Origin of the sequence: Epilithonimonas xixisoli (assembly GCF_004365655.1) — a bacterium.
Classification (GTDB): domain Bacteria; phylum Bacteroidota; class Bacteroidia; order Flavobacteriales; family Weeksellaceae; genus Epilithonimonas; species Epilithonimonas xixisoli.
In genome coordinates this window covers 632164-747506 of the sequence record NZ_SOEO01000002.1, presented here as the reverse complement: position 1 = coordinate 747506, position 115343 = coordinate 632164, and the positions used below count along the sequence as shown (strand labels likewise).

The 115343-nt window shown below is 35.0% G+C and carries 111 protein-coding genes, 1 tRNA gene and 1 pseudogene (2 of these 113 only partly in view); 49 read left to right on the top strand and 64 right to left on the bottom strand.

Going from position 1 to position 115343, the window contains the following annotated elements; all coding sequences use genetic code 11:
- The 5 genes from B0I22_RS10855 to porW all read left to right on the top strand — a co-directional run.
- Window positions 1–1542: the 3' portion of a TonB-dependent receptor gene (locus tag B0I22_RS10855; protein WP_133944724.1), read on the top strand. The gene continues 1170 nt to the left of window position 1, outside the view; 1542 of the gene's 2712 nt are visible here — the last part of the coding sequence; its start codon lies beyond the left edge, outside the window; its stop codon occupies window positions 1540–1542.
- Window positions 1543–1630: 88 nt separating this feature from the next.
- Window positions 1631–2536, top strand: coding sequence for a GLPGLI family protein (locus tag B0I22_RS10850; protein WP_133944723.1), 906 nt, complete (start codon window positions 1631–1633; stop codon window positions 2534–2536).
- 75 nt (window positions 2537–2611) lie between these two features.
- A complete protein-coding gene (locus B0I22_RS10845; protein ID WP_133944721.1) occupies window positions 2612–3133 on the top strand; it encodes a KdsC family phosphatase in 522 nt (173 codons plus the stop codon).
- Between the two features lie 9 nt (window positions 3134–3142).
- Window positions 3143–3715, top strand: coding sequence for a Maf family nucleotide pyrophosphatase (locus B0I22_RS10840; protein ID WP_133944719.1), 573 nt, complete (start codon window positions 3143–3145; stop codon window positions 3713–3715).
- Between the two features lie 83 nt (window positions 3716–3798).
- Window positions 3799–6324, top strand: a complete 2526-nt coding sequence (gene porW, locus B0I22_RS10835) for a type IX secretion system periplasmic lipoprotein PorW/SprE (protein ID WP_133944717.1) — start codon at window positions 3799–3801, stop codon at window positions 6322–6324.
- Between the two features lie 38 nt (window positions 6325–6362).
- On the opposite strand, the gene tnaA is transcribed toward porW, so the two are convergent.
- The 3 genes from tnaA to B0I22_RS10820 all read right to left on the bottom strand — a co-directional run bounded on the left by tnaA (window position 6363) and on the right by B0I22_RS10820 (window position 9198).
- Complete coding sequence (tnaA, locus tag B0I22_RS10830) at window positions 6363–7739, bottom strand: tryptophanase TnaA (RefSeq protein ID WP_133945179.1); 1377 nt, start codon at window positions 7737–7739, stop codon at window positions 6363–6365.
- Between the two features lie 141 nt (window positions 7740–7880).
- Window positions 7881–8495, bottom strand: coding sequence for a DUF502 domain-containing protein (locus tag B0I22_RS10825; RefSeq protein WP_133944715.1), 615 nt, complete (start codon window positions 8493–8495; stop codon window positions 7881–7883).
- 121 nt (window positions 8496–8616) lie between these two features.
- On the bottom strand, window positions 8617–9198 hold the full coding sequence (locus B0I22_RS10820; RefSeq protein WP_133944713.1) for a MiaE family protein: 582 nt from the start codon (window positions 9196–9198) through the stop codon (window positions 8617–8619).
- A gap of 162 nt (window positions 9199–9360) precedes the next feature.
- Between B0I22_RS10820 and B0I22_RS10815 the strand changes: the two genes are divergently transcribed.
- The gene (locus B0I22_RS10815; protein WP_133944711.1) at window positions 9361–9594 is read left to right on the top strand and encodes a hypothetical protein; all 234 of its coding nucleotides are present in this window, start codon (window positions 9361–9363) and stop codon (window positions 9592–9594) included.
- 33 nt (window positions 9595–9627) lie between these two features.
- Here B0I22_RS10815 and B0I22_RS10810 read toward each other — a convergent pair whose 3' ends face one another.
- Window positions 9628–10725: an acyltransferase family protein gene (locus B0I22_RS10810; protein ID WP_133944709.1), complete on the bottom strand. Its 1098-nt coding sequence runs from the start codon at window positions 10723–10725 to the stop codon at window positions 9628–9630.
- A 277-nt stretch (window positions 10726–11002) separates the two neighbouring features.
- On the opposite strand from B0I22_RS10810, the gene mutL reads away from it, so the two are divergent.
- Genes mutL through B0I22_RS10790 form a run of 4 tightly spaced genes read left to right on the top strand, consistent with a single transcriptional unit; the run spans window position 11003 to window position 14859 of the window.
- On the top strand, window positions 11003–12763 hold the full coding sequence (gene mutL / locus B0I22_RS10805) for a DNA mismatch repair endonuclease MutL (protein ID WP_133944707.1): 1761 nt from the start codon (window positions 11003–11005) through the stop codon (window positions 12761–12763).
- Window positions 12764–12766: 3 nt separating this feature from the next.
- Window positions 12767–13516, top strand: a complete 750-nt coding sequence (locus B0I22_RS10800; RefSeq protein WP_133944706.1) for a rhomboid family intramembrane serine protease — start codon at window positions 12767–12769, stop codon at window positions 13514–13516.
- On the top strand, window positions 13517–14497 hold the full coding sequence (locus B0I22_RS10795; protein ID WP_133944704.1) for an endonuclease/exonuclease/phosphatase family protein: 981 nt from the start codon (window positions 13517–13519) through the stop codon (window positions 14495–14497).
- 11 nt (window positions 14498–14508) lie between these two features.
- Window positions 14509–14859, top strand: coding sequence for a hypothetical protein (locus tag B0I22_RS10790; protein ID WP_133944702.1), 351 nt, complete (start codon window positions 14509–14511; stop codon window positions 14857–14859).
- Between the two features lie 53 nt (window positions 14860–14912).
- Here the strand turns inward: B0I22_RS10790 and B0I22_RS10785 are convergent, their stop codons facing one another.
- The gene (locus B0I22_RS10785) at window positions 14913–15509 is read right to left on the bottom strand and encodes a superoxide dismutase (protein WP_133944700.1); all 597 of its coding nucleotides are present in this window, start codon (window positions 15507–15509) and stop codon (window positions 14913–14915) included.
- A gap of 345 nt (window positions 15510–15854) precedes the next feature.
- On the opposite strand from B0I22_RS10785, the gene B0I22_RS10780 reads away from it, so the two are divergent.
- From B0I22_RS10780 to B0I22_RS10765, 4 genes are all read left to right on the top strand, one after another.
- Window positions 15855–17075 carry an aminotransferase class V-fold PLP-dependent enzyme gene (locus tag B0I22_RS10780; RefSeq protein ID WP_133944698.1) on the top strand — a complete coding sequence of 407 codons (1221 nt, stop codon included), beginning with the start codon at window positions 15855–15857 and terminating at the stop codon, window positions 17073–17075.
- A gap of 277 nt (window positions 17076–17352) precedes the next feature.
- Window positions 17353–19755, top strand: a complete 2403-nt coding sequence (lon, locus tag B0I22_RS10775; RefSeq protein WP_133944696.1) for an endopeptidase La — start codon at window positions 17353–17355, stop codon at window positions 19753–19755.
- 139 nt (window positions 19756–19894) lie between these two features.
- Window positions 19895–20104, top strand: a complete 210-nt coding sequence (locus B0I22_RS10770) for a hypothetical protein (RefSeq protein ID WP_133944694.1) — start codon at window positions 19895–19897, stop codon at window positions 20102–20104.
- Window positions 20105–20122: 18 nt separating this feature from the next.
- The gene (locus B0I22_RS10765; protein ID WP_133944692.1) at window positions 20123–20500 is read left to right on the top strand and encodes a DoxX family protein; all 378 of its coding nucleotides are present in this window, start codon (window positions 20123–20125) and stop codon (window positions 20498–20500) included.
- A 41-nt stretch (window positions 20501–20541) separates the two neighbouring features.
- On the opposite strand, the gene B0I22_RS10760 is transcribed toward B0I22_RS10765, so the two are convergent.
- The 6 genes from B0I22_RS10760 to rsfS form a co-directional block, all read right to left on the bottom strand.
- Window positions 20542–21336 carry an alpha/beta hydrolase gene (locus tag B0I22_RS10760; protein ID WP_133944690.1) on the bottom strand — a complete coding sequence of 265 codons (795 nt, stop codon included), beginning with the start codon at window positions 21334–21336 and terminating at the stop codon, window positions 20542–20544.
- A 166-nt stretch (window positions 21337–21502) separates the two neighbouring features.
- A complete protein-coding gene (locus B0I22_RS10755; RefSeq protein ID WP_133944688.1) occupies window positions 21503–22156 on the bottom strand; it encodes a phosphatidylserine decarboxylase family protein in 654 nt (217 codons plus the stop codon).
- Between the two features lie 9 nt (window positions 22157–22165).
- Window positions 22166–23041 (bottom strand): phosphatidate cytidylyltransferase, encoded by an 876-nt coding sequence (locus tag B0I22_RS10750; RefSeq protein ID WP_133944686.1) that lies wholly within the window; start codon window positions 23039–23041, stop codon window positions 22166–22168.
- A gap of 9 nt (window positions 23042–23050) precedes the next feature.
- Entirely contained in the window at window positions 23051–23629 is a 579-nt protein-coding gene (locus B0I22_RS10745; protein WP_133944685.1) for an LUD domain-containing protein, read from the bottom strand.
- A 126-nt stretch (window positions 23630–23755) separates the two neighbouring features.
- Complete coding sequence (ftsH, locus tag B0I22_RS10740) at window positions 23756–25717, bottom strand: ATP-dependent zinc metalloprotease FtsH (protein ID WP_133944683.1); 1962 nt, start codon at window positions 25715–25717, stop codon at window positions 23756–23758.
- 40 nt (window positions 25718–25757) lie between these two features.
- Entirely contained in the window at window positions 25758–26120 is a 363-nt protein-coding gene (gene rsfS, locus B0I22_RS10735; RefSeq protein WP_133944681.1) for a ribosome silencing factor, read from the bottom strand.
- Between the two features lie 88 nt (window positions 26121–26208).
- Between rsfS and B0I22_RS10730 the strand changes: the two genes are divergently transcribed.
- On the top strand, window positions 26209–26919 hold the full coding sequence (locus B0I22_RS10730) for a biotin--[acetyl-CoA-carboxylase] ligase (protein WP_133944679.1): 711 nt from the start codon (window positions 26209–26211) through the stop codon (window positions 26917–26919).
- 54 nt (window positions 26920–26973) lie between these two features.
- Here B0I22_RS10730 and B0I22_RS10725 read toward each other — a convergent pair whose 3' ends face one another.
- The 5 genes from B0I22_RS10725 to B0I22_RS10705 form a co-directional block, all read right to left on the bottom strand.
- Window positions 26974–28068, bottom strand: coding sequence for an LptF/LptG family permease (locus B0I22_RS10725; RefSeq protein ID WP_133944677.1), 1095 nt, complete (start codon window positions 28066–28068; stop codon window positions 26974–26976).
- 72 nt (window positions 28069–28140) lie between these two features.
- Entirely contained in the window at window positions 28141–29271 is a 1131-nt protein-coding gene (gene tgt / locus B0I22_RS10720; protein ID WP_133944675.1) for a tRNA guanosine(34) transglycosylase Tgt, read from the bottom strand.
- A 61-nt stretch (window positions 29272–29332) separates the two neighbouring features.
- On the bottom strand, window positions 29333–29722 hold the full coding sequence (locus B0I22_RS10715) for a DUF4296 domain-containing protein (RefSeq protein ID WP_133944673.1): 390 nt from the start codon (window positions 29720–29722) through the stop codon (window positions 29333–29335).
- A 1-nt stretch (window position 29723) separates the two neighbouring features.
- The gene (locus B0I22_RS10710; RefSeq protein ID WP_133944671.1) at window positions 29724–30440 is read right to left on the bottom strand and encodes a polyprenol monophosphomannose synthase; all 717 of its coding nucleotides are present in this window, start codon (window positions 30438–30440) and stop codon (window positions 29724–29726) included.
- A 107-nt stretch (window positions 30441–30547) separates the two neighbouring features.
- Window positions 30548–30976: a hypothetical protein gene (locus tag B0I22_RS10705; protein WP_133944669.1), complete on the bottom strand. Its 429-nt coding sequence runs from the start codon at window positions 30974–30976 to the stop codon at window positions 30548–30550.
- A 152-nt stretch (window positions 30977–31128) separates the two neighbouring features.
- Here B0I22_RS10705 and B0I22_RS10700 point away from each other — a divergent pair, with 152 nt between their 5' ends.
- The 4 genes from B0I22_RS10700 (at window position 31129) to B0I22_RS10685 (ending at window position 35034) form a co-directional block, all read left to right on the top strand.
- The gene (locus B0I22_RS10700; protein WP_246022196.1) at window positions 31129–31788 is read left to right on the top strand and encodes a DUF4271 domain-containing protein; all 660 of its coding nucleotides are present in this window, start codon (window positions 31129–31131) and stop codon (window positions 31786–31788) included.
- A 10-nt stretch (window positions 31789–31798) separates the two neighbouring features.
- A complete protein-coding gene (locus B0I22_RS10695) occupies window positions 31799–32539 on the top strand; it encodes a uroporphyrinogen-III synthase (protein WP_133944667.1) in 741 nt (246 codons plus the stop codon).
- A gap of 102 nt (window positions 32540–32641) precedes the next feature.
- Window positions 32642–34687: a S9 family peptidase gene (locus tag B0I22_RS10690; RefSeq protein WP_133944666.1), complete on the top strand. Its 2046-nt coding sequence runs from the start codon at window positions 32642–32644 to the stop codon at window positions 34685–34687.
- Window positions 34688–34689: 2 nt separating this feature from the next.
- Window positions 34690–35034, top strand: coding sequence for a hypothetical protein (locus tag B0I22_RS10685; RefSeq protein WP_166668221.1), 345 nt, complete (start codon window positions 34690–34692; stop codon window positions 35032–35034).
- Between the two features lie 61 nt (window positions 35035–35095).
- Here B0I22_RS10685 and B0I22_RS10680 read toward each other — a convergent pair whose 3' ends face one another.
- Window positions 35096–35584, bottom strand: a complete 489-nt coding sequence (locus B0I22_RS10680; RefSeq protein WP_133944662.1) for an SRPBCC family protein — start codon at window positions 35582–35584, stop codon at window positions 35096–35098.
- 191 nt (window positions 35585–35775) lie between these two features.
- On the opposite strand from B0I22_RS10680, the gene B0I22_RS10675 reads away from it, so the two are divergent.
- Together B0I22_RS10675 and B0I22_RS10670 are read left to right on the top strand one after the other, a co-directional pair.
- Window positions 35776–37317: a sensor histidine kinase gene (locus B0I22_RS10675; protein ID WP_133944660.1), complete on the top strand. Its 1542-nt coding sequence runs from the start codon at window positions 35776–35778 to the stop codon at window positions 37315–37317.
- Window positions 37318–37411: 94 nt separating this feature from the next.
- Window positions 37412–38101 (top strand): response regulator transcription factor, encoded by a 690-nt coding sequence (locus tag B0I22_RS10670; RefSeq protein WP_089769908.1) that lies wholly within the window; start codon window positions 37412–37414, stop codon window positions 38099–38101.
- 97 nt (window positions 38102–38198) lie between these two features.
- On the opposite strand, the gene B0I22_RS10665 is transcribed toward B0I22_RS10670, so the two are convergent.
- Entirely contained in the window at window positions 38199–38993 is a 795-nt protein-coding gene (locus B0I22_RS10665) for a murein L,D-transpeptidase catalytic domain family protein (protein WP_133944658.1), read from the bottom strand.
- A 365-nt stretch (window positions 38994–39358) separates the two neighbouring features.
- Between B0I22_RS10665 and B0I22_RS10660 the strand changes: the two genes are divergently transcribed.
- Window positions 39359–40117, top strand: coding sequence for an amidohydrolase (locus B0I22_RS10660; protein ID WP_133944656.1), 759 nt, complete (start codon window positions 39359–39361; stop codon window positions 40115–40117).
- Window positions 40118–40205: 88 nt separating this feature from the next.
- Here B0I22_RS10660 and B0I22_RS10655 read toward each other — a convergent pair whose 3' ends face one another.
- The 3 genes from B0I22_RS10655 to B0I22_RS10645 all read right to left on the bottom strand — a co-directional run bounded on the left by B0I22_RS10655 (window position 40206) and on the right by B0I22_RS10645 (window position 42666).
- Window positions 40206–40508, bottom strand: coding sequence for a thioredoxin family protein (locus B0I22_RS10655; RefSeq protein WP_133944654.1), 303 nt, complete (start codon window positions 40506–40508; stop codon window positions 40206–40208).
- 60 nt (window positions 40509–40568) lie between these two features.
- Window positions 40569–41978, bottom strand: coding sequence for an MBL fold metallo-hydrolase (locus tag B0I22_RS10650; RefSeq protein ID WP_133944652.1), 1410 nt, complete (start codon window positions 41976–41978; stop codon window positions 40569–40571).
- A gap of 178 nt (window positions 41979–42156) precedes the next feature.
- Window positions 42157–42666, bottom strand: coding sequence for a hypothetical protein (locus tag B0I22_RS10645; RefSeq protein ID WP_133944650.1), 510 nt, complete (start codon window positions 42664–42666; stop codon window positions 42157–42159).
- A gap of 159 nt (window positions 42667–42825) precedes the next feature.
- On the opposite strand from B0I22_RS10645, the gene mutS reads away from it, so the two are divergent.
- Window positions 42826–45381 carry a DNA mismatch repair protein MutS gene (gene mutS / locus B0I22_RS10640; protein WP_133945175.1) on the top strand — a complete coding sequence of 852 codons (2556 nt, stop codon included), beginning with the start codon at window positions 42826–42828 and terminating at the stop codon, window positions 45379–45381.
- Between the two features lie 2 nt (window positions 45382–45383).
- On the opposite strand, the gene B0I22_RS10635 is transcribed toward mutS, so the two are convergent.
- Together B0I22_RS10635 and B0I22_RS10630 are read right to left on the bottom strand one after the other, a co-directional pair.
- Complete coding sequence (locus B0I22_RS10635) at window positions 45384–45569, bottom strand: hypothetical protein (RefSeq protein WP_133944648.1); 186 nt, start codon at window positions 45567–45569, stop codon at window positions 45384–45386.
- A gap of 52 nt (window positions 45570–45621) precedes the next feature.
- Window positions 45622–45996 carry an energy transducer TonB gene (locus tag B0I22_RS10630; RefSeq protein WP_166668220.1) on the bottom strand — a complete coding sequence of 125 codons (375 nt, stop codon included), beginning with the start codon at window positions 45994–45996 and terminating at the stop codon, window positions 45622–45624.
- A gap of 70 nt (window positions 45997–46066) precedes the next feature.
- Here B0I22_RS10630 and B0I22_RS10625 point away from each other — a divergent pair, with 70 nt between their 5' ends.
- The 3 genes from B0I22_RS10625 to B0I22_RS10615 all read left to right on the top strand — a co-directional run bounded on the left by B0I22_RS10625 (window position 46067) and on the right by B0I22_RS10615 (window position 47679).
- The gene (locus tag B0I22_RS10625) at window positions 46067–46555 is read left to right on the top strand and encodes a TlpA family protein disulfide reductase (protein ID WP_133944644.1); all 489 of its coding nucleotides are present in this window, start codon (window positions 46067–46069) and stop codon (window positions 46553–46555) included.
- 64 nt (window positions 46556–46619) lie between these two features.
- Window positions 46620–47243 (top strand): thioredoxin family protein, encoded by a 624-nt coding sequence (locus tag B0I22_RS10620; protein ID WP_133944642.1) that lies wholly within the window; start codon window positions 46620–46622, stop codon window positions 47241–47243.
- Window positions 47244–47298: 55 nt separating this feature from the next.
- Window positions 47299–47679, top strand: coding sequence for a ribosomal maturation YjgA family protein (locus B0I22_RS10615; RefSeq protein ID WP_342772856.1), 381 nt, complete (start codon window positions 47299–47301; stop codon window positions 47677–47679).
- On the opposite strand, the gene B0I22_RS10610 is transcribed toward B0I22_RS10615, so the two are convergent.
- Together B0I22_RS10610 and B0I22_RS10605 are read right to left on the bottom strand one after the other, a co-directional pair.
- Window positions 47666–47992, bottom strand: coding sequence for a bacteriophage spanin2 family protein (locus B0I22_RS10610; protein WP_133944640.1), 327 nt, complete (start codon window positions 47990–47992; stop codon window positions 47666–47668). The genes B0I22_RS10615 and B0I22_RS10610 overlap by 14 nt on opposite strands.
- 49 nt (window positions 47993–48041) lie before the next feature.
- Window positions 48042–49253, bottom strand: a complete 1212-nt coding sequence (locus B0I22_RS10605; protein ID WP_133944638.1) for a BaiN/RdsA family NAD(P)/FAD-dependent oxidoreductase — start codon at window positions 49251–49253, stop codon at window positions 48042–48044.
- Between the two features lie 122 nt (window positions 49254–49375).
- Between B0I22_RS10605 and B0I22_RS10600 the strand changes: the two genes are divergently transcribed.
- The 4 genes from B0I22_RS10600 (at window position 49376) to B0I22_RS10585 (ending at window position 52184) form a co-directional block, all read left to right on the top strand.
- Complete coding sequence (locus tag B0I22_RS10600; RefSeq protein ID WP_133945171.1) at window positions 49376–49870, top strand: acyl-CoA thioesterase; 495 nt, start codon at window positions 49376–49378, stop codon at window positions 49868–49870.
- 79 nt (window positions 49871–49949) lie between these two features.
- Window positions 49950–51005: a thiamine-phosphate kinase gene (gene thiL, locus B0I22_RS10595; RefSeq protein ID WP_133944636.1), complete on the top strand. Its 1056-nt coding sequence runs from the start codon at window positions 49950–49952 to the stop codon at window positions 51003–51005.
- A gap of 51 nt (window positions 51006–51056) precedes the next feature.
- On the top strand, window positions 51057–51863 hold the full coding sequence (locus B0I22_RS10590; RefSeq protein WP_133944634.1) for a M48 family metallopeptidase: 807 nt from the start codon (window positions 51057–51059) through the stop codon (window positions 51861–51863).
- Between the two features lie 33 nt (window positions 51864–51896).
- Window positions 51897–52184, top strand: a complete 288-nt coding sequence (locus B0I22_RS10585; protein ID WP_133944632.1) for a hypothetical protein — start codon at window positions 51897–51899, stop codon at window positions 52182–52184.
- Between the two features lies 1 nt (window position 52185).
- Here the strand turns inward: B0I22_RS10585 and B0I22_RS10580 are convergent, their stop codons facing one another.
- The 10 genes from B0I22_RS10580 to B0I22_RS10535 form a co-directional block, all read right to left on the bottom strand.
- Window positions 52186–53031 carry an AraC family transcriptional regulator gene (locus B0I22_RS10580; RefSeq protein WP_133944630.1) on the bottom strand — a complete coding sequence of 282 codons (846 nt, stop codon included), beginning with the start codon at window positions 53029–53031 and terminating at the stop codon, window positions 52186–52188.
- 217 nt (window positions 53032–53248) lie between these two features.
- Window positions 53249–53869: an outer membrane beta-barrel protein gene (locus tag B0I22_RS10575; RefSeq protein WP_133944628.1), complete on the bottom strand. Its 621-nt coding sequence runs from the start codon at window positions 53867–53869 to the stop codon at window positions 53249–53251.
- Window positions 53853–54668 (bottom strand): ABC transporter ATP-binding protein, encoded by an 816-nt coding sequence (locus tag B0I22_RS10570; RefSeq protein ID WP_133944626.1) that lies wholly within the window; start codon window positions 54666–54668, stop codon window positions 53853–53855. Before B0I22_RS10570 ends, B0I22_RS10575 begins: the two co-directional genes overlap by 17 nt.
- Window positions 54668–55420: an MlaE family ABC transporter permease gene (locus B0I22_RS10565; protein ID WP_133944624.1), complete on the bottom strand. Its 753-nt coding sequence runs from the start codon at window positions 55418–55420 to the stop codon at window positions 54668–54670. Before B0I22_RS10565 ends, B0I22_RS10570 begins: the two co-directional genes overlap by 1 nt.
- A gap of 32 nt (window positions 55421–55452) precedes the next feature.
- Window positions 55453–56823 (bottom strand): exopolysaccharide biosynthesis polyprenyl glycosylphosphotransferase, encoded by a 1371-nt coding sequence (locus B0I22_RS10560; RefSeq protein WP_133944622.1) that lies wholly within the window; start codon window positions 56821–56823, stop codon window positions 55453–55455.
- Between the two features lie 9 nt (window positions 56824–56832).
- Window positions 56833–57465 carry a 7-carboxy-7-deazaguanine synthase QueE gene (locus tag B0I22_RS10555; RefSeq protein WP_133944620.1) on the bottom strand — a complete coding sequence of 211 codons (633 nt, stop codon included), beginning with the start codon at window positions 57463–57465 and terminating at the stop codon, window positions 56833–56835.
- On the bottom strand, window positions 57458–58342 hold the full coding sequence (locus tag B0I22_RS10550) for a bifunctional 5,10-methylenetetrahydrofolate dehydrogenase/5,10-methenyltetrahydrofolate cyclohydrolase (protein ID WP_133944618.1): 885 nt from the start codon (window positions 58340–58342) through the stop codon (window positions 57458–57460). The genes B0I22_RS10555 and B0I22_RS10550 overlap by 8 nt, the downstream gene beginning before the upstream one ends.
- A gap of 13 nt (window positions 58343–58355) precedes the next feature.
- On the bottom strand, window positions 58356–59084 hold the full coding sequence (locus tag B0I22_RS10545; protein WP_133944616.1) for an FkbM family methyltransferase: 729 nt from the start codon (window positions 59082–59084) through the stop codon (window positions 58356–58358).
- A 3-nt stretch (window positions 59085–59087) separates the two neighbouring features.
- A complete protein-coding gene (pgi, locus tag B0I22_RS10540) occupies window positions 59088–60731 on the bottom strand; it encodes a glucose-6-phosphate isomerase (RefSeq protein ID WP_133944615.1) in 1644 nt (547 codons plus the stop codon).
- Window positions 60732–60890: 159 nt separating this feature from the next.
- On the bottom strand, window positions 60891–61820 hold the full coding sequence (locus B0I22_RS10535) for a DUF6438 domain-containing protein (RefSeq protein WP_133944614.1): 930 nt from the start codon (window positions 61818–61820) through the stop codon (window positions 60891–60893).
- Between the two features lie 157 nt (window positions 61821–61977).
- Here B0I22_RS10535 and B0I22_RS10530 point away from each other — a divergent pair, with 157 nt between their 5' ends.
- From B0I22_RS10530 to B0I22_RS10520, 3 genes are all read left to right on the top strand, one after another.
- Entirely contained in the window at window positions 61978–63321 is a 1344-nt protein-coding gene (locus B0I22_RS10530) for a cytochrome ubiquinol oxidase subunit I (protein ID WP_133944613.1), read from the top strand.
- A gap of 10 nt (window positions 63322–63331) precedes the next feature.
- A complete protein-coding gene (locus B0I22_RS10525) occupies window positions 63332–64342 on the top strand; it encodes a cytochrome d ubiquinol oxidase subunit II (protein WP_133944612.1) in 1011 nt (336 codons plus the stop codon).
- A gap of 123 nt (window positions 64343–64465) precedes the next feature.
- Window positions 64466–64888: a DUF6646 family protein gene (locus B0I22_RS10520; protein WP_133944611.1), complete on the top strand. Its 423-nt coding sequence runs from the start codon at window positions 64466–64468 to the stop codon at window positions 64886–64888.
- A 67-nt stretch (window positions 64889–64955) separates the two neighbouring features.
- Here B0I22_RS10520 and B0I22_RS10515 read toward each other — a convergent pair whose 3' ends face one another.
- From B0I22_RS10515 to B0I22_RS10505, 3 genes are all read right to left on the bottom strand, one after another.
- Window positions 64956–66374, bottom strand: coding sequence for a serine hydrolase domain-containing protein (locus tag B0I22_RS10515; protein WP_133944610.1), 1419 nt, complete (start codon window positions 66372–66374; stop codon window positions 64956–64958).
- Between the two features lie 112 nt (window positions 66375–66486).
- The gene (locus B0I22_RS10510) at window positions 66487–67311 is read right to left on the bottom strand and encodes a GLPGLI family protein (RefSeq protein WP_133944609.1); all 825 of its coding nucleotides are present in this window, start codon (window positions 67309–67311) and stop codon (window positions 66487–66489) included.
- A 16-nt stretch (window positions 67312–67327) separates the two neighbouring features.
- Window positions 67328–68227, bottom strand: coding sequence for a pirin family protein (locus B0I22_RS10505; RefSeq protein WP_133944608.1), 900 nt, complete (start codon window positions 68225–68227; stop codon window positions 67328–67330).
- A gap of 272 nt (window positions 68228–68499) precedes the next feature.
- On the opposite strand from B0I22_RS10505, the gene rseP reads away from it, so the two are divergent.
- The 7 genes from rseP (at window position 68500) to B0I22_RS10470 (ending at window position 80440) form a co-directional block, all read left to right on the top strand.
- The gene (gene rseP / locus B0I22_RS10500; RefSeq protein WP_133944607.1) at window positions 68500–69999 is read left to right on the top strand and encodes an RIP metalloprotease RseP; all 1500 of its coding nucleotides are present in this window, start codon (window positions 68500–68502) and stop codon (window positions 69997–69999) included.
- An 85-nt stretch (window positions 70000–70084) separates the two neighbouring features.
- Window positions 70085–70158 (top strand) — tRNA-Asn (locus B0I22_RS10495).
- Window positions 70159–70349: 191 nt separating this feature from the next.
- Window positions 70350–71552, top strand: a complete 1203-nt coding sequence (locus tag B0I22_RS10490) for a site-specific integrase (protein ID WP_133944606.1) — start codon at window positions 70350–70352, stop codon at window positions 71550–71552.
- A gap of 54 nt (window positions 71553–71606) precedes the next feature.
- On the top strand, window positions 71607–74147 hold the full coding sequence (locus B0I22_RS10485; RefSeq protein WP_133944605.1) for a DEAD/DEAH box helicase: 2541 nt from the start codon (window positions 71607–71609) through the stop codon (window positions 74145–74147).
- Between the two features lie 372 nt (window positions 74148–74519).
- Window positions 74520–75455 (top strand): AAA family ATPase, encoded by a 936-nt coding sequence (locus B0I22_RS10480; protein ID WP_133944604.1) that lies wholly within the window; start codon window positions 74520–74522, stop codon window positions 75453–75455.
- A complete protein-coding gene (locus B0I22_RS10475; protein ID WP_133944603.1) occupies window positions 75433–76578 on the top strand; it encodes a DUF3871 family protein in 1146 nt (381 codons plus the stop codon). Before B0I22_RS10480 ends, B0I22_RS10475 begins: the two co-directional genes overlap by 23 nt.
- Window positions 76579–76648: 70 nt before the next feature.
- A complete protein-coding gene (locus B0I22_RS10470) occupies window positions 76649–80440 on the top strand; it encodes a YobI family P-loop NTPase (protein ID WP_133944602.1) in 3792 nt (1263 codons plus the stop codon).
- A gap of 8 nt (window positions 80441–80448) precedes the next feature.
- On the opposite strand, the gene B0I22_RS10465 is transcribed toward B0I22_RS10470, so the two are convergent.
- Complete coding sequence (locus B0I22_RS10465; protein WP_133944601.1) at window positions 80449–81279, bottom strand: SH3 domain-containing protein; 831 nt, start codon at window positions 81277–81279, stop codon at window positions 80449–80451.
- 96 nt (window positions 81280–81375) lie between these two features.
- On the bottom strand, window positions 81376–83319 hold the full coding sequence (locus B0I22_RS10460) for an ATP-binding protein (RefSeq protein WP_166668219.1): 1944 nt from the start codon (window positions 83317–83319) through the stop codon (window positions 81376–81378).
- Between the two features lie 312 nt (window positions 83320–83631).
- Here B0I22_RS10460 and B0I22_RS10455 point away from each other — a divergent pair, with 312 nt between their 5' ends.
- On the top strand, window positions 83632–84039 hold the full coding sequence (locus tag B0I22_RS10455) for a hypothetical protein (RefSeq protein ID WP_133945169.1): 408 nt from the start codon (window positions 83632–83634) through the stop codon (window positions 84037–84039).
- 294 nt (window positions 84040–84333) lie between these two features.
- Here the strand turns inward: B0I22_RS10455 and B0I22_RS10450 are convergent, their stop codons facing one another.
- Window positions 84334–84573: a helix-turn-helix domain-containing protein gene (locus B0I22_RS10450; protein ID WP_133944599.1), complete on the bottom strand. Its 240-nt coding sequence runs from the start codon at window positions 84571–84573 to the stop codon at window positions 84334–84336.
- 89 nt (window positions 84574–84662) lie between these two features.
- Between B0I22_RS10450 and B0I22_RS10445 the strand changes: the two genes are divergently transcribed.
- From B0I22_RS10445 to B0I22_RS10435, 3 genes are all read left to right on the top strand, one after another.
- Entirely contained in the window at window positions 84663–85256 is a 594-nt protein-coding gene (locus tag B0I22_RS10445) for a hypothetical protein (RefSeq protein WP_133944598.1), read from the top strand.
- Complete coding sequence (locus B0I22_RS10440; protein ID WP_133944597.1) at window positions 85253–85705, top strand: hypothetical protein; 453 nt, start codon at window positions 85253–85255, stop codon at window positions 85703–85705. Before B0I22_RS10445 ends, B0I22_RS10440 begins: the two co-directional genes overlap by 4 nt.
- 64 nt (window positions 85706–85769) lie before the next feature.
- Window positions 85770–86189 (top strand): hypothetical protein, encoded by a 420-nt coding sequence (locus B0I22_RS10435; RefSeq protein ID WP_133944596.1) that lies wholly within the window; start codon window positions 85770–85772, stop codon window positions 86187–86189.
- A 294-nt stretch (window positions 86190–86483) separates the two neighbouring features.
- Here B0I22_RS10435 and B0I22_RS10430 read toward each other — a convergent pair whose 3' ends face one another.
- On the bottom strand, window positions 86484–87587 hold the full coding sequence (locus B0I22_RS10430) for a Fic family protein (RefSeq protein ID WP_133945167.1): 1104 nt from the start codon (window positions 87585–87587) through the stop codon (window positions 86484–86486).
- 274 nt (window positions 87588–87861) lie between these two features.
- The gene (locus B0I22_RS10425; protein WP_133944595.1) at window positions 87862–89064 is read right to left on the bottom strand and encodes a glycosyltransferase; all 1203 of its coding nucleotides are present in this window, start codon (window positions 89062–89064) and stop codon (window positions 87862–87864) included.
- Between the two features lie 233 nt (window positions 89065–89297).
- Here B0I22_RS10425 and B0I22_RS10420 point away from each other — a divergent pair, with 233 nt between their 5' ends.
- From B0I22_RS10420 to B0I22_RS10410, 3 genes are all read left to right on the top strand, one after another.
- Window positions 89298–90338 carry a GMP reductase gene (locus B0I22_RS10420; protein WP_133944594.1) on the top strand — a complete coding sequence of 347 codons (1041 nt, stop codon included), beginning with the start codon at window positions 89298–89300 and terminating at the stop codon, window positions 90336–90338.
- A gap of 3 nt (window positions 90339–90341) precedes the next feature.
- On the top strand, window positions 90342–90674 hold the full coding sequence (locus B0I22_RS10415; protein ID WP_221411228.1) for a DUF1835 domain-containing protein: 333 nt from the start codon (window positions 90342–90344) through the stop codon (window positions 90672–90674).
- A 178-nt stretch (window positions 90675–90852) separates the two neighbouring features.
- Window positions 90853–91083 carry a hypothetical protein gene (locus B0I22_RS10410; RefSeq protein WP_166668218.1) on the top strand — a complete coding sequence of 77 codons (231 nt, stop codon included), beginning with the start codon at window positions 90853–90855 and terminating at the stop codon, window positions 91081–91083.
- On the opposite strand, the gene B0I22_RS10405 is transcribed toward B0I22_RS10410, so the two are convergent.
- On the bottom strand, window positions 91080–91781 hold the full coding sequence (locus tag B0I22_RS10405; protein WP_133944592.1) for a pseudouridine synthase: 702 nt from the start codon (window positions 91779–91781) through the stop codon (window positions 91080–91082). The two genes, B0I22_RS10410 and B0I22_RS10405, sit on opposite strands and share 4 nt — an antisense overlap.
- Window positions 91782–92004: 223 nt before the next feature.
- A complete protein-coding gene (locus B0I22_RS10400) occupies window positions 92005–92205 on the bottom strand; it encodes a hypothetical protein (RefSeq protein WP_133944591.1) in 201 nt (66 codons plus the stop codon).
- Window positions 92206–92262: 57 nt separating this feature from the next.
- Here B0I22_RS10400 and B0I22_RS10395 point away from each other — a divergent pair, with 57 nt between their 5' ends.
- Window positions 92263–93804, top strand: a complete 1542-nt coding sequence (locus tag B0I22_RS10395) for a glycine--tRNA ligase (RefSeq protein WP_133944590.1) — start codon at window positions 92263–92265, stop codon at window positions 93802–93804.
- A gap of 69 nt (window positions 93805–93873) precedes the next feature.
- Here B0I22_RS10395 and B0I22_RS10390 read toward each other — a convergent pair whose 3' ends face one another.
- The 12 genes and pseudogenes from B0I22_RS10390 to rpiB form a co-directional block, all read right to left on the bottom strand.
- On the bottom strand, window positions 93874–94191 hold the full coding sequence (locus tag B0I22_RS10390; RefSeq protein WP_133944589.1) for a hypothetical protein: 318 nt from the start codon (window positions 94189–94191) through the stop codon (window positions 93874–93876).
- A 102-nt stretch (window positions 94192–94293) separates the two neighbouring features.
- Window positions 94294–96414 carry a prolyl oligopeptidase family serine peptidase gene (locus tag B0I22_RS10385; RefSeq protein WP_133944588.1) on the bottom strand — a complete coding sequence of 707 codons (2121 nt, stop codon included), beginning with the start codon at window positions 96412–96414 and terminating at the stop codon, window positions 94294–94296.
- Between the two features lie 335 nt (window positions 96415–96749).
- Entirely contained in the window at window positions 96750–97034 is a 285-nt protein-coding gene (locus B0I22_RS10380) for a hypothetical protein (protein WP_133944587.1), read from the bottom strand.
- Between the two features lie 102 nt (window positions 97035–97136).
- Complete coding sequence (locus B0I22_RS10375) at window positions 97137–97778, bottom strand: tetratricopeptide repeat protein (RefSeq protein WP_133944586.1); 642 nt, start codon at window positions 97776–97778, stop codon at window positions 97137–97139.
- Window positions 97779–98000: 222 nt separating this feature from the next.
- Window positions 98001–100190 carry a TonB-dependent receptor gene (locus B0I22_RS10370; RefSeq protein WP_246022194.1) on the bottom strand — a complete coding sequence of 730 codons (2190 nt, stop codon included), beginning with the start codon at window positions 100188–100190 and terminating at the stop codon, window positions 98001–98003.
- Between the two features lie 189 nt (window positions 100191–100379).
- Window positions 100380–100748 (bottom strand): YraN family protein, encoded by a 369-nt coding sequence (locus tag B0I22_RS10365; RefSeq protein WP_133944584.1) that lies wholly within the window; start codon window positions 100746–100748, stop codon window positions 100380–100382.
- A 35-nt stretch (window positions 100749–100783) separates the two neighbouring features.
- Entirely contained in the window at window positions 100784–101713 is a 930-nt protein-coding gene (locus B0I22_RS10360; RefSeq protein WP_133944583.1) for a S66 peptidase family protein, read from the bottom strand.
- A 287-nt stretch (window positions 101714–102000) separates the two neighbouring features.
- Entirely contained in the window at window positions 102001–102678 is a 678-nt protein-coding gene (locus B0I22_RS10355; RefSeq protein ID WP_133944582.1) for a LysE family translocator, read from the bottom strand.
- A 207-nt stretch (window positions 102679–102885) separates the two neighbouring features.
- Window positions 102886–105036, bottom strand: coding sequence for a ribonuclease R (gene rnr / locus B0I22_RS10350; protein WP_133944581.1), 2151 nt, complete (start codon window positions 105034–105036; stop codon window positions 102886–102888).
- A 54-nt stretch (window positions 105037–105090) separates the two neighbouring features.
- Window positions 105091–105378 (bottom strand): annotated as a pseudogene (locus B0I22_RS16470) (thrombospondin type 3 repeat-containing protein); the annotation flags it as partial.
- Between the two features lie 198 nt (window positions 105379–105576).
- The gene (locus tag B0I22_RS10340) at window positions 105577–106359 is read right to left on the bottom strand and encodes a hypothetical protein (protein WP_133944579.1); all 783 of its coding nucleotides are present in this window, start codon (window positions 106357–106359) and stop codon (window positions 105577–105579) included.
- A gap of 184 nt (window positions 106360–106543) precedes the next feature.
- Window positions 106544–106975: a ribose 5-phosphate isomerase B gene (gene rpiB, locus B0I22_RS10335; RefSeq protein ID WP_133944578.1), complete on the bottom strand. Its 432-nt coding sequence runs from the start codon at window positions 106973–106975 to the stop codon at window positions 106544–106546.
- Window positions 106976–107654: 679 nt separating this feature from the next.
- Here rpiB and B0I22_RS10330 point away from each other — a divergent pair.
- The gene (locus tag B0I22_RS10330) at window positions 107655–108845 is read left to right on the top strand and encodes a phosphoglycerate kinase (RefSeq protein ID WP_133944577.1); all 1191 of its coding nucleotides are present in this window, start codon (window positions 107655–107657) and stop codon (window positions 108843–108845) included.
- 60 nt (window positions 108846–108905) lie between these two features.
- Here the strand turns inward: B0I22_RS10330 and B0I22_RS10325 are convergent, their stop codons facing one another.
- From B0I22_RS10325 to B0I22_RS10295, 7 genes are all read right to left on the bottom strand, one after another.
- Window positions 108906–109190, bottom strand: coding sequence for a Txe/YoeB family addiction module toxin (locus tag B0I22_RS10325; protein WP_133944576.1), 285 nt, complete (start codon window positions 109188–109190; stop codon window positions 108906–108908).
- Entirely contained in the window at window positions 109172–109381 is a 210-nt protein-coding gene (locus tag B0I22_RS10320; RefSeq protein WP_133944575.1) for a hypothetical protein, read from the bottom strand. The genes B0I22_RS10325 and B0I22_RS10320 overlap by 19 nt, the downstream gene beginning before the upstream one ends.
- A gap of 129 nt (window positions 109382–109510) precedes the next feature.
- Window positions 109511–110332, bottom strand: a complete 822-nt coding sequence (locus B0I22_RS10315; protein WP_133944574.1) for a class I SAM-dependent methyltransferase — start codon at window positions 110330–110332, stop codon at window positions 109511–109513.
- A gap of 78 nt (window positions 110333–110410) precedes the next feature.
- A complete protein-coding gene (gene mnmG / locus B0I22_RS10310; protein ID WP_133944573.1) occupies window positions 110411–112273 on the bottom strand; it encodes a tRNA uridine-5-carboxymethylaminomethyl(34) synthesis enzyme MnmG in 1863 nt (620 codons plus the stop codon).
- Window positions 112274–112480: 207 nt separating this feature from the next.
- Entirely contained in the window at window positions 112481–112897 is a 417-nt protein-coding gene (ybeY, locus tag B0I22_RS10305; protein WP_133944572.1) for an rRNA maturation RNase YbeY, read from the bottom strand.
- 4 nt (window positions 112898–112901) lie between these two features.
- On the bottom strand, window positions 112902–115058 hold the full coding sequence (locus B0I22_RS10300) for a patatin-like phospholipase family protein (protein ID WP_133944571.1): 2157 nt from the start codon (window positions 115056–115058) through the stop codon (window positions 112902–112904).
- A gap of 1 nt (window position 115059) precedes the next feature.
- Window positions 115060–115343, bottom strand: the final stretch of a protein-coding gene (locus tag B0I22_RS10295) for a bifunctional UDP-N-acetylmuramoyl-tripeptide:D-alanyl-D-alanine ligase/alanine racemase (protein WP_133944570.1). The gene runs 2161 nt beyond the window's last position; the window shows 284 of its 2445 coding nt (coding positions 2162–2445); its start codon lies off the right edge, out of view; its stop codon occupies window positions 115060–115062.

Sequence of the window (115343 nt, the reverse complement as noted above, 5' to 3'; positions counted from 1 at the left end):
AATGCGAAGAAAGGCTTCTTCAAAAACGTGACAACTTGGAACAGCTTCTGGAACACATATCGTGGAGATGTAGATAATAATCTTCCACCTCTGGAAGGTTCTACAACTTCAATTAGAAATATGGCTAATGAATCTTTAGAATCTCCAACTGGAACTTTCCAGAATTCCTTGAGTACCATTATTCCTTGGAAAGAAAAATTGGTAAACTTTATGAGTTACATCAAATATCAAAAAGACAGACAAACGATGACTGTTTCTCCAGGTTCATACATGAGTCGATTTGGGTTCCAAGATTTTGATACAGTAACGCAATACGCCAACTCAGAAACTATGGAGGTCAATCATTCGGCTTCTGTGGGATTATCATATAAAAAATGGACTTTCACGCCAGAAGTTGGTTTGAATTTGAGTTTTAATAACTTGAAATCAGCTATCACAGGTTCAATCAACAACTCAAGTTATTACTTAGGAACAGATAAGCAGAATAATGTTGACTGGAACGAGGTTCGTCCTTACACGCAAGTTGGCGTTAACTTCAAATCTCAAAATTTCAACTTGAACTTGACACTTCCGATGAATTTTTATGGAATCACTTATAAAGACAACATCAGACAAGATTATTTGGATAAAAGTAAAACCGTTTTTGAACCCAATTTGTTTGCAAGTTTAGATTTTGCATCGTTTTTCAAAATTTGGGCATTTGCCAATCAATCTTATGATTTTGGAAACTTTGGGTTTTTGTATGGCGGAAATATGTTGACAAGTCCTACTAACATACAGGTGAGATACAGTGACAATGTAGAAATGCCAGAATATCTATCAAGAATGGCAGGAACAAGATTGGAATATCGAAATCCTTTGAACAATTTGTTTTTCAATGTGAGATACAACTACTCTACAAACAAGAGAAACTTGATAGAAAGCTACGCAACAGATGGTTTTATCTCTAGACTAGCATTAGAAGCTCAAGAGAATACAAACAGATCGCAAACAGAAAGTGTAGAAGTTGGAAAATATTTCCCGAAGTTTAAAACCAATTTGTCCGTGAATGCGTCTAACACAGACAGCAATTCATTTTCAAAATTCAACAATATTTTTGGAGAATCTACCAACAGCAGACAATCTTTGGGAGCAAAGTTCAACAATGCATACTTCAGCTGGATAAGTGTAGATTATAACATTAGTATGAATTGGAATAAAAATACGAACAAAGTTTTCGATACAGTTTTAAACTCCAGCGGATGGAATCACAATCTGAGCACATACATCTATCCGAGCGAAAATCATACATTTGGTTTCAATTGGGACGACCTTTCTACCAGTGCGAGTGGAGAAAACTTTAGAAACTCTTTCTTCGACATTTCTTACCAATACACTTGGGTGAAAAGAAAAATTGATTTCGAATTCAAATGGTTGAACATTGCGAATAGAAAAGTTTACGAAACCGTTTCTGTAGATGCTTTCCAACAGCTTGTTACAACCAATCAAATGTACATCCGTCCAAGCCAGTTTATGTTCACTGTCAAATTTAATTTCAAATAACACACTATTTTATATTAACAGAAAGGTAGCACAATTTTTTTGTCTGCCTTTTTATTTTTCTTAATTTTAAATCACTAAAAACTTAGGTATGAAGAAAACACTTTTATTATTAATGATTTCTTTGGGTTTAATGTCATTTGCTCAAGGAACAAGGATTATGTATGAATACAAATTTGCATCAAACATCGAGAAAAAAGATTCTCTCGAAACCGAATTGATGTATCTTGACATCCGCAAAGACGAAAGCAAATTCTACAGCAGACAGAAATTTGTGAGCGACTCGACCAGAGAAGCTTATTTCCAAAAACAAATCTCAATGGGATCTACTTCCTTCAAATATGAGGGCGGAAAAGAAGGTAAAGTCGCTTACTCTATTAACAAAAAATATCCAGATTTTACAACCGTTTTGCACACATCCATCGGAGATTCCAAATTCTCCGTGAAAAATGAAAAACCAATGGAATGGAAAATCCTTCCGGAGACCAAAAAGATTGACAAATTCGAAGCCCAAAAAGCGACAGTCGATTTTGGCGGAAGAACTTGGACGGCTTGGTTTTCACAAGATTTTCCTTTTCAGGATGGTCCATACAAATTCCACGGATTGCCAGGTTTGATCCTGGAAATGGAAGATTCTACCGGCACGCACGCTTACAAATTTGTGGGAAGTAAGAAATTTGATGACATCGAAAAAATAGAGAAAAAAGAAGAATTAGCAGGAACCAAACCCGGAACCGTGATCAGAACTTTTGGATTTGCCAACGGAAAAGAAATCGAAATCTCCGAAGAGCAATTCAAAAAACAATGGAAAGATTACAAAAATGATCCGGTGAAAAATATGCGCCAGATGCTTTCTCAAGGCAATGTGAAAATGACCGTCAATATGAATGGAAAACAAATCAATGACAGTGCAGAGATGCTGAGAGCGATGGAAAAACACCAGAAAGAATCCATCAAAAATGATAATAACAAAATAGAACCTGCGCTTTATCCTTAGATTAATTTATAATCCATATTTTTATAGTCCTCTACTTGGAGGACTTTTTTATGCAAAATTTCTAATAAAATTAAAATGAGTTATCTACCAAAATTAAAAAATATAAAAGCCTTTGTTTTCGATGTTGATGGCGTTTTCACAGACGGAAGTGTCTATCTTTTGCCAGATCAAAATATGTCCCGCGTGATGAGCGTTTTGGATGGTTACGCTGTGGTACAATCGCTTAAAAAAGGTTTTAAAATAGGAATCATAACCGGCGGTAACGATCCGATGGTGAAAAACAGAATGGAATATCTCGGAATCAAAGATTATTACGCCAAGTCTTCCCACAAAGTTTCCGATTACGAAGATTTCAAATCAAAACATAACTTGCAAGATTCCGAAATTCTGATGATGGGCGATGACATTCCGGATATTGGGATTATGAAACTGGCGGAGATTTCTGCTTGTCCTGCAAACTCGGTTCCAGAAGTGAAAGCGATTTCGGATTATATTTCCCCAGTATTTGGCGGAAAAGGTGCTGTTCGCGATGTCATAGAACAAGTGATGAAAGTGCAGGGAAAATGGAACTTGGACGAAGAAACAAAATCAGCTTAATAATTGATAATGAAACTGTTACTAGCCTCCAATTCACCTAGACGAAAAGAGTTATTATCACAATTGGGTTATGAATTCGATATTGTAAAAATCGATGTTGATGAATCTTATCCTTCCGATTTACAACCAAATCAAATTGCGGAATACGTTTCAAATAAAAAAGCCAAAGCTTTCAATGTCGATGCAGATGAAATTCTCCTGACCTCGGACACGATTGTGGCCTTAGACCAAAAAATCCTTCTCAAACCAACTGATGAAACTGAAGCTTTCGAAATGTTGAAAATTTTATCTGGACAAAAACACCAAGTTTACACGGCTTTTACCATTAAAACAAAAAATTCTGAAATCAGCAAAACCAGTCGCACAGATGTGGAATTTGGTGAAATGAGTGACAATGAAATTAATTTCTACATCCAAAATTACAAACCGTTTGACAAAGCCGGATCCTACGGAATACAAGAATGGCTCGGAATGGCAAAAATCAAAAACATCTCCGGATCTTTCTACGCTGTGATGGGTTTTCCTGTAGATTTGGTTTATGAAGAACTCAAAAAAATCAATTGTTTTCCCAGCAATTTCTAAAACTGAAATCTTTAGATAATTTTCCTTGCAAAATTTCGTTATTTTTACAGATTAAAACAGAATTTCTTTATTGAAATAATTAAATGAGAAAATATTTACTAATCATACTTGCTGTCATAAGCGTTTTGGCCTGTAATCCCCGCAAGAAAAAGAAGAAAACCAAAAGCGGTCCGGTGAACAGATTTATGACCTATCATAATACTTTGTTCAACAGCAACGAAGCGATGGTTGCCGAGATGGAAAGCAGAGACAAGTCCCACGTGGACAACTTCTTCGATCCGTACATTTCTGTTTACACGACAGAAGATGATCTGACGAATTTGCAAAACAATACTTCCGGCAATTCCCCAGATTCTGATGCTCCAATGCCAATGCGTGGCGGTCCAAGAAATGAGAACGATGGTTCTGCTGGATCCAAGAAAGGGGTTTCTGTGCTTCAAATTTCGGAAGCTAAAGCGATAAAAGCGATTACAAAATATTCGGTTTTGGTAAATGGCGTGGAGAAAAACAAGAAGATTTTTGATGCCTACATGCTTTTGGCTAGAGCCCGAATGTATCAAGGTAAATATCTGGAATCTCTGGATGCGCTCAGCTACGTTTTCAACACGATGGATAAGGATAAAAGATTGCCTTTGGCTCACATCTACAAAGCGGCAAACTACACCAAACTAAAAGAATATTACCGTGCAGATGAGGTTTTTAAAAATTTGGAAGAGGATCCGAAAATTAAAATATCCAAAGAGCATCTTCGCATTTTAAAAGTTTATCAAGCGGATAATTTTCTGAAATGGGGCAAAAAAGAATTGGCTGCTGAAGTTTTGGAAGAAGCTTTCACTTATAACAAAAACAGAAAAACCAAAAGCAGAATTGCTTATTTAAGAGGTCAAATCCTAGCGGGTCTTAATAAAAAAGAAGACGCCCGAGAATCTTTTGCAGCAGCTTACAAATATGCGAACAGCTACGAATTCGAAGTAAAATCCCAAATCGAAATCGCCAAAACATTTGATAATAAAACAGATAGCTACGAAAAAGCAATAGAATACATTTCCAAAATTGCTAAAAAAGGAACTTATGCTTCTCGTAAAAACGAATTGTACTACGCCAGTGGATTGATTGCAACTTCTGCTGCAAAAGACTCTCTTGCTGATTCTTATTTCAGAAAAGCATTGAAAGAAAAACAGTCAGATCCGCAAATCCGTGGACTTACCTACTCCGAAATTGCGAAAAAATATTTTGCGAAAGACGATTACCTTACGGCAGGCGTTTTCTACGACAGTGCTTTGGCGGTAATGAGCTACAAACCGGAAAAAGATAGATTAACCGAATTGACAGCCAATATCAAAAAGCTTTCGAAAAACTATTACATCGTTAAGAAAAACGACAGTATTCTGAATCTTGCGAAAATGTCTCCTGACGAAAAGCGTGATTATTTTGCCAAATACATCGAAAAAATAAAGGCAAAAGAAGCCGCTGAGGAATTGGAAAAGAAAAGAGCAGAGAGAAGCAAAGGCTTTGATAATGCAGACTACAACGCCAATTCTATTTTCGCAAATAATTCTACAGATGCGAATAGCTTTCAGAATTTTGGAATGACGGGCGGTTCTACATTTTATTTTGCCAATACCAACAACATTTCCAGAGGAGAAAACGCTTTCCGACAAGTCTGGGGAAGCAGAACACTAATGGATAACTGGCGTTACTCAGCCAGAAGTTCTACAGTAGAAGAATTGAAAAACGAAGCACTCGGACTTGCCAATGCGCCAGATCCCCGACGTTTGGAGCCGGACTTTTACATTGAGCAAATCCCTACATCCAAAATAGAATTAGACAAGCTTAAAAAAGACAGAGACACAGCCAGCCTGGGAATGGGAAGGATGTACGAAACCTTTTTCTCTAATACAAAATTGGCAACGAAAACGCTTTTTGACCTGGTAGATAACAAACCGGAAGAGGAAACAGATTTGATGGCTTTGTACAATATTTTTGTCTTCAATTATGAAAAAAATCCTGTTGAAGCCGAAAAAGCGAAACAATTAATCTTGGAAAAATATCCGTACACATCCTATGCGGAATATGTGAAAAATCCAAAAAGCAAAGACTTCAACAAATCCACTGCGGATGTAGAAAAACTCTATGCAGACGCCTACAAACTCTACGAAACGGATAAATTCGCCGAGTCTTCTGCAATAATAGACAAAGCCTTAGCAGATCATCCAAAAGATGCTTTGGTTCCCAAATTTTATCTACTGAACGCTTACAATGCAGGGAAAACTGCTGGAAAAGAAATTATGATTTTGCAATTGGAACAAATCGTTCTGAACTATGCGAAAACACCAGAAGGCGTCAAAGCCAAAGAACTTTTAAAATATCTGAAAAGCGATGCTAAGCTAGAACTGACGGACGATGCTGGAAATGCAATTTCAAATATGTCTCAGCCAAACGAGCCAAATAATGACGAGGAATTAAAGCTAAAGGAACAGGTCAGAATTCAAAAAGAAAATGCTATTTCTCCACCAGCAAGCGGACCTGGAATCCCGGGAGGTTCTACAGATTCAACTCCTCTTCAAAAAGCTTCACCTCAGCAAAGAAGAGTAATGAAACAAAAATAAAAAAAAGAGAGCAATTTGATTTGCTCTCTTTTTTTTGATTATATTTTATCCAATTGCAATGTAAAGTGTCTCAGAATCGCAGGTTCCTTTGTGATTTTGTAGCCTTTTGTGATTTCATCTCGTCTTTCAAAAACGTTGATTACTGCTGCAGCGACATAATCCATATGATTGTTTGTGTAAGTTCTTCTTGGAATCGCAAGTCTCAATAATTCTAATTTTGGATAACGATTTTCTCTCGTTTCAGGATCACGATCTGCCAGTAAAGTTCCAATTTCCACACCTCGGATTCCGGCTTCTTTATAAAGCTCGATGGCCAAAGTTTGTGCAGGAAATTCTTCTCGCTTGATATTTGGTAAAAAATTGAGCGCATCTATGAAAACTGCGTGTCCACCAATTGGTTTTTGAACCGGGATTCCGGCTTGCATTAACTTGTTTCCAAGATATTCCACTTGCGAAATTCTACTTTCCAAATAAGGAAATTCTGTCGCTTCGTCTAATCCTGTTGCTAATGCCGACATATCTCTTCCTGCCATCCCACCGTAAGTGATGAAGCCTTCGTAGATAATGGTGAAGTTGGAAGCTTTTTCAAAAATTTCTCGATTTTTCAAAGCGATGAATCCGCCGATGTTTACCAAACCATCTTTCTTGGAACTCATCGTCATTCCGTCGCCGTAGGAGAAAATCTCTTTACAGATTTCTTTAATCGTTCTGTTTTCTTGGCCTTTTTCTCTTTTCTTGATGAAATAAGCATTCTCCGCAAACCTCGCAGAATCAAATAAAACCGGAATTCCGTATTGGTCTGATAATGCTTTTACAGCTTTGATATTTTCCAGAGAAACTGGTTGTCCGCCAGAAGAATTGCAAGTAATCGTGATTAAACAAAATGGAATCTGTTCTTTTGGATATGATTTGTAAACGGTTTCCAGTTTTTCCAAATCAATATTTCCTTTGAAAGGATGAAGATCATTAATATCAAAAGCTTCATCAATTGTACAATCTACAGCGTGTGCTTTTCTGAATTCGATGTGACCTTTTGTGGTGTCGAAGTGTGAATTTCCGGGACAAATGTCGCCTTCTTTTACCATTACAGAAAACAGAACATTTTCTGCTGCTCTACCTTGATGTGTTGGCAATAAATAAGGAAATCCCGTGATTCTTTCAACTGTACTTTGTAAGGCTTCGAAAGATCTGGATCCTGCGTAACTTTCGTCACCAATCATCAGTGCGCCCCATTGTTTGTCACTCATTGCCCCCGTTCCGCTGTCTGTCAGCAAATCGATGAAGACGTGTGAGCTTCTGAGGTTGAATAAGTTATAATCGGCTTTTTTTAGCCATTCTTCGCGTTGTTCTTGTGTGGATTGGTATATTTCTTCGACCATTTTGATTCTAAATGGTTCTGCGTAAGGTAGTTTCATTGTAAAAAATTGTTGGGTGATAGATGCTGGAAGCTGGATGTTCCGCATCATTAAAATATTTTTGAACTAATCACTAATGTGAGGACTAGATTAAAGAAAAATAAAACTTCCATCATCTGACATCCCACATCCAACAAAAAACTACTCCGGTGCTTTGAAAACGTTGTCGTCTGAATGGAATCCGGCAACGCCTCCACTGACTGCAAATTTCATTGCTTCGGCAGCACTCATTCCGGTAACTTCTTTGACGTTCGTATATTTAGTAATGATGACCCAGCCGGAAACGGCGTAGGAATGCGGCAGATAAACGGCGATCATTTGGTCAAGATCCACAACCGACATATCTGTTTGCGTCAAAAATCCGATTCTCCAGATTTCGGGCGTTTCATTGGTCTTGACCCAAACCGGAACATTGAATTTTTTCTTATCACCAACGAAAGATCCGAGAACGTCTTTCAGAGAAGTATAAAGAAATTTGATTCCGGGAATATGTTCCAAAACGTAATCTACACCGTCAACAATCAATCTTCCGATGATAAATTTATTGCCAAAAAAACCGATAAAAGCAGTCCCAAAAATGACAATGAAGAACATCAATCCTGGAAATCTTTGTGAAACAGAAGGAACCAGATTATCGATACGGAAAACCACGCTCCAAATGACCCAAACCGTGATGGCAAAAGGCCCAATGATTATCAATCCTTGGATAAAGGATCGTATGAAGAGGCGTAGATAATCGTTGATATTTCTGTCCATTTTAATTTTTATAGTCTTCGAGAACCTCAGACTGACACGTTTAATATTGAAATTTTTCAAATTATACTTGTCACGCTGAGTATTTCGACTTCGCTCAATATAAACTTAGTCGAAGTGTTTTTTATCCGTGGATGGTTTCTTTGTTTCCGTAGGATTTCATAATGTTAGCTTCATATTCCAGCCATTCTTCCCAACGTTTGTTCACTTTTTCCGGATCGCCCAATTGTCTTGCAAACCCGATGAATGTGGTATAATGATTGGCTTCGGAAACCATCAGGTCGTGGTAGAATTTCTTCAATTCTTCGTCTTTGATATTCTCTGTCAAAACTTTGAAACGTTCGCAACTTCTAGCCTCGATCATCGCTGCGAAAAGCATTTTGTCGATGATTTGCTCATCACGATGTCCGCCTTTTACGAGGAATTTGATGAGGTCATTCACATAATCATCTTTACGCGTTCTTCCTAAAACACCACCTCTTTTCTTGATAATCTCGTGAACTTGGCTGAAATGATCCAATTCTTCCTGAGCAATTGCCAAAAGTTCGGTGACCATTTCTGTATGTTCAGGAACCATTGTAATCAATCCGATGGCGTTGGTTGCTGCTTTTTGCTCACACCAAGCGTGATCTGTTAGGATTTCTTCAAGATTATCTTCGGCGATGTTTGCCCAACGAGGGTCTGTAAGAAGTTTGAGACGGAACATTTTATATTTTTTGTAAAAATAAGGATTTGATTGTTTGCTATTAAATATTTTATCGACTAAAATTAATTTTCGAAATCAATTAAGAGAAAGGATTAAAATAATTAATTAAATTAACAATTGGCACACATATTGAAAATCTTTCAACAACCAAACCATAAAATTATGAAAATTTCAAGCATTATCAATCGTGCTAAATTATTTCTGTTTAGCTTTTTGTCAGTTTTTTCCTCTGCTTTATCTTTTGCGCAAGATTCAACAATTGTTAAAACCACCAACGTGACAACCACTTCTACGGAAGAATGGCAAACCAATCCGACTTACTGGATTATCGGAGGCGTTGTTCTAATAATTATCGTTGCAATTGTTGCGATGAGCGGAAGAAAGAAAAATGATTAGAGAAATTACAGAGCGCTTTTAGGAGCGCTTTTTTTATGGATTCTTCTCAGCGGTTTTCTCTCTCAAAAACTCCAAAACTTTCCAACCTAAATCATCTACTTTCTTCAAACCAATAGAAATCAAATAAGCCAAGAAAATATTGAGCGGATAAATTATCAAAACCAACAACCACCAACTCATCGAATCTTTTAAAGGCACAACTAGGAAATATATTAATGATGAACTCATTCCTTGGGCGAAATAAAAGAAGATCGCATTTTGCCCAACGTTTGTAATGAAATTTGGTTTCGTGATTTTCAATCGGTTGTAGAAAACGAAAAGCGTTACCAATGAGAATAATGTCCAAATAATATAAGGAATCTTCGGTGGGAATTTTTGTTTATTAAGTTTATAGAAGATGTCGCCTCCGTAATTCCAGAACATCCAAGCCAGCGCAACTGCGACCAATCCGTACAAAACGGGAATCATTTTAGTTGTGATTTTTTTACCTTTCATTCTGTTGGCAATCAGAAAAACTGCCATATAAAATGCAACGTAACCACCTTGTCCATTCGGATAATATTGAGGAAAAATATTGAAAATCAAAGTTAAAACAACACAAATCCCTATAAACCAATTGATATGTTTTGGAAAGAATTTTAAAATCAAAACACCAAGAACCGTCAAAATATAATAAACTTTCAAATACCAGAAACTTCCCATCACCACAGGGAATGTATCACAATTCGAATACTCGTGCAAGTACCAATTTCCCAAAACCTGCCATTGTGGTTCTGATGAAATGCTATTCGGAACATATTTGCTCCCGAATGTGGAATAGAAATCCTTCAGCCATTCAACAGAAAAAAATGTGAGCCCATAGACCTTGAAAAAGTAATCGAGGAAAAATAAAAATGTCACAAAAATCATAAACGTGATTTGCAACTTCAGCAATCTGTAAAGTGTTTTTTCGATATTATTCCCCGAAGTGATTCCGCTGAGCGCATAAAACAAAGCGACATCAAAAACCAAAGAAAAAACCCGAGCTTCCGTCGGAATGTAAAATTGCCCGCTCCAGAAAGCCGTGTGAATAAAAATAATGGAAATGGTCGCCAGTCCTTTGGCAAAATCAATATAGAGATCTCTTTGCATCGATGATGGTTTTAAAATATGATTAAACACAAAGGCACAAAAACTATTTTTATAGACAATGTTTTAAGGCACAAGAAAATCAAAGATTTTGAAATTTAACAACGTTAAATCTTTGTGCCTTAAAACAGAATGATTGATTACCAAATTCTTTGTGTCTTTGTGTTGAGTACTTAATAAACTGAAATTCAAAAATATCATTATTTTCCCAAGTTCTTTATAATTATTTAACTTTTACCACTCGATTGTTATCCTTATTTTTACAAGTTCAATCGTAGAAATGTCAGACATCATTCAGCTTTTACCGGATCACGTTGCCAATCAGATTGCTGCTGGAGAAGTTGTGCAACGGCCAGCTTCCATCGTGAAGGAACTTTTGGAGAATTCTGTGGATGCAGGTTCCAGTAAAATTCAGCTTATCATTCGTGATGCGGGGAAAAATCTGCTTCAAGTGGTGGACAACGGCATCGGAATGTCTGAGACTGACGCCAGATTGGCTTTTGAACGACACGCCACTTCAAAAATCCGTTCGACAGAAGATATTTTTAAGATTGCGACCAAAGGTTTCCGTGGAGAAGCTTTGGCATCCATTGCGGCGGTTGCACAAGTTGAATTGAAAACCAAACAGAAAGATTCGCCTGTAGGAACGAATATTTACATCGAAGGTGGACTTTTCCAATTTCAGGATCCGATTCAGACTGTTGAAGGTTCTAATTTTTCTGTCAAAAATTTATTTTACAATGTTCCTGCGAGACGCAAGTTTCTTAAGAATGACAATGTAGAATTTCGTCATATTATTGATGAATTTCAAAGAGTTGTTTTGGCTCACGAGAATATTGAGTTCGAAATGTTTCATAACGACGAACCTGTTTTCAAACTGAGAAAAGGTGGTCAAATGCAAAGAATCGTGGATGTTTTCGGAAGAAAACTGCAACCACTTTTGATTCCCATCAAAGAAGATCTTGGTTGGGTAGATCTTAATGGTTATGTGGCGAAGCCGGAAGGCGCAAAGAAAACCAGAGGCGAACAATTTTTCTTCGTGAATGGAAGATTTTTCCGAAGTGCTTATCTCAGCAAAGCCGTTCAAGAAGCTTTTGAAGGTCTTTTGCAACCTGGTTATATTCCGTCATTTTTTCTTTATCTGGAAATGGATCCTGAGAAAATTGATGTTAATATCCATCCTCAAAAAACAGAAGTTAAGTTTGAAGATGAAGCGTTGATCTTTGCTTTGGTAAGATCTACAATCAAACGTTCTCTGGGAATTTACAACGTTGCGCCAAGTCTTGATTTTGAAAGAGATCCGAAAATGGAAGCGTTTTTTGCACCCAGCAAAAGTAATTACAGTTCGCCAACACCTTCTTCTATTAATGTTGATAGAGATTTCAATCCGTTTTCTGTGGAGAAAACGACGGATGAAGAACGTATTAATTTGGCAGAATTGTATCAGGCAACGGAAGCGGCGCCATCAAAAATAAATCTTTTTGAAGATGATGATCTGGACGAAGATCTGTTCCGATTACCAAACGGATATTGGCTTTTGAACAAAGACGGACAAACCTATATGTTGGATTTGGGCAGAATGCACCGTGTTTTGATGTCTTCTCATCAGGAAAATTTGCCAACGAAAAAAGCGGGTCAAAGTCTGTTATTTTCTTTGGAATATCATCTGAATGAAATCGAGAAAAACAAATACAAATCCATCAAAAAATATCTACCGGATTTTGGTTTTGAAATGACCTTGGCTCAGGAAAATGTTCTCAGAATCGAAACTGTTCCAGAAGCTTTGAAAGAATCTCAAGTCATCAAATTCCTCGAAAAAATATTCGAAGTTTTGGAATATCGAACCGAAGATGAGTTCTCAAAATATTTTGAATACCAATGGATTAAGCTAAAAACAAAATCCAAATTCGATTTCATTTATAAAACCGAAGTCGAGCAATTGGTCAAAGATTTTATCGACCTTGGATTTCCGCAATATACCGTGAATGGTAAAAAATGTTGGATGGAAGTTCCGTTTGACGATTTTAAAAATAAATTTTAAATTATGTTTCCTCAAATAACACCAGTGACGCGAAATATCATCATTCTAAATGTGATTTTTTTCGTGGCAACATTTTTACTTAGATACGCTAATATTGATTTAGGCCCCTTACTGGCAGGATATTTTCCGCTGTCTCCAAATTTTAATTCTTGGCAAATCATCACGCATATGTTTATGCACGGTGGCTTGATGCATATTGTTTTCAATATGTTTACGCTTTACAGTTTTGGGCCGGTTTTGGAACAAGTTTTAGGACAGAAGAAATTCATTATTCTTTATTTCGCTGCTGGCTTGGGTGGTTTTGCGTTGTATAATATTTGGAATTATTACGAAGTTAGTCAATTGACAAGTTTCTTGAATAGTAAAGGTTTTGACATTCACGAGATTTATAAATATGCTGATATTAATTATTCTGGTGAAATGCCAATTTCGTCGAACTCGGAAGCAGTGAGAGATTCTGCACAAAGCCTTTTCAATATTCTAAGAACACCAATGGTTGGCGCATCAGGCGCAATTTTCGGAATTGTAGCTGCGTTCTCTACATTGTTCCCAGATGCTAAGCTGATGTTTTTATTCATTCCATTTCCTATCAAAGCAAAGTATTTGACACCAATTGTTATTATTGCTTCCATAGCTTTAGGATTTGGGCAACTAAGTGGTGATAATATTGCTCATTTCGCTCACATTGGTGGCGCATTGATTGGTTATCTGTTCGTGCTTAATTTCAAAAAGAACCGAGACAGAATCCAATAGATGGGAATCATTAGACTTCTTTTGACGATTTTCCACCTCATTATTATTGTTCTTTTATTCGGAACGATAATGAACGCTTACATTCCGCCAAGTGTTTTCGGAATGTTGAATTTGTTGTCCTTGGGATTTCCAATTTTGATGATTTTTAATATTACTTTATTGATTTTCTGGATTATCAGTTGGAAAAAAAGAGCGGCTGTTTTTCTTGTTTTATCTTTATTTTTCATCATTCCGACAAGAAGATGGATTAATTATACGCCAAAGAAAAAAGAAACACCCAATCTTAAAATCATTTCGCTCAACGGAAAATCAGGAAAATTTGGCGACGAGAATATTTATAGTTTTCTTAATGACCAGAAAGCCGATGTTGTCTTGACTCAAGAATATAAAAGTGCAGAAAATCTGAAAGGTTTTGAATATTTTGAACGCAATTTTCCAGTCGTGAAAATCCAATCCAGATTTCCAATTGTAGAAAGTGGAATCGTGGAAACCGATGCGAAAAACGGAAGATGCATCTATGCTGATATTAGGGTTAATGGAAAGGTCATCCGTTTCGTGAATGTTTATATGGAGCCATTTTATCTTGACAAATCTATGGTGAAACCAAGCGGTGATATGAATGTGAACGAAGAAAAAGCCAAAAGCATTCTACACAAATTAGTTCCAACTTTCCGAAAACACCAAAGTCAAATTGCGCCTATCAAAGGATTTTTGGACAGTTCGCCTTATCCGATTATTCTCGCTGGCGATTTCAACTCTGTCCCGAATTCTTATGAATATTACACCTTGTCCGAAAATTTGGAAGACACTTTCCTGAAAGTCGGAAAAGGAAGCGGAACAAGTTTCCACGATTTCAAATTCCCTATCAAAATCGACCATATTTTTGCTTCAAAGTCAATAACGCCAATTAGTTACAAGGTGGACAGAAGTGTGAAAATCTCTGACCATTTTCCAGTGATTGCAGAGTTTTTAGTAGATTAAAATTAATTAAAATGATGAAGAAAATATTAATCCCAAGTTTTGCTTTATTAATTATAAGTTGCTCCAAAGAAACACCCATTTTAAACAATTCTGACCAATTGGATGCCTCGCCAAAAATCACTTACGATACAATAGTGATAGATTCTTTCGGTCCAGGCGCAACTTCCGAAGCTGTGATGGCAAAAATAAACGCTGTTGCCATCAAAAAAGAACAAGACAGTCTTGCAAAAATCGCAAAAGCCGAGCAGGAAAAACTCGACAAAGAAAAAGCGAAGTTGGACGCTGAAAAAGCCAAGGAAGCCAAGAAAGAAACAAAATCCGAAGCCAAACCAGAACAAACAACACCAGCAACAAATCCATAAAAAAACCCATCAGATAAGTTCTGATGGGTTTCTCAATATAATTCTATGAAAAATTATTTATTGTAAAGTTCCTCCACTTTATCCCAATTGATCACATCAAAAAACGCAGTCACATAGTCTGGTCTTCTGTTTTGATAATTAAGGTAATAAGCGTGCTCCCAAACATCCAATCCAAGAATTGGCGTTCCTTGTTTATCAGCAACCGGCATTAGTGGATTGTCCTGATTTGGCGTAGAAGTTACCGCTACAGAACCATCAGAATTTTTTACCAACCAAGCCCAACCAGAACCGAATCTCGTTTTAGCCGCGTTAGAAAAATCTTCTTTGAATTTATCAAAACCACCGATTTTCTCGATTTCAGCTTTCACATTTCCAACTGGTTCTTTGCTACCGCCTGGCGTCAAAAGTTCCCAGAAAAGGGAGTGGTTATAGTGTCCACCGCCGTTATTTCTTACGGCTGGTTTGTCAGTTCCTGTTTTTTGAATTTCTTCAAGAGATTTCCCTTCAAGTTCTGTTCCTGCGATGGCGTTATTAAGATTGTCCACATACGCCTGATGGTGTTTTGAGTGGTGGATTTCCATTGTTTTTGCATCGATTGTTGGCTCCAACGCATCGTACGCATAACTAAGTTTTGGTAATTCGAATGACATAGTTTGGTATTTATTTGTTAATAAATCAATTGTTCAAAAATAGTCAATTATTATTCCAAGAAGCAAGAATTAGACTTATTTTATAAATATTTAACATCGAAAAATATAATAAAATTTGCCGTAACTTTGACGCATTCTAAATAATTAATTATTATTTGGGCAGCTATTTCCGCCTTCCGCTCCCAATCTTTTTTGCAGACGATTTCGAATTAAATAGAAATTGAGTTCACGCAAAAAAGGATTTCCGCTCAAGTCGGGCTGCAAAGATTCAACGTTTAATCATATTTTTAAGAATTTTCCAATTGGTTTAAATTCTAACATCTAAATTCTAACATCTAATTTAAAATGTTCGACATCAATCATATAAGAGCCCAATTCCCAATTCTGAATCAAGAAGTCAACGGCAAACCATTAGTTTATCTGGACAACGCTGCAACTTCCCAAAAACCGATTTCAGTTATCAAAACTTGGGAACAATATTATGAAACCATCAACGCCAATGTTCATCGTGGCATCCATACTTTAAGTCAATTAGCAACAGAAGAAATGGAACTTTCCAGACAGAAGATCCAACGTTTCATCAATGCAAAATACGACTACGAAGTCATATTCACCAAAGGAACGACGGAAGGAATCAATCTCGTGGCTTACGCTTTGACCAATCAGATCAAACCAAACGACGAGATCATCATTTCTTACTTGGAGCATCATTCCAACATCGTTCCTTGGCAGATGCTATGCGAAAGAACCGGCGCAAAACTCCGCGTCATCCCAATGGACGAAAACGGAATCCTCCAAATCGATGTTTTGGACGAATGGCTGAACGAAAAAACAAAGATCGTTTCCGTAAATCAAGTTTCTAACGCTTTGGGAATCATCAATCCCATCGAGGAAATCATCGAAAAAACAAGAAGACTTTCCAACGCTTACGTTTTGATTGACGGCGCACAATCCGCACCACACTTCAAAATCGATGTTCAAAAACTGGATTGTGATTTCTTTGTCTTCTCAGGACATAAAATGTACGCACCAATGGGAACTGGAATTCTTTACGGGAAAGAATCCGTACTCGAAAATCTTCATCCTTTCCACGGCGGTGGTGAAATGATTGCCGTTTGCAGTTTCGAGAAAACAACTTACGCAGGTTTACCTTTCAAATTTGAAGCTGGAACACCAAATGTTGGCGGAAATATTGCGATTGGCTCGGCTGTAGATTTCATTGAAAACATCGGTCACGAAAATCTTCAAAACCACGAAAATGACCTTCTGAATTACGCTCAGAAAAAACTTCTGGAATTGGAAGGCATCAAAATCTATGGCGAAAAAGCCAATAGAACTGGCGTAGTTTCTTTCAACCTGGAAGGCGCAGGAATTGCTTCTGACACAGGAATGATTCTCGACAAATTGGGAATCGCTGTGAGAACCGGACATCATTGTACACAACCGATTATGGACTTCTTCAACATAGCCGGAACTGTTCGCGCAAGTTTTGCAATTTATAATACTTTGGAAGAAATTGATATTCTGGTGGAAGGCGTCAAGAAAGCGCAAAGAATGTTGGTTTAAATGGACAATATATTCTCGCAGATCAAGCTAATTTTGCAGATTTAAATTGAGAAAAATCTGCTCTATCTGCCAAATCAGCGAGAACTAAAAAAATAAACCTTTCGATTAATTTCGGGAGGTTTTTGTTTTTAATATCTGCCAAATTGTATTGCTTTTCCTATTGGCATATCTCTTGCGAAATTATAGATTCATTCGTAACAGTAATGTTTTTCCATTAAATTGGAGAAACGATTTTTATATTAATTAAGATTAATGACAATTTGTCATTCAACATACTATGACAGAATTTGAAAATATCAGTTTTGAGGAAATCCTAGACGAAGGTTTCGGAATCGTGGCAGAAGAAATCAATCTGGACGACTTTGGAAATCAGGAAGCCGACAAAACCCAAACCGTTTTCCCAATTCTCCCCGTGAGAAATATGGTAATGTTCCCAAAAGTCATCACGCCAATTACAGCGGGCAGGGAAAAATCCAAAAAACTCTTGGAAGATGCCCAAAGAGAAAACAAACTCGTGGGAATCATTAGCCAAAAAAATCCAAATGAAGAAAACCCGACTGAGCAAGATCTTTACACGGTTGGAACTTTGGCAAAAATTCTTAAAATAATCACGCTCCCAGAAGGCAACATCACTGCGATTACGAGAGGTGTTCAGCGATTCAAAGTGAAAAAATTTGTTTCCAATGAGCCTTACTTCTTGGCAGAAATTACAAAACAAAGAGACACGCAACCAAAAGATAAAGAAGAATTTTCTGCATTGATGGACAACATCAAAGATTTGGCAGAAAAAATCATCAACATTGACCCAAATATTCCGAATGCGGCGCAATTTGCCCTGAAAAACATTGATGGATACGAAGATCTTTTGAATTTTGTTTCCGCAAATGGAAATTTTTCTTCAGACAAAAAACAAAGATTGCTGGACGAGAAAACATTGATTGGACGTGCAAAAAACTTGTACGAATTGATGCACGACGATTTCCGTCATTTGGAATTGAAAAGCCAAATTCATCAGAAAACCAGCAAAGACTTAGACAAACAGCAAAGAGAATATTTTCTGAATCAACAAATCCGAACAATCCAAGAAGAATTAGGCGGTGGCGCAGAATCTGACGCAGATGAATTTAGAAAAAAAGCATCCAAACTAAAATGGAATGACGAGGTAGAAAAACACTTCGAAAAAGAATTACAAAGACTTTCCAGACAACATTCCAGCTCGCCGGATTATAACGTTCAGCGTAATTATCTTGACTTTTTCACCGATCTTCCTTGGGAACATTATTCCAAAGATGCATTTGATTTGAACAAGGCGGAAAAGCTTTTGGATAAAGAACATTTCGGATTAGAAGACATCAAGAAAAGGATTTTGGAACACATCGCCGTTCTGAAATTGAAAAATGATATGAAATCACCGATTCTTTGTTTGGTTGGTCCTCCAGGTGTTGGGAAAACTTCGCTTGGAAAATCTGTGGCTGATGCATTGGGCAGAAAATATGTTCGAGTTTCCCTTGGTGGATTGCACGACGAAAGTGAAATCCGCGGACACAGAAAAACCTACATCGGTGCGATGGCGGGAAGAATTCTTCAATCTATCAAAAAATCAGGAACTTCAAATCCTGTGATTGTTTTGGATGAGATTGATAAAATTGGACAAGGAATCCACGGTGATCCAAGTTCAGCTTTGTTGGAAGTTCTTGACCCTGAGCAGAATAATAATTTCTATGATAATTTCTTAGAACTTGGTTATGATCTTTCGAAAGTGATGTTCATTGCAACAGCCAATTCGCTTTCTTCCGTTCAGCGTCCGCTTTTGGACAGAATGGAAATCATCAGCATTGCGGGTTACACTTTGGAAGAAAAGATTGAAATCGCAAAAAGACATTTGGTGAAAAAACAATTGCGTGAAAATGGTTTGGATTCTAAAAATCTAAAACTCGGAAACGCAGAATTGAAACATATCATTGATGCTCACACTTCCGAAAGTGGCGTGAGAACATTGGAGAAGAAAATTGCAGGCGTTGCACGTTGGGTAGCACTTCAAATCGCAATGGAGAAAGAATTTGATCCGAAAATTTCTGTTGATAAAGTGGATGAGATTCTTGGCGTTCCAAGACCAAAAACTTTAGCTGAGATTACAGATGTTCCAGGTGTTGTAACAGGCTTAGCTTGGACAAGTGTTGGTGGTGATATTCTCTTTATAGAAAGTATTTTATCAAAAGGAAAAGGTGCTCTTACGATGACCGGAAATCTTGGAAACGTGATGAAAGAATCTGCGACAATCGCCTTGGAATTCATCAAAGCGCATCACGAGCAATTGGGAATTTCTGAAGAAGATATCGAGAAGAAAAATATCCACGTCCACGTTCCAGAAGGTGCGACGCCAAAAGATGGTCCATCTGCGGGAATCGCAATGTTGACATCTATGGTTTCAAGCTATAAAAACAAAAAAGTGAAACCTCATTTGGCAATGACAGGCGAGATTACACTTCGCGGAAAAGTGCTTCCAGTTGGAGGAATCAAAGAAAAATTACTTGCCGCTACAAGAGCCGGAATCAAAGAAGTGATTCTTTGTGAAGCGAACAGAAAAGATGTTGAGGAAATTAAAAAAGATTACCTGAAACATTTGAAAGTCAATTATGTGACCAATATGAGCGAAGTTGTCGAGATTGCTTTGAAGTAGAATATAATTAAGATAATATTCAAAATATCAATCCGTTCGGGAAATTTTCTCGGACGGATTTTTTATTTTAATATTGGATTCATATTTTTATTAAATTCGTATTTACAAATTCGTTTAGATTAGAATTTTAAAACATCCTATGGGAATCACCGCATTATTTGTAATTTTATTGGTCATCTTGATATTTTTGGTTTCATACATTCCAAATCTTACATTGCGTAAAAAGATTTTCATTGTGATTGCTACTTTGTTGGTCTGTTTCGCCGTTTTGGCTATCCTTTTTGCAACACAGTTTGGCGGAGGAAGAGAACCAATCCAAGAAAGTGACTCTGTAGAAATAAAACAATAACTATAAAATTTACAAACTATGAAATACATTAAATTTATCCTCTGTCTCCTTTTCGGTTTAATGTTCATCAACGCCGGATTGGACAAGTTCCTGCATTATATGCCAATGCCGGAAATGGAACCTGAACAAATGAAATTGTTTTCTGCCTTTGGAGAAATCGTTTGGCTGATGCCATTAATTGGTGCTGTGGAAATTATTGGAGGCCTGCTATTCATCATTCCGAAAACAAGAGCTCTTGGCGCAATTGTAATCTTACCTGTAATGGTTGGGATTGTACTTCACAATTTCACCCTATTTCCAACAGTAGAAGGCAGAATCATCGCAGTCGTTCTTCTATTGATTAACATCTGGGTTTTGATAGATAATCGAGAAAAATACAAAGCTTTATTAGGCTAAAAAAATAAAATGGGAAGATTGATTATATCTTCCCTTTTCTATTACAATTGCTCGATGGCTTTTACGATTTTTTCCTGATCCACAACCATCGCCTGAAGATGTTCTCCGGAAAATTCGATGAATTGTTTTGGCTCAGGCGCATTGTTATAAATAGTTTGTCCGTGTTCAAAAGGAACTGTGGAGTCGCCTTTGCTGTAGATGAACAATTTTGGAAGACCTTTCAAAGATTTCACATCTTCTTTTGCGGAGTAGGGTGATGTCACATATTTTTCGATGATTTCTTTCATTTCTGGCTTGAAACGAATGGCAATATCTGTGAAAGATGACATTCCGCCGTCCAAAATCAAACCTGAAATTTTTGCTTGATTATCTTTAGCCAAATGTGTTGAAACCTGCGAACCCAAAGACGCGCCATAAATGTAGATTTTTGTATTCTGAATGTCTTTTCTAGTCAATAGATAATCGAACATTTTTTGACCATCTTCTGCGACGTTCAGGTGCGTTGGTTTCCCAGTTGATTTTCCGTAACCTCTCACATCTACCATCACGACTTGGAACCCATTTTCCACCAACGGTTTTGTGATGTATTGATAAGTTGAGATATTTCCTCCTGCGCCGTGAAAGAATATAATTGTTTTCTTGATTGATTTTGATTCTGGCTTCAAAATGACTGCTGTGATGGTGTCGTTTTCCACTGGCAGACTTATATTTTCGATGTTTTTGAATTCCAAAGTTTTCATTTCTTTCTTCGGCTGGTAGAATTTGTCATCCATTTGAGCTTTGGAAAAAAATGATAGTAAGATGAGGAACAATGAGAAGAATAATGATGTTTTCATAAGTTTGATTGTTAATTATGATTCAAATTTAGAACGCCAAATTCTCATTACGAAAAACAATAGACCGAATGGTAAATAATCCCGACCAAACCGTCAATTCTCGGGATTAAACAAAAAACGAGACTTAATTATTAAGTCTCGTTTTGAATTTTATATTAATGAAAAATCAATCTCTCATTCTTGCGATAACGTCTAGACCGCCTTTTGTTTTGTCTCCGATTTTACAAAGGATTTCTGTATCCAAAGGAAGAAAAACATCCATTCTAGAACCGAATTTTATGAATCCAAATTCGTGTCCAGCTTTTGCCTCATCTTGAACATTACAATAGAAAACAATTCTTCTCGCCACATAACCCGCAATCTGGCGGAAAACGACTTGATGATTGGTCAAACTTTGCACAGCAACCGTTGTTCTTTCGTTCTCTGTAGAAGATTTTTCGTGCCAAGCAACAAGATATTTACCCGGATGGTATTTCTTGTAATTTACTTCTCCACTCACCGGATAACGGCAAATATGAACGTTCAAAGGTGACATAAAAATAGAAACCTGAATGCAATTAGCTTTCAAAACTTCATCTTCGAAAACTTCTTTTATCATTACCACTTTTCCATCAACGGGTGCAATCACATTTTCTGTGTGGTCCAAAATGGCTCTTGTCGGAACTCGGAAAAACCAGAAAATCAATCCCAACATTACTAAAAGTGGAATTAAAATTACCAATGACCATAAATGTAAATAATAAATGGATATGGTTCCGACAAATGCAATGAACAAAATTGCAACAATCAGGGTTCCTTTTGATTCTTTATGTAGTTTCATAAGTCGTTTTTAAACTAATTTTTCTAAAATAAAATATAAGTAAATCACTGGCGCACAAATGATAAAACTATCCAGCCTATCCAAAACACCGCCGTGACCAGGAATAATGTTTCCACTATCTTTAACCGCAAAACTACGCTTTAGCTGACTTTCTACCAAATCTCCCAAAGGTGCAAAGATAGAAATCAACAGTCCGACAATCATCCAATTGCCTCTCAACTCAGGGAAATACTGCTCTACGAAGAATCCTAAAATCAATGTCAGAACCACGCCTCCAGCAAATCCTTCCCAAGTTTTTTTAGGAGAAATCCTTGGTGCCATCTTATGTTTTCCGAAGAATTTTCCTGTGAGATAAGCAAAAGTATCACTGCTCCAAATCAAAACGAACAGCATAAAAACTTCTAAAGTAAAAGATTTTTCCGGGTCAAGTGTACTGAATTTTGGTAATCCTAATGCAAAACCGAAAGGCAAAGCCAAGTAAACCACAGTAAAAATCAATTTGCCATTTTCGAAATAAAGTTCACGAGAATACTTGAAAAGTGTAATTGCAGCTATGGGAATTAATGCCAAAGACAACATCTCGCTGAAGTTGACATCAAAGAAGAAACCGTGGTAGAAAAATCGTTTTGTAAATTTATAATAGATAAACGCCGCAATCGGGAAGACCAGCCATTTATAAATGCTGTTATCAAATTTCATAATCTTCATACATTCATAAAGCCCTACGACAAGGAAGAATGTAATCAATCCATAGAAAAGATATTGCTGTTTTACTTCTGGCAGAAAACTGCTGAACAGATATTCTCCTAAAGGTGTGGTGCAAATCGCGATGACGAGAACGTAAACAAGTCCCGAAATGGTACGCTGAATGAAATTTTTATCCAAAACTGAAATTTAATCTTCCAGCAAAAGTAAGAAAAGTTTGGTATTATCCTTATTCGGAGTATCCAATTTGGACTGACTTCCGCTGATAGAAGTCAAATTCTTGAGGTTTCCTGCACGTTTTACCTTCATCATAGCTTCGTTCAGATTGCTTGCAATCTGCGAAACATTTGCCATAATGATGATTTTACTTGGCAATCTGGAGGAATGGTAATGTAGAATATTGTTGTGAGAAAGCATAATTCTGCCATCAAAAGCAATCAGATATTCGCAAGTGATGAAAGCAGCGTCGTTTTCTTCTGTCAATTCCGGAGAATTAGATGTTTTGATAACATCCAAAAAGTTTTTCAAATCCTGATCCCAACAGAAAACATTGTTGATCTGTTCTATTTTTACAATCTGATTCAGTGTTTGCAAAGCCTCAGATTCATCCGCGCAATAATTGAAGAATCCACCAGAATGCGTAAAAAGTTGCGCAAACTTGTAGTCCAAATCAGCATCGCGAAGTTGGTCTGCCAATTTCGTAACATCCGGCTCTTCCTCCTCAGGCTGATTCATTATTTTATTAACGAATTTTTTAAACAGACTCAATTTTTTTGCTTTTAATTAATACAAATGTAAAAAAATTATATAATACTCTAAAAACCAAAACTTTCTTTTAATACAAAAATCCTAAAAAAATTAGGATTTTCATATTAATTATTCATTTTAATTATCTTAACTCTCTGTGTTTAAAACATTTCCAGCTTCCGCAGGATTGTCAACACTAGAGACTGGATTTTCTGTCAATTCTGGATCCCAAGCACGTTTTCCGAAAATTTCCTCAAGATCCTCACGGAAAATCACTTCTTTTTCCAAAAGCTTGTTGGCCAAAGCATCCAATTTATCTCTGTTTTCTGTCAAGATTGTGATTGCTCTTTGGTATTGTGTTTCAATTAATTTTGAGATTTCCTCGTCAATTAATTTAGCCGTTTCCTCAGAATACGGTTTCCCAAAACTGAACTCAGATTGTCCAGAACTGTCATAGTAAGAAATGTTTCCTACTTTATCATTCAGACCATAGATTGTAACCATTGCCTGGGCTTGTTTTGTCACTCTTTCAAGATCGGACAACGCTCCGGTAGAAATATTGCCCAAAACCGTCTGTTCTGCCGCTCTACCTCCAAGTGTAGCGCAAATCTCATCCAACATTTGTTGCGTTGTTGTCAATTGTCTTTCTTCCGGAAGATACCAAGCCGCACCAAGCGAACGTCCTCTCGGAACGATTGTCACTTTTAAAAGTGGTGCTGCGTGCTCTACCAACCAAGAAATAGTTGCGTGACCAGCCTCGTGGAAGGCAACTCTTCTTTTTTCAGAAGGTTTGATGGCTTTATTTTTCTTTTCAAGACCTCCGATGATTCTATCAACCGCGTCCAAGAAATCTTGTTTGTTAACCGACTCGTGAGAGTTTCTTGCTGCAATCAACGCTGCTTCGTTACACACATTCGCAATATCAGCACCGCTGAATCCTGGCGTTTGCTTTGCTAAAAATTCTCTATCAATCGAGTCATCCATTTTGATTTTAGCCAAATGAACCTCGAAAATTTGTTTTCTCTCGTGCAATTCTGGAAGATCTACATAGATGGAACGGTCAAAACGTCCCGCTCTCATCAAGGCCTTATCTAAAATATCAGCACGGTTTGTAGCTGCCATTACGATGACGTTGACATCTGTTCCAAAACCGTCCATTTCTGTAAGCAATTGATTTAAAGTGTTTTCACGCTCATCGTTTCCACCTTGCATGCCGCCTTTTCCTCTAGCTCTACCGATGGCATCTATCTCATCGATGAAAATAATCGCCGGAGATTTTGCTCTCGCCTGAGCGAAAAGATCTCTTACTCTGGAAGCTCCAACTCCTACAAACATCTCCACGAAATCTGAACCAGAAAGTGAGAAAAACGGAACTTTAGCTTCACCCGCAACAGCTTTCGCCAGCAAAGTTTTACCAGTTCCCGGAGGACCAACCAATAGAACACCTTTTGGAATTTTACCTCCAAGTTTTGTATATTTTTCCGAGTTCTTCAAGAAATCTACAACTTCCTGAACTTCCTCTTTTGCGCCTTCTAAACCTGCAACATCTTTGAAAGTAATTTGCATCTTGTCTTTCTCGTCAAACAACTTCGCTTTCGATTTCCCAATGCTGAAGATTTGTCCACCAGGTCCGCCTGCGCCACCGCCCATTTTTCTGAAAATGAAGAAGTAAAGCAATGCGAAAAGCCCGCCCCAAAGTGCTAAAGTGAATAACAACTCAGAGAAACCACTTTGGCTTTTTCCAAATTCCATTCTAGCTTTGGTTGGCAATTTTGAATTAATACCTTCAAAACGTTCTTGGAAATATCTCAAATCCCCATAAGTAAGTACATAGTCCGGGCTAGGTTTTATGTTGATTACAGAAAGAGGGTCTTCCTTTTTTTGTCCTTTCTGCAATTCTGCTTTTGCAGTTTTCGTAAGGTAAACATCGGCTTTGAAGTTGTCTCTATAGACCATCACTTCACCAACTTTTCCTTTTTCTACAAGATTGTAAAATTCTTTTTCATCAATGTTTTTTACCATAGAATCTCCAAGAAGTCCTGGAAGAAATATCAGTAAAATAAGTCCCAGTATAACGGGTATAAACCAATTGAATCCTTTGTTATTCATTCTTATTTTTTAAAAATTGTGGATGCAAAATGCATCTTTTTTAGCTTTCTATTTTCGTGATTTTGGCATCGCCCCAAAGCTCCTCGATATCGTAATATTCACGGATTTCTTTTTGGAAAATATGCACCACCACAGAAACGTAATCTACCAAAACCCACATGGAGTTTTCAGTCCCTTCTACGTGCCAAGGTCTGTCGTTGAGGTCGTTTCTTACATTTTTTTGGATGTTCCCAGCGATTGCGGAAACCTGCGTGTTTGAGTTTCCACTGCAGATGATAAAAGTTTCTGCTGCTGCGTTTTCTATGCCTGATAAATCGAAGACCAAGATGTCTTCTCCTTTTGTATCTTGAATCGAATCTACTATCTTATCGATTAGTAATTGTTTTTCTGTAATTTTACTCATTAAAAAAATTGTCTAATTTGCAAATTTATTGATTTTAATCTATTTATCTTTTGTTTCTGACTTTTATTATCTCTTAAAGTTTTCATAAATGAGCCAAATTTTCCACTTTGAAAATTGTTTTTCTACTAACGACGAAATTTTATCGCTTTTAAATGAAGACGAACCAACTGCTGTTTTTACTTTTAATCAAACAAAAGGTCGTGGACAATATGGGAATATTTGGAAGGTAATTCGCAATCAGAATCTGGCTTATTCTATCGCTGTCAAAACTTCAAACATCCGTATTTCCGATACATTCCTCAATTATTATACCGCTATCATTGTCCGGGATTTTCTTGCCAATCTGACCAATGCGGGCTGTAAAATAAAATGGCCAAACGACATCATCCTGAACGGAAAAAAAGTTTGTGGCATCCTCATCGAAAAGAAAAAAGTTGAGAATGTGGAATATTACATTCTTGGAATTGGGATTAATGTGCTTCAGACCGATTTTTCGAATCTTCCAAAAGCTGGTTCTGTATTGACTGCCACAGATTTAAATTTTGATTTGACAAGATTTACGCATCAATTTCATCAATATTTGATTTCAAGAATACAGTACATTAGTCCAGAAGAAGAAATCTTGAATATCTATAATCAATCGCTCTTCCGAAAAGACGAAATCTCAGTTTTTCAAAAAAATGATTTGCGCCAAAATGGCATTATCAAAAATGCTGACAAAAATGGTTTTCTTTGGATTGATCTGGAAAATGAAGGCTTGCAAAAATTCTTCCACAAGGAGATTGAACTTCTCTACTGAACTCTGAAACGCATTGATGAAACAATTTAACGATTTTGCGATTAAACCAAAAATTTACTGATTCGCTCTTTTGATATAAAGATAAGCTGCAATTGGAGCAAAAACGATGTTCGGAAGCCACATTGCCAAAAGTGGTGTCAAGGTTTTGTTTTCGGAAACCACATTCAAAACTTGGAAAGAAAATACGAATAAGAACGCCAAAGCAATTCCTAATGCGAGGTTAAGTCCCAATCCACCACGTTTTTTCTGTGATGATAATGACAGTCCGAGAAATGTCAAAATAATAATAGAAACAGGCATTGAGGTTCTTTGATAAAGCTCATTGTAAAAGGAAGTTACGTTGTTGTTTCCTTTCATTTTTTCCCGTTCTATCATCGTCAGAAGTTCGGGTGTAGTTTTGTTTTGAGCCACCAATTTATCAGGAAATAATTCTGAAGGTGGCAACTTGAAATCTTGAATCTTCGTTGTTCCGCTTCCAAGAATTTCGGTATCATTTTTACTCGCCGTCCGTTCTGTATAATTATTAATGACGAAATGTTTTTTCTTCGCTTCCCATTGGATGTCCATCGCCGAGATTTGATAAATAAGCTTTTTGTTTTTATCAAATTTCTGATACATATAGCCAGTTCCGCGGTTTTCTTTCTTGTTGTAGCTGTTGACAAAAATATAATCCGTCGGGCTGATATTCGAAGCGATGCTCATATTTCCAAGAAGTTTCTCCCGATTCATACTGTTGTAAGTGTAAGGTTCGAGGATGTTTTTCTTGATGTTGGACCAAGGCAAAATGAAGTGATTCACCGCCAAAGTCATTATAAATATCAAAACCGATGTGACTAAATAGGGCCTCGCAAACCTGTGAAAACTCGCACCACTGCTGATGATTGCAACAATCTCTGTGTTATTCGCCATTCTCGAAGTGAAGAAAATCACTGTGATGAAAACCAGAATCGACATAAAGGTCAGAATCAGATTCAGAATCCAAAACGGATAAAAATTAAGCAGGAAATAGCCAACTGTAAATCCGTTGCTCTCAATCCTCGGCGTTTTTGCCTGAACATCCACAACCATAATGATGATAGACAAAAGTGCCAACATAAAAATGAGGGTTCCCAAATATTTTTTGATGACGTAAAGGTCTATGATTTTCATCGAGTTATAATTGATAAATGATGATTGATAATTGATTTTCTCTTGATTCTTTTTACTTTTCTCTTGTATCTTTTACAGCCTTGTCTTCAACTGCGGAATGATAGAATCTTTCCATTGATAGAAGTCGCCTGCAACAATATGTTCTCTCGCAACTTTCACTAAATCAAGGTAAAATGCCAAGTTATGAATCGATGCAATTTGTTTTGCCAAATATTCCTTCGAAACGAAAAGGTGACGCACGTAAGCCTTGCTGTAAGCGCTGTCAACATAACTTGTTCCAAACTCGTCGAGTGGAGAAAAATCTTCTTTCCAACGTTCGTTTTTCATATTCATCACACCTTGCCACGTGAAGAGCATTGCATTTCTCGCGTTTCTGGTCGGCATTACGCAATCCATCATATCTACACCGAAACCAATGCTTTCCAGAATATTCCAAGGTGTTCCAACGCCCATCAGATATCTTGGTTTGTCTTTTGGGAGAATGTCCGTCACTTCATTTGTGATTCTGTACATTTCCGGTTCTGGCTCACCAACGGAAAGTCCACCGATTGCGTTTCCTTCGGCTCCAGCTTCAGAAATCACCTCAGCGGAAATTTTTCTTAAATCTGAAAAACAAGAACCTTGAACAATTGGGAACAATCTCTGTTTGTGACCGTACAATTCTTTATTTTCCTCAGTCCAAGTGATGCATCTTTTCAACCAACGATGCGTGAGCTCCATTGATGTTTTCACGGCATTATAGTCGCTCGGATAAGCAATACACTCATCAAAAGCCATAAAAATATCAGCGCCAATTTGTCTCTGGATTTGCATAGAAACTTCAGGCGACATAAAATGCAAACTTCCGTCGATATGTGATTTGAATTTCACACCTTCTTCAGTAATCTTTCTGCTTTTTGCTAACGAAAAAACCTGATAACCGCCGGAATCTGTCAAGATTGGAAGATCCCAATTCATAAACTGGTGAAGTCCGCCCGCTTTTTCCATAATGTCCATCGTCGGACGAAGCATCAAATGGTAGGTATTTCCTAAGATGATTTGCGCTTTGATATCTTCTTTAAGTTCTCTCTGGTGCACAGTTTTCACAGATGCAACAGTTCCAACCGGCATAAAAATCGGGGTTTGGATTTGTCCGTGGTCTGTATTGATAACTCCAGCTCTTGCTTTGGATTCTGAAGTTTTTTCGATTTCAAAAAATTTCATTCGTATATCTTATTTTCACTTTCCGCAATTGTTTTTTGCGGAACTGAATTTATTTTCAAATTTATTGCGCCATTGCAGGGGCGGTTCCATTTGCATTGGTGCTAACTCCTTTTAATTTTTTATTGATGAAGGCTTCTGCTTTCGGGTCTTTTGTTTTGATGATGACTTGTGCCTCGTCCAAAATTTCTTTCATTGTTTCAGGTTTGGTCATATAATATTCGTAACTTTTTGTGAAAAGCTCCCCTTTGATTTTATATTTTTTAAGGATAAATCTCGTGGCATTTTCAGTATTGATGTTATTTCCAATCGTATAATTCTGTTCATTAATCGCAAAATCCGCAATGATTTCCGACATTTTTTCCTCAGACAAAAGGTTGTCGGGTTTTTGTATCGCCTCTTGACAAGACAAAACACAGAAAATCATCATTAAAGAAAAAACAAAATGCTTCATATTACAATTTTCCGATCAGGTTTTTCCATTTCAAATTCAAAACGCCGAAGATGGCTTCTTGGATGATTCCGCCGTTCATTTTGCTCGCGCCTTCTGTTCTGTCTGTGAAAATAATTGGAACTTCTACAATCTTCAGATTTTTCTTGAAAACGCGGTATTTCATTTCGACTTGGAAACCGTAACCTTTCAATCTGATTTTATCAAGTCCGATGGAGATTAATGTTTCTTTTTTAAAACAAACAAATCCCGCCGTCGTATCGTGAACCGGAATTCCCAAAACGAATCTCACATATTTTGATGCGAAATAAGAAAGCAAAACCCTTCCCATAGGCCAATTCACCACATTCACGCCTTGAGAATATCTGGAACCAACGGCCATATCTGCCGATTTACAGGCTTCAAAAAGTCGGATAAGGTCTTTCGGATTGTGGGAAAAATCGGCATCCATCTCGAAAATATAATCATATTCGTTGTGAATTGCCCATTGGAAACCGTGGATGTACGCTTTGCCGAGTCCGTCTTTTATCTTTCGGACGGTCAAATGCAATTGAAGCGGAAATTTTTCGCGCAAACTTTTGACAATCTCCGCAGTTCCGTCTGGCGAAGAATCGTCCACCACCAAAATGTGGAAATCTTGTTCCAAAGCAAAAACAGCCGAAATAATTTTTTCGATGTTCTCTTTTTCGTTGTAGGTGGGAATAATGACAAGTTTCTTCATCCGGCAAATAATCCGCAAAGATAATCTTTAATCGTTAATGATTTTTTGATGGCGTGGAAATTAACTTTTTTTAATAAAATGATTGTAGCTTTTTAAGACACAAAACCTTAATACATAATGCTAATACACTTTTCGCTCACCCATTTATTGTTTTTATATTCTATAAAAGATTCTCTGTCAATATGTGAACCTTCAAATTTATAATATATATAAAATTTAGTTGGGGAAATTTTTTTGTATTTGATTAATGTTATTAAACATTCATAATTCTTTCCCTTATACTTCTCAGCATCCAAATCCACTATTCGTTTACGGAATCTTATTTCTCTTTTTAATGGATTTTTGAAATTATAAAATTGAATATAGAAACTCTTTTTATCTTTTAAGAAACCACGCTCTTTATTACCATCACATAAATTTAAAGCTAACTCTACTAAAGTTGTCAAGTCTTCATCAGGAGCTTGATATTCCTGCTTTTTCTCACAAGAATAACATAGAAATAATACTAGGAATATTAATAAAAATCGATTTTTCATTTCTTTTTTATCATTAATGATACATACCTAAAATTACTAATTGTGCAATCTCTAATTTTTATTGATGATGGATTGTCTTTCAAATATATAATTACTTTTTCAAAAAATATTTAACCAACAAATAAACCTATAACAATTTCTAATTCTTATTTTTGCAAAAAATTTGGAGCTTGGTAAGAATTACGGAACATAATGATTGGGTGGTATATTGTATTCTCGGGAGTATTTTTATATACATTATCCTCCTCTCCGTTTTCCAAAGAAATGCAAATATCAAGGATTTTCTTTTGCAAAAGATGGATGACTCCAGCAATCTGACGCCATCTTGGATCATCATTTCTATCGTGAGATGTGTGATGCTTTCTTTACTTCTATCTCAGTTTGTCCCAGTGGTTCCAAAAACTATTTCTGATATGCAATTGTTTGGCTTTCAGGTTAATAAAATCGGATTCACTTTGCTAACATTGTTTTCATTTGATCTAATGAGAAGCCTGCTGACGTTCTTTTTCTACTCCAGCATCGGCAATGGTAAAAACATCAAAGGCCTGACATTGGTCGCCAGCAAATTCTATTTTTTAGAATCTATCGCTTTTATGACGGCAGGATTTGCTCTTTTTTATTTTCCGATAGATCTTACGCGTTATTTCTATTTTATAATTGGTCTGTTTATTGGTTCTTTCCTGCTGAAAAATCTCATATATTTTTTTCATAAACAGTCTATTTTGCCCGAAAACTGGTATTATAAATTTTTGTATATTTGCACGCTTCAAATAGTGCCGGTTTTGGTACTTTGGAAGTTCTTGTTTTATTAAACATATTAAGATGAAAATCAAATCTATTTTAGTTTCACAACCCGCTCCGAATGAATCTTCACCTTATTTGGAAATAGCGAAAAAAGAGAAAATCAAAATCGATTTTCGTCCTTTCATCCACGTTCAGGGTGTGGATGCAAAAGATCTCAGAACGCAGAAAATAGATCTTACCCAATACACGGGAATCATTTTCACAAGCAAAAACGCAATCGATCATTATTTCCGACTTGCGGAAGAAATGAGGTTTACGGTGCCAGATTCTATGCGTTACATCTGCCAATCAGAAGCGATTGCCAACTATTTGCAAAAACATATTGTTTACAGAAAAAGAAAAATCAGCTTCGGCGAGAAAAACTTTTCAGATTTGACAGCATTGTTCAAAAAATACCCTTCTGAGAAATATCTTTTGCCTTCTTCTGACGTTCTTGGCCCAGAGATTCCGAAAGTTTTGGATGCTGCCAATGTGGACTGGACAAAAGCCGTGATGTACAAAACCGTTGCAAGCGATTTGACGGATATTACGATCAAAGATTACGATATGTTGGTTTTCTTCAGCCATCAAGGAATCAAATCTTTGGGAATCAATTTCCCGGAGTTCAAGCAAGAAGAAACAAAAATTGCTGTTTTCGGAACCACAACTCAAGCAGCCGCGGAGGAAGCGGGACTAACGGTAAACGTAATGGCGCCAACCAAAGAAACCCCTTCTATGACAATGGCGATAGAAAAATATATCAAAAGCATCAATAAGTAATTATTGAATTCATAAATTGAAACCGTCCCGAAAATTTCGGGATGGTTTTTTGTTTAATTTTGCTACCTCTGAAAATCATTTCAGACCAAAAATTTCCAAAGAATGAACGCTCCAAAAGCAAAAAAAATAGATCAACTTCTCGAAATTCACAACGATCAAAGGAACGATCCTTATTTCTGGATGAATGAAAGAGAAAATCCCGAAGTCATCCAATATCTGGAAGCGGAAAATGCTTACACAGATTTTGTAATGAAAGAAACGGAAGACCTTCAAAACGATTTGTACGAAGAAATGAAAGCCCGCTACAAAAAGGATGACGAGTCTTTACCTTATTTTTTCAATGGCTATTGGTACATTGTGAAATATGAAGCGGGAAAGGAATATCCGATATTCGCCAGAAAATTCCAAACTTTGGAAAGTGCAGAGGAAATACTTCTCGATGTGAATATTTTGGCGGAAGGCGAAGCGTTTTTCGAAACTGGAAGTATGTCGGTCAGTGTGAACAACGATATTATGGCTTATTCTACGGATAATGTTGGAAGAAGAATTTATAAAATCTATTTCAAAAATCTGAAAACCGGCGAAATCTATCCAGACATCATAGAAAATGCAACCGGAAAAGCAGTTTGGGCAAATGACAATGAACACGTTTTCTACATCAGAAAAGATGAAAGCCTGAGAGCATTCCAAATCTATCGTCATAAGTTGGGAACAGATTCAACCGACGATGTGTTGATTTTTCACGAGGAAGACGAGACTTTTGATGTGGGGATTTTTAAAACTAAATCTTTAGAGTATATTTTCATTGCTACTTCTTCTACCAATGAAGATGAAATGCGATTCATCCCTTCCAATGATGTTTTTGCGGATTGGAAAATCATTCAGGAAAGAACGGAGGATTTGGAATATTCTGTGGAACATTATCAAGATGATTTTTACATCATTACAAATGCGGATGATTCTACGAATTTTAAAATTGTAAAGACTAAGGTTGAGAATCCATCGATTGAAAACTGGGAAGATTTCATTCCGCACAGAGAAAATGTACTGTTGGAGGGCTTTGAGATTTTCAATGATTATTTTGTGATTGAAGAAAGAGAAACAGGTCTTCTTCAAATCAAAATCATCGAAAGCAAAACCGGAGACTCTCACTATCTACCATTTTCCGACCCGACTTATACAGCGTTCATCGGAACGAATTTGGAATTTGACACCGAAAAATTGCGTTTTGGATACACATCTTTGACAAAACCAGCTTCCACTTTTGAATACGATATGAAGGAAAAAACCACCACACTTCTGAAAGAACAAGAAGTTTTGGGCGGAAAATTCCACAAAGAAAATTATATTTCAGAAAGAATCTGGGCAACCGCAAGAGACGGAAAACAAGTTCCAATTTCTTTGGTTTATCACAAAGACACTCCAAAATCAGCAAACACGCCACTTCTACTTTATGGCTATGGAAGCTACGGACACACGGTTGATGCGAGCTTTTCCAGTACCAGATTATCATTACTTGACCGAGGTTATATTTTTGCCATCGCACACATCCGAGGTGGCGAATATCTTGGCAGAGAATGGTACGAAGACGGAAAAATGCTTCAGAAAAAGAACACGTTTTTTGATTTCATTGATGCTGCAAAACATTTAATCGCAGAAAATTACACTTCGCCAAAACATCTATATGCAATGGGCGGAAGTGCCGGCGGACTTTTGGTTGGCGCCGTGATGAATTACAATCCGGAATTATTCAACGGAATTGTGGCGCAAGTTCCTTTTGTGGACGTGGTTTCTACGATGTTGGACGATACGATTCCTTTGACCACAGGAGAATACGACGAATGGGGAAATCCGAATGAGAAGGAATATTACAATTATATGAAATCCTATTCGCCATATGATAATATCGAAGCGAAAAATTATCCTAATATCTTAATTACCACAGGATTCCACGATTCTCAAGTTCAATATTGGGAACCCGCAAAATGGACAGCAAAATTGAGAGATTTGAAAACGGATAACAACATTCTGATTTTCAAAACCGATATGAGTTCCGGTCACGGCGGTGCAAGCGGACGATTTGAAAGTTTGAAGGAAATTGCTTTGGAATATGCATTTTTGTTTAAAATTGAAGGTTTAAAAAATTAATTATGAGCGAAGCAGAAATCTGGAAAAAAGTAGAACACTTTTTCGAAGTTAATTTTCAAACCGAAAAAAATCCACCAATTGATACTTTATTGTTCATCATTGGCGTTCAGGAATTGGGAAGCGGACAACAGAAATTTACGAAAGATGACAAGCTCAATCTTTTGCACATTGCGGTTTGCAGATTGCTGGAGCCTTTTGGCTACTACAAATTCACGCATTATGAAGACGGCTGGCCTCATTATGACAAATTGGATGATTTGCCAGAATTGAAACCAAACGAACAATCGCTTCTAATGAAAAAAGCGATTATTCAGTATTTTCAGGATGAGGAAATTGATTTGGAATAATGAATTGTTGAATCGTTAATTTGTAAAATCGTTAAACTGATTTCATCCTCGATTCATCAAATTACCGATTTAACAGATCCTCCAACTGATTCAATCCCATTTTGAAACCTTCTTCAAAACCCATTTCTACAATTTGAGTCAGTTCTTCTTTGGATTTGAAATGCAGATTGAAAGTCATTCTTGTACCTTCATCGATTCCAGTAAAGCCAATCAGCCAAGTGGTTTGCGGTAAATCTGTTTTCACTTTTCCTTTGTTATCGGCAAAAGCATCTGTCCAAGAAATACTTCTGTGAGGCATTATTTCTCCAAAGTTTGCGATTGCATATTCCTTTTCACCTTCTGGACCAACCATTGCGTACAGCCAATTTCCACCTTCACGGAAATCCATTTTTTCGGTTTCGCATTTCCAGGGTTTTGGCGCCCACCATTGGTCTATCAATTCGGATTTTGTAAAATAATCCCAAAGTTCTGTAACGTCTGCATCATAAATCTTAGAAATATAAGCAGTTGCAGAATCTAAATCTGTATTAAAAATAATTTCTGAATTCATAACGTTCTAGGTTTTTACAAACTTAATTATAAAAAATCGCACCAAACTTTTCTTATGGCAACATATTTGATTATTCACAATAAAATGTTAAAACTGTCGTTTTTAAGAAAAATTTAATAATTGTAAGGCAATTTTTTTATTGAGATAATCTTAAAATCAGTAATTTTAACTTTTCAAACTTAAAAATTTATATGAACAACAAATTCATTCCAATTATCTCTGTCTTTATGACAATCTCATTGGTTGTCTTCGTTTCTTTGCAGTTGTATTGGATTAAAGAATTATACACTTCGCTGGAGCAGGATTTTTCTAACAAAGTCTATTCTGCCTTGGAAACATCTACTCAGAAAGTCAACCAAATTGAAGTTAATAAATATTGGAACGAAACTTATGGCGGTGTAGGAAAAGAAGTTTTAGCATCTGCAAATCAGCCTGTTAAAACTTATATCCAACAAAGTTCGGATTCTGCAAACCGCTCCAATATTTTGTTTCAAACCAGCATTGTGGAGAAACAGAATATTCCGGTTTCGGCAAAAGGAGACACTTTGTACACGACTAAACTTTACAAAGATGAAGGTCAACTGAAACTGAAAAGAAGTTCGCCGGAACCTTTGACCACCAACATCAGCCGAGACATCGATAATAATTCTTATCAGATGAAAGAATTTGCGAGACTGAGCGCAACGAATCTTCCCATCGAAAAGAGAGTGGACAGCAAAATCATTGATTCTGTGATTGCTAAAGAATTGAGGTTGAAAGGCATTGATACAAAATTCGGCTTTGGCGTTATTAATAAAACCAATAATTTAACCTCGGTTGCCAACAATATTTATCTGGATCAAAAAGACAAAACGAATTATACTTATCCGCTTTTTACAGACAGCAAAGACAGAACGCTTTACACGCTCGCCATCGTCTTCCCGAGGAAAGATTACTCGTTGGTGAAGCACAATTTGCCGATGCTTTTGGGAACTTTCATTTCATTATTGACGATTCTTGGAATTTATATTATTTCCATTAATTATATGATGCGTCAGAAGAAAATTGCGGAAATCAAAACGGATTTCATCAATAATATGTCGCACGAATTCAAAACGCCTTTGGCAACCATTTCCGTTGCTACAGATTCTTTGGCAAACGACCTGATTGCTACAAATCCGGACAAGGTAAAATATTACTCTGGATTGATAAAACAGGAAAACATCCGAATGAAAAAACAGGTGGAAACCGTTCTGAATATGTCCAAACTGGAACGAAACGAAATGCCACTTCATTTGAAAGAAACGAACGTAAGACAATTGATAAAGAATGTTGCAGAATCTTTCCGACTGATTGTGGATGAGCGAAATGGAACCTTGATTACAGATTTCAACGCTACAAAATATAATTTCTTGGTTGATGAATTTCACATCTCGAATGCATTAATCAATCTTCTTGATAATGCCAACAAATATTCGCCGGAAACACCGGAAATAAAAGTGAGCACAAGAAATGAAGCGAATTTCTACGTCATCGAAATTTCCGACAAAGGAATGGGAATGGATGCTACAAATAAAACCAAAATTTTTGAAAAATTCTTCCGAGAGGAAACGGGAAATATCCACAATGTAAAAGGGCAAGGTCTTGGATTGTCTTATGTGAAGAAAATTATTGAAATCCATAAAGGTCAAATTTCCGTAGATTCTCATAAAGGAAAGGGAAGTACGTTTACGATAAAATTACCTATGGCTTAAAATATAAATGATAAATGATGGTTGATAAACGATTCCGAAAATCAATTACCATTTATCTCTAATCAATTATTAATTAAACATCAATCATAAAGTTATGAGCAACAGAATATTATTAGTAGAAGACGACCAAAGTTTTGGTGCAGTTCTCAAAGATTATTTGACAATAAACAACTTCGAGGTTACTTTGGCAACCGACGGAGAAATGGGACTGAAAGAGTTTACAGAAAAAGAATTTGACATCTGCATTTTCGATGTAATGATGCCGAAAAAAGACGGATTTTCATTAGCAGAAGATGTAAAGAAAATTGATAAAAATACCCCAATCATCTTTTTGACCGCAAGAAATATGCGTGAAGACATCTTGAAAGGTTATCAATTGGGTGCAGATGATTATATCACAAAACCATTTGATACTGAGTTACTTTTATACAAAATCAAAGCAATCCTACAAAGAAGTGCTGTGTTGGAAAACGAAGACCAAGAGCAGTTCAAAATCAGTAATATTTTCTTCGATTCTATGTTGAGACAACTGAGAGTTGGTGATAACGAATACAAATTGTCTCCAAAAGAAAACGAACTTCTTAAATTGCTTTGCATTCACAGAAACGACTTTATGCCGAGAGATTTGGCGCTTAGAAAAATCTGGAAAAAAGAGAATTATTTCACTGCAAGAAGTATGGACGTTTACATCGCAAAATTGAGAAAACTCTTGAAAGATGACGAAGGTTTGGAAATCATCAACGTACACGGAGAAGGTTTCCGTTTGTTGGTGAAAAATCCTTAATTAAGTTTAGACAAAAATAAACCCCTTCAGAGTTTGAAACTCTGAAGGGGTTTTTGTTTCTCATATTACATTGTACTTTTTACATTGTACAATAAAATTAATTCGTTGCCATTTTCTGCTCTGTAGAATTCAGAATTGAATCTGTTTTTTCGTTATTTTTCAACCATTCTGAACCCGCAAGATAATTCTGGTCCGGATAATAAACAAACAGACAAGTTCCATCTTTTATCGTGTTGATGATTGGTTGTGCCAATTCTCTCGGAACAGCAGGACAACCCCAACTTCTTCCCAATCGCTTTTCAGCTTTGATGAAATCTTCGCTCACATAATTTGCGCCGTGCATCACGATGCAACGTTCCAGCGCCGCGTCATTGTAGCCTTTGTCCATCCCAAATAGTCTCATAGAATAGCCATTGTCGCCATTGTACGTCTGCTCTGTGATGTAGAAACCAAGACTCGACTGATGCGAATCCATCGTGTTGGAAAAGCTCATTGCGAACTCTTCTCCTGTTCCTTTTCCGTGCGCTACTAGGGAATTGAACAGTATTTTTTTCTCGTCCAAATCTATCACCCAAAGGCGTTTCCTGTTGGAAGACAAACTAAAATCACACACCGAAAGCAAATTTGCAGTCGGTTGCAGTTTACCAGATTTTTTCAAATTTTGGAATCCTAAATAGGCTTTTTCGAAGACTTCAAAATTCAATTTTTCATCCGTAAACTGAAGGTCTTTGTAGATTTCTTCGGCAGGATTTTTGGGCGAGACATTCATTTTTGGGCTTGTTTTTATTTCTTTTACAACAGTTTTAGGTTGGGAAAAACTCTCAGAACTCACGGGATAAAACGAAGTTGTAATCAAATAAACCAAGCATAACAATAATGGGAATCTCTTCATTAATTATAAATATTTAATTTTTATTTTAGTGGTGCAAAATTATATATAAAACATTTCCAGACTCTTATAATGATTTTTTTTAACGAATAATTGGGAAACTTTAACTCAAAAGTTCAGATTTTGAACGGTTTTTATTAAGACTTTATTATGATTAGATTTTATTAAATAGTCTTCGAGAACCTCAGACTGACAAAATTAGTTTATAAAAAGAGACGAAGTCTTGAAATGTTGGTAGAGAATTTCTCCAAAGAAACTAAGGAGCGAAGCTCTGAAACCTAACCAAGTGGTTCAGCGTAGCTAAATGTTTTTTACAATTTATTTAAATAATAACTTTAAAATCATAAATTGCAGTAAACTTTTTCCGTATGGCAACACTTAAAATTGCAGGACTGAACCTCGATATTTCCTGGAAAAATAAAGAAGAAAATTTCAAACAAATCGAAAAAGAATTGACTTCGGTAGATGCAGATTTGTTTCTGTTGCCAGAGATGTTTTCCACAGGATTTTGTATGGAAGCGGAGGAAGTTGCGGACAGAAATCTAGAAACTTTGACTTGGATGAAATCCTTTGCCACATCAAAAAACTCAGCTGTTGCAGGAAGTGTTTCTGTGGCAGAAAATGGGAAATTCTACAACCGATTTTATTTCGTTTTTCCTGACGGCAATTTTGAATATTATGATAAAAGACATTTGTTTTCCTATTCAGGCGAAGATAAAGTTTATACGGCTGGAATCGAACGGAAAGCTGTTGAATACAAAGGTTTCAGGATTCTTTTGCAGGTTTGTTTTGATTTGCGTTTTCCTGTTTTCTCAAGAAATCAAGATGATTATGATGCAATTCTTTATGTTGCGAATTGGCCAAGTTCAAGAGTTGAAGCGTGGAAATCTCTGTTAAAAGCACGTTCCATCGAGAATCAAGCTTTTCTTTTTGGATTGAACAGAATTGGAACAGATGGTTATAAAAATGATTATGAGGAAAGTTCATTGGTTTATTTCCCAGATGGGAAGGAAATTTCTGAACGAGAAAATAATGTTGTTCTTTCTGAATGGAGCTTGGAGGAATTAAAGGAGTTTCGGACTAAGTTTCCGTTTTTGGCGGAGAGAGATGGGTTTGAATTGAAATAATAATTTTTGTCATTCTGAAAGAATCCAAACTGTTGAGATGAGATTCTTTCAGAATGACAAAGTGTGTGCTTTTTTATTATATTAATCCTTAATTAGAATACTGCTCCAGCAAACCCACCAAAGAATTCACATCATGAACACCGCTTTCTTTCCAAAGCATTTCACCATTTTTGAAAACTGCTAAAGTCGGAACACCTCGCACATTATATTGATTAGCGATTGACGGACATTGGTCGATGTCAATTTTTACGATTCTGGCTTTTTCGCCAACTTTTTCTTTTACCGTATTCAAAACAGAAGATTGCACTTTGCACGGCTGACACCAAGTTGCAAAAAAATCAATGAGAACTGGACGTTCGGATTGGATGAGTTCTTGAAATTTTTGTGACATTTTTTGGAGAGATTAGAAGTTAGACTTTAGATATTAGATTAAAATCAATTCGATATTATTCTACAAAGTCTTCGTTTGACAAACAAAATTACTCGTCGGAACATTATCGAATTTCTTGATGGCATTGAAACCTCCTTCCACTTCGGTAAAATTCCTGTAACCTCTTGACTGCAAAATACTGGCAGCAATCATACTTCTGTAACCACCTGCGCAATGCAAATGAAAATGCTCAGAATTATCAATGGAATTCACCCAATCATTGATATAAGCCAAAGGTTTGCTGTACGCTTCGTCGATGTGTTCCGCTTCGTATTCTGTCTCTTTTCTGACGTCGATAACTTTTTGATTTTGAGAATATTCAGAAGCAAATTGGTCTGCAGAGATTCTTTTGATTTCATCAATTTCTTTTCCGGAATTTTTCCAACTTTCAAAACCGCCTTCCAAAAATCCAACCACGTTATCAAAACCAACTCGGCTCAATCTTGTGATCACTTCTTCTTCCGAACCCAAATCTGAAACCAGAATAATCGGCTGTTGCACATCCACAATCATCGCGCCGACCCAAGGTGCAAAATCCCCTTTGATGCCTATGTTTATTGAATTTGGAACAAAACCTTTATGAAAATCTGCCGCACTTCTTGTATCCAAAATCAAAGCGCCGGTTTCTTCAACCGCTGTTTCAAAATCTTCTACTGAGATGGGATTATTTCCTTTTTTAAGGACTTTTTCAAAACTTTCGTAGCCACCTTTGTTCAAGGCAACGTTCATCCCGAAATATTTTGGTGGCGCCGTCAAACCGTCTAAAACCTCAGCAATAAAGCTTTCTTTAGTTGGCTGATTCAGAGCATAATTGGTTCTTTTTTGATTTCCCAAAGTGTCCACCGTTTCTTTCTGCATATTTTTCCCACAAGCAGAACCCGCGCCGTGAGCCGGATAAACTGTGATAGAATCATCTAAAGGCAAAATCTTGCTGTGCAGACTTTCGTACAACATTCCAGCTAAATCTTCTTCCGTGATTTCGCCCACTTTTTGAGCCAAATCTGGTCTTCCAACATCACCTAAAAACAAAGTATCACCAGAGAAAATTGCGGTTTCCTGTCCATTTTCGTCAATCAAAAGATAAGTGGAACTTTCTAATGTGTGACCTGGCGTGTGAAGGACTTTGATTTTGATTTTTCCGATTTCGAAAATCTGATTGTCTTCTGCAATAATTGCTTCAAACTCAGGTTTTGCGGTTGGTCCGTAAACAATCGGTGCATCAGTTTTTTTAGATAAATCCAAATGCCCGGAAACAAAATCAGCGTGAAAATGTGTCTCAAAAATATATTTGAGTTTTACCTGATCTTTTTCCAAACGATCGAGGTAAGGTTTGATTTCTCTCAGTGGATCAATGATTGCCGCTTCGTTTTCAGAAACAATATAATATGCTCCTTGTGCTAGACAACCTGTGTATATTTGCTCAATTTTCATTGTGAATCAATAGGTTATATTTCAAAAGACAAATCATCAAATTAGTTTGAGCTTTTGTGATTACAAATATGAGATTATTTAAAATAATTATAAATAAATTTCGAATGATATTATTTATGATTCCGATTTAAAATTAAACAAATGCTTGACTTGTTAAATATTAATTGAAAAATAATTTTTATCTCACCAATGTCCATATTCCAACCCCAATTGCGGTGTAAGCGGCAACTGTTATAATGTCTGCCACGGGTTGAGAAAATCGTCTTTCCGCAATGGTAGATTGATTGATTTGGTTCTTATGGAATTTCAGAATCTTCTTTGGTTTATGGATTACGTGTGCCACGAGTGTGTCGCTTTCCCATTTGTCTACCTGTATTTTATGGTATCTTCCCGCTGCTTCGATTTTATAAAACTTAGTTGGTTCCAGCTTTCCTTCAATGGTCGTTGGGCGAGGATTTGTTATCTTACTTTTACTGGTCACTTTTGATTTTTTTGGAATCGCAGATTCAACATCAGAAATACCGAAGTTTGCAGAAGCGACTTCTTTTGATGCTACTTCATTAGATTTCACAGGTTTTGCTGGAGCAGGAGCTTCCTTGGTTTTCTCATCACTTTCTGCCTTTACCCTGTAAGTGTAGCAACTTATCAGTGAAAACGATAATATAAATAGGTAAAAATATTTTTTCATTAGCCAAATTTAAGAATTAAACGGATTATTTCTAATTTTCTTTTAATTAAGGGTGGAAAGTTCCACATTTGACAATTTTTATCAGCAGATTTTCTCTGAATTAATTTGTATTTTAGCGCTTCTAAAATCAGAACTTTGGCTAAGAAAGAAACTCCGTTAATGACGCAATACAACACCATCAAGGCAAGATATCCTGATGCACTTTTGCTGTTCCGCGTGGGAGATTTCTACGAAACTTTTGGGCAAGATGCCATCAGAACTTCTCAGATTTTGGGAATTGTTTTGACTAAAAGAGCCAATGGCGAAGGTCATATCGAGCTGGCTGGATTTCCGCATCATTCCGTGGATTCCTATTTGCCAAAACTTGTGAGAGCTGGATTGCGTGTTGCGATTTGCGACCAGTTGGAAGATCCAAAAACTGTAAAAGGGATTGTAAAACGTGGCGTGACGGAATTGGTAACGCCAGGCGTTACGTTTAACGATCAGGTTTTGAGTTCCAAGAAAAATAATTTCCTGCTTTCTCTTCACAAAGAAAAAGAAAAATATGGATTGGCTTTGGTGGATGTTTCCACAGGCGAATTTCTCGTGAGTGAAGGAAATCTTGAGAAATTGCTTCACATTGTCCATACTTTTGACCCGAGCGAAATTATCTATCAAAGAACCACTGAACTTCCAACTCAATTAAAAAATAAAAGTGCTTTCAAATTAGAAGATTGGGCGTTTCGATATCCTTACGCGTACGAAAAACTGACTGCTCATTTCAAAACGCAATCTTTGAAAGGTTTCGGGATTGAGGAACATAAATTAGGTGTAACTGCAGCGGGAGCAATTTTCGCTTATCTCGTTGAGGATACGCATCACGCACTTTTACAACACATTACAAGAATCAATCTCATTCCGCAAGATGATTATCTGATGATGGATGGTTTTACTTTGAGAAATCTGGAAATCGTTTATTCTGCGAGTCAGCAAGGGAAGTCGCTTTTGGATATTATCGATAAAACCTCTACGCCAATGGGCGGAAGATTGTTGAGAAGACGAATCATTCTTCCTTTGAAAAATATTGGTGACATCAACAGAAGATTGAATCTCATTGAATTTCTTAACAAAGAAGATTCATTGAAATATGAGATTAAGGAATTGTTGAAAGGCATTTCTGATTTGGATAGATTAATAGGTAAATTAGCTGCCGAAAAGATTTCACCGAAAGAATTAGGTTATCTCCGTCAATCGGTTGTCAACATTCAGGAAATCAGAACAAAACTGTTGAAATTTCCAGACGTTTTGGCTTGGTTGGATCCAATTATCAACCTTGATGAATTGATTGATTTTATTACGAATCATTTGAATGATGAGCTTCCGGTCAACATCAACAAAGGAAATGTCATCCGAGAAAAAATTTCTGAAGAGCTAGACCATCTTAGAAATATTCAAAATAAAGGACGTGGTTTCTTGGACGAAATGTGCCAACGCGAAATTGAGAGAACCGGAATCACGAGTCTGAAAATTGATTTCAATGGCGTTTTCGGATATTACATCGAAGTTCGAAATACGCATAAAGATAAAGTTCCGGCGGAGTGGATCCGCAAACAGACATTGGTAAATGCTGAACGTTACATCACGGAAGAACTAAAAGAATACGAAACTCAGATTCTTGGCGCAACAGATAAAATTAGCGCGCTTGAATTCAAACTTTACAGAAATGTCTGCGACAATGTGATGATCTACATCGATCAGTTGCAGGAGAATTCAAAGTTGATTGGTGAATTGGATTGCGCAGTTGGATTGTCAGAATTGTCGGTTGAGGATAATTACACCAAACCGATTCTGAACGATTCTTTCTCCATCAACATTCAAGAAGGACGACATCCAATCATCGAAAAGTCTTTACCATTAGGTGAATCTTACATTCCAAACGATGTTTTTCTTGACAGAGATTCTCAACAAATTATTATGGTAACCGGACCGAATATGGCTGGTAAATCTGCTATTCTGAGACAAACTGCGATTATTTCTTTGCTCGCTCAAATAGGAAGTTTTGTTCCGGCAAAACACGCTGAGATTGGAACTTTAGACAAAATATTTACGAGAGTTGGTGCTTCGGATAATCTTTCTGCCGGCGAATCTACGTTTATGGTGGAAATGAATGAAGCGGCAAATATCCTTAATAATATCTCGGACAGAAGTTTGATTTTGCTTGATGAAATCGGGCGTGGAACGTCCACTTACGACGGTGTTTCCATCGCTTGGGCAATTGCGGAATATCTCCATCAACATCCAACGCAACCGAAAACTTTATTTGCGACGCATTATCACGAGCTGAACGAAATGTCCATCAATTTTGAGAGAATCAAAAATTTCCACGTTTCCATCCAAGAAGCAAAAGGAACAATTATTTTCTTGAGAAAATTAATTTCTGGCGGAAGCGAACACAGTTTCGGAATCCACGTGGCGAAGTTGGCTGGAATGCCTTCGAAAGTGGTGAATCGTGCGAATGAGATCTTGAAAACTTTGGAATCCAGCCGGTCAACTCAAGATTCTGGCGACAAGATAAAACGTGTAACCGAAGAAAATCTTCAACTTTCGTTTTTCCAATTGGATGATCCTGTTTTGGAAAATATCCGCGAAGAACTCACAAAAATTGACATCAATACTTTGACGCCAATTGAAGCTTTGATGAAGCTGAACTCCATTAAAAAGATGATTGGGAAGTAATTCTATTTAATTTTTTCCACCGCGACCGTATCCACTTTTTTATCTGAAGAAAGTGCGCTGGAATCTACACCTTGATTTCTCATATGTTCTGCGCTGTGATCATCTTTGCGTTGTTCACGCTTGTCTTTATCGGGAATACAACTGGTTGCTAATAATGCTATTGAACTGATTAATAATAACTTTTTCATAATAATAAGATTTGGTTGTGATTTTATTTTCAAAAATTGAACCGAAATTTTATTAATCGCTAAAATTTGCTGTCAGCGGAACTGTGAAGTAACATCTAACGTTTTCACCATTTATCATTCCCGCTTTCCATTTGGGTTTCATTTTTGAAACAGCGCGCATTGCTTCTTTATTGAAACTCTCATTCTCACCTTTTGCTTTGATATTGGAAACCATACCGTCTCTCTCAACTATGAACCTCACATTTGTGACAAAAGTACCCTTTCCGTGAACTTTTCTAATTCTAAACTTTTTCATAATATCTTTTTTGAACTGCTCGTCCCCTCCTTGATATTCTGCTCGGGCTTCGGTCGAAATTATTGAATCTTTTGTTTGAGAGAAAACAAAACCTCCTAATAATAGAAAACAAAATAAGATTAAATTTTTCATAGTTATTTTTTCAAAGATATTCATTAACAGAAATTAATTCAAGTGTCAAAGTTATTTTTTAAATTTGAATATGAAGATTTTAATAAAATTCCTTTTGCTCGTTTTTCCTTTGACAATGAATGCGCAAGTTCAAAGCGAGGTTTCATTAATCAAATATGAAGATCTCGAAAAACATCTCCAACAATCAAAAGACAAGTTTGTTGTAGTCAATTTTTGGGCGACCACTTGTGCGCCTTGTGTGAAGGAACTACCTCATTTCATCGAAGTCAACAAAGAATATTCCCAAAATCCGGATTTCAAAATGCTGTTGGTTTCACTTGATATGGCGAGAGACAAACAGAAAGTTCTTAATTTTATCAAAACAAAAAATCTGAACGCAGAAGTTGTGATTTTGGATGATGTCAAGCGGATGAACACTTGGATTCCGAGATTTCAAAAAGATTGGGAAGGCGAGATTCCAGTCACATTATTCTATAAAAATGGAGAAAAAGTGTTCTTCAAAAATGGAGAAATGTCACTTCAAGAATTGAAAACTGCTATCGAAAAAAATTATAAATAGCTTATGGCTAATGGCTTTTAGTTATTGGCTTTTAAAATTAATTAAATCATCAAAATAAAATATTATGAAAAAAATAAAATGGCTTTCGTTTGGATTAATATTAATCCTCGGATTATTAAGCTTTTCATCCATTAAAAACATCAATTCCGGATATCAAGTTGGCGACGAAGCGACAGATTTCAAACTGAAAAACATCGACGGAAAAATGGTTTCTCTCAGCGATTACAAATCTGCAAAAGGCTTTATTGTGATTTTCACTTGCAACCATTGTCCGTATGCGAAAAAGTACGAGGACAGAATCGTTGCGCTCGACAAAATGTTCAAAAGCAAAGGCTATCCGGTGATTGCCATCAACCCGAACGACGCAACTGTACAACCTCAAGATGGATTTGCAGAAATGCAGACGAGAGCGAAGGAAAAAAGTTTTACCTTCCCCTATTTGGTGGACGAAGGTCAGAAAATCTACCCAATTTATGGTGCTACGAAAACGCCTCACGTTTACATTCTGAAAAAAGAAAATGGAAAAAACATCGTGAAATACATTGGCGCTATCGACAATAATTACGAAAATCCAAAAGACGTTTCCGAATTTTACGTGCAAGATGCGGTAAATCAATTATTGAAAAATGAAGCGGTAAAAACGGAGAAAACCGTCGCCATTGGGTGTACGATCAAAGTGAAAAAATAAAAAAATCGAGGTAATAATTGCCTCGATTTTTTGTTATGTTTTATAAACTATTGCTGTGAAAATTAATTTTAAATTCAATCTGAAAAACTTTCTCATTGCTGTCGCCATTTTCTTGGTAGAAGTTCTCATCGCTACGAAACTCAAAGATTGGTTTTTCGTGAGAGCTTATCTGGGCGATGTTTTCGTGGTTATGCTGATGTATTACTTCATCAAAGCATTCATTGAAATCAATTCAACAAAATTGATTGTTGGAATCTTTATTTTCTCCTGCCTTATTGAGTTTGCACAATATTTCCATTTTGCAGAACTGCTTGGTTTCAAAGACAACCGATTGATGATGATTGTCCTCGGCAACTCATTCAGCTGGATTGATATTCTGTGTTACTTTGCTGGATGTGTGATTTTATTTTTACTCACAAAAATTAAATCGGAATAAAAACAACCGCAGCAACCGCAGCCAAACCAATGATTATAGATGATAAAATATCTGGTTTTTTGATTTCCCGCACATTGCTTTTTTCAATTTCTACCATTTCACCGGTTTTCGATTTTCCGTAGATTTTTGTAGCGTCTATTTTTACAATTTCTACTTTGTAAACTTTCGCATCATTGGTTTGAACTGTATATTTTTTATAAAGATCCAACTTGTTGTCGTAAAGTGGTTTTGTAGGAGAGACAACTCTAGTTTGGCAAGACACCGCCAACATCAAAATTGCAAATACCCAAATAATTTTTTTAGAAAATTTCATTATATTTTAAAATAATTAATTATTGATTCAAAGTTATTAAAATAAACCCTTATTTTGTATTAATATCTTGAGAGATAAGCCAAGCTTCACTCCAGCAAGCCTGAAAATTAAATCCGCCGGTAACTGCATCTATATCAAGAACTTCGCCAGCAAGGTAAAAATTCGGAAGAATCTTGGAAGTCATATTTTTAAAATTAATTTCTTTCAAATCTACACCTCCAGCTGTCACAAACTCATCCTTGAAAGTCGATTTTCCCGACACTCTCAATTTTTTTTGACAAAGATACTCAAAGATATGATTCATTTCTTTGCCAGAAAGATTTGCGATCTGTTTTTCCGGGTCTATTTTGCAAACTTCCAAAATCTTGTTCCAAAAACGATTGGTCACATCAAATATTTTCGATTGTCCAACGGTTCTTTTCGGATTGCTGTTTTTGAAATCTTTGAACTGCTTTTCAACTTCCGAAATTGGTGTTGAGATAAAATTAACTTCAATCTCAAATTGATATTTCAATTGCGCCAATTTTCTCGCTTCCCAAGCTGAAATTTTCAAAACTGCAGGTCCGGAAAGTCCCCAATGTGTGATGAGAAGTGGACCTGATTCTTCGGTCTTCAAACTTGGAATTTGGATTTCTGCATTGGCAAAACTAGTTCCCGGAATATCTTTCAACAAATCATCTTTGATATTAAAAGTAAACAACGACGGAACAGGCTCAATTATTTTATGTCCAAGATTTTCAATAATTTTCAGTGACTTTGGAGAACTTCCTGTCGTATAAATCACAATGTCAGCAACAAAATCACCTTGTTTTGTTTTGATTAAATATTCATCGTCTTGTTTAATGATTTCCGAAACCGAAACCTGAGTTTTGACCTCGAATTTTTTATTCCGAACTTCATCTATCATTGCATTGATGATGCTTTGCGAAGAATCTGTGGTCGGGAAAACCCGATTGTCTTTTTCAATCTTCAAAGGAACATTTCTGGTTTCGAACCAATCCATCGTGTCGCCTGGCTGAAACTTTGTGAAAACACTAAGTAATTCTCGGTTTCCTCTTGGATAAAACTGAACCAAATCTCTTGGGTCAAAACAAGCGTGCGTCACATTGCATCGTCCGCCACCAGAGATTTTCACCTTCTGCAAAACATCGCCGTTTTGTTCAAGAATCGTGACGTAATATTTGTTCTCATCAAGATTTGCCGCTGTGAAAAAACCAGCTGCTCCTCCACCTATGATGATTATTCTTTTCTTTTTTGACATTAATCTAATTTTCTGCAGTAACAAATATGTCTCGCCTTTGTTACTTTGTATTCGATGCACAAAATTACATTTTTAAAATCCACCTCAAATGGTTAATTTTGAAGAATCTTAAAAATCTAAAAATGTCTGTATATTATCATAAATTTGAAGTAAGATGGAGCGATATCGACGCCAACCGTCATTTGGGGAATTCCACTTATGTTGACTATTGCTCGCAAACGAGAATGGCTTTTCTCAACAAAAACAAAATCGGTTTGACGCAACTCAACCGTTGGGGCGTTGGTCCCGTGATGATGCACGAGAAATATTCTTTTTTTAGAGAAATATATGCAGATCAGACGGTTTATGTCGGTTTGGAAGTCGCTTCGATTTCGGAAGACGGTTCTATCTATCAGTTTGTTCACAAGTTTTATCTTCCAGACGGAACGCATTGTGCAACGGCAGAAGCGACCGGAGTTTGGATTGATATCATGCTAAGGAAAATCACTACGCCACCAGAAGACATCATCTTGGTAATGAATGAATTCAAATCTGAAAATGTGAATATCATCACAAGAGATTTTTTGAAAACGTTACCTTTCCGACCGGAGAATATCAGCCCGGACATATTCAAATAAATGATTGATGATAATCGATAAAAGATTTTTTTCGCTTGTCATTAATCAATCATCACTAATCAATTATCATTTATAAAAAATGCTCGAAGATAAATCACAAGAACTCACGCCTATTTCCAAATTGGGAGAATTTGGTTTGATAAAACATTTGACGGAAAATTTCCCGATTGTTCAGAATTCAACGAAACTTTCCATCGGCGACGATGCGGCGATTATTGATGCGGAAGGTCAAAAAGTTGTAATTTCAACGGATATGTTGGCGGAAGGTGTTCATTTCAATTTGGGCTATGTTCCATTGAAACATTTGGGCTACAAATCTGTTGTTGTCAACCTCAGCGATATTGCCGCAATGAACGCAACGCCTACACAAATCTTGGTTTCCGTTGCTGTTTCAAACCGCTTTCCGGTGGAAGCTTTGGAAGAAATCTATGATGGAATTGCATTGGCTTGTAATCGATATAAAGCTGACTTAATTGGCGGAGATACAACAAGTTCCAACGCTGGCTTGGTGATAAGCGTAACCGCGATTGGTCTTGAAAAAGAAGAAAATATTGTCAAAAGAAATGGCGCAAAACCGAATGATCTTTTGGTCGTGACCGGCGATTTGGGAGGCGCTTATCTTGGATTACAAATTCTTGAAAGAGAACATTCGGTCTATCTTGCAAATCCAAATATGCAGCCGGAAATGGAAGGCTATGACTACATCCTTGAAAGACAACTGAAGCCTGAGGCAAGAACGGACATCAAGAAAAAATTAGAGGAATTAGATATTTTGCCAACATCTATGATCGACGTTTCTGACGGTTTGGCTTCGGAGATTCTTCATTTGTCAGATCAATCGAAAGTTGGTTTCAATGTGTATGAAGAGAAATTACCAATGGACGAAACTATGATTCACACAGCAGATGAATTGAACCTTAATCCTGCAATGGCGGCCTTAAACGGTGGCGAAGACTATGAATTATTGTTTACCATTTCATCGTCGGATTTTGATAAGATCAAGAATCATCCAGACTTTACCATCATAGGTCACGCAACTGAAACCAATGCCGGAAACTTCCTGATTGCGAGAGGTTCCAATCAATTGATTCCTTTGACAGCACAAGGTTGGGATGCATTCCTAAACAAAGAATAATTTTTGGAATAGAACTTGTAAAACACAAATAATATTTAAAATATAAAAACGATGAAAATTATAAAAATTTCTGCTCTAGCTATTACAGCATTTGGAATCACGGCTTGTGTGACAAATCCTGTTACAGGAAGATCCTCTATTCAAATTGCTAACAATTCTCAGATTGCAACGGCAGCTGCAGCAGAATACAGAACTACACTTTCTGGAGCCAAAGTGGTGACGGGAACTGCAGATGCCAATAGAGTAAAAAATGTTGGCGCGAAAATAAAAAATGCGGCTTATGCTTATTACAAATCGATTGGTAGAGAATCTGACTTGGCAAATTACAGCTGGGAATTTAACCTAATCCAAGATGCTCAGCTCAATGCATGGTGTATGCCTGGCGGTAAAGTAGCTTTCTACACAGGAATAATGCCAATTTGCAAAGACGAAAACGGCGTTGCTGTTGTGATGGGACACGAGGTTTCTCATGCGCTTGCTGGCCATGGCAACGAGAGAGTTTCTCAAGCAATGATTGCACAATACGGAAGCTCAGCACTTGGAAGTGGAACGAGTAATTCTCAGTTAATTAATATCGTAAAACAAGTTTATCCTTACGCCTCACAAGGTGTTTTGCTAAAATATGGCAGAAGTCAAGAGTTGGAAGCAGATCAAATGGGACTTTATCTGATGGCAATGGCAGGATATGATCCTAGAACGTCTACTTCATTCTGGCAAAGAATGGAAGCGGCTTCTACTGGTAACAGAGCACCAGAATTTCTATCGACGCACCCCAATCCGCAAAATAGAATCTCGGATTTGAATGCCAATATGCCAAAAGCGTTGGAATATTACAAAGCAGCTGGAGGTAAGCTTTAATTCTTTATATTAGTATTTTAAAAAAATATAGAGATGAAAAGTTTAACATTTACTGGAATCGTATTATTACTATTAGCGTTTGTTCTTTTTTACTTTAATGAAAATTTTACTGTAATCAGACTTTTTGAACCTGTTCCATTGATGGCTATTTTATTCGGTATAGGAATCGGATTAATCATTGGAGGTTCTGTGGGATATGTTAGTAAGGGAAATGCAATAAAAGAAGCCAAAATAAAGCAAGAACTTAAGCAACTTCAGAAAGAAAAAGCGGAATTTGAAAAACAGAAAATTGACAATAATCTAAACAGCGGAAATTTCTAATTTATAGATTTCTGATAAATTGGCCAGGCGTTGTACTGGTGTATTTTTTGAAGATTTTGTTGAAATAAGTAATATTATTAAAACCTGTAGCATAGCAGCTTTCTGCTATGCTTTTTTCTTGAGAAAGAAGAATGCAGGCCTTATCGATACGGTATCTGTTGACAAACTCTACAAAAGTAAGCGAAGTGGCTTTTTTGAAGAAATTACAGAATGCTGGCTTCGTTAGGTTTGCTAGATCTGCTGCTTGCATAATATCGATTTCATTTTGATAGCCATTTTCCACGTAAGTAAAAACAGCTTCTAGTCTAGTTCTGTTTCGGGATACAATGGTGTAAGGCATCACTTCTGTATTCATCAATTCAAAATCTTCCGTTTTTGAAAGATCAAATAGAATCTCTAAAAGTAACAGATATCTTGCGTAGCCTTCTGTTTCTGCGATTTTTTTCAGTTTAGGAATCATCTCTTTTTTCACTTTGGATGAGAAAAGAACGCCGTATCTGGCAATTTCTAAAAGTTTTTTGATGGAATGGCTGTCCGGCTCGCTATCGGGCAAAGATAGAATCTCCTCTTTGAATAGGATTACGATTTCCTCGTGCGGATCTGTAGCATTGAGTCCAAACCCAGAATGCGGAATATTGGAACCAATCAAAGCAAGCGCACCGTCCTCGAAGTGGCTTTTGTGATAGCCCACGTGGCGGGTTCCCTTGCCGTGTAGAACACAAACAATCTCAATCTCAGAATGATAGTGATACTTCCAGTTGAGTTCCGAGATGGGAACATCCTTAATGTGAAGTACTCGAAAAGAGCTATTTTCATCCGGAGAAATATGTTCAAGAATAACTTTCATTCCAGTTAATGTTATTGTGGAGCAAAAATAAACAAAACATATTAATATTGTTCTGTTTTTTATTTATTCTGTTAAAAGAAAATTGAGTGATAGCCTTTACTTTTGTAAAACAAAATCAATTTCTCACAAAGAATTGAGTTTGTGAATTTTTAAGGTCTATATATGAAAAAGGCTGGAAATTAATTTTTCCAGCCTTTTTACATTTTATATTGATGTCTTAGTTAAAGTTGTATCCAATACCAACGATAAACATACTTGGACGGTTGTCATAACGAACAACTGTATCGCCACTTGCAATGTCAATCACTTTTCTTGAATCCTTAGAGAAAGCGCCTTCATATCTTGCATTGATAACAAACTTTGAAAGTGTTGCTTGAGCTCCAAACTGGTAACCTACGGTAAATTCGTTTTCAGCATTTACTCTTAATTCATTGTAAGTTTTCTCTCCAGATAGATTGTAAGATGCAACTGGACCTGCAAATGCAGCCAATTTTCCAAGAAGGAAATTGTGACCTACCAATACAGGCACATCAATACGATTGCTCTTTGCTTCCACAGTCACATCATCTACAGTCAAACTGTTTTTAAAAGTTGTGTAATAGATTTCCGGCATTACAAACCAGCCACCAACCGGAGATCCGATTTTTGCAGCCAATCCAACATTGAAGCCAGCTTTGTTTTCTCCTTTGTTTTCCCAAGCACCCACAGCAGTACTTTCAATGTCTTTCCACTTTGCAGATGAAGTGTTAAAAAGGGCATTTGTTCTCAATCCAAATGTTACTTGCGAATAAGCAAAAACACTTGCCAATACTCCAATGGTACTAATCAGTTTTTTCATTGTCTTCTGTTTTATTATTTGTTAAACTTGTTTGATCGTTTTCTAGCATAAATTCTCTCAGCTGCTTGAACAGTTCTGATGAATAGACGAAATCCAAAAGATTTTTGTTTTTCGCAGTCGCTAGGATATCTTTATTCCCTTCCCATTCTTTGATTCCCAAACGAAGGTAAAGGATTTTCTCACCAATGGTCATCACAGAGTTCATATCGTGTGTATTGATAATGGTGGTTGTGTTATATTCTTTTGTAATTTCCAGTAGTAGATCATCTATGACATTGGAAGTGTAAGGATCCAGTCCGGAGTTGGGCTCATCACAGAAGAGGTATTTTGGGTTGTTGACGATTGCTCTTGCAATGGCCACCCTTTTTTGCATTCCTCCGGAAATCTCGGATGGGAATTTTTTGTTGGCCTTATCAAGGTTTACTCTACCAATTACCTCAAGAACTTTTCTCTTTTTCTCGCGATAAGTCAAATTGGTAAACATATCCAGAGGAAAACTGATATTCTCCTCCACAGTCATAGAATCGAATAATGCACTTCCTTGGAAAACTGTTCCTATCTCTGCACGCAGACCTTGCTTCTCCTCTCTCGACATATTCATAATATCTCTGCCATCAAACAAAATTCCTCCGCTGGAAGGCTCATAAACGTTGAGAAGCGATTTCAGAAAAACGGTTTTTCCAGATCCACTTTGCCCGATGATTAGATTCACTTTTCCGGTTTCGAATGTCGTTGTAATGCCTTTCAAAACTTCAACATCTCCATTGAAGCTTTTTCTTAATTCTTTAACTTCTATCATTAGCTTAGGAACATCTGGGTTAATAATAAATTCATAATAATCACTGCAATCATAGTCCAAACCACAGCTTGTGTGCTTGCACGCCCTACTTCTAAGGATCCTCCTTTTACGTTGTAACCAAAATAGGCGGGGATGGTTGCAATAAGAAAGGCAAAAACTGCTGTTTTCAGAAAAGCGTACCAAATAAAATATGATGGCATATACATTTGGATTCCCGTGATATAATCTCCAGTAGTCCAGCTCCCTGTAGCCCATCCAGCAACATATCCGCCCCAAATTCCAACAACAATACTAATTGCAATCAAAATCGGGTTGAAAACAACACTAGCTACAATTTTAGGCAATATTAAAAAATTAGGTGAATTAACACCCATAATGTCAAGAGCGTCTATCTGTTCTGTCACACGCATAGTTCCGATGCTGGATGCAATGTAAGAACCTACTTTTCCTGCAAGAATTACTGAAATAATGGTAGGAGAAAACTCTAAAATCAATACTGTTTTTGTAGCATATCCGACAAAACTATTAGGAATAGGAAAAGATGAAGCATCAAAATTATTGAACATCTGAATCGCAACAACGGCGCCTACAAAAAATGAGGTAAAAAGTACCAATCCAAAAGAGTTGACTCCCAAATCGTAAAACTCTCTTACTAGGAGTTTCAGATATACATTTCTTTTTTGCGGTTTGCTGATTGCTTTTCCCAACAGCAAAAAATATTCACCAATAGCTTCAAAAAATTGTTTTAACATACAGCAAAATTAGTTCTTTTTCTGATAAAATATCAGCGTGCATTTTTATCTCCAATGATGAGTAAAAGTACGGTTTTCAGAATGATTACAATATCCATGCTAAAACTCCAGTTTTTCACATAAAAGGAGTCGGCGAGTATTCTTTTTTTCATTCCGATATTCATATCACCTTCATCGCCGCGCAGTCCACTCACTTGTGCCAAACCAGTAATTCCTGGTTTCACCATACTTCTGAGACTGTACCGGCTGATTTTCGGCTTGTAGAAATCATCCACCAAAAGCATATGCGGTCTTGGCCCTACGATGGACATATTGCCAATCAAAACATTGATGAATTGCGGCAACTCATCCAGACTGGTTTTTCTAAGGAATTTTCCGATAGACGTAATCCTGTCATCATCTACGGAAGTAGTTTTGTCCGATTTGTTATTCTCAGACTTCATCGTTCGGAATTTGAGACAATCAAAAACCTCATCGTGGTAGCCATATCTTTTCTGAACAAAGAAAACGGAACCTTTGGAATCATTGAGTTTGATTAATAAAATAATAATCGGGAAAAGCCAAGAGCAAATCCCAATCAAAACGATGATGGAAAATATCAAATCAAATAATCTCTTAATCGTAAGATTCGTAAAAAAGTCCAGCGGATACTTCGCCTGAGACAAAATCGGGACGGTTTCTATATAATTGAACTCATATTCAAAAAAATCATTCTGAATGATGTTTGGGACGAGCGAAATTTTCACTTTATTAAGTTCTGCCTGTTTGAAAAGCATATTCTCAAAAGACTTCTCCAAACAATGCTCCGATGGTAGAAAAATTGTGTGAATCCCGTGGTCTTTCCAAAATTTAATCAAATGCTCAATCTGCGACGGATTGTCATTATAATCATAGATTTTGAATCCATAATCTTTTCTTTGTCGGATGATGTCTCTCAAAATATCAGAAGATGCACTTTCCCCTATGAACATTATATTTCTGTGATTAATACCTTTACTTCTAAGATATTTCAGAAGAAAAAATATAAAACTTTTGATAGGAATTACCACCAGCAAAAGAATGCCTGCAAGATAGAATCTTTCGGTTTTTAGAAAATCGTTCATGCTGACTTTACCCAGCATCACGACGCCCAGAAAGAAGAAAAAAACGTGGATTAAAATCCGCTCCAGAAAAATGGTGTACGTTACGTTTCTCGGGATGTGATACAGTCTTGTCCTCCCACTCAGCAACAGCCAAAAAAAGCACAGAAGTATGATGGACAAAAGATTTTGCTCCATCGTTTCGGAATCATATTTGACTTCAAAGTTTCTCCAATAATAAATCACAAATACAGATGATACCAGAATCATATCCAGTAAAATCACAAATGTTTTGAAATATCGAGAATATCGAAGTCTTTGCATAAATCAAATTTAAGGAATATTCAGATACTTATGCGTTTGGATGGAAGATCTCCATTTTGGATTTTCCAGAATGAAATCTGTGATTTTCGGGTACATTGCATCACGCTTGCTCCACTCGCTTTGAAGATAAAGTTCACAGTTCTCATTCACCTTTTCGCCTTGCTCTTGGGCAAATTTAAAATCATTTTGATTGAAAATAATCATCTTCAACTCACTTGCTTCATTGTAAATATCCGCCAAAGGAAGTCCTGTTTTCTTTGGAGACAATGTGATCCAATCCAAATGTCCACTCATTGGATAAGCGCCAGAAGTTTCAATATGAATGGTGCAACCCAATTCTTTCAGTTTCGAAGTTAAGATCTCAAGATTCCACATCAATGGTTCACCTCCTGTGAGAACAATGGTTTTGCAATATTTTGCGGCTGTTTCTGCAATTTCTTCTGTATTCATCAATGGATGAAGGGTTGGATCCCAACTTTCCTTCACATCGCACCAATGGCAACCGACATCGCAACCGCCAAGACGAATGAAATATGCGGCTTTCCCAGCGTGAAATCCTTCACCCTGAATAGTGTAAAAATGCTCCATCACTGGGAGCATTTTACCTTCTTTTAATAAAATATCTTCTTCTTCCTTAGTCATTATAAACCGAAGTTTTATAGGCAATGATGGTATTTTTCATCAGCATTGCACGCGTCATTGGTCCTACGCCACCCGGAACTGGCGTGATCCAACTTGCTTTTTCTGCGCAGCTTTCAAAATCTACATCGCCTGCAAGATGATAACCTTTTTCTGAGTCATCATCTACTCTTGTAATCCCAACATCTACAATCACTGCGCCTTCTTTGATCATTTCTTTTTTCAAGAAATTGGGATCGCCCAAAGCAGTTATGACGATGTCGGCTTGTTTTGTATATTCTTCTATATGTTCTGTGTAAGAGTGCGTTAGCGTCACTGTAGAATTTCCTGGGAAGTCTTTTCTTCCCATCAGGATGCTCATTGGTTTCCCAACGATTCTACTTCTACCGATAATCACACAATTCTTACCTTTGGTTTCGATGTTATATCGTTCCAATAATGTCAATATTCCAAATGGTGTCGCTGGTAAAAACGTATCCATTTCCAAGGCCATTTTTCCGAAATTTTCCGGATGAAACCCGTCCACATCTTTTCTCGGATCGATTGCCATAATGATCTTTTCCTGATCGATTTGTTTTGGCAAAGGCAATTGGACGATGAAGCCATCTATATCTTTCGACTTGTTCAGCTCATCGATTTTTTCCAATAGTTCCGATTCTGAAACGGTGCTTGGAAATTTGATCAACGAAGAACTGAATCCAACTTCCTCACAATCTTTCACTTTGCTGTTGACATAAGCTTTGCTTGCGCCATTGTTTCCAACTAGGATTGCGACCAAATGTGGCGCTCTTCTTTTGTTGGCGAGGATTCTTTCAACTTCCTCTTTGATTTCAGCTTTTACCTCTTTTGAGACCTTAAGTCCGTCTAGAATTTGTGCCATTTTTACTTTCTTTTTACTTATTGATTAGATTTTTATTAATAAAAGAAACTTCATCAAAGGTTTCTGAAATTCCAAAAATAATGAAACCTTTCTCTTTCAATATTTTTAGAACCCTTAATGTTTTTTCTTTACCATTTTCAAAAAACCGGTCGTGAAATTCTATCAAAATCTGACCGATGAATATCTCCGATTTTACAATATTTTCCAAAACATCATATTCCGAACCTTCTATGTCCATTTTCAGAATATCAATTTTTTGATGTCCCAGAAAATGAGCTGTATCGTCCAATGTTTTCAACTGAACATCGATTCCGTTTTCGAGATCGATATTGCTCTGTTCTACAACACTTCCAGAAACAAAATCCGGATTTTTTGGAAAATAGAATGTCGCCATTCCTGTTTTATCACTCATTCCAAAATCATAAAATCTGAACTTCTCGGGAAGAGTCTGCTCAGAAATCCATTTCACAGATTTTGGTGTCGGGTCAAATCCATAAACGTTGGCATTATATTTTTTGATGATTTCTGTATCAAAAGAAACATCTTCTCCAATTCCGAATGAATAAACCACCGAGTTTTCATCCACAAAATCTGTAGCCACGAAGAAGCCGCCATAGTCATTGCCAAACCATTTTTTGGAAATGCTGATTTCCTTTTTCAAATGCTTGGTTTCTCCGCTGAAAATCAATTTAAAATAATTAATCTTCCTCTTGATTTTATCTTTGAATTCCCGACTCAGCATCAATTATTTATTTCCTTTGTAATAATTGATCAAGCCATTTGTAGAGCTATCGTGTGTTTCCACATTTCCTTCTGCTTCCAATTCTGGAAGGATTTTCCCAGCCAATACTTTTCCTAATTCCACACCAAATTGGTCAAAACTAAACACATTCCAAATCACACCTTGAACAAAAATCTTGTGCTCGTACAAAGCAATCAATTGTCCTAATGTAAATGGCGTCAATTCTTTAAACAAGAAAGAATTGGTTGGCGTGTTTCCTGCAAAAACTTTGTATGGTAAAAGAAATTCTGTTTCTTCTTCAGTTTTTCCTGATGATTTTAATTCATTGAAAACCTCATCTTCAGTTTTCCCAAAAGCCAAAGCTTCTGTCTGTGCAAAATAATTTGCCAATAAAATATCCTGATGTTCTCCAACTTCATTCGGCGACTTTGCATAAGCAATGAAATCTGCAGGAATCAATTCTGTTCCTTGGTGAATCAATTGGTAAAATGCGTGCTGACCGTTGGTTCCTGGTTCTCCCCAAATGATTGGACCTGTTTCGTACTCTACAAATTCCCCATTTCTGTCCACCGATTTTCCGTTGCTTTCCATATCACCTTGTTGCAGGTAAGCTGAAAAACGATCCAAATATTGAGAATATGGCAAAATCGCATGAGTTCCAGCGGCATAAAAGTTACGGTACCAAATTCCTAAAAGTCCCATCAAAACGGGAACGTTTTTATCTAATTCTGCAGTTTGGAAATGAACATCTGTATCGTGAGCGCCTCTTAATAATTGTTCGAAATTTTCATAACCAACGGACAAAACAATGCTCAATCCAATCGCACTCCAAAGTGAGTAGCGACCGCCCACCCAATCCCAGAATTCGAAGATATTTTCTTCTGCAATTCCGAATTTTTTAACCGCTTCGATATTTGTAGATAATGCAACGAAATGTTTGGCAACATCTTCATTTTTTGCGCCAGATTTCAAGAACCATTCTTTTGCAGAATTGGCATTGGTCATTGTTTCCTGCGTTGTAAATGTCTTAGATGCCACAATGAACAAAGTCGTTTCCGGATTAAGGTCTTTCACAACTTCTGCCATATGATTGCCGTCCACATTGGAAACAAAATGTACGTTCAATCTTGTTTTGAAATGTTTCAATGCAGAGCAAACCATCACTGGTCCAAGGTCTGAACCTCCGATTCCAACATTCACCACATCTGTGATTTCTTTTCCTGTAAAACCTTTGTGAGAACCAGAAATTACCGATTCTGAAAAAGCTTTCATATGATCCAAAACCTTTTTGATGCCCGGTTTGATGTTTTCGCCGTCCACCAAAATCTCTTTATCAGAAAAATCTCTCAATGCTGTATGAAGCACTGCTCTACCTTCAGTCTCATTGATTTTGTCGCCGGAACACATTTTTTCGATGGCTTCTTTCAGCTGAGTTTCTTCCGCTAATTTTAGTAATAAATCCAGCGTTTTTGCATCAACCAAATTTTTAGAATAATCAAAAAGATAGTTTTCTGTTTCTAATGAAAATTCTTTGAAACGATTGGGATTATACTGGAACAAAGTTCTCAATTCGAAATCGTTGTTGGCAAATTGTTGATTAAGCGCTTTCCAGGCGGAAGTTTGGATTGGATTTATTTTTGGTAACATTCTTTTTAAGGCTTTAAATTTAAAATAGATCTTACAGTGAATGCTGTAAGATTTGCAAATTTAAGAAAAATAAGCCATTTCATTTTAATAACCAATAGAATAAACTACGTCTGAAAACTTATCCGCAAGACTATAAAATCAAGATTAGTTTTCAAATCATCAATTAATTTTCTGCCATTTTTCCGTTTCCATTAATTTTTCAATATCATCATAGAACTTCACAAGACCCAATGTTCCCATTTCACCATTATCATAGATTGTTTTTTTCTTTCCTTTATCATAAGTAATTGTAGTTTCTATAGAAGAATGGTCACAACATCCAATTGAATAGACATTTTTTAAATTAGTAAAATCAATATCATTAAGATGTTTTGAAAATGTTTTAAAATTTTCTGATTTGCTGCCCAAATACTTTCCTTCCAATTTTTTATAAAATTTAGAATCCAGTATAATTGAATCTTTTTTTAAATTCAGTTTAAATTCTTTTCTTGGTGCATAACCTCCAAATTTTGTTAAAGTTATCACTTCAATATTGTGTATTTGATCTGATTTTGAAAACTCAGTTATTTGATTATTCTTTAGCATTAAAGTGTCAAATTCTAGAATGTCATTTCTATCGTCAATGTTCTTTTTGAAATTTATCAACTTAATAAGGTTTTGATTTTTATCAGATATGATTTTGGCAGAAAAAATATTATAAACTCGTTTTTTTCCAGGATTCAATAATTTATATCCTTTAGAATTACTTAATAAAAGAATACAATTTTTTGAATCATCTTCATATAAAATCTTCACAACTATTCCGTCATCCACAATTTTTTTATGTTTTAAATTCACAAGATAATCTTGTTTTCCGTCGTTGTTTAAGTCAGTCTCATAAATTGGTTTAAGATTTTCTCTCTTTATAATTTTTCTAAAAGATTGTATAGAATCAATAAAATTTTCCCCATATAAAAATTCTGTTTTTAATTCCATTGATTCAAAGCCCTTTTTTGAATGGATGATTTCTAAAACCTCCTTCTCATTTAGATTTTTTTTCTCACAAGAGAATATAAAGAAAAGGCCTAAAAAAAGAATTACTATTTTCATAATATAAGTCTGTAAATTTAAAATAGCTAACTTCTCAAATTTAAGAAAAATCAATAACTTCTTTTTTAATTTCTTTTGCTCAAAATATGACAATTGTCTTGACAAATCACAATTGAAACTTTGAAATTAAAACTAACTTTACCATCAAATAAAGATTATGGATGATTTTATGGCTGCCCGTTCGCAGATGGCAGTTTCTCTGGGATTCCACATCATTTTTGCCTGCGTCGGGATGGTGATGCCGTTTCTGATGGCGTTTTCTCACTACAAATATCTCACGACCAAAGACGAAGTTTACAAAGGACTTACCAAAGCATGGAGCAAAGGCGTGGCGATTCTATTTGCAACTGGCGCAGTTTCTGGGACGATGTTGTCTTTCGAACTCGGTTTGCTTTGGCCAAAGTTTATGGAACACGCAGGACCTATTTTCGGAATGCCGTTCTCATTGGAAGGAACAGCTTTTTTCATTGAAGCAATTGCGATTGGTTTCTTTCTTTATGGCTGGGAAAAATTCAACAAATGGTTTCATTGGTTTTGTGGCGTTGTGGTCGGCGTGAGCGGATTAGCTTCCGGAATTCTCGTGGTTGCCGCGAATGCGTGGATGAACAGTCCAGCAGGTTTTGATTATATTAATGGTGAATATCTGAACATCGATCCTATCAAAGCGATGTTCAACGAGGCTTGGTTTCCGCAGGCTTTTCATATGACAGTGGCCGCATTTGCAGCGACTGGATTTGCGGTTGCAGGAATTCACGCTTTGATGATTTTGAAAAAGAAGAATGTGGTTTTCCATACCAAAGCATTTAGGATTGCGGCAGGATTTGCAATTATCGGAGCATTGTTGGCGCCTATCAGTGGTGATGTTGCGGCGAAATCTGTTTCGAAAAGACAACCCATAAAATTAGCGGCAATGGAAGCGCACTTTGAAACCGAAAAAGGCGCAAGCTTCGTCATCGGCGGTATTCCGGATGAAGAAACCGCTGAAGTAAAATATGCGATAAAAATCCCGAAAGTTCTAAGCTTTCTGGCGGACGGTGATTTTAATTCTGAAGTGAAGGGTCTGAAAGATTTTCCAAGAGACGAATGGCCTCCGGTTGCGGTAGTTCATTACGCTTTTCAGATTATGATATTTTTTGGAATGGTGATGATGGGCATTGGAATTTTGTATCTGATTGCCAGTTTTTGGAAGAAACATTGGCTCACAAAATCTTGGTTTTTGAAAATGTTTGTCGTGGCAATTCCATTCGGATATATTGCTTTGGAAGCCGGTTGGACCGTGACCGAAGTGGGAAGACAACCGTGGATCATCTACGGAATAATGCGAACCATTGATGCGGTGACACCGATGCCGGGAATCCAGTATTCGTTTTATTTTTTCACATTGATTTTTATGTCTTTGTCATTAATTATCACATTTTTGCTTTTAAGACAAATCAAAATGGTGCCGAAACTATATGATCCTACCGATCCTAACTATGATCCTAAAGGCGATAAACATTAAAACTTAAAAAATGATCTACGTTGTAATTGCATTTCTGTGGGTTTCGATTTGCCTGTACTTGATAACGGGCGGTGCGGATTTTGGCGCTGGCATCATCGAATTGTTTTCGAGAAAATCCTACCGGGACAAAACGAAAAAAATAATGTCCAAATCCATCGCACCCATTTGGGAAGCGAATCATATGTGGCTCATCATTGCGGTGGTGATTTTATTTGTGGGTTTCCCTACGATTTACACGACGGTTTCTACCTATCTGCACATTCCTTTGGTTTTGATGCTGGTTGGAATCATAGCTCGAGGAACGGCTTTTACCTTTCGAAATTACGACGCGGTAGAAGACAGCTGGCAAAAACTGTACACTCAGATTTTTTATTACTCCAGTTTGCTGACGCCTTTTTTCCTAGGAATCATCGCTGCTGCAACCATTTCCGGCTCGATAGATACGGAAGCTAAAGATTTTCTGAGTCTTTATATCTTCAGTTGGTTCAATCTTTTTGGAGCTTGTGTCGGGTTTTTTACCGTTTCACTTTGTGCATATCTGGCGTCGTTGTTTTCTCTCCACGAGGCGAGATACAGCGATGCTTTGCCCATTATGATTCGCAAAACCAGACAAACTGCTTTGTACGTTGTGGTGACAGGAATTTTGGTTTTCCTAAGCGCTCATTATTCCGACATTCCTCTGTTGCATTGGATTTTCTCCAAAGCATTGGGAATCATTGCGATCACACTGGCAACCGTGAGTTTACTCTTTACCAACGAGTCTATCAAAAAAAGTAACTTCCTAATTGCAAGAGTTTTGGGTGGATTTCAAATTGTAATGATTCTTGTAGCGGCAACCTATCAGCATAATCCCGACATTATTCTTTTTGCCAACGGAACTTCGCTTTCTCTTTTTGATGAAAGTGCGGCGCCAAAAACAATTGAAGCTCTCGGCTGGGCACTACTTTTGGGAAGTATTTTCATTCTTCCGTTTTTGTTTTATCTGCTTTTTTCATTCGGTGCGAAAAGAAATAAAAATTAAAAATCTCCGTTTCTGAATCTATATTTTTAATTTGAATACTGATGAAATCGTCTTTTCAAAAATTTCTAAAAACAGAAATTAAGAAGATTCCATTTGACTTTAAAAACAATAATAATTTTGCATATGAAAAAGATACTTGCCATTGTTGCAATTAATTTGAGTGTATTTGGATTTTCACAAGCCTGGACGGGCGCTGGTGATCAAAAAGCACAAGCTGGAATCAATGTTTGGGGATTGGGAACCGGAATTGCTGCGACCTATGACTATGGACTCAACAGTTTGATTTCCGTAGGTGCAGGCGCCAATGTTTACTTTAATGAAAAGGACGACAATCCATTTGTGTTTGCCAGAGTAGGCTTTCACTTGCAAGAGACTTTGGCGTTGCCACCAGAATTGGACATCTATCCAGGTGCTAACGTTGGCGTTGCTGGCAGAAACTTTGGTTTGGGCGTTTACATTGGTGCCAGATATTTCTTCACAGAAAATTGGGGCGCGTTTGTAGAAGCTGGGAATAATGGAAGTTTCGGGGTTTCTTATTCTTTCTAAATATTGATTAAAAAATAGAAAAGCTTCTGAGATTCAGAAGCTTTTTACTTAATAGATTTTGACAGTTTTATTTGCCCATCTCTTTCTCAATTTTTTCTATCATTTTTTCAGCATTTCCATTGGTTCCACCAAGACTGATCGCTTTTTTGTAACTTTCTAATGCTAAATCATATTGCTTATTTGTAAAATAGGCTTCTCCTAAACTATCGAAAAGATTAGCATCTTTCGGGAACTCGTTTGTAGCCAATTTGAATATCATGATGGACTCAATATTTTTTCCATTCCTTAGTAGTTCATATCCTAATTTATTCAGTTCTCCGGGATTCTCAAAGCTATATTCATTTTTATAATTTTCTTTCAGTGAATAATAATGTTCAACAGCTTTATTTACATCATTTAGAGATTCCTTTCTTATTGCTTGATAGACAGATTTTTTAGGAACTTCGTAATCTTTTCCTAACATCAAATTATGAATCAGATGTCCTAAATCCCAAACTCTATTCAGATTGTTTGATACTAAAATTATCGTAATATTATTTTTAAAATCATTTAAAAAGATGGATTCAAATTTATACGAAACGCCATTGTGCCTTTGTAATTCTTCTTTTTCAAAATATCTGCCGAGTGAACCGCCTTCGTCTTTCGCGTATGGATTATTCAACAGCGTTTGAAAGGATTCTTTTGATATTAAACGGTTATGATTCATCGCATCAATCCATTTATAGAGGTCATTGATATCGACCCAAAGCCAGCCACTAAGAAAATTCATTTCCGGACATCGCACATTGTCCATATCATAACAAGATGTTCGATTTTTATAACCAAATTTTGGATCAAACACTGAATTGGTCATTTTCAAAGGTTTAACGATATTTTTAATGACAAATTCTTGAAATGACATTCCGCTTACCTTTTCAATGATTCTTCTTTGTAAGAATACATTGCCATTGTCATACTTGTAATTGGTTCCGGGTTCAAACAACAAGTTATCGCTGCTTCTCAAAATTTTCCAAGCATCTTCATCAGTTACCGAACTTAAGCCTGACTCTATTTTAGGAATTCCACTGGCATAATTAATCAAATGTCTTGTCGTCACTTTTTCTGCCCATTTTGGTAATCCTAAATTAAATTTTGAAATCGGGTCATCAAGATTAAGAAGACCGCGTTCCACCAAAATCATGATGGAAACCGCATTGAATTCCTTTGCAATAGAACCAATGTTGAATATCGATTTGTTATTTAAAACCGTTTGTTTCGTTTCATCTGTAAAACCAAATGATTTTTGATAGATGATTTTATTATTTTTAGAGACAAGAACATTGCCGGTGAACAAACCTCTTTCATAAGATTTTGCCATTAAAGAATCTATTTGATTCGCATACGATAACTCTTTCTTCAATTTGTCTCGGTTGCCTAAGACATTCACGGTTTGTGCAAAAGTGCTTATTGATAAAAGCAGGATCAAAATTAAATGTAGTTTTTTCATTTTATAACTATTTTTTTAGTTATTGACATAACAACTGAAAAGAAGCATTTATTACATCGGAAAAGTAATTTTTCATTAAAAAAAAGCATTCCTAGTTAGGAATGCTTTTTTTTTAATCAACTTCAATTGGATTGTTATAAAATGAAATCTGCTTTTTGAGTCGGGTTTCTTCTTCCTTCAGTTTTTTCATTAGTTCAACATCTTTCTCATCAAACGATCGCAACATTTGACTCATCGGATTTTTTCGATATTCAGCTGATCTTTTTTCAAAAGCAGATTTGGGAATTTTTTTTGCCTCTCCCATTTGAGATTCCAAGTAATTCAATTTGTTTATCTCAATATTATGAGTCAGTTTTTTATTGCCTTTTAAAATCCAAGAATAATTGTTGCCGGAATCTTCCAGTTTTATAACTAATCCTGGCAAACCGGAAAATTTATATGGTCCGTCCTGGATTGGAATATCTGTTGTAAACCAAGCGATCCAGCTTCTGCCTCCAAAATTAGTTGTTGCTTTTTGGGCATTGTAAATTTCGATTTTCTCCTTTTCATTTGTAATATTCCATTTTAAATTTGGCTTTTCCGAATAGATGTAATATTCCGAGATTCCTATAAAATCTTTGAAACCAAGATTCCCATCTTTGAATTTACTAATTCTATAACTTAGCAATGGCGGTTTCTTCGTCATTAATTCTTTATCTATCTCAGCTCCAAATTCTCTAGCTTTTTTGATATTTGCAGTCAAAACCGAATCGTATTCTAACTGTTTGTAAGGCAGAAAAAGTGACTCATCTTTTGCAACATCCAAAACCATCATTTCTTTTTCTGTTGTTGCAGAATCTTTGTTCGGCTTGTAAGTCAGTTCATAATAAAACCGATGAACTTGGGAATTCACAGAAATTAATATTAATAATGAGCTTAAGGCTAAAATTTTTTTCATCTGTTGTGTATTTTTTTTATTTCAATTTCAGATTCCTATTCTGTGGCGGAAGCGGAACGTAGCCATCATCATTGATGACTTTTGGGAACTCGTTGTTTTCCCATCTGGTTTTGGCTTCCTCGATTTTTTCTTTTTCTGAAGAAACGAAATTCCAATAGATGTTTCGAGTTTCCGGAAACGGCTCGCCTCCGAAGATGTAAACCGTCGATTCTGGCTTCAAAATGAAATGACAGAGTTTTGCATCTTTTGCAATCAAGATATGTTTTGGATTGTAAAGATTCCCTTCACTTTCGATGTTGCCTTCCAAAATATAAAGCGACGATTCTCCGAAAAGATAATCGCCTAAAATGATTTCCTGATCGTCCACAGATGTATTTTTCACTTCAAGAAAATATAGTGGTGAGTAAGTCGGAACCGGTGATTTGCGACCAAGGATTTCTCCTGCAATCAATTTGTAATCTACACCATTGTCTTTCCAGCTTGGGATGTCTTCTTTATTAATATGAAAAAACTCTGGCTCCATATCTTCCAATTCTTTTGGCAAAGCGACCCAAATTTGCAATCCGTGAAGGTTTTTGTCTGTGGTTCTGAGATATTCTGGCGTTCTCTCGGAGTGTGCAACGCCTTTTCCTGCAGTCATCCAGTTTACTGCGCCTTCCTTGATTTCAATTTCTGTCCCGATGGAATCTCTGTGCATTATGCTTCCTTCGAAGAGAAAAGTCAAAGTGGAAAGTCCGATGTGCGGATGAGGTGGAACATCCAGATTTTCATAATCTTTGAGCGCCGCCGGCCCCATATGGTCGATAAAAACAAACGGACCAACGCTTCTTTTCTGAGAAAACGGCAACAATCTTCCCACCAAAAAGTTACCAATATCTGCGGCGCGCTCCTCAATTATCATTTGAATATTTGACATAATTTCTATTTTAATTTAAGATTTAAAATTACTGATTAAAATTTAGATTCACACGTGAATTGTTTATCGAATCTTCCGCAGCCCGACTTGAACGGAGCTCATTTTTTTGTGGCTGGAAAGCAAAGGCAAAAATAGCGGGAGTGGAAGGCGGAAAAGCTGCCCAAATAAATTAATATTTCGACAATGAATGACTTTTTGACAAAGATTTTTCGTTGGTATAGTTTCTGACTGAAATGATTACCTTTGCGTACCTATAATTTTAAAACATATTAATGGAATTAGCATTAAAGATTTTTCAGTTTGTACTGAGCATCTCTATTCTTGTAACTTTACACGAAATCGGGCACTTCTTGCCAGCGAAATGGTTTAAAACCAAAGTAGACAAATTCTTTTTATTCTTTGACCCTTATTTTTCCATCTTCGCAATGAAGAAAATCAATGGAAAATGGCAATATAAATTCCTTTCTAAAAACCAACCTACTGAAGAAGAGGTGGAAATAGACGGAAAAAAAGTGCTTCAACCAATCGATATTTCTGCACTTCCGGAAAACGACTGGAGAAAACACGAAGGTGTGAAATACGGAATCGGATGGCTTCCTTTCGGAGGTTATGTGAAAATCGCGGGAATGGTGGACGAAAGTATGGACACCGAGCAATTGAAAAAACCGGCAGAGCCTTGGGAATTCCGTGCGAAACCGGCTTGGCAAAGATTGATAATTATGCTTGGTGGTGTAACGGTTAATTTCTTTTTGGCTTGGGCTATCTATTCTTCGCTCTCTTATTTCAATGGCGAAACTTATCACGATAATGCGAAATTCGAAAATGGAATTGCGGTTTCTGAGCCTGCACAACTTTTAGGTTTCAAAACTGGAGATAAAATCTTGAAAATCGATGGTAAACCGGAAGAAAGATTGGAAGATAGTTTCCTCGATATTTTATTAAGTAACGAAATAACGGTTCTTAGAGATGGGAAAGAAGTTAGTTTTGCTCCAAATGAGGACGGAATTGCACATATCTTAGGTGCAAATGAAGCTAAGGCTTACATCACTCCAAGATTCCCAGCTGTAGTTGACAGCGTAGCTCCAAATATGCCTGCAATAAAAGCAGGATTGAAAAGAGGCGATAAAATAGTAGGCATCAATGGTCAAAAAACAGAATTCTACGACCAGATTGTAGATGTCCTTAAAGCTAACAAAGGAGGGAAAGTTTCTTTGGATGTTGTTAGAAATGACCAAACCTTGACTCTTAATTCGGATATTGACAAAGACGGAAAATTAGGTTTTTCACCAAACCTTCTGCTTGCTCAAAGTTATCTTAAGAAAAGTGAAGTCGTTAAAAGTTATACTTTCTTAGAAGCTATTCCAAGAGGTTTTGACAGAAGTATTGCTTCTCTGACAAAGCAGGTAAAACAGTTTAAGCTTATCTTCCATAGAAAAATACAAGGTTATAAAAAAGTGGGAGGTCCAATAGCAATTGTAAACAATATGCACGTTGACAAAAGTAAAGACGGAAGCTTATCCATCAATTGGGAGTTTTTCTGGAGCTTTACGGCAATGTTTTCGGTTTGGTTGGCATTTCTTAATTTGATTCCAATTCCAGGCTTAGATGGCGGTCACGTCCTATTCACATTGTGGGAAATCATCACAAGAAAACCTGTTCCACAGAAAATCTTGGAAAATGCACAAATGGTGGGTGTAATTTTCTTATTGGGACTTATGGCGTTAATATTTGGAAATGATATAGTTAAGCTGATAGTGCAAGCTTTGGGCTAAAAAAATTAAAAAAAGTTTCAAAAAAAGTTTTGGAGTTTTTAAAAAAGTTTCTATATTTGCACACGCTTAAAGCAAAAAGAAACATTCCTCTTTAGCTCAGTTGGTTAGAGCATCTGACTGTTAATCAGAGGGTCGCTGGTTCGAGCCCAGCAAGAGGAGCAAAACCATCACAGAAATGTGGTGGTTTTTGTTTTTTATACTTTGTGAATTGGGTTAGGCTGGTTTTGTGGGAATTTCTAGGTTTCTGTGATTTTTATTTCTTAACAATTTCTTTAAAAATTAGGCATATAAAAAGGTACACCTATTTTTTGAAAAGGTACACCTATATAATCCCCATTAAATCTACATTTATGAACAACATTAAAATTCTTTTCCTTTTAGATAAGATAAGGATTAACAAACAAAATAAAGTCCCTATTAGATGTAGGATAACTTATGAATCTGAAAGAAAGATATTCTCAACAGGATTATTTATAAATACCAATAACTGGATTGCTTCTAAACAGATTTCCAAACCACCCAATGAGGAGAATAATTACATAAACAACCAACTAAGCCTGATTAAGAATAAAATTAATCAGGCTTTTTTATTGCTTCAAGTCAAAGAAGAACCTTTTGATGTGAATGATATTTATAATCAATATGCAGGTAAAACTCTTGCTAAAGAATATGGGCTGATAGAATATTATCAAATCTATCTGGAAAGGCTTAAAAAGCTTATTGGAATTGAAATAAAACAACAAACCTGGGATAAGTTCAGCTATATCAAAGATGATGTCTCAGAGTTCATAAAACACAATTATAAGAAATCTGATGTTAAGCTAAAGGACTTGGATTTTAATTTTATTTCAGAACTGGAGTATTACTCCAAAACTGAACTAAAACATAAACAAGTTACCATTAATAAGGCTTTACAGAGATTAAAAAAAGTTGTAAAGCAATCTGTAATTAATGGTTACTTGGATAAAAATCCTTTTGAAGAACATAAACCAAAGAAAGTCTATCCTAAAATTATATTTCTTACTCAGCAGGAATTAGACCTGCTTGAAAATCATCATTTCAAATCAGAAGCACTTACAAGAGTTAAAGATTGTTATCTATTCTGCTGTTATACAGGATTAGCTTACAGGGAAATGTTTGAACTCAAAAAAGAAGATTTAATCACTAAACCTGATGAAACTATCTGGATTTACAAAAAGAGAGAAAAAACTGAAAGAAATTTTTCAGTTCCTTTAATTCTCTCTAAGGCATTAGAGGTTATAGAGAAATACTCATCTGAAAGTGATTATCTCCTACCAAGAATCTCAAATCAATCTTTTAACAGGCTTCTAAAGGAAATAGCTAATGTCTTAGAAATTCCCAAAAATCTTACTCATCATACAGCAAGAAAAACTTTTGCTTCTACTGTGTTACTTAACAACAATGTTCCTATGGAAGTAGTCTCTAAACTTTTAGGTCATTCTAAAATTACTACTACTCAAGAATATTATGCTGAGTTGATGCCTGAGAAGCTAAGTGAGAATCTGAAAAAATTGGAAAATAGGATAACATAGATTAAATTTTTTAACTGCTTTGTATTATTTTTACAAGGCAGTTAAACTTGAAATATGTACATAGATGTAGACCTTGCCCATTTTGATTCATTTCCTATAGAATTCAAAGAAATAAATCCTGAAGATTTTCAATATGTCTTTGATACTAGTGGTACTAGAATATCTAGGTCAGATTTTATTATTGAGAATGGTGGAGATAAAATTTTAATTGAACCTAATGATGATGGATATATCAATGATACTTTACAAGGTTTAATTGAGCTAGAACATAAAAATACTGTGGTTATTAATGCTGCTGTGGGACAAGGTAAATCCCATGCAATTATTCAGACAGTTAAAAGATATTTTGATGCTAAGGAGAAATACCTGATATTCATAGCATCTCCTTTTGTTAGCTTAGTTAAACAATATCATAATGATGTAATAAAGGCAGGAATTGACTCTGGTCAAATATATAGTTATGAAAAATTGGGGAGGGATACAACCAAAGATTATATCAATAAAACTGTTCAAATAGTAACTGTTAACACATTATTAGGCAACCCAGGGGAAGATGGTTTTAAAAATTCTGATATCAAGAGGGAGTACATAAATGACTTAGTAAAACATTGTCAAGAAAAATCAATAAAAGTTGTTTTTATTTATGATGAAATTCACGACTCATTTCATAATTTTAAGCAGGAATACATTTTTAATCTCTGGAAATGGAAAAGTGTTATTCATAAAAACTTCGTACTAAGTGCAACCTATAATGAAGCATCTAAAATAGTTATTGAGTATTTAGCTGAATTAACTGATTTCAGAATTAAAATCATAGAATCTGAAAGGAAAAGATTTCCCAAAAAGCAAAGTGATTTGTATCTGCACTTTTCAAGCTCATATTCTTTTACACATAAAACCAAAGAAATATCTAATGTTATTGAAGATTTAATAGCTAGAGATAAAAATATAGATATACTATCTTATTCTAGAAACTTAGCTAAAAATTTATTAAATACCAGCAATGATATAGGGAAACTTATTTTTGACACTTTTGGAGAAGTTAAAGATTGTACATCAGAATTAATTTCAAATCAAAGAGAAGAAAATGAAGAACCTACCAATCAATATGATAATGACAAATGCAACATTGGAACTAACTTCAAAACTGGTGTAAGCATAAAAAAAGATAATCATGCTCTTGTAATTATCTTACCACCTAGAAGTTCAAGATTAACTTTTAGAAATAAATATGGTATATTTTCTGGTGGCATAAATTCCATAATTCAAGCTCTTGCAAGACAGAGAAAGAAAGGGGAAATTCATATTATTTTACCTAAACCTGATCATTTTGATTATGACACTTTAGACCATTCAGGAATGTCTCCTTTACAGAAAGACATTTTTAAAGACCATTATGAATTAGTAAAGTATCACAAGACTCCTGAAAAGTTTGTTAAATATATCAAACTCAACAGACAAGATTATTTTCTAAGAGAATTCTATGATAACAAACTAAAAGGAAATGTACTTAATGAAATTACTGCCGTGTCTGCAAGTGGCAGAAATAATACTCTTCCCAAACTAAGTTTCCCAACTTTTCAAGAATTTAAACTTGAATCAGGAGAAGATTATCTAGCAAATAAATTCTCAATATTTGGAGAAGATATTAGTGCTTATACCACATATGCTTCTCTTGCAAATCAATTTATAAATTGTAGATTAAGGGGCATTAGTTTTAAACCTGTTATAGCCTTTGACGAGGGAAGTGTGCAGTCTATGCTTCATTTTGTGTATAAAAATTTCTTTGGAGAGGATTATCTAGAGTCATTAGGACAATATTCCAATTTTAACCTCTTCTATCAGGACTTTAGAAATTCTCTTTATGCAGATTATCAACTAAAATTCAAAAAAGAGGGAAGTTCAGATTATGAAAATATAGAAAAAGGTTCACCTGTAGCTAAGAAATTTGAACTACAACTATTACTCTATACATATAAGCTAAAACACTTTAGCTTAAAATCTACAGATGATGAAGATTATACTAGAAGTGATTATTTTCTAGAATGTATCTCTCATTCCAAAGACATAGATTTATCTACACTTGCTGAAGGAGATTATAAACACAGAGTAAAACTCTACCAACATATCAACTATTTTAGAGAAAAATTGATTAACTCTTTGTATGAATATCATAGAGGAAGAGACCACTTTTTTTGTACACCAACTAATATGTGGGGTGATTTTTTTAGTACATCAGATGTAGCTAAAGTCCAAGAAATAATAGTGCTTTTGGAGTCTGATAGTATTTTGAGAGATAATATGTTTGAATTTAAAAGAAGATTTATAGATAATAGAACTCTAAATGGTAAACTCAAAACCTTTTACTCTATTTTACTTGAAGATTTTCTTTTTATTGATAAGAAAGTACGAGACCCATATATAACTTTGTATGGCAGTAGAAGGAATTGTAAAATCATTAATTCCATTAAAACTATTCCAAGCAAAGCAATTGCAATAAACTTAATTGAAAGTCAAGATTATTTACATTCTTATCCAGATACCACAGACTCTTCAGAAGAACTAGAAAAATTACTGAAAAGTATTACTTTATAAAAAAATGTGTATTTCCCGTAGATATAATATATATCTATACGGAGAATACACATTTTTACACTACTCTATGTGGGATTAAAAAACATAACATATGGATGTTTTATCATATTCTCAAAAGAACCTAGCTAAAATCTTATAACTAATAGGGGGTTCTTTTAAATCTCCCCCATCTTAAAAATCTAAGATTTAACAACGCACGAATTCAGAGGAGGACAACTCAGTTGTAGTTTTTTGTATCAAGTGATTTGATGCACAAAGCTACAATTTTTTTATGACATTATCAAGTGTTTTGCCCCTACTAGAAGAAGATTAAAGCAAATAGCCAAATTTTAAAATTCACATTTTTATTAACTTTTTTAAATACTAAAATTTATGCAATTAAGACAATCAGAAAGAAAACAAGCCAAGATAAAAATTGGTTTACAAGGATGTTCAGGAAGTGGTAAAACCTATTCAAGCTTACTTCTTGCCAAAGGACTTACAAATGGAGACTTTACCAAAGTAGCTATTATTGATACAGAAAATGGGAGTGCAGACTTATATGCTCATTTGGGAGAATATAATGTGCTTTCTCTTGCTCCCCCATTCACTCCTGAAAACTACATAAAAGCTATTGACATTTGTGCCAATGCTGGAATGGAAGTGATTATTTTAGACAGTATTTCCCATTGTTGGGATGAACTATTAGATTTTCATTCTAAGTTAGCAGGAAACAGTTTTACAAACTGGGCAAAAGTTACTCCAAGACAAAAAGCTTTTGTAGATAAAATCTTGCAAGCAAATGCTCATATTATTGTCACAATGAGAACCAAACAGGATTATGTTCTGAATCAAAAAGATGGAAAATTTATTCCAGAGAAAGTGGGTTTAAAATCTGTTCAGAGAGATGGTTTAGATTATGAGTTTACTCTAGTCTTTGATGTAGATATAAAGCATTTTACTGTGTCAAGTAAAGATAGAACAGGCTTGTTTATGGGAAAACCAGAATTTATAATCTCTGATAAGACAGGAAAGGAAATATTAGATTGGTGTAACACAGGAATTGAAATACAACCTTCATCCCAAACCTCATCAGCCTCTAGAGTTAATGGGATTATTGAGAGCTCTGAACAACAATTTCAAGCTACAGAGGAAGAGGTTTATAATGCTATTAGGGATTGTAATTCCATAGCAGAACTTCTTTCTTTATACAAACAATTTCCTCAATATCATATTTCTTTGAAACCAGATTTTGAAGCTAGAAAATCAATCCTAATTCATTTACCTAATCAAAACTTCAGTAAAAATGGACAATCAAAATTTCAATAATTCTAGCAATATGACATTGCAGAATGTAAAAACAAGGAAGCCTATAAGTGATTTATATTTTAGCAATGGAGATTTTCAAAATGCTGAAGTATTTTATCCTAGTAAAATGAATGATATTAAAGAGCCTGACACTAAAAATCTAGTTCAGGCTTTTTTAATATCTGATTCTAATAATCCTAGAGAAAAAAATATATCTTCCAATTATCAATCTAATCCATTTATTCTAGCTAACACACTTGAAGTTCCATTACATCATCTAAAAAATGATTGTATAATTCCTGTATTCTCTAAAGATAATGAAAAGACTATAGCGCATCAAGAGTTTATAGAATGTGTAATTACTGCAACACAAAAAGCATTTCCATATCAAACAATTTCAGAGCCTGAGATTAGGGTTTCACATCAGATTAAAGGTAGAACTCCTGAAGCAATACATCTTAATGTAAAAGATTTGTTAGAACATCAGAAAACTATTTATTATGAGAGAATGGCATTTATCATTAGAATTCCTAGTATCACAGATGTAGTAAATGGTAATGACTTATCTCTATGTATTGGAGGTGTAAGGAGCTATAACTTGGAAAATTTGTACAATAAAAAAACTTTTGAGAGGTTTAAATTCTTTATTGGTTTTCAGAATAAGGTTTGTTGCAATCTATGTGTGTCAACAGATGGTTTTTTAGCAGAGTTGAAAGTTTCCAGCACACAAGAGTTATATTCAAAAGTTCTAGAGACTATTCAGAATTATAATGCTGAACATCATTTGATGGAAATGAAAGAACTTTCTCAAGAATATTTGTCAGAACATCAGTTTGCACAGCTCATTGGTAGAAGCAGATTATACCAACATTTACCTAAGCTAGAGAGAGAAAATATTCCTGTTCTCAGTTTTAATGATAGCCACATTAATACAATGGCAAAGGATTACTATGAGGATAAAAACTTTTGTAGGTTAGAAGATGGCAGAATAAACTTGTGGGATGTTTACAACTTGTTTACCCAAGCTAATAAATCATCTTACATAGATACATTCCTAGATAGGAATTTGAATGCCTTTGAATTTTCAAAAGGTATTCAAAAAACTCTCAATGGTAATTCTGATTATCATTGGTTTTTGAGTTAGAGGAACTGCCCTACAGAAATGTAGGGTGGTTTTATTTAATAATTTGTAATTTGCAAAAAACTATAAGTCAGTGAAAAGTAAATTTTTAAACAAAATCAATGAAAGATATTTGTGTCTTAAATCTAATTTAAATAGCTCCTATTTAGATTTTTTATCAAGGCTCATTTTTTTTCTTGGAGAGAAAAAAATCAAACTTTTAACAAAAAATAATCCAAATCCCAATGACTTAGAAGATCTAACTCCTTATATCACAAAAAGAGAGGAAAATAATTACAATCAACATACATACTTGCAATCTTTAAAATGGGGAGTGTTAAATCAAAATGTAAAAAACGTTGCTGTTTCTGGCTCTTTTGGTACAGGAAAAAGCACAATTCTGAATTTATTCAAAAAAAATAATCCTGAATTCAAAACGCTAGATATAAATCTTGGGAAATTTGAAGGAAAAAATAAACAAAATGAGGTGGATATTGAAACTAGCATTGTTCAACAAATTTTATACTTTGAAAAGAAAAAAAACTTAAAAGATTCTAGGTTTGAAAGAATTACTTATGACAAATTTATTTTAGTAAAAGCCTTACTTTTTATTCTTTGGATTTATTCAATATTATATCTTTTTTTTGAAAAAATATATAATAAGCTAACTTTGGTTAACAAAGTTGAGCTTCCTTCTTATAACTATATAATTAAACTGCTTTTTTTGACAGGTATTTTTTTAATCTTAAAAAAGCTATTTAGGCAGATTTTTAAACTAAAAATTAACAAGGTAAGTTTCAGTGATGCAGAATTTGTACCTAAAGCTAATGATATTTCAATTATAAATAAGCATGTTGATGAGTTAGTTTACTTTTTTGAAAAGACAAAAACACAAATTGTCTTTATAGAAGATATTGACAGATTTGATGATGCAGTTGACATTTTTATTAAATTAAGAGAGTTGAATATAATTATCAATAATTCAAAAGACATTAATCAAAAAGTAACTTTTGTATACGCAGTTAAAGATGAGTTATTTAGTAAAAATAATGAAAAAACAAAGTTTTTTGATTTGATTATACCAATAATTCCAATTGTAGATTATAGCAACTCAAACACTCAATTTATTAAAAGATTAAAAAAAGATTTTATTGAAAATAAGATTATCTCTGAAGACATTATTTATAATATTTCTCCTTATATCAGTGATATGAGAAGCCTTATTAATATTATTAATGAATTCAAAACATACTATAAAATCAAAAGCAATGAAAACAACAATATAAATGGAGACTATCTATTTGGACTTATTATACTAAAAAATATTTACCCTATTGATTTTAAATCTTTACAGAATAAAGAGGGTGTTGTTTATAAAATATTTGAAAATAAAAATGAGCTATATAAAGACTTAGAAGAAAGTCTCTACAAAAAAATTGAAATAATAGAGCAAGAAAATGATGATATTCTTCAAGAACAGCAAGACAATCTTTTAGAATTACGTAGGGTATATATTTCTGGAATATTAATGAAGTCAAATGATGCTACGAGTTATTATATTGATAATAAAACTATTGAATTGGAAAGCTTATTGGAGGATCAAAAATTTTCAGAATTTATAAAAAGTGATGTGATAACTTATTATAGGAATCATATTAGTAAGTTTATAAAATTCAGTGATGTTGAGAAAGATATTAACCCTCAACAAAAATATGCTGAAAGAAGAAGAATTGTATTAAACAAAATAAACAACATAAAAGCAATAAATGATTCTGAAATTCTTAAATTAAAATCACAGATAAATAATTTGAGTAATTCATCATTAAATGATTTATTAAAGCAATCTGAAAAAAATAAACTTGACAGTTATTTTGATAAAATTGTTCGTGATATTTTTACAGATATTGAATCAAAGGATGATTATGAGAGAGAGGCTAAAATCGAAGAAATAAAACATAACTACACTCTTTTAAAAGTTCTTATAAGTAATAACTATATTGATGAAAACTATTCAAATTATGTTTCTTTATTCTACCCTGAATCAATTACAGAAAAGGATAATAATCTTAAATTAAGAATTATTCAAGACGGGGAAACACATTTCAATGAAAGTATTGACAAAATCAAAAATTTAGTTACTGAACTAGGAAGCACTAATTTCAAAAAAGAATCAATATTGAATTTCTATATTCTAGATTATCTACTTTACAATTACAAAGACAATGAAAAGGTAAGTAACAAATTAGATGAATTCCTTAATACATTGACTAATGGGAAAGAAAAATCTGTTCATTTTATAGAAAAATATATTGATTTTTCAGAATTAACTGGAACAAGCAATGAATTTATTAGAAAAATGGCTTATTGGGAGGGCTTTTGGAATTTGATTCATTCTAGAGATGAATTTAATGCTGAAAAGAAAAAGAAAATCTTGGATAAAATATTCAAATACACGAACATTGACAAGATAAAAATCCTTAACAAGGATAGAAAGATAAATGCTTTTCTAAATAACTATGATGATTTTTTAATAAATAATTTTGACAGAGAAACCAAAGATGAATTAATTAAAAAGCTAAAGACGATAGGAATTAAATTCAACAAAATAAAATATGAAGACTCCATATTTGAGATTGTTTTAGAAATAATTGAAAATAACTTGTATAAGATAAATATAAATAATGTCAATTTATTTTTACAGAAATTTAATTTCAAGGATATTGATATTCTAGATTATAAGACTTCTAATTATTCATATTTACTCAAATCTGATGTGACATATCTGAAAGAAAATATTAAAAATAATATTAATGAATATGTTGAACAGGTTTTATTGAAACTTGATAGTAATACTGAGGAAGAAAATAATGTGGTTAAAGATTTAATTAATAATACTGATGTTAAAGAAGAAAACATTGAATCATTGATAGAAAAAATGAATTTTAAAATTTCTGACCTGTCAGAAATAGAAAATAATGCGTTTTGGTCTTCACTTATTATTTGGGAGAAGATTGAACCTAATTGGAAAAATGTTTTACTGTATTATTCTTACAATTCTGAAAAAATTGATGCCAGTTTTGTTGAATTTTTAGATAATGAAATAAATTATCAAGAGCTTGGTAAGAGCTGTATCAATGATTTTTTAGAAAATGAAAGCGAAACAGATGAGAAAGAATATTCCATAATTATTGATAAATTTAATGTTTCTCTAGTTAATTCTGAAATTTCCAATGAATCATTTGAATCATTAGTCCATTCAATGACAAAAAATTTTGATGATATTGCTGTAGTAAATAAAACAGACAGAATTAAAAATCTGATTGAATCACATTTAATAGTTTTCAATGAAAAGAATTTGACAGATTTAGTTGGTGGAGATTTAGAATTATTTATTGAGAAGAATGAGGCAAATTTAGAAGAAGAGTATGAAACCTTAAATTTGCTCTTGATAAAATGGGTAACAATATTCAAATCCCATATTGATGGAGATTTGAAAAAGAAAATATTTGTTTATTTAACAAACGAAGAAATTTATGATTCAGATGAAGATGTTTTTTTGCTTACCATTATAAATAATTTTTTCAGTAGTAAGTTTTATTCATTTTCTGATTTTTTTGTTAAGAGTGTACTTGAATCCAATCTTGATACTACAATTAAAATTAAACTTTTAATTTTTGATAAAGATAATATTACAGATGTTCTTCTTAAAGATTATCTGGAACTATTAAACCCTCCATATTCGCTAATTCTGCAAAAGGAAAAAATTGAAATCCCAAATTCCTCTGAAAATACAGATTTTATGAAAATCTTGCAACAATATGGTTTTATAAAAAGAACTTATTTAAAAGATAAAGATTCGGTAATAACAGTTAGCTATAATGAATAAAGTTGATTCTATTTTACAATTTTAAGATGTTCTTTTCTAATCCATCCTGTTTCTATAGAGTTTTCTTTTATAACGAAAGCCCATTTTAAGCTGTCTTTTAAAACTATTAATCTATCATTATTTACTAATCTGTGAAGTGATTTAGAATTATCCCTTGGGAAATTTTTGAGGTCAATAAACTTACAATTTATCTTAAATTTTTCATTATCCTTATTATAATAATTATTTATAGTAATATTATTTACTGTAGGCTTCTCATCACTATTCTTTGACATTTCATTAGTTATTAAAGCTGTAATATATAGTGAAATGAAAAATAATATAAATCTAGCAGTATACTTTACAGAGGGATTTTTATCTATATATGTTTTGATAAAAATAACCAGATTGTTAAAAAATTCAATTGGGTTTTTTTCTATCTCTTCAATAGTCTGATTTATAACTTCAATATTATTTGAAATAATTTGTGAATCTGCTATATCTTCTTCATAAGTGGAAACTTGGGTAATATTTAGTAATGAAAGTTTAGCAATATTACCCCAATACCCTACAGAATTGATTTTATCTAAAATACCATTATTAATAATTATCCCAATATTATTATTTAATTGATTAAAAATAGTTTTGTTTAATTCATATCCCAAATTTGTAGTATTAGATAATTGAAATAAATGATTCTGTAAATGATTTTTATTGTAACTCATACTTTTACTAAGCTGATTAAATTCTATACCTAAATTTATTCTAGGTTGCCACTCATTTGTTTTAAAGGGATATATACTCTTGTTAATTTTATCTGTAAGACTTGTTATGCTCTTTAAAAATTCAAATGTATCCATAAAATAAATTCATATTGTTAAGTTAGTAAATCATTATTGTTCATTATTCGAAATTACGTTTCTACATATTTAAATTGTTAAGTCTTGTTCTTACTATTATTTTCCAAAGATTTTATTTATTTTACTATTTTTTCTTATTATTTCTAAAAACATTTTATTTCTTGCCTCAGCATCATAAATCATAGTTTTAACACTAACAACAAATATTGATATGTCAAGATTCTTGTAATATTTATGATAAATTGGATATTCAGATGAATACATAGCTACATACTCATCCTTTTTTAAAGTATCAGCAAAATCATCGTCAATATCAGTTATAAGGTAGCCATAAACTTCTTTTATTTTTTCTTTTGATTTAAAAGCTTCTAAATACTCTCTTAATTGCAACAGACCTTGATGCTTTTTTCTATGAGATTTGTTTTTATAATCAAATGGTTTTAGTTCTACAAGCACAGATTTTAGTCTATCATTGTTGTGTGGATTGTGAGAGAAAAAAATTGAAAAATCTGGTTTATCATTTATTATTTTAGTGTCTTCATCAGGAATATCAAGTTCTTTCAAAATATCCTTTACTCTTTTATCACTTGCTGCAAAACTATAGGTAGTAAATCTGTCATCCAATAGCCACAAATTATTCTTGTTAAGAATTAAAAAATCATCTTTTGACTTGCTATCTGTAGTGTATTTTTCCATTATCATGTTATGAATAATAGCCTCCACCTGTTCTCCTTTATCAATTAGTTTTTTAAGTTTATCAATAACAATAACCCTATCATTGATATATGAGATTAATTCATTTTGAGCCAATAAAATTGCTTGTGTTAATTCTTCATCTGTAAATTCAGATTTGTTTGCATTACTCAATACTGTTTCTTTGGATTCATCAAACTTCTTTTTAGCCTTTTCAATAATGTGTTTTTTGTCTAAAACACCAGCTATCTCAACATCATTTTCATCAATGTAATTAACCAAATAAGGTCTTTCATCTTGAATTTCATTAATCTTGGCTTTATTCAGTTTAACTGTATTTGGAACACCAATTTTAATAATTTCACTGATTGCTTTCTTTAATTCAACATTAATCATTTCCCAAGAAATAGTGGAATACATATCTGTTTTGACAGGGAAAATATCAAAGTCATTTCTTTCGTGATTTACTTTGCCACTTAAGTAATCAGATTCTAAAAGTAAAAATCCAGAATATCCATAAGGTAAGGTGATTTTTAAGTTTTTATCTTCAAAATCACATACAGTTCTATTATTTGCACAATAAAAAGCATATAAATTTCCACTTGAATTTTCAATACTATGACTTAACTTGAATTTTACATTAAAACTTTGATTATTTAGGACATTAAAATTCTCTGTTTTAAAATCAGGAATGTCAGTTGAAGAAATTTTTACAGAATTTGAACTATACTCATCAAAAAAAGTAATTTCTATATTTCTACCCTTCTGCTTATAGAAATATAAGGTAGGTATCAGATTCATTAATGTTTTATCTCTGATAGAAAAAATATCTAATTCAATTCTCCTGTCTATTTTTTTATCCCAATCTAAATATTGACTGTTTAATGTATCTAAAAAAACTTCAGTTTCATTAGCAGTTACTTTTTTATTTTCCTTTTTAAGGTCTTTCTCAGTATCAAAATTTATGTGAAATTTTATTTTTCTTTGCTCTTGAGCTTCTTTTAAATCACTACTGTATTTTGCTGAACTATATACTTTCAAAAATACAAACCTTCCAACCCCTTTACAACCTAAATCTTTTTTAAATTCAGTTCTATATGTTGAAAAAGACTTGTAGTTATCATCTGTGATGCCATCTCCATTATCCACTACTTTTATAGTATCTACTTTTATTCTTCCAATCTCAATATCTCCATCTTTAATTAAGTTTCCATTAAAATTTAAAAAACACTTGATTTCAGTAGAATTTGAATGGATAGCATTAGTAATTGCCTCAAAAATAACATCATATTGTGTTACTCTTGAGCTAATATCTTCATTCACAATTCTGCTAATTTCTGTAAACATTTTACTCATAAAGCTGTAGATTACGTGGTATATTTCAAAATTACATAATTTCAAAGACATCCCGCTTTATTTTTATGAAGTTTAGGTATTTCATTGTAACAGAAATTTTTCAATTTTTTTTTCAAAACCTTTCCATGCACTTGCTCCACCTCAGTACTAAGGCCCCCCACTTATATTGGAGGGAAACTCCCCCATACTTTTCCTATAAAAAAAGAGAAATTTCAGGCAGATTAAACTTTAGTTGATAGCAAGGTTTGATAAGTAGAAGTATGATGTATGAAAGGAAAAAATCTAACTCAAAAATTTAAAACAATGGTAAGAATTATCAGTTACAAATCAAGACAGAGAGAGGATGGAACTTCTTTTTGTGCTTTAGAAGTTCAAGGAGGTATTGAAATGGTATTAAGTCATAAGACCAATCAATATTATGCTACAGCAAAAAAGACTTTCATTTCATCTACATTTGATGAGGAAACCTGTAAAGCACTTATAGGTACAGAAATGTCTGGAAGCATTCAAAAACAGGAATGTGAACCTTATGAATATGTTGTAAGAGAAACAGGAGTATCCCTTATTCTTCAACATAGGTTTGTATATGTTCCAGAGAATGTTTCAGATTCAATAATTAAATCTAGCATTTCAAATTCTATAACAAAATTTGAATCAGATTTAGAAGCTTTCTCTAAAAATGGAAAGTATGATGCTGTCCTAGCAGATTAAATTTAAAATGTCCAAAATGGGGAGTCATATATACAATGAATTCCCAAATTGGACATTTTTATTCTTTACCTGAATATTACACTCTTTATATTCTAGAAGCTTTAATTGAGAGAATGAAAGGGTATAAATTGGTATTACTTTCTAGATTATAATATCACATTTTAACTCTAGATATTATTAATATAGCTAAATTTTGAAATTATTACAATACTCATTAATATTGGGTTTAATAGATATTTATATAGTCCTAGAGAAAATTCTAGAATTTGTAGCAAGAACTATCAAATAGCCAAATTATAGTTTTTCACTTGTTTCTACTTTTAGTAGTTCGTATAGACTAATTTCTAATGCTAGAGAAATTCTGTATAAAGTCAATAGTGTTGGATTAGTTCTACCTGCTTCTATTCTTGAAATGTTAGTAGCATCAATATTTCCTTCCATTTTACCTACTAGCTCTACTTGAGATAAACCTTTCTGTAATCTCAATTCTTTAATTCTTGACCCAACAAGTTTAAATATTTCAGAACTTTCCAACTTGACTTATTTGACAAGTCAAATTTGGTTTATATATTTGTTTAAATTAATGCCATATATGACAACTATTAAATATTAAAAACTAATCTATGAGAAAATTACTTTTACTTATTATATTAATATTTCAACAAAACCAATGTCAAAATTATATTAACATAGGTTCAACAAAAGAGCAAGTGAAAAAATTACAGGGAGAACCTACAAGTATTGAAATCTATGATGAAATTGGTAAAGAGATATGGAGATATGGAGAATATGGAATAGCAAGTATTACTTTTAAAAATAGTAAAATAAAAGAGTTTAAAAATCACAATCATATTTTAAGAATTGGAGATAACTCTGAAAAGAAAAAATCTAGTGAAAAGATTACATCTCAAGATACTTTTTGGAAAAAAGCTAGAGATAGTAATGATATATACCCACCATCACCTGCTGATGCATATGGAGAAGATAAATCTGGTCTTTATGGAAGTGCTACCCAAGATATAAAAAGGTTTCCTAAAGAATACGAGGAAATGGCAGAATCTAATGGCTTAAATCCTTATGCTATGCCTGATGAATATGCTCTTCAAGAAATGCAAAAAGAATATGACAGAGAAAAATATCTGAAGTGGGGGCTAATATTTTTTGCAACATTAGGAATGCTCTATTTAGTATTTAAACTTAACAAAAGGAAAAAATGAGAAAATTCATAGCATTCTTACTTGTCTTTTATCTCACAATAACGCAAGCGCAAAGTACATTTAGCACAGACTATTTTAGTTTCAATTGCAATTGTACACAGAATGAAAATTATTACAATCCTAAAAATCAATCTTACAATTATAGTTATGGAGAAAAAAATAGTAATTCTGGATACCTTCTAGCTATTCGTAAAATGCTCTACAGAGATAAAGCAAAACAAAAGGATTATCTTTTGTCCATAAAAAACTCTGAAACTTTCTCTTACCAAGAAATTCAGTTTGCGGGAGAATTAGCATTCTTAGCAGAAATTACTCAACCCAATGCATTTGGAAGACAAATAATATTCTTTCATAATAATATAGCTTATACAATAATGATTGTAAGTGATAAAAAAGATGTGCTTGATAAGTTATATTATACTTTTACTAATAGCTTCAAGTTCAAATAGTATAATCAGAAAAACATAAATTGACCACCTCAAAATAGGTGGTTTTTTAATACTCAGATTTAATATGAAACCAATAAAACTGCCTTTTGAAATAGGCAAAGAATATGAAAATTGGGAGTTTGATTTGGAGATTTCGGATTTTGAGAGAATCAGAGGATATGATAGTTATTTTTATATCAAAAAAATAGATTTTTTAACTATAAGTACAAGCTACATAGAATTAGTTTTTTCTTGGGATATTTTACAAGCTGTAATTATCATAATGAGTTTTGATTCTTTAGAACAATTAAAAGAGTTTGAAAAAATTATCAGTTTAGAACTTGGAGAATATGAAAAATCATATCACAAAGAATTAAAAGGTAATATTTTTATTATAAATAATATAGAATTGTTACTAACTCATCCTTTAGATGCTAAGGTTTTTATAGTCTATGGAAAGAATAATTTGCTAATTAGTTCTATTTACAATTCTCTATTGTTCTAGTGGCTTTTAATACTAAAGGCACACTTTTAGGCACACCCAAGAATTTGACACTCAGTAAAAGCAATACTATAAAGGAAAACTCAAAATACCTCTAGCCCAGCAAGAGGAGCAAACCATCACAGAAATGTGGTGGTTTTCGTTTTTTATAGACTTTGTGTATTGGGTTTGTCTTGGTTTTAGGGGATTTCTGTAATTCTGATATTTTCTACCTATTCTGTTAAAAAAGGCATACAAAAAGGTATCACTTCATCTAGTTGTTAATCAATAACAAATCTATAGGTTTTTTATAGAAATCTAGTTTTCCAAATTCAGCTCATAACTAACATTTCTACCCTCTCCTTTTTGAAGCATAATATTTTTATCCGTAAGGTCTTGTAAATCTCTTGTAGCAGTTGCTCTAGAGGATTTTGTTATGGAAACATACTTTCTTGAAGTCATTCCACCCTCAAAACCTGAAATCCCCGAATCAAACATTTTCAGAACAGCTTTTATCTGTCTTTCATTCATCTGGAATTTATGCTTGTCCATAAATTTAGTTTTACTGAGAGTGAACAGGATAATTTGCTTTGCACTCTTTTGGGCTTCTAGAATAGTTTTGGAAAAGTATAATATCCAATCTGTAATATCCAATGTCTTTTGAGCTGATTTAAGAGCAGAGTAATATTGTTTTTTGTTCTTTTCAATTGTACTAGAAAGGCTCATTAAAACAGGTCTTCCAAGAGATTGTGAAAGACATTTTTCTGCAATGGCTCTTCCTATTCTTCCATTCCCATCTTCAAATGGATGAATGCTTTCAAAATATAGGTGAGAAATTGAAGTCTTAATAAGGATTTTTTTAATCTCAGTAGGAGAAACCTCAAAACCTTTATACCAATGAATAAAATTTTTCATTTCATCAGAAACTTGATAAGAGGGTGGAGCTTCATAATGGATAATTTCCCTGCCATAAGCGCCTGAAATCACTTGCATAGGCTCATCTCCTATCCTGTATTTTCCTGCATTGACATAAGGACTATTACCCATTAAGGTATGATGCCAATTTTTAATCAAAGACTCTGTAAGATTTTCTTGATAGGACTTTCTTACTTCTACCATAAGAGAAGCAACCCTTAAAGATTTTTTATCTCTGATATTACTAATTGCATTTGAAAGCCCTAAATGTTTTTTTATGGAAGACATTACATCCTGTCTGCTAAAAAATTCTCCTTCAATTTCAGAGGTTTTAATGGCTTCTGAAATCATAAACTGGATAATGGTATCTTGTTGAATCTCTTCTGGCAAAGAATCTACAAGTCCTTTTAATTCACCAGTATCAAGAGCAAAATCCATTACTAATGAGTCTATCATAGAATCATCATAAGTGAAAGTTGCCCAATCGGGAAGTTGCCAGCTATACATTGTGATGCAATTATAAAATTTAATTGCATCAAATATAGTTAATTTATGATTCAATTAAAAAAATCAATTGCCTCATTCTTGTATTTTTCAAATGTGAATTATATACCAAAAAGACATAAAAAAAAGGTAACACTTAATTTCAATAACAAATCTATGAACAGATACAGGCAAGAGGAGCAAACCATCACAGAAATGTGGTGGTTTTTGTTTTTTATAGACTTTGGGGAAGTTATTAATATCTTTTAAAGAAGAAATCCAGGAGAAAAAGGCATACCTATTTCTTATTCTTCTCCTCGATCCAGCGGCTCATATATTTTGTCGAATTCAATTGATGATGTTGCAGGATTTTTCCAAGATAATTTTCAGTTCTATGATTTTCCAAGTTTTCTGATATTTCCGAAACTTTATTCATGAAAGAATCCGCAAATAAATCTTTCCGAAAAACAGAATCCAAAATCTGATAACCGTTTTCCTGAGCTTTATTCCAAAGATTTTCATCTTGATAAAGCTCAATCGCTTTCTCGATAAAAACCTCATCAGAATCTTCTATAAAACCATTCCAAGGCAAATCTTTATGCATCGCTTCAGCACCGATAGAACTTGTCACATTTGGCAATCCAAATTGCATACTTTCCCAAAGTTTCCCTTTCAATCCGGCTCCAAAAGGAATTGGTGCGAGAAGAACTTTAGCTTGATTAAAAATTTTTTCCACAGAATTTGCTCTTCCTTTTACCAGAAAACCATCTTTTTGGTTATGAAGTTCCAAAACCTTTTGACTCGTGTAAGCGCCATAAATATGAAGTTCTGCTTCCGGAATTCGTTTCTTGATTAATTTCCAAATCTGCTTCAATTTCAAAACCGTTTGCCAATTGGGTTCGTGCAGGAAATTTCCGATGCTTACAAAATGTTTTCTCTCTTCAAAAGGCGTTTTACTTTCCTCAATTTTTTCCGTCAAAAATGGAATATAAAACAGCAAATCTGGACTAATTTTAAACTCATTAACCAACAAATCATATTCAAATTCCGAAATGATTAAGGACAAATCACAACGCAAAATCGCCGCAATTTCCCGCATAAAAATATCATTAATTAAATCTTCCCTTTCAACAATTCTCTTTTCCACAAAAGCTTTCCTTCTCGCTTCTCTTAGAAAATGTAAATCTTCCGTATCAATGATTTTCACAACATTTGGACAATTCTCAGAAACGCGCCAGCCAAATTGTTCCTCAGTTATATAACGATCAAAAAGTATTACGTCAGGATTCAGATTTCTAATTTTTTCATCAAAACTCTCATTATTAATTTCAATTTTCTCAATCTCGATTTTTTCTGAAAATTCGATATTATTGGAAGCTGTCAGAAAAGTAATTTTAAAATCAGCTTCAGAAAAAAGTTGGATCAATTGCATCATTCTGTGACCAGCTGCAGTAGAAGCCGGCTCAGGAATCACGAGCCCAATAACGACGAGATGTTTCATGTGGAACAAAAATAGAAATTCTTATTCGAATATTTTGGGCAGCTTTTCCGTCTTCCGTTCCCGCTATTTTTTGCCACAAATTACCAATTCCAAAGGAACGGTAGCTGTCCGCAAAAAATGAGCTCCACTCAAGCCGGGCTGCAGATTCAATACCAGAACAACGTTCCGTCTTAAAACAAATTTTCAACCCAAAACACCACTCTTTTCAAAAAAAAATATCCTAATTTTGAAGTATGCGAATAGAAAACGAAATCAAGTTGGGGTTCAAAGATGTGATGTTTCGCCCGAAACGTTCCACACTCAAATCCCGTAGCGAAGTCACGATAGAAAGAGAATTCACTTTTCTGCACACTCAGAAAAAATGGAGCGGTGTTCCTTTGATTGCTGCTAATATGGACACAGTCGGAACTTTCGAGATGGCAGAAGCTTTATCAAAAGAAAAAATAATCACCGCCATTCACAAGCATTATTCAATCGAAGAATGGAATCAATTCTTAGGCGGAAAATCCGACGAATTTTACCAATACATTGCGCTCAGCACCGGAACAGGAAAGGCTGACGAAGAAAAAATTAAAACAATTCTGGATGAAAATCCGAAAATCCAGTTTCTTTGCATTGATGTTGCAAACGGTTATTCCGAACATTTTGTAGAATTTGTAAAAAAAGCAAGAGAAAATTTTCCCGATAAAATCATTATTGCAGGAAACGTCGTAACCGGCGAAATGGTAGAAGAACTGATTTTGGCTGGTGCTGATATTATCAAAGTGGGAATTGGTCCAGGTTCCGTTTGTACAACGCGTGTAAAAACTGGCGTTGGTTATCCACAACTTTCTGCAATCATCGAATGTGCCGATGCAGCGCACGGATTGGGCGGACAAATCATCGGTGATGGTGGTTGCAAAGTTCCTGGTGATGTGGCAAAAGCGTTTGGTGGCGGTTCAGATTTTGTAATGCTCGGCGGAATGTTTGCCGGACACGACGAAAGTGGCGGCGAAATAGTGGAAGAAAATGGAAAAACTTTCAGATTATTTTACGGAATGAGTTCTCAAACTGCGATGGACAAACATTCAGGCGGCGTTGCAGAATATCGTGCCTCCGAAGGAAAAACTGTGAAAGTTGCATATAAAGGTCCTGTTTCTGACACGGTGAAAGATATTCTTGGCGGCGTACGTTCGACTTGCACTTATGTTGGTGCTTCAAAATTGAAAGAGCTTTCCAAGAGAACAACTTTTATCCGCGTTCAGGAGCAGGAGAATCAGGTTTTTAATGGATAATAATTGAGACAAATATTTCATATTACCAATGGCGATTATCTCACCAATGATTTGAAGAAAATTCCGATCGTTGGTGAGATCATTGTTTGTAGAGAAGCCTTGGTTTCTGGAGATTTGAAATCCGAATCTTTGGAAGAATTTTGGAAAGTGCGGGCAAAGTCAATCTCGGAAGATTACAATGTTTCAGAGGAAAGTTATTATGAAAAATCAGTTTCGGAATTTGAAAAGATTCTGAAAATTCCGGAAGGTTCTGAAGTCCATCTTTGGTTTGAAGATGATCTGTTTTGTCAGGTCAATTTGTGGTTTTGTATCACTTTACTTACAAATAAAAAATGATTTGAAAATCTATCGGATTTTCCAAAAAAGCTCAAAAGAAAATCATTGGAAAGGCTTTTCTGATAACGATAATTTCACATTGAAAGACTGTTTACATTCCAAAATTTTGTTGCGTGAAAATGATATTGAATTAGCTCAGAATCTTTGGAAATCTTATCAAAATAATGACCTTACTTCTTTGAAACAATTAGCCCAAAATGAATCAAACAGTTTTCATTTTTTGAAAGAAGTTATTGATTCGTTTATCGATATTAATCCAGAAAATTTCATTAAAAATCAAATTGAAAAAGGATTGCCAAATTTTGATTCTGTTTTTAAAAAATTTCAAGAAGAACTGGGGGTTTTTGGATTTGGAGATTTGCAAGTCAAAAAAATATATGAAAACATTTTGCGCCAATCAAAAGCCTAAATATATTCAGCAAGATCAAAACCCAATATTTTTCCGATTTGTAAAAAATCAGGATTCACATTCAAACTTGCGTTGATGGAAATGTTTTGATTGGTGATAGGATGTTGGAAATTAAGTTGATGAGAATGCAAGGGCATTGTAGTGACATTAAAAGCATTCAGCCACAATTTGTTTTGCTTGTTGCAACCGTGTTTTCTGCAACCTAAAATGGGATGCAAAATATGTTTGAAATGCTTTCTTAATTGATGAAATCTACCTGTCTCGGGAATTGCTTCTACAAAAGAATAACGAGAAGTTGGATGTTTTAGAAATGGTAAATCTATCTCAGAAGTTTGCAGACGACGATAATTAGTGATGGCATTTTGGACGATTTCATTTTCATTGGTCAAATCATAATCAATCGTTTCTTCCTCTTTTGTCCAACCTCGGACAATCGCCAGATATTTCTTTTCTACTTCGCGATTCATAAACTGGTCACTTATCAATTTAAGGGTTTCTTTATCAAATGCAAATAGCAAAACACCCGAAGTTTTTCGGTCTAAACGATGAACAAGATGAACCTTTTTTCCAATTTGATTCGCCAATTTCTCAACGGCGTATTCGTCTGCTGGGCCAGCATATTTTGACTTATGAACCAAAAGTCCGCTCGGTTTGTTGATTGCAATAAGATAGTCGTCTTGATAAAGAATTTCTAACATTGGGCAAAAGTAGAGATTTTCGCATCATCAATTCATTAGGAATAATGGTTCTTCAAGAAAAATCGTGGGTTTTTGTATGATTTTTATTTATAAAGTATTTTGTCACTGTCAGTCTGAGGTTCTCGAAGACCATAAAAAAATTCAAAAATCGGCAGATTTTTTCCTTATAAATTAAAACTTTGCTCGCTAGTAAAAATGATTGAATAAAATTCAGAGAGTAGAATTAGGCATTTCGATCATTATTAAAAACGTCATTCAAATGCAGAATCGTAAATAGCCCTGATGGTAGTGGAAATCCCACAGCAAGCCCTTCGACAGGCTCAGGACAGGCTGGCTTGCGAGGAATTGCAACGGACAGCAGGTTCTCGGCTTCTAAAGATTCAAAGTTTTGAGGTTCAAAATTCAAGGTTAAAAAAACTTCCATCTTCCATCATCTCACTTCCGGCAAAATCCTTATTTTTGCACTTCAATTAAACTAAATATGGCAAAGCAAGAAGATGTTTTCAAGAAAGTGATTTCTCACGCAAAGGAATATGGTTTTATTTTCCCAAGTTCTGAGATCTATGACGGACTTTCTGCGATCTACGATTACGGACAAAACGGTGCGGAACTGAAAAATAACATCAAACAATACTGGTGGAAAGCGATGGTTCAGCTGAACGAAAACATCGTGGGCATCGACTCTGCCATCTTTATGCACCCAACGATCTGGAAAGCTTCCGGACACGTGGACGCATTCAACGATCCATTGATCGACAATAAGGATTCTAAGAAAAGATTCCGTGCGGATGTCTTGATCGAGGATTATTGCGCAAAAATTGAGGACAAAGAAAATAAAGAAATCGAAAAAGCAGCCAAGAGATTTGGTGATGCTTTTGATAAAGCTGAATTTGAAGCTACGAATCCAAGGGTTTTAGAATATCGTGCGAAAAGAGCTGCGATCCTTACAAGAATGGCGAAATCTTTGGAAAACGAAGATCTTGCTGATGTAAAATCTCTCATCGAGGAATTGGAAATTGCTGATCCGGATACAGGTTCTAAAAACTGGACGGAAGTCCGACAATTCAACCTGATGTTTGGGACCAAATTGGGTGCTTCTGCTGATACCGCGACGGATCTTTACTTGAGACCAGAAACGGCTCAGGGAATTTTTGTGAATTATCTGAATGTTCAAAAAACTTCCAGACATAAATTACCTTTCGGGATTGCACAAATCGGGAAAGCATTTAGAAATGAGATCGTTGCGAGACAATTTATTTTCCGAATGAGAGAATTTGAGCAAATGGAAATGCAATATTTTGTAGCGCCTGGAACGGAGCTTGAATTCTACGAAAAGTGGAAACAAACACGTCTAAAATGGCATTTGGCGCTTGGATTGGGCGAAGATAATTACCGTTTCCACGACCACGAGAAATTGGCGCATTATGCGAATGCTGCAGCTGATATCGAGTTTAATTTCCCTTTTGGGTTCAAAGAATTGGAAGGAATCCACAGTAGAACCGATTTTGACTTGAAGGCGCACGAAAAATTCTCAGGAAGAAAATTACAGTATTTTGATCCGGAAAGAAATGAGAATTATGTGCCTTACGTTGTAGAAACTTCGGTTGGTTTGGACAGATTGTTCCTTGCCTTGTTCTCGACTTGTCTCAAGGATGAAGTTTTGGAAGATGGCTCTGAGAGAACCGTTCTAAGTTTGCCACCAGCTTTGGCGCCTGTGAAAGCAGCGATTCTTCCATTGATGAAAAAAGATGGTTTGGCTGAATATGCTGAGACGATCTTCAACGATCTGAAGTACGATTTCAACTTGTTCTACGAGGAGAAAGATGCGATTGGGAAACGTTATAGAAGACAAGACGCGATTGGAACGCCACTTTGTATCACGATAGATCACGATAGTTTGGTGGATAACACTGTAACCATAAGAGATAGAGACACAATGAAGCAGGAAAGAGTTCCTGTGGCTGACTTGAGGAGAATCATTGATGAGAAAACGAGTTTCAGGAATTTGCTTGCGAAGATTTAAGTCTTTGAGAACCTCTGACTGACACGTCATTTTAAATAAAAAAATCCCGATTATTAAATCGGGATTTTTTTATTTGTCTTTTACCAAATGAATCACTTGATCGTCCTGCGATATCAGCAATGAATCGCCTTTGGTTTCTGCAGAAATTGTACTTCTTTCGTAGAATTCTCCTTCTGCAGTTTTCTTTTTGAAATCCAGAACAAACTTGTTGTGATTGGATTCCAGAGTAATGGTTTTATCTTTTCCTTCTTCTATAAAAGTAGCTTTTGCACGGCTTCCATCCTCCGCTTTGTAAGAATAAGAAACTTCGGTTTTTGGTTTTTCTTTTGTGCAAGAAATCATTGATAAAGCGATTGCAAAGCTGGAAATTATAATAGTTGTTTTCATCTGTTATAGATTTTAATTGATGACTGTTTTTGTAGCAAAATGTTGTCCAAATTAAAAAAATCCTGAAACGAATTTCAGGATTTCAATGTAATTTTTATTTGATTATTTCTTCAAAGCTTTAATTCCCATTTCGAACAATGCAAAGCTCAGCAAATCGGCATTTTCACCAATCACTTGTTCTGTGGAACGTCCCGCGCCGTGACCTGCGTTTTTCTCGATTCTCAAGAGAATTGGATTGCTACAAGCCTGTTTCTCCTGCAACTCTGCTCCAAATTTGAAAGAATGCGCCGGTACTACTCTATCATCGTGATCACTTGTGATAATCATTGTTGAAGGATAGCAAGTTCCTGCTTTCACTTGATGAACTGGCGAATAAGATTTCAAATATTCAAACATTTCTTTGCTGTCTTCAGCCGTTCCGTAATCGTAAGACCAACCTGCACCAGCCGTGAATTTATTATATCTCAACATATCCAAAACACCAACGCCTGGAAAAGCGACTTTTGCCAAATCTGGCCTCATCGTCATCGTTGCGCCAACCAAAAGTCCACCATTGGAACGGCCAGAAAGCGCCATAAATTCCTTCGAAGTGTAACCTTTCGACTGTAGATATTCTCCAGCAGCGATGAAATCCTCAAACACGTTTTTCTTTTGTTGTTTTGTTCCTGCATCGTGCCATTTCTTACCGTATTCTCCACCACCACGGATGTTTGGAACCGCGTAGATTCCGCCGTTTTCCATCCAGATGGCATTCACAACCGAAAAGCCTGGTTGTAAACTAATGTTGAAACCGCCGTAAGAATAAAGGATTGTTGGATTTTTTCCGTCCAGCTTTGTTCCTTTTTTATAATTGATCATCATCGGAACTTTTGTCCCATCTTTTGAAGTGTAGAAAACTTGCTCAGAAACGTAATCGTCTGGATTGAATTTCACATTCGGTTTTTGGTAAACTTCTGATTTTCCAGAATCTACATTGTATTTGTAAATCGTTCCAGGCGTTATGTAATTGGTGAAAGAATAATAAATATCCTTTTCTTTTTCCTTACCTCCGAAACCAGAAATATTCCCTTTTCCAGGAAGTGAAATGTCTCTCACCAATTTCCCGGTTTTATCGAATTGTTTTACTATATCAATCGCATCTTTCATATATGTTGCGAAGAAATAACCACCACCTTCTGAGATTCCGAGTACATTTTCAGTCTCTGGAATCACATCTTTCCAGTTTTCCGGACTTGGATTTTTGATGCTCACTTTTACCAATCTCATATTCGGCGCATCTTTGTCTGTGAAGATGAAAAGGTCGTCTCCTTGCGTATCCACAATATCGGCATTGATGTCAAAACCTTTGTTGATCTGAACAAAATCGCCTCCGTTTTTTAAATCTTTGATGTACAGTTCGTTTCCGTTGGTTGCATTGGCTCCAGAAATAATCAAAAATCTTTGATCTTCTGAAACACCAGCAGAAAGATATCTTCTCGGTGTTTTTTCACCTCCGAAAATCAATTGATCTTCAGATTGTTTCGTTCCTAATTTGTGATAATAAACCTTGTGTTTGTCCGTCATTCCAGATAAAACAGTTCCTTCTTTCGGCTTGTCGTAGCTTGAGTAATAGAAACCTTCATCACCTTTCCAAGAGATTCCACTGAATTTCACATCTACAATCGTTTCATCGATTTGCTTTTTGGTGATGGCGTCGATAATGATGATTTTATTCCAGTCACTTCCACCTTCTGAGATAGAATATGCGGCAAGATTTCCTTTTTTGTTGAATGATAAATTGGAAAGCGAGGTTGTTCCTTTCTCCGAGAATTTGTTTGGATCAAGGAAAACTTCGATGTTTTTGGTTTTAAGACCAGTTCTATAGATCACAGATTGCGCTTGTAATCCGTTGTTTTTGGAGAAATAAGTATAATCGCCTTCTTTGAACGGCGCAGAGATTTTCTCATAGTTCCAGATGGTTCTCAGTTGATCTTTGATTTGATCTCGGAAAGGGATTTTGGAGAGATAGTTCTGGCTGTAAGCTACTTCCTCGTCCACCCATTTTTTGGTCGCTTCGGAATCATTTTCTAAATCGCGATAAACATCAGCAACTTGAGTTCCGAAATAATTGTCAACTTGAGTTCCTTTTACGGCTTTGGGATAATTTGACTTTGACATAGATTGAGCATTGGCACCAACATAGAAAACAACAGCGACTGTTGCAAAAATTGATTTTACTTTCATTTCTAATTTTTTGAATGTTTTCAAAAATACAAAAAAATAAAGCTTCCAAAATCGATTTCTAGTAGGTTTGTAATCTAAACTAATAGTCGATTTGTTTCCCAACATAGGTTTTGTAACCTCCGCCAAAGTCGTTTTGTTATAAAACGAGGGTTTTGTGACCTCCGCCAAATTTTTAGTTATCGTAATTAAATTATAAAAAGACTCTAGCTCTATTTGTATACTCGATAGTATATTTATTCTTATATCTTCCAAAATATATAAACTTATACTTTGGCAATTTTTCTTTATTTAAAACTATTCTTTTCTTATAATCGAATTTCAAAGTAACCTCTTTATCATGTGAAATAATATAAGAACCAGAATATCCCAACTGCGCAATAGTTTGTATCCTTTTTATTATATACAATTTTCTCATCCTCCCTAATCTCAACTATATTATCAAATGTTTCGGTAAAAAATATTATCGACTGGTCTTTTTTTAATTGTACTTTTTCTAATAAAAAAATTGAACCTTTATCATCTCTATCAACGGATAAAGCATTTTCGTAGATAGTTTTTGTACTTGAACAATTAAAAAAGAATAAAATCAGAACCAAGTAGTCTCTATTTAATATTTTCATTTATCAATTTTTGCTAATTGTAAATTTACTCAGAATTCTGAATTTCAATAAAAATTCCCTCGCCAAAGACGAAGGAACTTGATAAAATATGAATGTTTGCAATTATTTTTGACTCAGAAAATATTGAGCTTCCGCTTTTCCCCAATTCGGATCCAAAGCTGTTTTCGGTTTATAAGTTTCAAATTGCTCCAATGCTTTTTTGAATAATTCTGCGCCTTTCACTTTGCTTCCTCCAAATTGCTCTGGTGTAAAGTATAAATCTTCCGCTTTCAGAAGCGTGATTCTGGGATTGTTTGGATCAAGTTCCTGCGCTTTTGCCAATGACTTTTGTGCTACGGGTGCTTCGCTCATATATCTGGTCATCGGATCTACCATCATTTTCAGTCCGCTTGCCATTTTTTTGAGGATGTAAAGTTCGGCGTTATTTGGGCTAAGTTCTTCTGCTTTTGCAATATACTTTTCTGCCTCCGCAACCACTGGATCCAACTCTGCAGTTTTTCCAGATTGCATCATACTTCTGCCCTTTTGGATGGTTGCAAATCCTGCATAATAATAAGGCAACCATTGCGATTTTTCTTTGTTTCCGATTCTATCAAAATCATTCGCCAAAGCTGTGAATTCTTCTGCTGATTTTTGACCTTCTACTTTCGTTATTTTTTCTGTCATCGCTTTCTCATAAGCGGTTTGTGCGAATGCTGTAAATCCTAAAAGAGAAAGACTGAATGTTAAGATTAATTTTTTCATAATATAAATTTTTAGTTTGTTCTAATTTTCTGATTCAAAGATAGAATGAGTTTTATTCGATTAAAATTTTATTCTGCCGAACGGTAATTTTTGATGACTGAGTTGTAATTAAAAACGATTGTTTATTTAAAATTATCTTGATTAATTTGATTATCTCAATTCGCGAGATAATGAACAACTGAATTTTAGTCTTTTATCTTTTCTCTATTATCTTTATTCTTCTCACAAATTATTATTAATCGCATCATTCGTCTTATCAACACCGAAACTCACGAAAACACCAACAAAAACAAAGGTATTGACTGGCGGTCTCACAGCAGTTCTCGTATTTCCGTCCGCGGAATAATTGAAACCATAAACATTTTTATTTCCCAAAATATTATTAATGCTCAACACAAATACAGTAAACGATTTTGAGTCTTTTTTCCCAACACTCGGAACGTAATTCACACTGAAATTGAGTCCGCTGAAGTCTTTTAACTTGCCTTGATTTCTGAGAATATTTTCGCCATTGTTTGAGATTATATCATAGTAAGGACGACCTTTTGCATAAGTGTAAGACATATTAAAACCCGTTTTCCAATCCATAATAAACTTCTTTGCCACCACATTCAAAGTGTGTTTTGAAGCGAAATTTGGCGCTAAACTAAAAGGATAGTTTAAGAAGTCCCTTTTCGAGTCCAAGTAGGAATAGGTTATCCAATAATCAATGTCTTTGAAGGTTTTTTTGTCTCTCCAAAACAATTCGATTCCTTTTGCAAATCCGCCACCAGAATTGTTGCTTGCAAACTGCGTGTATTGATTATTTGGCGATAAAGAACTTTCGTTGGATACAGATGAAGTTTTAATCAATTTATCATAATTCTTATAAAATGCCTCAAATCTCAAGTTTCTCCCATCTGCATTTTTTTGAACTTGAAAAATATAATGGTCAGCTCTCTGAAAATCAAAATTGTTTGAAATCAAATATCTACTTTCTGGATTTTGGTAAAACATTCCGTACGCTAAAGATGTTGTCCAATTTTTGGAAATCCGAAAAGCCAAAGCAACTCTTGGTGAGAAATTCCATTTGTCGAGATAGGAAGAATGTTCCGTTCTTGCGCCAATTTTTGCTGATAAATCATTAGTGAAAATCAAATCGGTTTCTGCAAAAGCTGAGGAAATCAAATCCTTGTAATTCTTCTCGTAAAAACCATAATTCATTTTCTCATCCGCATTGTTAAGTTCAAATCCGGCTCTCACGGTATTGATTCCAACTTTTCTCTCAACCACCAACTTTCCATTAATATAATTGGATTGGCTGTTGATTTGTGTTTGATTAATTTCCACATCATTTAGAAGATTTGCGAAATTCAAATCATTAGAATTGAAAGTGTAGGAACCGCCAATATTGATAAGATATTTGCCAAATTTCTCTTTGTAAGACAAATTGTGATACATATTTTGACCTTTCAAACTCACATTATTTCTATCAAAATCCTTCTCCAAACTTTCGGATTCAACGGATAATTGATTTTGGTCCACACTTCCGTAATACTTAATGAAACCGCCTTTTTTAGTCTTAATTCTGAAATTCCCATCGAAGCCGTAACCCTGCGGATATTTACCAAAATCTGTATTGAAATTGAATAACTTTCCCATCAAACCAAGATTAGAATAACTCCCCGCAACGCCCCAAGAAGCAGTTTTATTTTGATTTAATTTTTGATAATTGGCACTAATAAAAATCGGAGAAACGCCAAAATCAAATGATGTAGTTTCCGGTAGATCAACACTTTCCAAAATCAAAACCGATGACAAAGCCTGCCCATAAACCGCTGAATATCCACCACTTGAAAAAATATTTCCTTTGAAAAGCGACGTATTGAATCTATCTCGACCCGCGATTCCAGGAACCGAATTTGTGAAATAATTGTTGATGAGATTCCCGTCCATAAAAATCTTGGTCTCCGCACCCGTTCCGCCTCGCACAAACAAACCTTCCGTCTCTCCCACTTTCTGAACGCCCGGCAAATAGCCCAAAGCCGAAGAAATCTGTCCGTCCGCTCCAGCCGTCGTGTAAATGTCCAAAGGCGTAAGCAAAGCTGTCGCCCTTTTTTTGTCGCTCGCTTCGATACTTCCTGCTGTAATTACAACGGCATTGATTTCATTAATCTGCGATTTCAAATTTGCGGGAATAGAAAGGTCTTTACCATCGATTTTTATTGGGATTTCTACGGATTCGTAATTGTTACCAGAGAAGACTAAAACTTGATTTCCGGATTCTGTAGTGGTAAAAGAATAGTTTCCATTGGCGTCGGAAGTTGCGCCATCATAAGTATCCTTAAGCGTGATATTTATATCTTTTAGAGCTTTGTTTTTGAAAGTTACCTTTCCTGAAATCGTGATTTGCGACCAGATGCATATGCTCATTAAAATTGATAGTAAGCCGAATATTTTACGTTGCGTTTTCATATCTCATAATTTTGATTCAAAGATATTTGAGCTTAGCTTAATTAAAAACTAATTCTGACTGAACGGTAATTTTATTGAACCGAACGGTCAATGTTTCACGTAAAACATTTTTGTAAAATTCTGATTATTAATAATTTAAATATAAAATTAAATTTCGAAGCTTTGAAATGCATCAATAATATGTGTGATTTCCAAAGTTTTTTGTTTGTTGGGAAGTACAGAAATAATATCGAAACGAACTTCTTTATTGATGTTATTTTCCTCGATGTAATAATTGGTGGCTGATATTAACAGTTTGATTTTCTTTTTGTTAACCGCTTCCTGAGGTTCCAAAAATGCATCTGTGTGTCTGGCTTTGACTTCTACAACCACAATTTGATTTTCGAATTCTGCGATGATGTCCACCTCAGCTTTCAAGTAACGAAAATTGCGGGCAAGAATCTTGTAATTGGCCTTAACCAAAAAATCTACAGCCAAGTCTTCTGCTATTTTTCCAAATTCGTTGTGGTCCGCCATAAGCTATAAATGATAAGTGATAGTTGATGAATGATTTAGAACTTAATCTTCACATCTTTCCCTACTTTCATTGTAATTTCTGAACCAATAATCAACGGTCTGTTGTCATAAATGTGGCCGTTTGGAAAATTGAATGCTGTTGGAAAATCGTATTTGGAAACTCTATTTGAAATCTGTTGATTGACGAATGGGTCGAAAGATTCTTCGTAGCTTTTGTTCTCATTTTCTTTTCCCATATTGGTCATTCCGCCAACGATGAGTCCTTTGATTTTTTTGAAAACACCTGCTAATTCCAAGCTCATAATCATTCGGTCCATTGCGTAGAAATTCTCACCAATGTCTTCTATGAATAAAATCTTATCCGTGAAATCGAAAGAATATTTGGTTCCCAAAAGTGCATAAATCAACGCAAGATTTCCGCCAACCAAAGTTCCGGAAGCCTCTCCTACTCTATTGTTTTCTGTGGAATCGATTTTGTAGTTTGGGAATTTTCCTTTCAGAATATCGAAGGTTAAGTCATAACTTTCATCCGTTACGCCAAAGCTGGACGTTTTGATGGTTTGTCCGTGAATGGATGCAAAACCTTTTTTCAACAGATAACTTTGGATTACTGTATTATCAGAATAGCCAATAAACCATTTTGGATTTTTCTTAAATTCCTTCAAATCCAAATGCTGAACCAAATGCTGACAACCGTAACCACCTCGGGAAGCCCAGATTGCGGAAATCTCCGGGTCGTTCAAAGCCCAATTGATGTCTTTAATCCGTTGTTCTTCTGTTCCGGCGTATGAATAGCCATTTTGGAATTTTGTATAGAGATTTTCGCCTAAAACTGGTTCGTAACCTTTGCTTTTGATTAAAGTTAAAGTTTTTTCTAATTGAGTTTCTTCAACAGAGCCAGCGGGGGAAATGATGGCGATTTTGTCTCCTTTTTTGAGTGGTTTTGGGAAAGTGATGTTTCGCATTTGTGTTAGTTTTTATTTTAGCGCAAAGGTCGCAAAGATTTTTTTTATTTTATTGAAAATGTTTTAAGTTTCGCAAAGACGCTTTGCTCAGGGAAGTTTTTAGTTTTGTCCTTTCTTAAATTTTTAAAGATTGGCAAAATTGAATTTTATGGTGAGCGTCGATTGGTGGCAAATCTTCAACTTTGCGAAGCGCGCCCCGACCTGAGTGGAGCTCTTTTTTTGTAGCTGGAGAAGTGAGGGCAAAAAAAAGCGGGAACGGAGGGCGGAAATCGGCGCCAAAATTATATTTATCTTTTTTTCGGTTGTTGCTTCTCGGCTTTTTCTAATTTTTCTTCGAACTTATTGAACTTTTTGAAACTTTGAAGAAAGATAATAACACTGAAAATCATCAAGATACAACCAACAGCTTTTCGGATTTTGTTGGCTACACGTTGGTTGAGTCTGTCGTGGAATTGTTTTGCTAAAATAATTTTGGATAAATCTATCAACAAATATGTTCCAATCACAATCCCAATGTAAAGAACGAAATCCTCCACTTTTGGATAGGCATTTCGGACAGAAACTACGGTTACGAGCCAGAAAAGGACGACGCCGATATTCAATAAATTGAGTAAAAATCCGTTGAGAAAGGTTTTGATGTAGTTTTGGTCGATGAGTTTTTCCTCGCCTTCGATGTGCATTTTTGTCCTCGAAAGAAGCATATAAATGGCATAAATAAGAATCAGAAAGGCGGAAATCCGGTAAAATCCTGGATGTTTGTCGATAAGGCTCACCAAGTCCGCACTGGCATAATAACTGACAACTATGCAAAGCAAATCCGCAGTGACCACGCCAATATCCAAGGCAATCGCGTGTCTGGGACCTCTGGAAAAACTGGTTTCTATGAGCAGGAAAAAGATGGGTCCGATGAACACCAAACTCAGCATAATTCCCAGGCCGACTGCGTATAAAATGAGTTCTAACATTCTTAGTTTTTTGTGAAAAGCAAAATGTATGTTGTGAAAGACGAAGACAAAAATACATTTTAGTTTTTAAATAAAGTGATTTGAAAATATAAACTTGAAATCTTGAACCACATAGACACATAGTTTTATTTAAAGTTTGAAAATAGAAAAGCCAAAATAGAGATTTCTATTTCGGCTTTTAATTCCTATGTGCCTATGTGGTTAATCCTACTCCACAATTTTGAAATCTAGTTGTTTTGCAATCAAATTGGCTTTTACCACTTTGATTTTGACCTCGTCTCCAAGTTGGAAAGTATTCCCGGTTCTGGAACCGATAATTGAGTAATTTTTTGCATCCAATGAGTAAGAATCGTCAACCAAATCACGGAGTTTTATCATTCCTTCTGCACCATTTTCAGGGATTTCTACCCAGAAACCGTATTCTGCAACGCCGGAAATAACGCCTGAGAAAACTTCTCCAACGTGGTCTTCCATAAATTTGACCTGCATAAATTTGATGCTTTCTCTTTCTGCCTCAGAAGCCAGTCTTTCCATTGCCGAACAATGTTTGGATTGTTCTTCCACCACTTCTCTGTTAGGAGATTTTCCGCCGTCTAAATAATGCTGAAGCAATCTGTGCGCAATCAAATCCGGATAACGGCGGATGGGCGATGTGAAATGCGAATAATATTCGAAGCCAAGTCCGTAATGACCAATCGGGTCTGTGGAATAAACAGCTTTGCTCATACTTCTCATTGCCAAGGTTTCAATCATATTTTCTTCGCCTTTTCCTTTGACGTCGCTCAATAATCTGTTTAATGATTGAGCAACTGTTTGGGTATTTGCCAAGTCCATTTTGTAACCGAAAGTGCCTACGAAATCTCTCAAAGCGGTCAATTTCGCTGGGTCTGGGTCGTCGTGGATTCTGTAAATGAAAGTGTTTCCGGTTGGCTCGTTTCTTTTGTTTAATGAAATAAATTCGGATACTTTTTTGTTGGCCAAAAGCATAAATTCCTCAATCAAATGGTTGGAATCTTTGCTGACTTTGAAGTAAACACCAATTGGTTTGCTGTTCTCATCAAGGTTAAATCTTACCTCACTCCTATCAAAAGTAATCGCGCCATTTCGGATTCTTTCGGCTCTTAGAATTTTCGCCAATTTATCAAGCTGAAGAATTTCTGTTGTCAAATCACCTTCCTGAGTTTCGATTCTTTCCTGAGCTTCCTCGTAAGAAAATCTTCTGTCGGAATGGATTACGGTTCTACCAAACCATTGTTTGTGGATTTTCGCATCTTCATCCAGTTCGAAAACAGCGGAAAATGTGAACTTATCTTCATTTGGTCGCAGTGAACAAACATCATTACTCAAAACCTCCGGAAGCATCGGCACTACTCTATCGACAAGATAAACTGATGTTGCTCTTTTGTAAGCTTCATCGTCCAGAATAGTTCCAGGTTTCACGTAATGCGAAACGTCCGCAATGTGAACGCCGATTTGCCACAATCCATTTTCTAATTTCTGAATTGATAACGCATCATCGAAATCTTTCGCATCTTTTGGGTCAATCGTAAATGTGCAAATATCACGCATATCCCAACGTTTAGCGACTTCTTCATCGTTGATGCTTCTGTCGATTTGGTCTGCGTCGTGCTCCACTTCCGGTTCGAAATTGTAAGGCAAACCATATTCCGCAAGAATCGCGTGGATTTCTGTTTCGTGGTCGCCAGGCGTTCCAAGAACGGTTACGATTTCTCCTTCAGGATTTTTGCTTCCTGGTCGCCATTCGCGCATTTTGACGATGACTTTGTCGCCATCTTGAGCGCCATTGAAATGATTTTTTGAGATGAACATATCCGTATTCATCGTTCTCTTTTCAAAAACTACAAATCCGAAATCCTTATCCGCAATCTGTTGGAAAATCCCAACAAAAGTATCTTTCGCACGTTCCAGAACTTCTGCAACGGAACCTTCTACTTTTTTACCTTTGAAATTGTAAGTTACCAAAAGCACTTTGTCGCCTTGCAAAGCATCTTTCACATTTTTCTGATGCACAAAGATATCATCCGGCATTCCTTCTACTTTTACGTAAGCATTTCCGGATTGGTTGAAGTCTATGACACCTGTCAAAGTCCCTTCAATATTGAGGTTGACGATATATTTTCCTTTTTCGGTTTCTTTGATTTTCTGTAGCGCCTGCAATCTGTGAAGCGCCTGGATTACAAGTTCTCTCTGTCTAGGATTCTTGTAATCTATGCCATCCGCAATCTGTTTGTAATTGTAGATTTTGGATGTTTTCTGATTCATAAAACGAAGGATTGTTCTTCCTAAATCCAAAAGTTTCTGTTCGTTTTTATGAGATGTATTTTTTTTGTTTTTCATTGTTTTTCTAATTTCTATAGGAATTTTATTCCTCTTTTATTATCATTATTATCCTTGTGTACAGACAGGACAACCGTTATTAGTTTTTGGTCCTGGAACAACAGGGCAATTATCTATTCTATCTTCTACTCCATCGTTATCTGTATCTATAAATCCTTTACCTACAGCAGAATCAGGAATAGTAGGATATTTATCATCCTTATCCAAAATCCCATCGCCATCTGTATCTGGCCAAGGACAACCTTTGTTTTCAGATGGACCCACTACATCTACGCACACATCATCTTTATCAACAATACCATCATTATCGGTATCTTTCCAAGCACAGCCATTATTCTCTGCAACTCCAAATACTTTTGGACATTCATCCAAATAAAATAAAACAGAATCTTTGTCCTCATCACTAAGGCAAATCTTTTTACTAAATTCTTTTCTGCATTTTTTGAATTTTTCTTTATCAGCAATCTCCTGCGAAGAACAAAACAGAAAAACAAAAAATAATATAAAGGAAAGCTGGATTTTCATTGGTATTTTTTAAAATTAGTGTTCTTGTTTTGTTGGGATTTCTACCCAATTTTTGTTTTGGTATTGATAGGTTTTTGTTACTACATTTTCATAATTCATATTATACATATAACTAACTTTAACAATTCGGTTTGGAAGATTTATAAATGAAAGTTCTAACGTATTAAAGTTTCTAATATCATTTGAATTATCATTAATCAAATTGACATTGTTTTCTTTATCATAAGGAAAATAATATATTGTTTGTTGTTCTTTTTCACCTTTTCTATAAGTGCCTATTTTTTGTTTTCGAAAGAATTCTTTTAGATAAACGTAGTATTTATTGTGATAATTGAAATAATTACTATACAAATTATTTTTATTAACCTTTTTTGTTTTGTCGATTGGTTTTACAAAATCTAAATCTTGATTTGATAGAATTAGATTTTTCTTCAATTTATTGCTTATAGATTTTATATTTTTTTTGGACCAGAATATCTCTTCATTAAAATTAGATGCTAGTATTTTTTTATCAATATCACATACATACATTTGAGGTTCTTCATCAAGTGGATTTCTATTATTTACTCTTAAAATGAAAACCAAATTTTCTGATTTAATGTTTTCTTTATCAAAATCATCTATAATCTTACTCACTAAAGATTGATAATTAATCTTTTTTTTCTCATTTTTTACTGTATCAGAAATTTGATTCCATATCATTTGTTTATTATAACAAGATGCAGTATCCATTTTTTTCTGCCCAAAACCAAGCAAAAACATAAAAACCAACAGAAAAGAAAATAAAGTTTTCATCATTTTAAAATTTACTGAGATTCGCAGTAATTAATCATCAATAAAGATAAAATAAAATAGGGGAGTTTGGGAAACCTTTGTATTAATTTATGGTTTCTTGAGAAAGAACTTTCTCTGTGAAATGCGTTGCAAAGATATAACTTTAAAAATAAAGCCTGTAATCTTAGCAATTACAGGCTTTTTATGTTTAGCAAAATGCGATTTTATCAACTCGGTTTTGATGTCTTCCACCTTCAAAATCTGTCGTTAGGAATTTATCTACAATTTCGAATGCCAGTTCTTTTGAAATGAATCTTGCCGGAATCGAAATCATATTCGCATCGTTATGTTGCCTTGCAAGAGAAGCAATTTCCGGCATCCAACACAATGCGCATCTTATTTTCTGATGTTTGTTTGCCGTGATTTGTACGCCGTTTCCGCTTCCACAAATCAAAATTCCAAGTTCATTTTCTCCGTTTTCTACAGACGTTGCAGATGGATGTACAAAATCAGGATAATCAACAGAATCAGCAGAGTATGTGCCAAAATCTTGGACTTCATACTTGCCGTCGAGGTATTTTTTTATTAGTTCTTTATACTCAAAACCCGCGTGGTCACAGGCTATTGCAATCTTTTTCATTTCTTTTAAATTATAGATTTATTTCAAGGATAAAATTAATACATATTTTATTAATGTTGGTATACTATTTTAATACAATTAATAACAATACAACGAATTAATTATCTAAATATCAACTATATAAAATTAACAATGATAATTAAATAATCAAATTTTACAATCATTAATAAAAAGATAATAGAATGTTAGAAATTGTTAGAAAACCTGTGGATAACTTCTGTCAAGTATTTCTTTTGATAACTGATAAATTTTAGTAATGGAATATTTTCTGGCAACTTCAATTCTTTATTTCAAATTAGTTTTAATTCACTTCGAGGAAGTTTATCCCCAGAATGGTTTCTAATATTGAGATTTGAAATTAATTACAAACATTTGTTGATAACAATCTTAATGATTTGATTATCAATATTAAATTAATGTTAAAAACCTACTCATTAATCCACATTTCGTGTGATGAAAAAATCAAGTTTTATTTCTCCGCATACTACCGCACTACAACAATACACTACAATATTATTTTTTTATAAAAAGAAAAAAAGATGTATAATAATGTAATGAAAGTTTGTGGATTCTTTTTGCAAATTAAATTTTTGAAAGGGAAGAATAAGTTTTAAATTTGTGAAACAAAGAGGGCAGGATTTTTTGTCTTCTTTCTGTAAAACCTTAAATAATATTTTGAATGAAAACTATAAAAGATTTCGATTTTAAAAACAAAAAAGCTTTAGTACGCGTTGACTTCAATGTTCCTCAGGACGAAAATCTAAAAGTGACGGACAATACCAGAATTGTTTCTGTAAAACCTACCGTTGATAAAATCCTTGCTGATGGCGGTTCTGTAATCTTAATGACGCACCTTGGAAGACCAAAAGGCGAAGTAAACGACAAATATTCGCTTAAAAATATTCTGGATGAAGTTTCTTCAGTTCTTGGTAAAGAAGTGAAATTTGTGGATGAATCAATAGGAGAGAAGGCTGAGCAGGCTTCCGCTGAACTTCAACCTGGCGAAATTCTTTTGTTGGAGAATCTTCGTTTTCATAATGAGGAAGAAAAAGGTGATGAAGCTTTTGCTGAGAAATTATCAAAATTAGGTGATGCTTATGTAAATGATGCTTTCGGAACTGCGCACAGAGCGCACGCTTCCACAGCTGTAATTGCAGAATTTTTTCCTTCTACTAAATTTTTCGGTTTACTAATGGAAAATGAATTAGTGGCGATTGATAAAGTTCTTAAATCTGGTGAAAAGCCTGTAACTGCGATACTTGGAGGTTCTAAAGTTTCTACAAAAATTACAATTATAGAAAATATTCTTCCAGCAATTGATAACTTAATCATCGGTGGTGGAATGTCTTTCACATTCATCAAAGCATTGGGTGGGAAAATTGGACAATCTATTGTTGAAGACGATAAATTAAGTTTAGCTCTTGAAATTCTTGAAAAAGCAAAAGGACACAATGTAGAAGTTTATCTTCCTACAGACGTTGTAATTGCTGATGATTTCAATAATGAAGCTGAGAAGAAAGTAGCTGATATCAGAGAGATTCCAGAAGATTGGCAAGGTTTGGATGCAGGTCCAAAATCAAGAGAAATCTTTAATGATGTTTTATTGAATTCAAGAACAATTCTTTGGAATGGTCCAATCGGAGTTTTTGAAATGTCAAATTTTGCTGATGGAACTAAAGCTTTAGGTGAAAGTATTGCTGAAGCTACAAAACTTGGCGCATTTTCATTAGTTGGAGGTGGAGATAGTGTTGCTTTTGTGAAACAATTCGGATATTCTGACAAAGTAAGTTATGTTTCCACTGGAGGAGGAGCAATGTTGGAAAGTTTGGAAGGTTTGGAACTTCCAGGTGTTGCCGCGATTAATAAATAATTGAATATCAATAATATATAAAATAAAAAATCCATTTCTAAAAACTTTAGAAATGGATTTTTATTTGTCTTTGTAATGTCCAAGAGCGGAAGCCACGATTACAATTATTTCATTATCAATTATTTGGTAAACAACTCTATCTTTTTTGTTTAGTTCTCTTGACCAAAATTCTTCATTACCAAAATGTTTTAATCTCTCAGGATTTCCAATTCCTTCTCTTGGATTTTCAGAAAGTTCCATAATAATTTGTTCAAATCTTTTTATATCTCGTGTATTTCCAGATTTATAAATTTTTTGAATGTCTTTCCTGGCACTTTTTTCTATTTCTACATAATACTTTTCCATACATTCTTAGGGTCTATGCGGATAGTATTTTCTTTTCTGTTTTCACGAAGTCTAGCAAGTCTTTCTAAAATCACAGGATTTGTAATTTCGTTGTCTTCAACTTCCTCAATTTCCAAATTCATTGCTTTGAAAAAAGTTTTGATAAGAAGTTTTTCTTTTTTATTTCTTGGAGTTACTTTTATAGTTGTCATCTTGGATTTGGTTTTCTTTAATTCAAAGTTAGATAAAATAAATTATTTGAGATTTATTAAATAAAAATTAGAAATTTTATCTAAATACATCGAAAATTGACCTTCAGAAACTACTCAAAAATCGATTTTCTATTTTTTTTCGATAATGTATATCAAACTGGAAAATTCTGTGTTAAAAAGTGCTTTTATGTTAGAAATCGTTCCGTGAACCACTGCTTTTAGCCAAAAAAGAGGTGATTTCTTATATTTTTCACTCAACATCGAGATATAAAATGAGTCGAGTAGTAGAGGCTTAATTTTTCTTAATTTCCAGTCTGAATTTTTTGAAATCAGATTTTCCATTCCATTTTTTGAAAAATGGAAGATGTGTCTTGGTACATCATAAGCCGCCCAAAATTCTTTATAATGTTTCGCATCGTAAGAAGTTGGATTAGGAACTGCGATAATCAACAAACCTTTTTCCTTTAATTTTGAATGAAAAATATCCAACATTTCGTTCTGATTTTCGATGTGTTCGAAAACGTGCCACAATGTAATTGCATCCAGACTTTGATTTTCGATTGCACTTAAATCATCAATAATTTTAGCTTTTGATGTCTTATTTATTGCCGCATTTCTTGCATCGGAATTTGGTTCAAATCCAAAAGTTTCAAAATCATTTTCAATATATTTTACAAATTCTCCGGCGCCACATCCATAATCTAAAACTTTGGAATTTTTTTTTATTCTATCGATTAGAATTGTTTTCTTGTATTGAAGATTGAATGATTGTAGAAATTTATAAACTTTCTCCTTCAAACTTCCAGTGTCCTGATGGTGCGAAATATAATCTTCACTCTCATAATATTTGGAGATATTCGATGGAATAGGAGTGGTTTTGAAAACACCTTTTGTTTCAGTTTCTATAATTTCGAATTCTTCCTGAGAAAGAAAATGGTCTTTAATTTTCATTTTAAAATTTGTTATTTAAACAAAAAGAACAATGAAATTGCATTGTTCTTGGATATGTTTCACGTGGAACATTACTAATTATCTTCCTAAATAAATCAGTAAAACATTGATATCAGAAGGAGAAACACCACTTATTCTTCCTGCTTGAGCAATTGTAACTGGTCTTACTGTGGTCAACTTTTGCTTGGCTTCTGTAGATAGAGATGATAGTTTAGAGTAATCGAAATCTATTGGAATTTTAAATGTTTCCAAACGATTAAGTTTAGCTACATTTTCCTTTTCTTTCTCGATGTAACCTTTGTATTTGATATTGATTTCAGCTTGTTCTCTTACTTCTTCTTTGTAAGCAGAAGTAATGTCCTTGATAGTTTGAATCTCATCTAATTTATCCAACGTCATATTTGGACGAGTTAAGTAATGAGAAGCTCTGTAAGCTTGGTCAACAGGCGAAGATTCAATTGATTCTAAAATTGGATTGATAGTGCCTGGTTTAATAGAAGTTTCTCTTAAATAGGCTTCAAGTTCATCACTTTTTGTGATTTTTTCCTGAACATTTCTCAATCTCTCTTCTTTTGCTAGACCAAGATTGTAAGCTTTTTCAGTCAATCTAATGTCTGCATTATCTTGTCTCAAAAGCAATCTGTATTCTGCTCGGGAAGTGAACATTCTGTAAGGCTCCTCAGTTCCTTTTGTAATCAAATCATCGATTAAAACGCCGATATAAGCCTCATCTCTGTTGAGAATGAATTCACCCTTGTCGTGAACTTTGTTATGCGCATTAATACCTGCCATTAAGCCTTGTCCTGCTGCTTCTTCATAGCCAGTCGTTCCATTGATTTGACCAGCGAAATATAGATTTTGAATCAACTTCGTTTCAAGTGTATGATAGAGTTGGGTAGGAGGGAAGTAATCGTATTCGATAGCGTAGCCAGGACGGAAAACTTTGACATTTTCGAATCCCGGAATATGTCTCATTGCTTTAATTTGAACATCCTCTGGAAGAGAAGAGCTGAATCCATTCACGTAGATTTCCACGGTTTTCCATCCTTCTGGTTCTACGAAAAGTTGATGTCTGTTTCTCTCTGCAAAACGGTTGATTTTATCTTCAATACTTGGACAGTATCTTGGTCCTGTACTTTGAATAGTTCCGTTGAACATTGGGCTTCTATCAAATCCTTCACGTAAAATATCGTGAACCGTTTCGTTGGTATAAACAATATGACAGCTTAATTGTTTTGTTAATTTAGGTGTATCTAAATAACTGAATTTCTGAGGATTTTCGTCTCCTTTTTGTTCCTCCATTTTGGAATAATCGAGGCTTCTTCCATCTACACGCGGAGGTGTTCCTGTTTTCATTCTTCCTGATTCGAAACCTAAAGAGACCAATTGTTCTGTGATTCCAAAAGCTCTTGGTTCGCCCATTCTTCCGCCACCTAATTGTTTGTCTCCAACGTGGATTAAACCATTTAGGAATGTTCCGTTTGTGAGAACCACAGATTTAGAACGGATTTCGATTCCTAGTCCTGTTACAACTCCGACAGCTTTACCATTTTCTATGATTAGGCTTTTGACCATATCCTGAAAGAAGTCAAGATTTGGTGTATTTTCCAATGCTAGACGCCATTCTTCAGCGAAAAGCATTCTGTCATTTTGAGTTCTTGGTGACCACATTGCCGGACCTTTGGAAAGATTCAACATCTTGAATTGAATCGCAGATTTGTCTGCAATGATACCGGAATATCCTCCCATTGCGTCTATTTCGCGGACGATTTGTCCTTTGGCAATTCCACCCATTGCTGGGTTGCAACTCATTTGTCCAATGGTTTGCATATTCATTGTGACCAAAAGGGTTTTGGAACCTAAATTGGCTGCTGCAGCTGCGGCCTCACAACCTGCGTGGCCTGCACCAACGACGATGACATCGTATGTATCTGTAATCATTTTATTTGCTTTTGGCTAATAGCACAAGACTAGTAGCAATAAAATTTTAATTTTTTAAATTTAATGTTCCACGTGAAACATTGCACAAACTTAATTCGAAAATAGAAGCGTAACTAGCCCCGATTGCAACGGAAATCCTTTTTGTAAGAAGCGATGGGAAAAGCAAGGACTTGCAAAAAGATTGCAGTGGAAAGCGGGATTAAGCTCCTAAAAATTTAAATACCGATTGATATAGAAATCTTCTTTTTGTCGCATTGTGGATTCTTCTTCCTCGGTTTTGTCCTTGTATCCGCAAAGATGAAGGAGACCGTGAGCCAAAACTCTTCTAAATTCTGATTCGGAATCCTGAGATAGGGTAGAAGCGTTGTCCAAAATGCGCGGCAAAGATACGAAAATATCTCCTGAGATGGTTTTTCCCTTCACATAGTCAAACGTGATGATGTCTGTGTAATAATCGTGGTCGAGATAATCCTGATTGACCTTGAGCAGATACTCATCATCGCAAAAGATGTAATTGATGTCGCCGGGTTTTTTGTTCTCGGAAAGAATTAAATCTTCCAACCAAGTTGAGATGTTGGAATCGATGTTTTTTTGATCGATATTTTCGAAGAAATAGTTTATCATATTTTTAAAACCAATGTCCTAAGATGACGCTGAAAACGCCTTTGTGTTTGTTGAGTGATTTGCTGTAGTTCAATTTTATTTGTCCGAAAGGGGATTTGTATCCCGCGGTAATTCCAAGAGAACTATAATTTAATTTCACTGCATCCTCAAATTTGATGGAGCTGAAAAGATTGGCGATGCTGAAGTTTCCGACCAAGAAATAGTTTTTCCCGAATCTAAACTGAAAATCGTTGGAAGCAAGGAAAATATTATTGTCATTCAGCGCTGCAAATTGATAACCGCCAAATCTCTTAAAATTGCCCAGAGATTGCTCAAATATTCCACCAATCCTGTATTGGTAAAATGATGGTAGTGTTTCACCAACTGTAATTCCACCGTAAAGGTTAAGTCTGTAGGTGAAGAGTTTTGAAACGAAGAAATTCATTTTGATGTCTGCTTTTATGAGAATTGGTTTCTTCTCCAAATCTGTATTGAAAAGGTCGATAATTTTTCCTTCGGCATTTAAGTAAAATCCTTTGGTCGCAAAATCTTTATCATTTTGCGTGTCGCTTTTTACGAAGACATAAGGATTGAGGTATTTTTCTGTTTTTTCATCGAAACCATTTCTGTCGCTTTCAAAATAGTCGTAACTAAGTCCACCACCGATTGCAAATTTGTCTTTCCAAACGGACTGGATGTAGGCTTCGTTTCTGAACCATTTCCAAGTTTCAATGGTATAATTGTCTGTATTTTTCAGGTCAAAACTCATTCCAGAAGAATATAAGCCGAAACCTGGGATGTAGCCATTATCAATGAAATAGTTGAAATAATAGCGAGGATTATCTCCCACAACAACGTCTAAGGAAAGATTGGAATTTCTGAAAAGCAATCGTTTTGCAGAATAATTTAATAATAATCCAGTTTTAAAAATCTCATCATAATGCAAACCGAATTTCAGAAAATGACGTGTTTCATCTTCTTCTACAATTAGTTTCAGATAGGAACTGTTATTTTCCCGAATGATGTCGTAATTAATGAATTTGTAGTTGTTGGTTGCATAGAGTTTATCTAGCATCTTGTTGATACTCCCGTAAGTCTGCATAGAAGGCAGTTTGAACCCCATTTTTCCTCGAACGTAGTTTGATTTGTAGATTCTTCCGTTTTCCACTACAAGGCTGTCGATTTTGTAAACGCTGGAATAGATTGGATTGATGGAAGAACGGATTCTTTCGAAATTTCGTTTGGGTAATTTGTTGAGAATATCTGTGTATTTCAAAGCTTCCACATAACCACTATCAAGGATTTTGCGCTTGTTATCATAGCTTGTGGCGGTCATACCGGTAAGATCTGGTTTGATGTTAATATCAGTAAAATTATATTGGTGGATCGTTTCTTTTTGAATTCCGAAATCAATGATTTGATTCAAAATTGAAATCATATTGTTAAGATTATCTCGTTTTGCCAAAGGTTGATTGAGATCGACGCCAATTACAATATCGATTCCTTTATCTTTCAGAGGTTTGGATGGAAAATTGACCGTCATCGCACCATCTACATAAATGCTATCGCCGATTTTTACAGGTTCTAACAACGAGGGAAATGCCGAGCTTGCCATAATGGATGATACCAAATCGCCCTTTTCAAAAATCTTCATTTGACCGCTTTCTATATTGGTTCCAATACACATAAAGGGAATTGGAAGCTGGGAAAAATCGTCGATATTGGAGACGTTTCTTAAAAGTTCTTTCAGTAGATACACGTTTCTCTGCCCTGTACTAATCGACGAAGGAAAGCTGATTTTTCCGTTTTTAAGTGGAACAGAAAAAAGATATTTATCAACGCTTTTATTGAAAAAGCTGGTTTCCTGACGCGTTTTTGGGTCGGTAATCAACGAGTAGAAATCCGTATCCATCACAATTTTCTCAATATCTTTCCCCGTGTAGCCAGAAGCGTACAAACCGCCGACAATCGCGCCCATACTGGTTCCGGAAATGTAATCGATTTTAACGCCGAGTGAATCCAAAACTTTCAAAACACCAACGTGCGTAAAACCTTTGGCTCCACCGCCGGACAGCGAAAGTCCGATTCTTGGATTTTTCGGGATGACAAGATTTTCCTTTACCTGAGAATTTATCGTCAGATAAGCCAAGAAAATTACCAGATAAAAGAGTTTCTTAATCATTTTAATTTTTTATATAAATTCTTTTTACTCGCGGAGAAATAGAAGTCAGAACTTCATAAGTAATTGTATTACAATATCTTGAAAATTCTTCCAAGGTTGGATGCGAATTGAAAATCACCACAGAATCGCCTTCTTTTACATTCGCATTGTCCACATTTATCATCATCATATCCATACAAATGTTACCGATAATTGGGCAAAGTTTTTTGTTAATGCCAACATTTCCGACCTTATTTCCGACCATTCTCGGGATTCCATCTGCATAACCAACGGGAATTGTTGCAA

Excerpts from the sequence above, each read along its gene's own strand:
- B0I22_RS10510 (WP_133944609.1), bottom strand. The coding sequence starts at position 67,311 with ATGAAAAAAATTTTAGCCTTAAGCTCATTATTAATATTAATTTCTGTG.
- B0I22_RS10355 (WP_133944582.1), bottom strand. The coding sequence starts at position 102,678 with ATGTTAGAACTCATTTTATACGCAGTCGGCCTGGGAATTATGCTGAGT.
- B0I22_RS10580 (WP_133944630.1), bottom strand. The coding sequence starts at position 53,031 with ATGAAAGTTATTCTTGAACATATTTCTCCGGATGAAAATAGCTCTTTT.
- B0I22_RS10375 (WP_133944586.1), bottom strand. The coding sequence starts at position 97,778 with ATGAAAAAATTAATCTTAACATTCAGTCTTTCTCTTTTAGGATTTACA.
- B0I22_RS10525 (WP_133944612.1), top strand. The coding sequence starts at position 63,332 with ATGATCTACGTTGTAATTGCATTTCTGTGGGTTTCGATTTGCCTGTAC.
- porW (WP_133944717.1), top strand. The coding sequence starts at position 3,799 with ATGAGAAAATATTTACTAATCATACTTGCTGTCATAAGCGTTTTGGCC.
- B0I22_RS10535 (WP_133944614.1), bottom strand. The coding sequence starts at position 61,820 with ATGAAAATAGTAATTCTTTTTTTAGGCCTTTTCTTTATATTCTCTTGT.
- B0I22_RS10380 (WP_133944587.1), bottom strand. The coding sequence starts at position 97,034 with ATGAAAATATTAAATAGAGACTACTTGGTTCTGATTTTATTCTTTTTT.
- B0I22_RS10770 (WP_133944694.1), top strand. The coding sequence starts at position 19,895 with ATGGGAATCACCGCATTATTTGTAATTTTATTGGTCATCTTGATATTT.
- B0I22_RS10485 (WP_133944605.1), top strand. The coding sequence starts at position 71,607 with ATGTACATAGATGTAGACCTTGCCCATTTTGATTCATTTCCTATAGAA.
- B0I22_RS10315 (WP_133944574.1), bottom strand. The coding sequence starts at position 110,332 with ATGAAAATTAAAGACCATTTTCTTTCTCAGGAAGAATTCGAAATTATA.
- B0I22_RS10710 (WP_133944671.1), bottom strand. The coding sequence starts at position 30,440 with ATGAAGAAACTTGTCATTATTCCCACCTACAACGAAAAAGAGAACATC.
- B0I22_RS10840 (WP_133944719.1), top strand. The coding sequence starts at position 3,143 with ATGAAACTGTTACTAGCCTCCAATTCACCTAGACGAAAAGAGTTATTA.
- B0I22_RS10645 (WP_133944650.1), bottom strand. The coding sequence starts at position 42,666 with ATGAAAAAATATTTTTACCTATTTATATTATCGTTTTCACTGATAAGT.
- B0I22_RS10300 (WP_133944571.1), bottom strand. The coding sequence starts at position 115,058 with ATGATTAAGAAACTCTTTTATCTGGTAATTTTCTTGGCTTATCTGACG.
- B0I22_RS10680 (WP_133944662.1), bottom strand. The coding sequence starts at position 35,584 with ATGAATTCAGAAATTATTTTTAATACAGATTTAGATTCTGCAACTGCT.
- B0I22_RS10810 (WP_133944709.1), bottom strand. The coding sequence starts at position 10,725 with ATGCAAAGAGATCTCTATATTGATTTTGCCAAAGGACTGGCGACCATT.
- B0I22_RS10765 (WP_133944692.1), top strand. The coding sequence starts at position 20,123 with ATGAAATACATTAAATTTATCCTCTGTCTCCTTTTCGGTTTAATGTTC.
- B0I22_RS10435 (WP_133944596.1), top strand. The coding sequence starts at position 85,770 with ATGAAACCAATAAAACTGCCTTTTGAAATAGGCAAAGAATATGAAAAT.
- B0I22_RS10545 (WP_133944616.1), bottom strand. The coding sequence starts at position 59,084 with ATGCTGAGTCGGGAATTCAAAGATAAAATCAAGAGGAAGATTAATTAT.
- pgi (WP_133944615.1), bottom strand. The coding sequence starts at position 60,731 with ATGTTACCAAAAATAAATCCAATCCAAACTTCCGCCTGGAAAGCGCTT.
- B0I22_RS10605 (WP_133944638.1), bottom strand. The coding sequence starts at position 49,253 with ATGTCAAAAAAGAAAAGAATAATCATCATAGGTGGAGGAGCAGCTGGT.
- B0I22_RS10445 (WP_133944598.1), top strand. The coding sequence starts at position 84,663 with ATGAGAAAATTACTTTTACTTATTATATTAATATTTCAACAAAACCAA.
- B0I22_RS10635 (WP_133944648.1), bottom strand. The coding sequence starts at position 45,569 with ATGAAAAAGTTATTATTAATCAGTTCAATAGCATTATTAGCAACCAGT.
- rpiB (WP_133944578.1), bottom strand. The coding sequence starts at position 106,975 with ATGAAAAAGATTGCAATAGCCTGTGACCACGCGGGTTTTGAGTATAAA.
- B0I22_RS10565 (WP_133944624.1), bottom strand. The coding sequence starts at position 55,420 with ATGTTAAAACAATTTTTTGAAGCTATTGGTGAATATTTTTTGCTGTTG.
- B0I22_RS10725 (WP_133944677.1), bottom strand. The coding sequence starts at position 28,068 with ATGAAAATCATAGACCTTTACGTCATCAAAAAATATTTGGGAACCCTC.
- B0I22_RS10785 (WP_133944700.1), bottom strand. The coding sequence starts at position 15,509 with ATGTCATTCGAATTACCAAAACTTAGTTATGCGTACGATGCGTTGGAG.
- B0I22_RS10390 (WP_133944589.1), bottom strand. The coding sequence starts at position 94,191 with ATGAAAACAACTATTATAATTTCCAGCTTTGCAATCGCTTTATCAATG.
- B0I22_RS10705 (WP_133944669.1), bottom strand. The coding sequence starts at position 30,976 with ATGAAAAATCGATTTTTATTAATATTCCTAGTATTATTTCTATGTTAT.
- B0I22_RS10505 (WP_133944608.1), bottom strand. The coding sequence starts at position 68,227 with ATGTCAAATATTCAAATGATAATTGAGGAGCGCGCCGCAGATATTGGT.
- B0I22_RS10655 (WP_133944654.1), bottom strand. The coding sequence starts at position 40,508 with ATGTCACAAAAATTTCAAGAACTCATCCAATCCGAACGTCCAGTTCTC.
- mutS (WP_133945175.1), top strand. The coding sequence starts at position 42,826 with ATGACGCAATACAACACCATCAAGGCAAGATATCCTGATGCACTTTTG.
- B0I22_RS10555 (WP_133944620.1), bottom strand. The coding sequence starts at position 57,465 with ATGACTAAGGAAGAAGAAGATATTTTATTAAAAGAAGGTAAAATGCTC.
- B0I22_RS10590 (WP_133944634.1), top strand. The coding sequence starts at position 51,057 with ATGAAAATTATAAAAATTTCTGCTCTAGCTATTACAGCATTTGGAATC.
- B0I22_RS10330 (WP_133944577.1), top strand. The coding sequence starts at position 107,655 with ATGAAAACTATAAAAGATTTCGATTTTAAAAACAAAAAAGCTTTAGTA.
- B0I22_RS10395 (WP_133944590.1), top strand. The coding sequence starts at position 92,263 with ATGGCAAAGCAAGAAGATGTTTTCAAGAAAGTGATTTCTCACGCAAAG.
- B0I22_RS10630 (WP_166668220.1), bottom strand. The coding sequence starts at position 45,996 with ATGAAAAATTTAATCTTATTTTGTTTTCTATTATTAGGAGGTTTTGTT.
- B0I22_RS10755 (WP_133944688.1), bottom strand. The coding sequence starts at position 22,156 with ATGAAACTACATAAAGAATCAAAAGGAACCCTGATTGTTGCAATTTTG.
- B0I22_RS10530 (WP_133944613.1), top strand. The coding sequence starts at position 61,978 with ATGGATGATTTTATGGCTGCCCGTTCGCAGATGGCAGTTTCTCTGGGA.
- B0I22_RS10575 (WP_133944628.1), bottom strand. The coding sequence starts at position 53,869 with ATGAAAAAACTGATTAGTACCATTGGAGTATTGGCAAGTGTTTTTGCT.
- B0I22_RS10690 (WP_133944666.1), top strand. The coding sequence starts at position 32,642 with ATGAACGCTCCAAAAGCAAAAAAAATAGATCAACTTCTCGAAATTCAC.
- B0I22_RS10475 (WP_133944603.1), top strand. The coding sequence starts at position 75,433 with ATGGACAATCAAAATTTCAATAATTCTAGCAATATGACATTGCAGAAT.
- B0I22_RS10620 (WP_133944642.1), top strand. The coding sequence starts at position 46,620 with ATGAAAAAAATAAAATGGCTTTCGTTTGGATTAATATTAATCCTCGGA.
- B0I22_RS10845 (WP_133944721.1), top strand. The coding sequence starts at position 2,612 with ATGAGTTATCTACCAAAATTAAAAAATATAAAAGCCTTTGTTTTCGAT.
- B0I22_RS10790 (WP_133944702.1), top strand. The coding sequence starts at position 14,509 with ATGATGAAGAAAATATTAATCCCAAGTTTTGCTTTATTAATTATAAGT.
- B0I22_RS10825 (WP_133944715.1), bottom strand. The coding sequence starts at position 8,495 with ATGGACAGAAATATCAACGATTATCTACGCCTCTTCATACGATCCTTT.
- B0I22_RS10815 (WP_133944711.1), top strand. The coding sequence starts at position 9,361 with ATGAAAATTTCAAGCATTATCAATCGTGCTAAATTATTTCTGTTTAGC.
- lon (WP_133944696.1), top strand. The coding sequence starts at position 17,353 with ATGACAGAATTTGAAAATATCAGTTTTGAGGAAATCCTAGACGAAGGT.
- B0I22_RS10340 (WP_133944579.1), bottom strand. The coding sequence starts at position 106,359 with ATGATGAAAACTTTATTTTCTTTTCTGTTGGTTTTTATGTTTTTGCTT.
- B0I22_RS10715 (WP_133944673.1), bottom strand. The coding sequence starts at position 29,722 with ATGAAGCATTTTGTTTTTTCTTTAATGATGATTTTCTGTGTTTTGTCT.
- B0I22_RS10325 (WP_133944576.1), bottom strand. The coding sequence starts at position 109,190 with ATGGAAAAGTATTATGTAGAAATAGAAAAAAGTGCCAGGAAAGACATT.
- B0I22_RS10560 (WP_133944622.1), bottom strand. The coding sequence starts at position 56,823 with ATGCAAAGACTTCGATATTCTCGATATTTCAAAACATTTGTGATTTTA.
- B0I22_RS10610 (WP_133944640.1), bottom strand. The coding sequence starts at position 47,992 with ATGAAATTTTCTAAAAAAATTATTTGGGTATTTGCAATTTTGATGTTG.
- ftsH (WP_133944683.1), bottom strand. The coding sequence starts at position 25,717 with ATGAATAACAAAGGATTCAATTGGTTTATACCCGTTATACTGGGACTT.
- B0I22_RS10365 (WP_133944584.1), bottom strand. The coding sequence starts at position 100,748 with ATGGCGGACCACAACGAATTTGGAAAAATAGCAGAAGACTTGGCTGTA.
- B0I22_RS10570 (WP_133944626.1), bottom strand. The coding sequence starts at position 54,668 with ATGATAGAAGTTAAAGAATTAAGAAAAAGCTTCAATGGAGATGTTGAA.
- B0I22_RS10730 (WP_133944679.1), top strand. The coding sequence starts at position 26,209 with ATGAGCCAAATTTTCCACTTTGAAAATTGTTTTTCTACTAACGACGAA.
- B0I22_RS10795 (WP_133944704.1), top strand. The coding sequence starts at position 13,517 with ATGGGAATCATTAGACTTCTTTTGACGATTTTCCACCTCATTATTATT.
- B0I22_RS10405 (WP_133944592.1), bottom strand. The coding sequence starts at position 91,781 with ATGTTAGAAATTCTTTATCAAGACGACTATCTTATTGCAATCAACAAA.
- B0I22_RS10385 (WP_133944588.1), bottom strand. The coding sequence starts at position 96,414 with ATGAAAGTAAAATCAATTTTTGCAACAGTCGCTGTTGTTTTCTATGTT.
- rnr (WP_133944581.1), bottom strand. The coding sequence starts at position 105,036 with ATGAAAAACAAAAAAAATACATCTCATAAAAACGAACAGAAACTTTTG.
- B0I22_RS10515 (WP_133944610.1), bottom strand. The coding sequence starts at position 66,374 with ATGAAAAAACTACATTTAATTTTGATCCTGCTTTTATCAATAAGCACT.
- B0I22_RS10400 (WP_133944591.1), bottom strand. The coding sequence starts at position 92,205 with ATGGAAGTTTTTTTAACCTTGAATTTTGAACCTCAAAACTTTGAATCT.
- B0I22_RS10600 (WP_133945171.1), top strand. The coding sequence starts at position 49,376 with ATGTCTGTATATTATCATAAATTTGAAGTAAGATGGAGCGATATCGAC.
- rsfS (WP_133944681.1), bottom strand. The coding sequence starts at position 26,120 with ATGAGTAAAATTACAGAAAAACAATTACTAATCGATAAGATAGTAGAT.
- B0I22_RS10490 (WP_133944606.1), top strand. The coding sequence starts at position 70,350 with ATGAACAACATTAAAATTCTTTTCCTTTTAGATAAGATAAGGATTAAC.
- B0I22_RS10370 (WP_246022194.1), bottom strand. The coding sequence starts at position 100,190 with ATGAGCATATGCATCTGGTCGCAAATCACGATTTCAGGAAAGGTAACT.
- B0I22_RS10460 (WP_166668219.1), bottom strand. The coding sequence starts at position 83,319 with ATGTTTACAGAAATTAGCAGAATTGTGAATGAAGATATTAGCTCAAGA.
- B0I22_RS10465 (WP_133944601.1), bottom strand. The coding sequence starts at position 81,279 with ATGGATACATTTGAATTTTTAAAGAGCATAACAAGTCTTACAGATAAA.
- B0I22_RS10425 (WP_133944595.1), bottom strand. The coding sequence starts at position 89,064 with ATGAAACATCTCGTCGTTATTGGGCTCGTGATTCCTGAGCCGGCTTCT.
- B0I22_RS10585 (WP_133944632.1), top strand. The coding sequence starts at position 51,897 with ATGAAAAGTTTAACATTTACTGGAATCGTATTATTACTATTAGCGTTT.
- B0I22_RS10480 (WP_133944604.1), top strand. The coding sequence starts at position 74,520 with ATGCAATTAAGACAATCAGAAAGAAAACAAGCCAAGATAAAAATTGGT.
- tnaA (WP_133945179.1), bottom strand. The coding sequence starts at position 7,739 with ATGAAACTACCTTACGCAGAACCATTTAGAATCAAAATGGTCGAAGAA.
- B0I22_RS10665 (WP_133944658.1), bottom strand. The coding sequence starts at position 38,993 with ATGAAGAGATTCCCATTATTGTTATGCTTGGTTTATTTGATTACAACT.
- B0I22_RS10455 (WP_133945169.1), top strand. The coding sequence starts at position 83,632 with ATGGTAAGAATTATCAGTTACAAATCAAGACAGAGAGAGGATGGAACT.
- mnmG (WP_133944573.1), bottom strand. The coding sequence starts at position 112,273 with ATGATTACAGATACATACGATGTCATCGTCGTTGGTGCAGGCCACGCA.
- B0I22_RS10660 (WP_133944656.1), top strand. The coding sequence starts at position 39,359 with ATGGCAACACTTAAAATTGCAGGACTGAACCTCGATATTTCCTGGAAA.
- tgt (WP_133944675.1), bottom strand. The coding sequence starts at position 29,271 with ATGAAATTTTTTGAAATCGAAAAAACTTCAGAATCCAAAGCAAGAGCT.
- ybeY (WP_133944572.1), bottom strand. The coding sequence starts at position 112,897 with ATGATAAACTATTTCTTCGAAAATATCGATCAAAAAAACATCGATTCC.
- B0I22_RS10820 (WP_133944713.1), bottom strand. The coding sequence starts at position 9,198 with ATGTTCCGTCTCAAACTTCTTACAGACCCTCGTTGGGCAAACATCGCC.
- B0I22_RS10360 (WP_133944583.1), bottom strand. The coding sequence starts at position 101,713 with ATGCGAAACATCACTTTCCCAAAACCACTCAAAAAAGGAGACAAAATC.
- B0I22_RS10760 (WP_133944690.1), bottom strand. The coding sequence starts at position 21,336 with ATGAAAACATCATTATTCTTCTCATTGTTCCTCATCTTACTATCATTT.
- mutL (WP_133944707.1), top strand. The coding sequence starts at position 11,003 with ATGTCAGACATCATTCAGCTTTTACCGGATCACGTTGCCAATCAGATT.
- B0I22_RS10695 (WP_133944667.1), top strand. The coding sequence starts at position 31,799 with ATGAAAATCAAATCTATTTTAGTTTCACAACCCGCTCCGAATGAATCT.
- B0I22_RS10550 (WP_133944618.1), bottom strand. The coding sequence starts at position 58,342 with ATGGCACAAATTCTAGACGGACTTAAGGTCTCAAAAGAGGTAAAAGCT.
- thiL (WP_133944636.1), top strand. The coding sequence starts at position 49,950 with ATGCTCGAAGATAAATCACAAGAACTCACGCCTATTTCCAAATTGGGA.
- B0I22_RS10670 (WP_089769908.1), top strand. The coding sequence starts at position 37,412 with ATGAGCAACAGAATATTATTAGTAGAAGACGACCAAAGTTTTGGTGCA.
- B0I22_RS10420 (WP_133944594.1), top strand. The coding sequence starts at position 89,298 with ATGCGAATAGAAAACGAAATCAAGTTGGGGTTCAAAGATGTGATGTTT.
- B0I22_RS10625 (WP_133944644.1), top strand. The coding sequence starts at position 46,067 with ATGAAGATTTTAATAAAATTCCTTTTGCTCGTTTTTCCTTTGACAATG.
- B0I22_RS10440 (WP_133944597.1), top strand. The coding sequence starts at position 85,253 with ATGAGAAAATTCATAGCATTCTTACTTGTCTTTTATCTCACAATAACG.
- B0I22_RS10675 (WP_133944660.1), top strand. The coding sequence starts at position 35,776 with ATGAACAACAAATTCATTCCAATTATCTCTGTCTTTATGACAATCTCA.
- B0I22_RS10850 (WP_133944723.1), top strand. The coding sequence starts at position 1,631 with ATGAAGAAAACACTTTTATTATTAATGATTTCTTTGGGTTTAATGTCA.
- B0I22_RS10800 (WP_133944706.1), top strand. The coding sequence starts at position 12,767 with ATGTTTCCTCAAATAACACCAGTGACGCGAAATATCATCATTCTAAAT.
- B0I22_RS10650 (WP_133944652.1), bottom strand. The coding sequence starts at position 41,978 with ATGAAAATTGAGCAAATATACACAGGTTGTCTAGCACAAGGAGCATAT.
- B0I22_RS10320 (WP_133944575.1), bottom strand. The coding sequence starts at position 109,381 with ATGACAACTATAAAAGTAACTCCAAGAAATAAAAAAGAAAAACTTCTT.
- B0I22_RS10520 (WP_133944611.1), top strand. The coding sequence starts at position 64,466 with ATGAAAAAGATACTTGCCATTGTTGCAATTAATTTGAGTGTATTTGGA.
- B0I22_RS10685 (WP_166668221.1), top strand. The coding sequence starts at position 34,690 with ATGAGCGAAGCAGAAATCTGGAAAAAAGTAGAACACTTTTTCGAAGTT.
- B0I22_RS10430 (WP_133945167.1), bottom strand. The coding sequence starts at position 87,587 with ATGTATAGCTGGCAACTTCCCGATTGGGCAACTTTCACTTATGATGAT.
- rseP (WP_133944607.1), top strand. The coding sequence starts at position 68,500 with ATGGAATTAGCATTAAAGATTTTTCAGTTTGTACTGAGCATCTCTATT.
- B0I22_RS10780 (WP_133944698.1), top strand. The coding sequence starts at position 15,855 with ATGTTCGACATCAATCATATAAGAGCCCAATTCCCAATTCTGAATCAA.